Annotated in this window: 95 protein-coding genes, 1 tRNA gene, 1 pseudogene and 1 riboswitch (2 of these 98 cut by a window edge); of the genes and pseudogenes, 41 read left to right on the top strand and 56 right to left on the bottom strand. The window is 64.0% G+C overall.

The window, feature by feature from the left end:
* Positions 1-1,079: the 5' portion of a lactate utilization protein B gene (locus tag LDZ23_RS04745; protein ID WP_244807887.1), read on the bottom strand. 334 nt of this gene lie to the left of the window's left edge; only the first 1,079 of its 1,413 coding nucleotides appear in the window; its start codon is at positions 1,077-1,079; its stop codon lies off the left edge, out of view.
* Between the two features lie 13 nt (positions 1,080-1,092).
* Entirely contained in the window at positions 1,093-1,827 is a 735-nt protein-coding gene (locus tag LDZ23_RS04740; protein WP_244807886.1) for a (Fe-S)-binding protein, read from the bottom strand.
* Positions 1,828-2,017: 190 nt separating this feature from the next.
* On the opposite strand from LDZ23_RS04740, the gene LDZ23_RS04735 reads away from it, so the two are divergent.
* Positions 2,018-2,827, top strand: a complete 810-nt coding sequence (locus tag LDZ23_RS04735; RefSeq protein ID WP_008350464.1) for an IclR family transcriptional regulator — start codon at positions 2,018-2,020, stop codon at positions 2,825-2,827.
* A 77-nt stretch (positions 2,828-2,904) separates the two neighbouring features.
* Here LDZ23_RS04735 and pbpG read toward each other — a convergent pair whose 3' ends face one another.
* Positions 2,905-4,089 (bottom strand): D-alanyl-D-alanine endopeptidase, encoded by a 1,185-nt coding sequence (gene pbpG, locus LDZ23_RS04730; protein WP_033537204.1) that lies wholly within the window; start codon positions 4,087-4,089, stop codon positions 2,905-2,907.
* Positions 4,090-4,862: 773 nt separating this feature from the next.
* On the opposite strand from pbpG, the gene LDZ23_RS04725 reads away from it, so the two are divergent.
* Entirely contained in the window at positions 4,863-5,438 is a 576-nt protein-coding gene (locus tag LDZ23_RS04725) for a phasin family protein (RefSeq protein WP_008350468.1), read from the top strand.
* Between the two features lie 155 nt (positions 5,439-5,593).
* Here the strand turns inward: LDZ23_RS04725 and lpdA are convergent, their stop codons facing one another.
* From lpdA to aceE, 4 genes and pseudogenes are all read right to left on the bottom strand, one after another.
* The gene (gene lpdA, locus LDZ23_RS04720) at positions 5,594-7,330 is read right to left on the bottom strand and encodes a dihydrolipoyl dehydrogenase (RefSeq protein ID WP_033537214.1); all 1,737 of its coding nucleotides are present in this window, start codon (positions 7,328-7,330) and stop codon (positions 5,594-5,596) included.
* Between the two features lie 144 nt (positions 7,331-7,474).
* Positions 7,475-7,642: pseudogene (locus LDZ23_RS34920) on the bottom strand (biotin/lipoyl-containing protein); the annotation flags it as partial.
* A 74-nt stretch (positions 7,643-7,716) separates the two neighbouring features.
* Positions 7,717-9,348, bottom strand: coding sequence for a dihydrolipoyllysine-residue acetyltransferase (gene aceF, locus LDZ23_RS04715; RefSeq protein ID WP_244807885.1), 1,632 nt, complete (start codon positions 9,346-9,348; stop codon positions 7,717-7,719).
* An 80-nt stretch (positions 9,349-9,428) separates the two neighbouring features.
* Positions 9,429-12,122 carry a pyruvate dehydrogenase (acetyl-transferring), homodimeric type gene (gene aceE / locus LDZ23_RS04710; protein WP_034472145.1) on the bottom strand — a complete coding sequence of 898 codons (2,694 nt, stop codon included), beginning with the start codon at positions 12,120-12,122 and terminating at the stop codon, positions 9,429-9,431.
* A gap of 292 nt (positions 12,123-12,414) precedes the next feature.
* On the opposite strand from aceE, the gene fixL reads away from it, so the two are divergent.
* The 4 genes from fixL (at position 12,415) to LDZ23_RS04690 (ending at position 18,180) form a co-directional block, all read left to right on the top strand.
* Positions 12,415-14,949, top strand: coding sequence for an oxygen sensor histidine kinase FixL (fixL, locus tag LDZ23_RS04705; RefSeq protein ID WP_034472179.1), 2,535 nt, complete (start codon positions 12,415-12,417; stop codon positions 14,947-14,949).
* Entirely contained in the window at positions 14,946-15,581 is a 636-nt protein-coding gene (fixJ, locus tag LDZ23_RS04700; protein WP_008350478.1) for an oxygen response regulator transcription factor FixJ, read from the top strand. Before fixL ends, fixJ begins: the two co-directional genes overlap by 4 nt.
* A 233-nt stretch (positions 15,582-15,814) precedes the next feature.
* Positions 15,815-17,218 (top strand): DUF3300 domain-containing protein, encoded by a 1,404-nt coding sequence (locus LDZ23_RS04695; protein WP_250456458.1) that lies wholly within the window; start codon positions 15,815-15,817, stop codon positions 17,216-17,218.
* Positions 17,219-17,277: 59 nt separating this feature from the next.
* A complete protein-coding gene (locus LDZ23_RS04690) occupies positions 17,278-18,180 on the top strand; it encodes a DUF2950 domain-containing protein (protein ID WP_244807883.1) in 903 nt (300 codons plus the stop codon).
* A 37-nt stretch (positions 18,181-18,217) separates the two neighbouring features.
* Here LDZ23_RS04690 and LDZ23_RS04685 read toward each other — a convergent pair whose 3' ends face one another.
* Positions 18,218-18,763 (bottom strand): hypothetical protein, encoded by a 546-nt coding sequence (locus LDZ23_RS04685; RefSeq protein WP_239294958.1) that lies wholly within the window; start codon positions 18,761-18,763, stop codon positions 18,218-18,220.
* A gap of 55 nt (positions 18,764-18,818) precedes the next feature.
* On the opposite strand from LDZ23_RS04685, the gene LDZ23_RS04680 reads away from it, so the two are divergent.
* The 3 genes from LDZ23_RS04680 to LDZ23_RS04670 all read left to right on the top strand — a co-directional run bounded on the left by LDZ23_RS04680 (position 18,819) and on the right by LDZ23_RS04670 (position 22,636).
* Complete coding sequence (locus tag LDZ23_RS04680; protein WP_235366345.1) at positions 18,819-19,046, top strand: hypothetical protein; 228 nt, start codon at positions 18,819-18,821, stop codon at positions 19,044-19,046.
* 444 nt (positions 19,047-19,490) lie between these two features.
* Complete coding sequence (gene folD / locus LDZ23_RS04675) at positions 19,491-20,345, top strand: bifunctional methylenetetrahydrofolate dehydrogenase/methenyltetrahydrofolate cyclohydrolase FolD (protein ID WP_034474083.1); 855 nt, start codon at positions 19,491-19,493, stop codon at positions 20,343-20,345.
* Between the two features lie 167 nt (positions 20,346-20,512).
* On the top strand, positions 20,513-22,636 hold the full coding sequence (locus LDZ23_RS04670; RefSeq protein WP_008350487.1) for a M3 family metallopeptidase: 2,124 nt from the start codon (positions 20,513-20,515) through the stop codon (positions 22,634-22,636).
* Positions 22,637-22,687: 51 nt separating this feature from the next.
* Here the strand turns inward: LDZ23_RS04670 and LDZ23_RS04665 are convergent, their stop codons facing one another.
* Both LDZ23_RS04665 and LDZ23_RS04660 read right to left on the bottom strand, forming a co-directional pair.
* Entirely contained in the window at positions 22,688-23,965 is a 1,278-nt protein-coding gene (locus LDZ23_RS04665; RefSeq protein WP_244807882.1) for an amidohydrolase family protein, read from the bottom strand.
* A 69-nt stretch (positions 23,966-24,034) separates the two neighbouring features.
* Positions 24,035-24,517, bottom strand: coding sequence for a carbon-nitrogen hydrolase family protein (locus LDZ23_RS04660; protein ID WP_244807881.1), 483 nt, complete (start codon positions 24,515-24,517; stop codon positions 24,035-24,037).
* A 91-nt stretch (positions 24,518-24,608) separates the two neighbouring features.
* Between LDZ23_RS04660 and LDZ23_RS04655 the strand changes: the two genes are divergently transcribed.
* Positions 24,609-25,508, top strand: coding sequence for a LysR family transcriptional regulator (locus LDZ23_RS04655; protein ID WP_175979921.1), 900 nt, complete (start codon positions 24,609-24,611; stop codon positions 25,506-25,508).
* Here LDZ23_RS04655 and LDZ23_RS04650 read toward each other — a convergent pair.
* From LDZ23_RS04650 to LDZ23_RS04605, 10 genes are all read right to left on the bottom strand, one after another.
* Positions 25,492-26,076 (bottom strand): GNAT family N-acetyltransferase, encoded by a 585-nt coding sequence (locus tag LDZ23_RS04650; protein WP_008350495.1) that lies wholly within the window; start codon positions 26,074-26,076, stop codon positions 25,492-25,494. The genes LDZ23_RS04655 and LDZ23_RS04650 overlap by 17 nt on opposite strands.
* Positions 26,077-26,122: 46 nt before the next feature.
* Complete coding sequence (locus tag LDZ23_RS04645) at positions 26,123-28,912, bottom strand: DUF4118 domain-containing protein (protein ID WP_244807880.1); 2,790 nt, start codon at positions 28,910-28,912, stop codon at positions 26,123-26,125.
* A 709-nt stretch (positions 28,913-29,621) separates the two neighbouring features.
* Positions 29,622-30,191: a potassium-transporting ATPase subunit KdpC gene (gene kdpC / locus LDZ23_RS04640; RefSeq protein WP_244807879.1), complete on the bottom strand. Its 570-nt coding sequence runs from the start codon at positions 30,189-30,191 to the stop codon at positions 29,622-29,624.
* 5 nt (positions 30,192-30,196) lie between these two features.
* Entirely contained in the window at positions 30,197-32,326 is a 2,130-nt protein-coding gene (gene kdpB / locus LDZ23_RS04635; RefSeq protein ID WP_051996808.1) for a potassium-transporting ATPase subunit KdpB, read from the bottom strand.
* Between the two features lie 14 nt (positions 32,327-32,340).
* Positions 32,341-34,125 (bottom strand): potassium-transporting ATPase subunit KdpA, encoded by a 1,785-nt coding sequence (kdpA, locus tag LDZ23_RS04630; protein ID WP_244807877.1) that lies wholly within the window; start codon positions 34,123-34,125, stop codon positions 32,341-32,343.
* Positions 34,122-34,217 carry a K(+)-transporting ATPase subunit F gene (gene kdpF / locus LDZ23_RS04625; protein ID WP_008350504.1) on the bottom strand — a complete coding sequence of 32 codons (96 nt, stop codon included), beginning with the start codon at positions 34,215-34,217 and terminating at the stop codon, positions 34,122-34,124. Before kdpF ends, kdpA begins: the two co-directional genes overlap by 4 nt.
* A 287-nt stretch (positions 34,218-34,504) precedes the next feature.
* Entirely contained in the window at positions 34,505-35,140 is a 636-nt protein-coding gene (locus LDZ23_RS04620; protein ID WP_244807876.1) for a YidX family protein, read from the bottom strand.
* 54 nt (positions 35,141-35,194) lie between these two features.
* On the bottom strand, positions 35,195-36,340 hold the full coding sequence (locus tag LDZ23_RS04615) for a polysaccharide deacetylase family protein (protein WP_244807875.1): 1,146 nt from the start codon (positions 36,338-36,340) through the stop codon (positions 35,195-35,197).
* 52 nt (positions 36,341-36,392) lie between these two features.
* Positions 36,393-37,046, bottom strand: coding sequence for a tetratricopeptide repeat protein (locus LDZ23_RS04610; protein WP_244807874.1), 654 nt, complete (start codon positions 37,044-37,046; stop codon positions 36,393-36,395).
* 102 nt (positions 37,047-37,148) lie between these two features.
* Complete coding sequence (locus LDZ23_RS04605; RefSeq protein ID WP_244807872.1) at positions 37,149-37,607, bottom strand: hypothetical protein; 459 nt, start codon at positions 37,605-37,607, stop codon at positions 37,149-37,151.
* On the opposite strand from LDZ23_RS04605, the gene LDZ23_RS04600 reads away from it, so the two are divergent.
* Positions 37,594-38,304, top strand: coding sequence for a DUF2628 domain-containing protein (locus tag LDZ23_RS04600; protein ID WP_244807871.1), 711 nt, complete (start codon positions 37,594-37,596; stop codon positions 38,302-38,304). The genes LDZ23_RS04605 and LDZ23_RS04600 overlap by 14 nt on opposite strands.
* 52 nt (positions 38,305-38,356) lie before the next feature.
* On the opposite strand, the gene LDZ23_RS04595 is transcribed toward LDZ23_RS04600, so the two are convergent.
* The 4 genes from LDZ23_RS04595 to LDZ23_RS04580 are packed head-to-tail and all read right to left on the bottom strand — an operon-like array spanning position 38,357 to position 42,582.
* Positions 38,357-38,776: a hypothetical protein gene (locus LDZ23_RS04595; protein ID WP_244807870.1), complete on the bottom strand. Its 420-nt coding sequence runs from the start codon at positions 38,774-38,776 to the stop codon at positions 38,357-38,359.
* A complete protein-coding gene (locus tag LDZ23_RS04590) occupies positions 38,773-40,095 on the bottom strand; it encodes a phosphatase PAP2/dual specificity phosphatase family protein (RefSeq protein WP_425306894.1) in 1,323 nt (440 codons plus the stop codon). Before LDZ23_RS04590 ends, LDZ23_RS04595 begins: the two co-directional genes overlap by 4 nt.
* Positions 40,096-40,151: 56 nt before the next feature.
* Entirely contained in the window at positions 40,152-41,927 is a 1,776-nt protein-coding gene (locus LDZ23_RS04585; RefSeq protein WP_244807868.1) for a bifunctional alpha/beta hydrolase/class I SAM-dependent methyltransferase, read from the bottom strand.
* Between the two features lie 40 nt (positions 41,928-41,967).
* The gene (locus tag LDZ23_RS04580; protein WP_008350520.1) at positions 41,968-42,582 is read right to left on the bottom strand and encodes a CDP-alcohol phosphatidyltransferase family protein; all 615 of its coding nucleotides are present in this window, start codon (positions 42,580-42,582) and stop codon (positions 41,968-41,970) included.
* 230 nt (positions 42,583-42,812) lie between these two features.
* Here LDZ23_RS04580 and LDZ23_RS04575 point away from each other — a divergent pair, with 230 nt between their 5' ends.
* From LDZ23_RS04575 to xth, 3 genes are all read left to right on the top strand, one after another.
* Positions 42,813-43,442, top strand: coding sequence for a lysophospholipid acyltransferase family protein (locus tag LDZ23_RS04575; protein WP_034474110.1), 630 nt, complete (start codon positions 42,813-42,815; stop codon positions 43,440-43,442).
* A gap of 32 nt (positions 43,443-43,474) precedes the next feature.
* Positions 43,475-44,404, top strand: a complete 930-nt coding sequence (locus tag LDZ23_RS04570; protein ID WP_244807867.1) for a phosphatidate cytidylyltransferase — start codon at positions 43,475-43,477, stop codon at positions 44,402-44,404.
* Positions 44,405-44,490: 86 nt separating this feature from the next.
* Positions 44,491-45,273 (top strand): exodeoxyribonuclease III, encoded by a 783-nt coding sequence (gene xth, locus LDZ23_RS04565; protein WP_008350523.1) that lies wholly within the window; start codon positions 44,491-44,493, stop codon positions 45,271-45,273.
* A 17-nt stretch (positions 45,274-45,290) separates the two neighbouring features.
* On the opposite strand, the gene ntrC is transcribed toward xth, so the two are convergent.
* The 3 genes from ntrC to glnA all read right to left on the bottom strand — a co-directional run bounded on the left by ntrC (position 45,291) and on the right by glnA (position 49,605).
* Complete coding sequence (gene ntrC, locus LDZ23_RS04560) at positions 45,291-46,781, bottom strand: nitrogen regulation protein NR(I) (RefSeq protein ID WP_008350524.1); 1,491 nt, start codon at positions 46,779-46,781, stop codon at positions 45,291-45,293.
* Between the two features lie 100 nt (positions 46,782-46,881).
* A complete protein-coding gene (glnL, locus tag LDZ23_RS04555) occupies positions 46,882-48,024 on the bottom strand; it encodes a nitrogen regulation protein NR(II) (RefSeq protein ID WP_008350525.1) in 1,143 nt (380 codons plus the stop codon).
* A gap of 165 nt (positions 48,025-48,189) precedes the next feature.
* Positions 48,190-49,605: a type I glutamate--ammonia ligase gene (gene glnA, locus LDZ23_RS04550; protein WP_008350526.1), complete on the bottom strand. Its 1,416-nt coding sequence runs from the start codon at positions 49,603-49,605 to the stop codon at positions 48,190-48,192.
* Between the two features lie 346 nt (positions 49,606-49,951).
* On the opposite strand from glnA, the gene LDZ23_RS04545 reads away from it, so the two are divergent.
* A complete protein-coding gene (locus tag LDZ23_RS04545; protein WP_008350527.1) occupies positions 49,952-50,416 on the top strand; it encodes a rhodanese-like domain-containing protein in 465 nt (154 codons plus the stop codon).
* A gap of 9 nt (positions 50,417-50,425) precedes the next feature.
* On the opposite strand, the gene LDZ23_RS04540 is transcribed toward LDZ23_RS04545, so the two are convergent.
* The 6 genes from LDZ23_RS04540 to hrpA form a co-directional block, all read right to left on the bottom strand.
* Positions 50,426-51,121 carry a copper homeostasis protein CutC gene (locus LDZ23_RS04540; protein ID WP_175979905.1) on the bottom strand — a complete coding sequence of 232 codons (696 nt, stop codon included), beginning with the start codon at positions 51,119-51,121 and terminating at the stop codon, positions 50,426-50,428.
* Complete coding sequence (locus LDZ23_RS04535) at positions 51,118-51,936, bottom strand: competence/damage-inducible protein A (RefSeq protein ID WP_244807866.1); 819 nt, start codon at positions 51,934-51,936, stop codon at positions 51,118-51,120. The genes LDZ23_RS04540 and LDZ23_RS04535 overlap by 4 nt, the downstream gene beginning before the upstream one ends.
* Before the next feature lie 25 nt (positions 51,937-51,961).
* On the bottom strand, positions 51,962-52,813 hold the full coding sequence (locus LDZ23_RS04530) for an EI24 domain-containing protein (protein WP_008350531.1): 852 nt from the start codon (positions 52,811-52,813) through the stop codon (positions 51,962-51,964).
* Positions 52,814-52,889: 76 nt separating this feature from the next.
* Positions 52,890-53,909 carry a sterol desaturase family protein gene (locus LDZ23_RS04525; RefSeq protein ID WP_008350532.1) on the bottom strand — a complete coding sequence of 340 codons (1,020 nt, stop codon included), beginning with the start codon at positions 53,907-53,909 and terminating at the stop codon, positions 52,890-52,892.
* An 81-nt stretch (positions 53,910-53,990) separates the two neighbouring features.
* Positions 53,991-55,004: a YVTN family beta-propeller repeat protein gene (locus tag LDZ23_RS04520; RefSeq protein ID WP_034474119.1), complete on the bottom strand. Its 1,014-nt coding sequence runs from the start codon at positions 55,002-55,004 to the stop codon at positions 53,991-53,993.
* Positions 55,005-55,120: 116 nt separating this feature from the next.
* Positions 55,121-59,572, bottom strand: a complete 4,452-nt coding sequence (hrpA, locus tag LDZ23_RS04515; protein ID WP_244807865.1) for an ATP-dependent RNA helicase HrpA — start codon at positions 59,570-59,572, stop codon at positions 55,121-55,123.
* A gap of 22 nt (positions 59,573-59,594) precedes the next feature.
* Here hrpA and argA point away from each other — a divergent pair, with 22 nt between their 5' ends.
* The 3 genes from argA to proP all read left to right on the top strand — a co-directional run bounded on the left by argA (position 59,595) and on the right by proP (position 63,439).
* On the top strand, positions 59,595-60,965 hold the full coding sequence (gene argA / locus LDZ23_RS04510) for an amino-acid N-acetyltransferase (protein WP_033536863.1): 1,371 nt from the start codon (positions 59,595-59,597) through the stop codon (positions 60,963-60,965).
* A 58-nt stretch (positions 60,966-61,023) separates the two neighbouring features.
* Positions 61,024-61,296, top strand: coding sequence for an oxidative damage protection protein (locus LDZ23_RS04505; protein WP_008350541.1), 273 nt, complete (start codon positions 61,024-61,026; stop codon positions 61,294-61,296).
* 667 nt (positions 61,297-61,963) lie between these two features.
* Positions 61,964-63,439, top strand: a complete 1,476-nt coding sequence (gene proP / locus LDZ23_RS04500) for a glycine betaine/L-proline transporter ProP (protein ID WP_033536864.1) — start codon at positions 61,964-61,966, stop codon at positions 63,437-63,439.
* A gap of 54 nt (positions 63,440-63,493) precedes the next feature.
* Here proP and LDZ23_RS04495 read toward each other — a convergent pair whose 3' ends face one another.
* Positions 63,494-63,946, bottom strand: a complete 453-nt coding sequence (locus tag LDZ23_RS04495; RefSeq protein WP_175979903.1) for a metallophosphoesterase family protein — start codon at positions 63,944-63,946, stop codon at positions 63,494-63,496.
* Positions 63,947-64,149: 203 nt separating this feature from the next.
* On the opposite strand from LDZ23_RS04495, the gene LDZ23_RS04490 reads away from it, so the two are divergent.
* Positions 64,150-64,234 (top strand) — tRNA-Leu (locus LDZ23_RS04490).
* Between the two features lie 29 nt (positions 64,235-64,263).
* Here the strand turns inward: LDZ23_RS04490 and LDZ23_RS04485 are convergent.
* Both LDZ23_RS04485 and LDZ23_RS04480 read right to left on the bottom strand, forming a co-directional pair.
* Positions 64,264-64,476 (bottom strand): hypothetical protein, encoded by a 213-nt coding sequence (locus tag LDZ23_RS04485; RefSeq protein WP_008350546.1) that lies wholly within the window; start codon positions 64,474-64,476, stop codon positions 64,264-64,266.
* A gap of 111 nt (positions 64,477-64,587) precedes the next feature.
* Complete coding sequence (locus LDZ23_RS04480; protein ID WP_008350548.1) at positions 64,588-64,872, bottom strand: hypothetical protein; 285 nt, start codon at positions 64,870-64,872, stop codon at positions 64,588-64,590.
* Positions 64,873-65,071: 199 nt separating this feature from the next.
* Here LDZ23_RS04480 and LDZ23_RS04475 point away from each other — a divergent pair, with 199 nt between their 5' ends.
* Both LDZ23_RS04475 and LDZ23_RS04470 read left to right on the top strand, forming a co-directional pair.
* Positions 65,072-65,428 carry a hypothetical protein gene (locus LDZ23_RS04475; protein ID WP_008350549.1) on the top strand — a complete coding sequence of 119 codons (357 nt, stop codon included), beginning with the start codon at positions 65,072-65,074 and terminating at the stop codon, positions 65,426-65,428.
* Between the two features lie 59 nt (positions 65,429-65,487).
* Positions 65,488-66,288, top strand: a complete 801-nt coding sequence (locus LDZ23_RS04470) for a phosphodiesterase (protein WP_244807864.1) — start codon at positions 65,488-65,490, stop codon at positions 66,286-66,288.
* Between the two features lie 9 nt (positions 66,289-66,297).
* Here LDZ23_RS04470 and LDZ23_RS04465 read toward each other — a convergent pair whose 3' ends face one another.
* From LDZ23_RS04465 to LDZ23_RS04445, 5 genes are all read right to left on the bottom strand, one after another.
* Positions 66,298-66,738 (bottom strand): response regulator, encoded by a 441-nt coding sequence (locus LDZ23_RS04465; RefSeq protein WP_239295414.1) that lies wholly within the window; start codon positions 66,736-66,738, stop codon positions 66,298-66,300.
* Positions 66,739-66,787: 49 nt separating this feature from the next.
* The gene (locus tag LDZ23_RS04460; protein ID WP_008350556.1) at positions 66,788-67,420 is read right to left on the bottom strand and encodes a response regulator; all 633 of its coding nucleotides are present in this window, start codon (positions 67,418-67,420) and stop codon (positions 66,788-66,790) included.
* 94 nt (positions 67,421-67,514) lie between these two features.
* Positions 67,515-68,090, bottom strand: a complete 576-nt coding sequence (locus tag LDZ23_RS04455) for a ferritin-like domain-containing protein (protein WP_244807863.1) — start codon at positions 68,088-68,090, stop codon at positions 67,515-67,517.
* A 195-nt stretch (positions 68,091-68,285) separates the two neighbouring features.
* Positions 68,286-68,447, bottom strand: a complete 162-nt coding sequence (locus LDZ23_RS04450; RefSeq protein ID WP_008350559.1) for a DUF1328 family protein — start codon at positions 68,445-68,447, stop codon at positions 68,286-68,288.
* A 54-nt stretch (positions 68,448-68,501) separates the two neighbouring features.
* The gene (locus tag LDZ23_RS04445; protein WP_008350561.1) at positions 68,502-68,678 is read right to left on the bottom strand and encodes a DUF1328 domain-containing protein; all 177 of its coding nucleotides are present in this window, start codon (positions 68,676-68,678) and stop codon (positions 68,502-68,504) included.
* A 149-nt stretch (positions 68,679-68,827) separates the two neighbouring features.
* On the opposite strand from LDZ23_RS04445, the gene LDZ23_RS04440 reads away from it, so the two are divergent.
* The 3 genes from LDZ23_RS04440 to LDZ23_RS04430 all read left to right on the top strand — a co-directional run bounded on the left by LDZ23_RS04440 (position 68,828) and on the right by LDZ23_RS04430 (position 71,549).
* Positions 68,828-70,291 (top strand): sensor histidine kinase, encoded by a 1,464-nt coding sequence (locus LDZ23_RS04440; RefSeq protein WP_244807862.1) that lies wholly within the window; start codon positions 68,828-68,830, stop codon positions 70,289-70,291.
* 188 nt (positions 70,292-70,479) lie between these two features.
* Positions 70,480-70,614: an entericidin A/B family lipoprotein gene (locus LDZ23_RS04435; protein ID WP_008350566.1), complete on the top strand. Its 135-nt coding sequence runs from the start codon at positions 70,480-70,482 to the stop codon at positions 70,612-70,614.
* A 293-nt stretch (positions 70,615-70,907) separates the two neighbouring features.
* Complete coding sequence (locus tag LDZ23_RS04430) at positions 70,908-71,549, top strand: dihydrofolate reductase family protein (protein ID WP_175980118.1); 642 nt, start codon at positions 70,908-70,910, stop codon at positions 71,547-71,549.
* Between the two features lie 59 nt (positions 71,550-71,608).
* On the opposite strand, the gene LDZ23_RS04425 is transcribed toward LDZ23_RS04430, so the two are convergent.
* The gene (locus LDZ23_RS04425) at positions 71,609-72,391 is read right to left on the bottom strand and encodes a DUF4397 domain-containing protein (protein WP_008350569.1); all 783 of its coding nucleotides are present in this window, start codon (positions 72,389-72,391) and stop codon (positions 71,609-71,611) included.
* 350 nt (positions 72,392-72,741) lie between these two features.
* The gene (locus tag LDZ23_RS04420; protein WP_008350571.1) at positions 72,742-73,683 is read right to left on the bottom strand and encodes an EamA family transporter; all 942 of its coding nucleotides are present in this window, start codon (positions 73,681-73,683) and stop codon (positions 72,742-72,744) included.
* Between the two features lie 220 nt (positions 73,684-73,903).
* A riboswitch (TPP riboswitch) is annotated at positions 73,904-74,044 on the top strand.
* A 129-nt stretch (positions 74,045-74,173) separates the two neighbouring features.
* Between LDZ23_RS04420 and thiC the strand changes: the two genes are divergently transcribed.
* The 7 genes from thiC (at position 74,174) to LDZ23_RS04390 (ending at position 81,199) form a co-directional block, all read left to right on the top strand.
* Entirely contained in the window at positions 74,174-76,105 is a 1,932-nt protein-coding gene (gene thiC, locus LDZ23_RS04415) for a phosphomethylpyrimidine synthase ThiC (RefSeq protein ID WP_008350573.1), read from the top strand.
* 240 nt (positions 76,106-76,345) lie between these two features.
* Positions 76,346-76,525 (top strand): YMGG-like glycine zipper-containing protein, encoded by a 180-nt coding sequence (locus tag LDZ23_RS04410; protein ID WP_372492622.1) that lies wholly within the window; start codon positions 76,346-76,348, stop codon positions 76,523-76,525.
* 203 nt (positions 76,526-76,728) lie between these two features.
* A complete protein-coding gene (locus LDZ23_RS04405; protein ID WP_244807861.1) occupies positions 76,729-77,250 on the top strand; it encodes a hypothetical protein in 522 nt (173 codons plus the stop codon).
* Between the two features lie 260 nt (positions 77,251-77,510).
* A complete protein-coding gene (locus tag LDZ23_RS34830; protein WP_268811669.1) occupies positions 77,511-77,639 on the top strand; it encodes a hypothetical protein in 129 nt (42 codons plus the stop codon).
* Between the two features lie 257 nt (positions 77,640-77,896).
* The gene (locus tag LDZ23_RS04400) at positions 77,897-79,498 is read left to right on the top strand and encodes an L-lactate permease (RefSeq protein ID WP_034474233.1); all 1,602 of its coding nucleotides are present in this window, start codon (positions 77,897-77,899) and stop codon (positions 79,496-79,498) included.
* Positions 79,499-79,617: 119 nt separating this feature from the next.
* The gene (locus LDZ23_RS04395; protein ID WP_175979897.1) at positions 79,618-80,550 is read left to right on the top strand and encodes a DMT family transporter; all 933 of its coding nucleotides are present in this window, start codon (positions 79,618-79,620) and stop codon (positions 80,548-80,550) included.
* 124 nt (positions 80,551-80,674) lie between these two features.
* Complete coding sequence (locus tag LDZ23_RS04390) at positions 80,675-81,199, top strand: hypothetical protein (RefSeq protein WP_008350584.1); 525 nt, start codon at positions 80,675-80,677, stop codon at positions 81,197-81,199.
* Between the two features lies 1 nt (position 81,200).
* Here the strand turns inward: LDZ23_RS04390 and arfB are convergent, their stop codons facing one another.
* The 4 genes from arfB to recC are packed head-to-tail and all read right to left on the bottom strand — an operon-like array spanning position 81,201 to position 90,659.
* The gene (arfB, locus tag LDZ23_RS04385) at positions 81,201-81,614 is read right to left on the bottom strand and encodes an alternative ribosome rescue aminoacyl-tRNA hydrolase ArfB (protein WP_244807860.1); all 414 of its coding nucleotides are present in this window, start codon (positions 81,612-81,614) and stop codon (positions 81,201-81,203) included.
* The gene (gene recD / locus LDZ23_RS04380; RefSeq protein WP_244807859.1) at positions 81,611-83,563 is read right to left on the bottom strand and encodes an exodeoxyribonuclease V subunit alpha; all 1,953 of its coding nucleotides are present in this window, start codon (positions 83,561-83,563) and stop codon (positions 81,611-81,613) included. The genes arfB and recD overlap by 4 nt, the downstream gene beginning before the upstream one ends.
* On the bottom strand, positions 83,560-87,264 hold the full coding sequence (recB, locus tag LDZ23_RS04375; RefSeq protein ID WP_244807858.1) for an exodeoxyribonuclease V subunit beta: 3,705 nt from the start codon (positions 87,262-87,264) through the stop codon (positions 83,560-83,562). Before recB ends, recD begins: the two co-directional genes overlap by 4 nt.
* Positions 87,261-90,659 (bottom strand): exodeoxyribonuclease V subunit gamma, encoded by a 3,399-nt coding sequence (gene recC, locus LDZ23_RS04370; protein WP_244807857.1) that lies wholly within the window; start codon positions 90,657-90,659, stop codon positions 87,261-87,263. The genes recB and recC overlap by 4 nt, the downstream gene beginning before the upstream one ends.
* A gap of 203 nt (positions 90,660-90,862) precedes the next feature.
* Here recC and LDZ23_RS04365 point away from each other — a divergent pair, with 203 nt between their 5' ends.
* Positions 90,863-93,409, top strand: a complete 2,547-nt coding sequence (locus LDZ23_RS04365) for an FUSC family protein (protein WP_244807856.1) — start codon at positions 90,863-90,865, stop codon at positions 93,407-93,409.
* Between the two features lie 7 nt (positions 93,410-93,416).
* On the opposite strand, the gene LDZ23_RS04360 is transcribed toward LDZ23_RS04365, so the two are convergent.
* Together LDZ23_RS04360 and LDZ23_RS04355 are read right to left on the bottom strand one after the other, a co-directional pair.
* Positions 93,417-93,638, bottom strand: a complete 222-nt coding sequence (locus tag LDZ23_RS04360; protein ID WP_244807855.1) for a hypothetical protein — start codon at positions 93,636-93,638, stop codon at positions 93,417-93,419.
* 281 nt (positions 93,639-93,919) lie between these two features.
* A complete protein-coding gene (locus tag LDZ23_RS04355; protein WP_033536869.1) occupies positions 93,920-94,393 on the bottom strand; it encodes an Lrp/AsnC family transcriptional regulator in 474 nt (157 codons plus the stop codon).
* 127 nt (positions 94,394-94,520) lie between these two features.
* Between LDZ23_RS04355 and LDZ23_RS04350 the strand changes: the two genes are divergently transcribed.
* Positions 94,521-95,129 (top strand): cysteine dioxygenase family protein, encoded by a 609-nt coding sequence (locus tag LDZ23_RS04350; protein ID WP_244807854.1) that lies wholly within the window; start codon positions 94,521-94,523, stop codon positions 95,127-95,129.
* Between the two features lie 7 nt (positions 95,130-95,136).
* Here the strand turns inward: LDZ23_RS04350 and LDZ23_RS04345 are convergent, their stop codons facing one another.
* Both LDZ23_RS04345 and LDZ23_RS04340 read right to left on the bottom strand, forming a co-directional pair.
* On the bottom strand, positions 95,137-97,809 hold the full coding sequence (locus LDZ23_RS04345; protein WP_034471177.1) for a mechanosensitive ion channel family protein: 2,673 nt from the start codon (positions 97,807-97,809) through the stop codon (positions 95,137-95,139).
* Between the two features lie 115 nt (positions 97,810-97,924).
* Positions 97,925-98,398 (bottom strand): BCAL1086 family glycoprotein, encoded by a 474-nt coding sequence (locus LDZ23_RS04340; RefSeq protein WP_051079045.1) that lies wholly within the window; start codon positions 98,396-98,398, stop codon positions 97,925-97,927.
* 177 nt (positions 98,399-98,575) lie between these two features.
* Between LDZ23_RS04340 and LDZ23_RS04335 the strand changes: the two genes are divergently transcribed.
* From LDZ23_RS04335 to LDZ23_RS04310, 6 genes are all read left to right on the top strand, one after another.
* The gene (locus tag LDZ23_RS04335; protein WP_244807853.1) at positions 98,576-99,157 is read left to right on the top strand and encodes a DJ-1/PfpI family protein; all 582 of its coding nucleotides are present in this window, start codon (positions 98,576-98,578) and stop codon (positions 99,155-99,157) included.
* A 194-nt stretch (positions 99,158-99,351) separates the two neighbouring features.
* Positions 99,352-99,660 carry a hypothetical protein gene (locus LDZ23_RS04330; protein WP_144403775.1) on the top strand — a complete coding sequence of 103 codons (309 nt, stop codon included), beginning with the start codon at positions 99,352-99,354 and terminating at the stop codon, positions 99,658-99,660.
* A 512-nt stretch (positions 99,661-100,172) separates the two neighbouring features.
* Entirely contained in the window at positions 100,173-101,006 is an 834-nt protein-coding gene (locus LDZ23_RS04325) for an IclR family transcriptional regulator (protein ID WP_008350606.1), read from the top strand.
* 321 nt (positions 101,007-101,327) lie between these two features.
* The gene (locus tag LDZ23_RS04320; protein WP_244807852.1) at positions 101,328-102,683 is read left to right on the top strand and encodes an MdtA/MuxA family multidrug efflux RND transporter periplasmic adaptor subunit; all 1,356 of its coding nucleotides are present in this window, start codon (positions 101,328-101,330) and stop codon (positions 102,681-102,683) included.
* Between the two features lie 15 nt (positions 102,684-102,698).
* Entirely contained in the window at positions 102,699-105,818 is a 3,120-nt protein-coding gene (locus LDZ23_RS04315) for an MdtB/MuxB family multidrug efflux RND transporter permease subunit (protein ID WP_008350610.1), read from the top strand.
* Between the two features lie 3 nt (positions 105,819-105,821).
* Positions 105,822-109,157: an efflux RND transporter permease subunit gene (locus LDZ23_RS04310; protein ID WP_034471185.1), complete on the top strand. Its 3,336-nt coding sequence runs from the start codon at positions 105,822-105,824 to the stop codon at positions 109,155-109,157.
* Positions 109,158-109,406: 249 nt separating this feature from the next.
* Here LDZ23_RS04310 and LDZ23_RS04305 read toward each other — a convergent pair whose 3' ends face one another.
* A complete protein-coding gene (locus LDZ23_RS04305; RefSeq protein ID WP_425129925.1) occupies positions 109,407-110,357 on the bottom strand; it encodes an IS110 family RNA-guided transposase in 951 nt (316 codons plus the stop codon).
* A 797-nt stretch (positions 110,358-111,154) separates the two neighbouring features.
* Here LDZ23_RS04305 and LDZ23_RS04300 point away from each other — a divergent pair.
* Positions 111,155-111,832: an SDR family oxidoreductase gene (locus LDZ23_RS04300; RefSeq protein ID WP_008350614.1), complete on the top strand. Its 678-nt coding sequence runs from the start codon at positions 111,155-111,157 to the stop codon at positions 111,830-111,832.
* On the opposite strand, the gene kdpE is transcribed toward LDZ23_RS04300, so the two are convergent.
* The 4 genes from kdpE to LDZ23_RS04280 are packed head-to-tail and all read right to left on the bottom strand — an operon-like array spanning position 111,808 to position 114,718.
* Entirely contained in the window at positions 111,808-112,506 is a 699-nt protein-coding gene (kdpE, locus tag LDZ23_RS04295) for a two-component system response regulator KdpE (protein ID WP_008350616.1), read from the bottom strand. The genes LDZ23_RS04300 and kdpE overlap by 25 nt on opposite strands.
* Positions 112,507-112,537: 31 nt before the next feature.
* Positions 112,538-113,512: a quinone oxidoreductase family protein gene (locus LDZ23_RS04290; RefSeq protein WP_008350618.1), complete on the bottom strand. Its 975-nt coding sequence runs from the start codon at positions 113,510-113,512 to the stop codon at positions 112,538-112,540.
* 23 nt (positions 113,513-113,535) lie between these two features.
* Entirely contained in the window at positions 113,536-113,925 is a 390-nt protein-coding gene (locus tag LDZ23_RS04285) for a methylglyoxal synthase (protein ID WP_008350620.1), read from the bottom strand.
* A gap of 13 nt (positions 113,926-113,938) precedes the next feature.
* The gene (locus tag LDZ23_RS04280) at positions 113,939-114,718 is read right to left on the bottom strand and encodes an SDR family oxidoreductase (RefSeq protein ID WP_008350622.1); all 780 of its coding nucleotides are present in this window, start codon (positions 114,716-114,718) and stop codon (positions 113,939-113,941) included.
* Positions 114,719-114,930: 212 nt separating this feature from the next.
* On the opposite strand from LDZ23_RS04280, the gene upp reads away from it, so the two are divergent.
* A protein-coding gene (upp, locus tag LDZ23_RS04275; RefSeq protein WP_008350624.1) for a uracil phosphoribosyltransferase crosses the window boundary here: on the top strand, positions 114,931-115,343 show its 5' portion. The gene runs 241 nt beyond the window's last position; only the first 413 of its 654 coding nucleotides appear in the window; the start codon lies at positions 114,931-114,933; the stop codon falls past the right edge of the window.

Here is a 115,343-nt window from a genome sequence, read left to right as displayed (position 1 = left end):
GCGGCTTGCGGCAGATCGAGCGCCTTGTCGATGCCGACATAAGCCGGCGTCAGCACCGAGCCCATCGGTCCCGGATACACCCATCCATACGCATGTCCGCCGATCTTCTGATAGACCGGGCAATGATTCATGCACGCGCCGCAGCGGATACAGCGCAGCATCTCCTGAAACTCGCCGCCGATAAGCCCGGTGCGGCCGCCATCGACGAGCACGAAGTACATATGATCGGGCCCGTCCGTCTCGTCGGCCGCGCGCGGTCCGGTCAAGAGCGAAAAGTAATTCGAGATCGTCTGGCCGGTCGCCGAGCGCGGCAGGAGGCGCATCGCGGTCGCGAGATCTTCGAGCGTCGGCAGCACTTTTTCGATGCCCGTCACCGCGACATGCACGCGGGGCATCACGGTGCACATGCCTTCGTTGCCCTCGTTCGTGACGACCGCCACCGACCCCGTCTCCGCGATCAGGAAATTGCCGCCCGTCACGCCCATGTCCGCCGACATGAAATGCGGCCGCAACACTTCCCGCGCCTCGCGCGTCATCTCCGGGATGTCGGTGAGGCGTGGCTTGTTGTGCGTCTTCGCGAAGAGATCCGCGATCTGCTCCTTATCCTTATGCACGACCGGCGCGATGATATGGCTCGGCGGCTCGTTGTCGTTGATCTGCAGGATGTATTCGCCGAGATCGGTCTCGATCGACTGCACGCCCATCTCGCCGAGCACGCGATTCAGTTGCATCTCTTCCGAGACCATCGACTTGGTCTTGATGACCTTCTTCACATCGTGTTTGCGCGCGATGTCCGCGACGAGCTTCGCCGCGTCCTGCGTCGTTTCGGCGTAAAGCACGGTCGCGCCGCGACGCGTCGCCTCGCGCTCGAAGGTTTCGAGCCACACGTCGAGATTCTCGAGCGCGCGATTGCGGCGCTCCTTCAACGCGGCGCGCGTTGCCTCGAAGTCGATGTCGCGCACCGCGCTCGCACGCGCGCTGACGAACTTGGTCGAGAGCTTGGTGAGATTCTGCTGCAGGCGCTCGTCGGCGAGCTTGCTTCCCGCGCGCGCCTTAAAGTGCATCGTCTGGACTTGCATCCGTTTGTCTCCTTCAGGCGCGACGCGCCGCGTCGCCCGCGAGCACTTGCGCGATATGCAGCACGCGCGTCGACGTATCGCCGGTGCGGCGCAGGCGCCCTTCGATGTTCAGCATGCAGCCGAGGTCGCCGAGCACGACGGTATCCGCGCCGCTCGCCTTGATGTTCGCGCATTTCTCATCGACGATCGCCGTCGAAATGTCGCCGTACTTCACCGCGAAGGTGCCGCCGAAGCCGCAGCAATGCTCGCATCCGGCCATCTCGGTCACGGGCACGCCTGCCTGGGCGAGCAGCTCGCGTGGCTGCGATTTCACGCCGAGTTCGCGCAGACCCGAGCAGGAATCGTGATACGTCACCATGCCGTCGAACACGCCCGGCTCCATGCGCGCCTTCGCGATGTTCACGAGAAAATCGGTCAGTTCGAACACGCGCGGCTGAAGGCGCGCGAAGCGGCTCATCAATTGCGGATCGTCGCGAAAGAGATCGCCGTAGTGCGCGCGGATCATGCCGCCGCACGAACCGGACGGCACCACGACATAGTCGAACTGCTCGAATTCGCGCAGCGTTTTTTCGGCGAGATCGCGGGCGAGCGGCCGATCGCCCGAGTTGTAGGCAGGCTGGCCGCAACAGGTCTGCGACGGCGGCACGACGACTTCGAAACCCGCCTGCTCGATCAGCTTGATGACCGAGAAGCCGATTTCCGGGCGCATCATGTCGATGAGACATGTCACGAATAATCCGACTCGCATTGGGGCGTTTCCTGTTTGTGGAGTGATGTGAACGCAGCGCCGATTATCCTTGATAAGTCCCGCGCGACGGGCTTCTCGCTGGCCATCGATGTCATCGACGAGCGCATTGTTTTGGCGAAGCGTTCGCTTTTTTCACATTATGAGATACAATCCCCATTCCGCTGTTTGACGCATCAACCGATTTGTCACGATGAGCGATACGAACCCGGAATCCAAAACCTCCATTCAGGTGATCGAGCGCATGATGCGTCTTCTCGACGCCCTCGCCGATCACACTGACCCCGTCAGCCTGAAAGAACTCGCCCAGAGCACCGATCTGCACCCATCCACGGCGCATCGCATTCTGAACGACATGGTGCTATGCCGGCTCGTGGACCGGTCGGACCCCGGCACGTATCGCCTCGGCATGCGCTTGCTGGAGCTCGGCAATCTCGTCAAGGCGCGTCTTTCGGTGCGTGAAGCCGCGATGCCGCCGATGCGCGAGTTGCATCGGCAGACCGGGCAGACCGTCAATCTTTCCGTGCGGCAAGGCGACGAGATCGTCTATATCGAGCGCGCGTACTCGGAGCGCTCGGGCATGCAGGTCGTGCGTGCGATCGGCGGCCGCGCGCCGTTGCATCTGACGTCGGTCGGAAAGCTGTTTCTCGCCGCCGACGAAGCCGCGCGCGTACGCGCGTATGCGATGCGAACCGGTCTCTCCGGCCACACGCAGAACAGCATCACCGATCTCTCGAAACTCGAGCGCGAACTGTCGCTGGTGCGCCAGCAGGCGTGCGCGCGCGACAACGAGGAACTCGAACTCGGCGTGCGCTGTATCGCGGCGGGCATTTACGACGATACGGGACGCCTCGTCGCCGGCTTGTCGCTGTCCGCGCCCGCCGATCGTCTGCAGGACGCCTGGCTGAAACAATTGAGCCACACGGCGCTCGAGATCTCGCAATCGCTGGGATATCACCCGGAAGAGGCAGCTTCCGACGCGCAACAACACGCGCATCGCTGATTTCTTCGCCGCATGTCAAAACGGGATTCGTCTTTCGACGAATCCCGTTTGCTTTTGCATCAGCGAAGATCAGGCGCTCAAGGATTTGCGCCGCTGCCCATATCCGCGCTCATGATATGCGGCTCGCCGAGCGTGTCGAGATACGAACGCAGACGGCCCGCGTCGGCGAAGCGCGAATACTTGCCGTACGAATCGAGCAGCACGATGACGACCGGACGGCCGTTGACGGTTGCCTGCATCACGAGGCACTCGCCCGCTTCGTTGATGAAACCCGTCTTCTGCAAGCCGATGTCCCACGAAGCATTGCGGATCAGCGCGTTCGTGCTGTTGTAGGCGAGATTGCGCTTGCCGGTGAAGACGTCGTAGCTGCGGTCGGTCGAGAACTTGCGGATCAGCGGATATTGATACGCCGCGTTGACCATCTTCACGAGGTCGCGCGCGCTCGACACGTTCTGGCTCGTGAGCCCCGTGGAATTCTCGAAGTGCGTGTCGACCATGCCGAGCGACTTGGCCTTCGCGTTCATCGCGGCGATGAACGCCGGACGGCCGCCCGGGTAATAGCGCGACAGTGCCGCCGCCGCGCGATTTTCCGACGCCATCAGCGCGATGTGCAGCATGTCTTCGCGATTCAGTTGAGATCCGACCGCGAGGCGCGAACCCGTGAACTTCTCGTAGTCGCGGTCTTCGTCGGTGACGGTGATTTCATCGGTCAGCGGCATGTGCGAATCGAGCACGACCATCGCGGTCATCAGCTTCGTGATCGATGCGATCGGCACGACGGCGCGCGAGTTCTTGTCGAAGAGCGTCTCGGACGTGTTCTGGTCGACGACGTAAGCCACGCTCGAACGCAGCGCGAGGCTGTCGGGGGTATCGTGCAGCCCGAACGCCTGACCAACCGACGTCGCGCGCGGCTGGAACGCAACCGCGTGCACCGCGGCGCGTCGCGAATGCGCTTCCATGCGATACGACGCGCGACGCTTGCGCGATGCGCGCGGCGCGTCATCGTCGTCATCGGCCGCGGCGACTTTCGCCGCTTTCGCGGGCTTCGGCGCTTTCAGCGTGGTCTTGGCGACGCGTGCGGGCTTTTCAGCCTTGGCGGTGGATTTCTTTGCGGTTTTGGTTTGGGTGGCGGTCTTCGCGAGGGCTTCAGCCGGAGCCGCTGCGAAGGACGTCGCTACTGCGATGGAGACGGCGATGGACAATGCCGAGCGCACTGCCACGCCATGCACCACCTTCAACGACGAAAACATTTCGGTTTTCATTAGTGTTCTGTTGGGCGGCTGGAGGGTACCGCCAAGTGTAGTGAAGCTACGAAATTTAAGCAATATTAAGCACTTATCGGCACTCGTTAAACCGAGTTGTAAGCCGTGATTGCGTATTGCTGAACAAAAAACCGCCTCGATCGGAAAAAACGATCGGCCCGGCGAAATAGTGCTGCCCAAAATGCGCTTTGCTACACCGCGACAAACGCACTATCGGCAAAACTTTCCACGACTTTAGTGAAACGTGAGGATCGGATCAGACAAAACGCAGAGATACGAACGGGAGTCAGCACCAACGGAGGGCACAGACGATCACGAGACAGCTCGGACAGCCGAAATGTTAACGTTTCTTCAACAATTTGGTGTACGGCGACATCCTAAAAATAAGACGAGCTTCAGAAATATCTCGCTTCCGCATCGCCGCAGAACCCGCGCTGTCCGCGTCGCAGGAACATCAAAGTTTCATCGAGCCGTGCTTTGATCGTGTCGAACATGCGGCCCGATGCGTGTCGGAAGCCATGCCCAGCTTGAGTGCATAGGGTTTCCACGGACGCTTATTTCGACCACGCAATCGGCATGTAAGTTGTTGTTTAACATACGGTTTCTGCCTATTGTGCGGCGCACAAAAAGTGCTTGACATCCATCGGAATATCTCTAAAATGGGTCTCATGTTGCGACGCACCAATCGCAGTTGCACCTAGCCGGCAGGTATATCGCGCCGGATCTACCCAAACCACGACCCGCGTTGATGGGTCTGCCATCAGGAGCCTGAGATGACGCTGTTGACCCCCGAGCAAATCGCCGCTGCACAGAAAGCCAACTTCGACACGCTGTTCGGCCTCACGAACAAGGCGTTCGAAGGCGTTGAGAAGCTCGTCGAACTGAACCTGCAAGTTGTGAAGTCCACGCTGGCCGAAAGCCAGGAAAACGCACAGCGCGCGCTGTCGGTGAAGGACGCGCAGGAACTGCTCGCCCTGCAAGCCAGCCTGACCCAGCCGGTCGCGGAAAAGGTGCTGTCGTACGGCCGTCACCTGTATGAAATCGCGTCGGCCACGCAAGCCGAATTCGCCCGCGTCGCGGAAGCGCAGTACGAAGAACAGAACCGCAAGGTCCAAACGCTCGTCGACAACGTCGCGAAGAACGCACCGGCCGGTTCGGAAACCGCCGTCGCCGTCATGAAGTCGGCCATCACCGCCGCCAACACGACGTACGAAACGGTTCACAAGGCAACGAAGCAAGCTGTCGAAATTGCGGAAAGCAACTTCAACGCTGCCGCTACGGCTGCGACGAAGGCCGCTACGCAAGCGACCGAGCAAGCTGCCCGCGCCACCAAGAAGTCGGTTGCGTAAGTTTGCCGCCGGGCCCCTGCCCGGCCGATGCAGCAAGAATCACGAAGAACCCGGCCATCGCGCCGGGTTTTTTGTCGTCTATTGCTCGTGAATCCCACAAACAAAAAGGCGCGCTCCGGTCAAGGAGCGCGCCTTTCTTCTGTAACCGCGGACGCTTACTTCTTGCGCTGCGGCGGCAAGTCCGTGCACACGCCTTCGTACAACTCGGCGGCCATGCCGACCGATTCGCCGAGCGTCGGGTGCGGGTGGATCGTCTTGCCGATGTCGGTCGCATCCGCGCCCATCTCGATCGCGAGACACACTTCGCTGATGAGATCGCCCGCATTCAGACCGACGATGCCGCCGCCGATCACCCGATGCGTCTCTTCATCGAAGATGAGCTTGGTGAAACCTTCGTCGCGGCCGTTGGCGATCGCGCGGCCCGACGCGGCCCACGGGAACACCGCCTTGCCGAACTTGATGCCTTCGGCCTTGCACTGCTCTTCCGTCTTGCCGGCCCACGCCACTTCCGGATCCGTATAAGCGACGGACGGAATCTGCAGCGCGTCGAAATACGCCTTCTCGCCGTGCGCCGCTTCCGCCGCGACGTGGCCTTCGTGCACGGCCTTGTGCGCGAGCATCGGCTGGCCGACGAGATCGCCGATCGCGAAGATGTGCGGCACGTTGGTACGCATCTGCTTGTCGACGTTGATGAAGCCGCGATCCGTCACCGCGACGCCCGCCTTGTCCGCGCCGATCTTGCCGCCGTTCGGGCTGCGGCCGACCGCGAGCAGCACGAGGTCGTAGCGCTGCGGCTCGGCCGGCGCCTTCTCGCCTTCGAACGTCACATAGATGCCGTCTTCCTTGGCTTCCGCCTTGGTCGTCTTGGTCTTGAGCATGACGTTCGTGAAGCGCTTGGAATTGAACTTCTCCCAGACTTTCACGAGATCGCGGTCCGCGCCGAGCATCAGGCCGTCGAGCATTTCGACGACGTCGATGTCCGCGCCGAGCGTCGAATACACCGTCGCCATTTCCAGCCCGATGATGCCGCCGCCCACCACCAGCATGCGCTTCGGAAGCTGGCGCAGTTCGAGCGCGCCGGTCGAATCGACGACACGCGGATCGTCCGGGAAGAACGGCAGCTTCACCGCCTGCGAACCCGCCGCGATGATCGCCTGCTTGAACTTGACGACCTTCTTGCCGTCCGCGCCGTTCACTTCCATGTGATTCGGATCGACGAACGCGCCGACGCCCGTCACGACCTGGACCTTGCGCGCCTTCGCCATGCCCGCGAGACCGCCGGTCAGCTTCTTGACGACGCCTTCCTTGAAGCCGCGAAGTTTGTCGAGATCGACCTTCGGCTCGCCGAAACTGATGCCGTGCGCCGCGAGCTCGGCCGCTTCGTCGATGACGAGCGCCGTGTGCAGCAACGCCTTCGACGGAATGCAGCCGACGTTCAGACACACGCCGCCAAGCGTCGAATAACGCTCGACGAGCACGGTCTTCATGCCGAGATCGGCGGAACGGAATGCCGCCGAATAACCGCCGGGACCGGCGCCGAGCACGAGCATGTCGCATTCGACATCGGCCGCGCCGGCGTAGCTGCCTGCTTGCGGCGCGGGCGTCGGCGCGGCTGCCGGCGCCGCTTTCTGGGGCGCGGGAGCAGGCGCCGCAGCGGACGCGCCGCCTTCGAGCGTCAGAACCAGCGTGCCTTCCGACACGTTGTCGCCGACCTTCACCTTCACTTCCTTGACCGTGCCGGCGGCAGGCGACGGCACGTCCATCGTCGCCTTGTCGGATTCGAGCGTGATGAGCGACTGCTCCTTTTCGACCGTATCGCCCGGCTTCACATGCACTTCGATGACGGGAATGTCCTTGAAGTCGCCGATATCCGGCACCTTCACGTCCTGCACGCCGCCGCCCGAAGCCGCAGCCGGTGCGGGCGCAGCGGCGGGAGCCGGAGCCGGCGATGGCGCGGCCGCAGCGCCGGCGGTTTCGATCATCGCGATGACCGAGCCCTGGCTCACCTTGTCGCCCTGCTTGACCTTCACTTCCTTGATGGTCCCCGCGACATCCGCGGGCACTTCCATCGTGGCCTTGTCGGTTTCGAGCGTGATGACGCCCTGTTCCTTTTCGATGACGTCGCCGGCTTTGATATTGACTTCGATGACATCGACATCGGAGAAGTCGCCGATGTCGGGTACTTTTAGTTCGACGAGACTCATGTTGTCCCCTAAGAGATATGCGGATGGAACCTCGGACGAACGTCCGAGGTTCCGCCGTCGGCCAGATCAGCAGATCAGAGAATGACGCGACGGAAATCGCCCAGAATCGCCGACAGATAAGCGTTGAAGCGCGCCGCGGCCGCGCCGTCGATGACGCGATGGTCATACGACAGCGACATCGGCAGCGTGAGGCGCGGCACGAACTGCTTGCCGTCCCACACGGGCTTCTGATAACCGCGCGACAGGCCGAGGATCGCGACTTCGGGCGCGTTGATGATCGGCGTGAAGTGCGTCCCGCCGATGCCGCCCAGCGACGAGATCGAGAAGCAGCCGCCCTGCATCTGATCGGGCTTCAGCTTGCCGTCGCGCGCGAGCTTCGACAGTTCCGCCATTTCCTTGGCGATATCGACGAGGCCCTTCTTGTCCGCGTCGCGGATCACCGGAACGACGAGGCCGTTCGGCGTATCGGCCGCGAAACCGATGTGGTAGTACTGCTTGAAGACGAGGTTGTCGCCGTCGAGGCTCGCGTTGAAGTCCGGGAACTTCTTCAGCGCCGAGACCACGGCCTTGATGACGAACGCGAGCATCGTGAACTTCACGCCCGCTTTCTCGTGCTCCTTGTTGAGCTTCACGCGCAATTCTTCGAGCTCGGTGATGTCGGCTTCGTCGTTGTTCGTGACGTGCGGGATCATCACCCAGTTGCGATGCAGGTTCGCGCCCGAGATCTTCTTGATGCGCGAGAGCGGCTTCGGCTCGACCGGACCGAACTTCGTGAAGTCGATCTTCGGCCACGGCAAGAGGCCGAGTTCGCCGCCGCCACCGCCAGCCGGCGCCGCAGCCGCAGGCGCCGCGCCCTGTCCCGACATCACGCCCTTCACGAACGCGGTGATGTCCTGCTGCGTGATGCGGTTCTTCGGCCCGGTGCCGCGCACGCGCGACACATCGACGCCCAGTTCCCGCGCGAACTTGCGCACCGACGGCGACGCGTGGCTCGACGTGCGCGAGCCGTCGCCGGCGGGAATGACAGGCGCCTGCGCGAGCGCGGACGGCGCTTCCTTCGGCGCGGGCGCGGGCTTCGCGGGCGCATCCGAGGGCACTTCCTTCGGTGCCGCCGGCGCGGGCGTGGGCGCCGGTGCGGCCGCGCCGCCTGCGCCGCCTTCCAGCACGAGGATCAGCGTGCCTTCGGAGACCGTATCGCCGATCTTGACCTTCAGTTCCTTGACCGTGCCCGACGCCGGGCTCGGCACGTCCATCGTGGCCTTGTCGGATTCGAGCGTGACGAGCGACTGCTCCTTCTCGACCTTGTCGCCGACTTTCACCGCGATCTCGATGACCGGGATGTCCTTGAAGTCGCCGATGTCCGGCACTTTCACTTCGACGGAACCGCCGCCGCTTGCAGCGGGCGCGGCAGCCGGCGCGGGCGCAGCCGCCGCAGCCGGCGCCGGAGTCGGCGCAGCGGCCGCACCGCCGCCTTCCAGCACGACGATGAGCGAGCCTTCCGACACGTTATCGCCGACCTTGACCTTCACTTCCTTCACGACGCCCGCTGCCGAGCTCGGCACGTCCATCGTGGCCTTGTCGGATTCGAGCGTGACGAGCGACTGCTCGGGTTCGACCGTATCACCCACCTTGACCAGCACCTCGATCACGGGGATGTCCTTGAAATCGCCGATGTCCGGCACTTTGACTTCGATCGCTTGACTCATTATTAGTGTCTCCTGGGTCGCACGCGGGCCTCCTTCCGCTTCGGAAAGAGGCCGCGTCACAACGCACGGGGGCGATGCCTTTAGACGGTCATCGGGTTGGGTTTGGACGGGTCGAGGTTGTACTTCTTGATCGCCTCGGCGACGACCTTGCGCTCGATCGTGCCTTCGTCGGCCAGCGCGTTGAGCGCAGCCAGCGTCACCCAGTAGCGGTCGACTTCGAAGAAGTGGCGCAGCGCTTCGCGCGTATCCGAGCGGCCATAGCCGTCGGTGCCGAGCACCACGAACTTCTGCGGGACATAGCCGCGAATCTGGTCGACGAGCGCGCGGATGTAATCCGTCGATGCGATCACCGGGCCCTTCGCGTCCTTCAGCAGCGCCGTGACGTGCGGCAGCTTCTTCTCTTCGGTCGGATGCAGCAGGTTCCAGCGCTCGCACGCCTGACCGTCGCGGGCCAGTTCGGTGAAGCTCGGCACGCTCCACAGATCGGCGCTGACGCCCCAGTCGTCCTTCAACAGTTGAGCCGCGGCGATGACTTCGTTGAAGATCGTGCCCGCGCCCATCAACTGAACGTGCGCCTTGGCCGGCGCATCGGCCTTCTTGAAGGCGTACATGCCCTTGATGATGTCCGAAGCCACGGCATCGCCTTGTGGGATCGCCGGATGCTCGTAGTTCTCGTTCATCACGGTGATGTAGTAGTACACGTCTTCCTGGTCCGCGACCATGCGGCGCAGGCCGTCCTGCATGATGACGGCGAGTTCGTAACCGAACGTCGGGTCATAGCTCACGCAGTTCGGAATCGATGCCGCCCACAGCAGCGAGTGGCCGTCTTCGTGCTGCAGCCCTTCGCCGTTCAGCGTCGTGCGGCCAGCGGTGCCGCCCAGCAGGAATCCGCGCGAACGCATGTCGCCCGCGGCCCACGCCAGATCGCCGATGCGCTGGAAGCCGAACATCGAGTAGAAGATGTAGAACGGGATCATGATCTCGCCGTGCGTCGAGTACGACGTCGCGGCCGCGATCCAGTCACACATGCCACCGGCTTCGTTGATGCCTTCCTGCAGGATCTGCCCCGTCTCCGATTCCTTGTAGAACATCAGCTGGTCGGAGTCTTCCGGGATGTACTTCTGGCCGTCCTGATTCCAGATGCCGATCTGGCGGAAGAGGCCTTCCATGCCGAACGTGCGCGACTCGTCCGGGACGATCGGCACGATGCGCTTGCCGAGCGCCTTGTCCTTCAGCAGGATGTTGAGGATCCGCACGAACGCCATCGTCGTGGAGATTTCACGGCCTTCGCCCGTGCCCTTCAAGAGCGGCTCGAACGCGGACAGCGCCGGCACCGGCAGCGATTCGGCCTTCTCGCGGCGCGTCGGCAGATAGCCGCCCAGGTCCATGCGCTTCTGGCGCATGTATTCGAGTTCCTTCGAGCCTTCCTCGAACGTGAGATACGGCACGTCGGCGATCTGCTCGTCGGTAAGCGGCAGACGGAATTGGTCGCGGAATTTCTTCAGCGTGTCGATCGGCAGCTTCTTCTGCTGGTGCGTGATGTTCATCGCCTGACCATGCTCGCCCATGCCATAGCCCTTGATGGTCTTGGCGAGGATGACGGTCGGCGCGCCCTTCGTCTTGGTCGCTGCGTCGAAGGCCGCGTAGATCTTGTGCGGATCGTGGCCGCCGCGGTTCAGGTTCCAGATGTCGTCATCGGACCAGTCGGCGACGAGCGCCTTAAGTTCCGGCGTGTTGAAGAAGTGCTCGCGCACGAACGCGCCCGACTCCGACTTGTACGTCTGATATTCGCCGTCGACGACTTCCATCATGCGGCGCATCAGCGCGCCGGTCTTGTCGCGTGCGAAGAGCGCGTCCCAGCGGCTGCCCCAGATGACCTTGATGACGTTCCAGCCCGCGCCGCGGAATTCGCTCTCGAGTTCCTGAATGATCTTGCCGTTGCCGCGCACCGGGCCGTCCAGTCGCTGCAGATTGCAGTTGATGACGAACACGAGGTTGTCCAGACGCTCGCGGCCGGCCATGCCGATCGCGCCGAGCGATTCCGGCTCGTCCGTTTCGCCGTCGCCGAGGAAGGCCCAGACCTTGCGGCCTTCGGTCTTCGCCATGCCGCGCGCGGCCATGTACTTCATGAAGCGCGCCTGATAGATCGCCATGATCGGGCCGAGGCCCATCGACACGGTCGGGAATTGCCAGAAATCCGGCATCAGCCACGGATGCGGATACGACGAGATGCCCTCGCCGCCCACTTCCTGGCGGAAGTTGTTCAGTTGCTTTTCGGTCAGGCGGCCGAGCAGGAACGCGCGCGAATAGACGCCCGGCGACGAGTGGCCCTGCACGAAGACGAGGTCGCCGCCGTGATCTTTCGAAGGCGCGTGCCAGAAGTGATTGAAGCCGACGTCGTAGAGCGTCGCGGCCGATGCGAACGAAGCGATGTGACCGCCGACGTTCGTGTCCTTGCCCGCGCGCAGCACCATCGCGATGGCGTTCCAGCGGGTGTACGAGCGGATGCGGTGTTCGATGTCCTGATCGCCCGGAATCTTCGCCTGCGAAGCGACGGGGATCGTGTTGATGTACGGCGTGTTCGCCGAAAACGGCAGGTGCTCGCCATGCACGCGAGCGAATTCGATCTGTTTCTCGATCAGGTAGTGCGCGCGATCAGGACCGACCGCGGAAATCACGCCGTCGAGCGCATCGAGCCACTCGGCGGTTTCCTGAGGATCGTCGTCCTTGGCGTTGGCGACATATTTGAGAACTTCGTCGGGTACAGCGGACATGCTCGTCTCCTGATGTGAGGAACACTCGATGAGAACCGCCGGCGCACGCCCGCGAACACACGCGGAAAAGCGGGCACTGGCCGCGTGCCGGCAATTCTAAAGAGGGTCCAGACCATGACGCAAGGAATTTTTCAAATCATGAGAGCTAATCTCACCATGCGAAAAATTGCTGCAACGCACCGTCCGATAAGACTTTTTTGTTCAGATGTTTCTCCTCCTTTTCCTGCAACTGAGCACGCTTTACCGTCTTTTTACGCCATTTAACAATCAGGTGGTGCGTTACAATCGCTCCATGTTGACCGAACGGCTGATCAAACGCTCGGCGAGGTCCGCGCGCAAGCCGACCGACGCCTCGCCCTCCCGCTGGCACCACGGACCGTGGTGGTCGAACTCCTATTTACTCACGCCGCTCATTTCGATCCTGGTGTTTCTGATCGTGATGAGTCTGATTCTCTGGAGCCTGAACCGGCGCGAGCAACAGCAGCAGGAAGACACGCTTTATCGCAACGTCGCGTGGGCTCAGCAACAAATTCGCCTGTCGATGACCGGTGCGCAGGAGCAGATCCAGGCGCTCGCGCGCGACATCGCGACAGGGCACGGCGATCCGCAAACCTTCCAGACATCGTCCACCGACATCATGCAGGGGCATCCCGAGATCCTCTACATGAACTGGTACACGAGCGAGCATAAGCCGCGCTGGCCGAATACGCCGCTGCCCGTGCTCGGATCGCGCCTCGCCAAACCGAACGACACGCAGATGGACGAGGCCGTGCAGGCCGCCTTCGACGAAGCGCGCACCACCCGCCGCCAAGTCTACTCGCCGTTGCTGTACGACGATCTCGGCAACGGCTACATCACGCTGCAGACGCCGGTTTTCCGCGACCGCGAATTCCTCGGCTCGATCGCGGCCGTGTTTTCGATCGAAGGCATACTGAAGCACGACATTCCGAGCGAATTGTCGGCGAAATACAAGATTTCCATCACCGATCTGAACAACCGCGAGCTCGCGACCACATCGAGCCGCCCGCGCCTGCCGCGCGACATGTTCTACGACCTGCCGCTCGACCCGCCCGGACAAGGCCTGTCGGTGCGCGTGTACTCGTATCCGCAGCTCACGAACTTCACCAACAACACGCTCGTCTGGCTCGTCGCCGGTTTGTCGTGCTTCGTGCTGTGGAGTCTCTGGAGTCTGTGGAAGCACACGCGCCAGCGCTTCGAGGCGCAGCAGGCGCTCTACGCCGAGGCGTTCTTCCGTCGCGCGATGGAAAACTCCGTGCTGATCGGCATGCGCGTGCTCGACATGCACGGCCGCATCACGCACGTGAATCCGGCGTTCTGCCGGATGACGGGCTGGGACGAAAGCGATCTCGTCGGCAAGAACGCGCCGTTCCCGTACTGGCCGCGCGACGCGTATCCGGAGATGCAGCGCCAGCTCGACATGACGCTGCGCGGCAAAGCGCCCTCTTCCGGTTTCGAACTGCGTGTGCGCCGAAAAGACGGGTCATTTTTCCACGCGCGACTCTATGTCTCGCCGCTCATCGACAGTTCCGGCCGTCAGACGGGCTGGATGTCGTCGATGACGGACATCACCGAACCGAAACGCGCGCGTGAGGAACTCGCCGCCGCGCACGAGCGCTTCACCACCGTCCTCGAAAGTCTCGACGCCGCCGTCTCCGTGCTCGCCGCCGACGAAGCCGAACTGCTGTTCGCGAACCGCTATTACCGGCATCTGTTCGGCATTCGTCCGGACGGCCATCTAGAACTCGCGGGCGCGGCGTTCGACGGCGGTTCGCAGAGCTCGTCCGACACCATCGACATGGTCGACACCTACGCGGGCCTGCCCGCCACCGCCCTCACGGAAAGCTCGGCGGACGCGCAGGAGGTCTACGTCGAAGGCATTCAGAAGTGGTTCGAGGTGCGCCGCCAGTACATTCAGTGGGTCGACGGCCATCTCGCGCAGATGCAGATCGCCACCGACATCACGCAGAGGAAGCAGGCGCAGGAACTCGCGCATCAGCAGGAAGAAAAGCTCCAGTTCACGAGCCGCCTGATGACGATGGGCGAAATGGCGTCGTCGCTCGCGCACGAGCTGAATCAGCCGCTCGCCGCGATCAACAACTATTGCTCGGGCTGCGTCGCGCTCGTGAAATCCGGCCGCATGACGCAGGAAACGCTGCTTCCGGTGCTCGAAAAAACCGCGCAGCAGGCCGTGCGCGCGGGCATGATCATCAAGCGCATCCGCGAGTTCGTGAAGCGCAGCGAACCGAAGCGCCAGGCGGCGCGCGTCGCGGATATCGTCGCGGACGCGGTCGGTCTCGCCGAGATCGAGGCGCGCAAACGCAAGATCCGCATCGTCACCGAAATCCGTTCGCGGATGCCCGTCATTTACGTCGACCCGGTTTTGATCGAACAAGTGTTGGTCAACCTGTTGAAAAACGCGGCCGAGGCGATGCATGATGCGAAACCACACGCCGTCGATCCGGTGATACGCGTAGTCGTGCAGCGCATGGACGGCGGCTTCGTGTGCATCAGCGTGGTCGACCAGGGTCCGGGCGTGGACGAAGCAACCGCCGAGCGTCTCTTCGAGCCGTTCTACAGCACCAAGTCCGACGGCATGGGCATGGGGTTGAACATCTGCCGTTCGATCATCGAGTCGCATCGCGGGCGCCTTTGGGTGGTCAACAACGTCGAAGCGGACGGCCACGTGACCGGCGCGACTTTCCACTGCAGCCTGCCGATCGGCGAAGTGGAAGGCGGCTCGGGCACGGGCGGCACGGATGCGCAGGACGAACATACGAGACAACAAACAGTTACGGGAGAACTATGAGCACAGTCACCACTCAGGAAACCGTCTTCGTCGTCGACGATGACGAAGCCGTACGTGATTCCTTGCGCTGGCTGCTCGAAGCAAACGGCTATCGCGTTCAGTGTTTCTCCAGCGCGGAATCGTTCCTCGACGTCTACCTGCCGATCGCCCATTCCGGCGCGATTTCCTGCCTGATCCTCGACGTGCGCATGGCCGGCATGACGGGGCTCGAACTGCAGGAGAAGCTCATCGCCGAGAACTCGCTCTTGCCGATCATCTTCGTGACGGGGCACGGCGACGTCCCGATGGCCGTCTCGACCATGAAGAAGGGCGCGATGGACTTCATCGAGAAGCCGTTCGACGAAGCCGAACTGCGCAAGCTCGTCGAGCGCATGCTCGAAAAGGCGCGCAGCGAGAGCACCAGCGTGCAGCAGCAGCGCGCGGCCGCAGAGCGCTTGGGCAAGCTGACGGCGCGCGAGCATCAGGTGCTAGAACGCATCATCGCCGGGCGGCTGAACAAGCAGATCGCCGACGATCTCGGCATCAGCATCAAGACGGTCGAAGCGCATCGCGCGAACATCATGGAGAAGCTTTCCGTGAACACGGTGGCCGATCTGCTGCGTCTCGCGCTGTCGAACAAGCCGCAGCAATAAGCGCTTCGGCTCTCCCCTTCGCGGCCGGCATCGTCATGCCGGCCGCGCGTTTATCGGCGCGCTCGTGAGCGAATGCGCCCGAATCTCCTTCCCGCCAAAGTTCGTTGAACGCCGAACTGAAAAGTGATATTGGCTGAATCACGCCGGATCACTACCCGATTTCCTCGCTTCAATCCCGGCTACGCGCAACGATCTCGCAACGTCTCGCACGGGGGGATTCGATGTCGAAACGAATGGGTGTCATTGGTTCGCAAATCGGCACGGCAAGAGCGATCGCGTTCGCCGTCACGCTCGCCGCGATGCCGCTTTTCGCCGCGCATCCGCTCGACGCGCAAGCGCAGAACGCCGCGCCGGCCGGCCAGAAACTCACGAACCAGCAACTCGACGCGCTGACCGCGCCGGTCGCGCTCTATCCGGATGCGCTGCTCGCGCAAGTGCTGATGGCGTCGACGTATCCGTCGCAGATTACCGAAGCGGCCGACTGGTCGAAGGCGAATCCGAACGTCAAGGGCGACGACGCCGTGAAAGCCGTGCAGACGCAGCCGTGGGACCCGAGCGTGCAGTCGCTCGTCGCTTTCCCGCAGGCGCTCGCGACGATGGCCTCCAAGATCGACTGGGTGACGCAGCTCGGCAACGCGTTCATCGCGCAGCCGAGCGACGTGATGGACTCCGTTCAGCGTCTGCGGCGCGCGGCGCAAAGCGCGGGCAATCTGAAGACGAACGAGCAGCAGAAAGTCACGAGCGCGCCCGCGCCGGCGGGCAGTACGACCACCAGCACTACGGTGATCCAGATCGAGCCCGCCAATCCGCAAGTCGTCTACGTTCCGACCTACAACCCGACGGTCGTGTACGGGACGTGGCCATATCCCGCGTATCCGCCGGTCTATGTGCCGCCGCCGCCCGGATATGCGATCGGGTCGGCGTTCATGACCGGCATGGCGTTCGCAACAGGCGTCGCGGTCGTGAATTCGCTGTGGGGCAACTGCAACTGGGGTCACGGCGATGTCAACGTCAACGTGAATCGCTATAACAACATCAACACGGCCAACCGCATCAATGCGAACAGCAATAACGTGCGCTGGAACCGCAACGATCCGCAGTTCAACCGGACGAACGTCGCCGCGAACCGCCAGAACCTGAACAACGCCAATCTCGGCGCGAACGGCAACCAGTTCCGGGGCCGCGAGGATGCGCGCGCGCAAGCCGCGCAGACCTTGCAGCAGCGCACCGGCCAGAACCTCAACGAATCGGCGAGCCAGCGCGCGCAGAGCATCCGCGAGGGCGGCGGACCGAACGCGCGCACGACGAGCGATCTTCGTCAGCGCTCGCAGGACGTAAATCGCGACAACGCGCTGCGCGGCGCGGGCGATGGCAACGGCGCGCGCCAGGACATGCAGCGCGGACAGGCGAGCCGGCAGTCGTTCAATCAGTCGCATGAGCGCGCCGGCGCGGGTGGCGGCGGTGTTCAGCGTCAGGCGGGCGGCGGCGGTGGCGGTGGCGGTGGTTTGGGCGCGGGCGGAGGCGGCGTGCAACGTGGCGGCGGCGGATTTCAAGGCGGCGGCGGTGGCGGATTCCACGGCGGTGGCGGAGGCGGCGGCGGGTTCCATCGAGGCGGCGGCGGAGGCTTCCGCCGTTGATGATCGATTCCATCGTCAAACGCCGCGAATGCGGCGAACGCCAGATCCAGGAGCCCGACATGAAACCATTCGCCTCATCGAAGAAGCTCGTCCTGCGCGCGTTCGCGGTCGCGTCGCTCGTGCTCGGCGCGTCGCTCGCGCACGCGCAGGCCGTTTATCCGACGCCCGAAGCGGCGGCGCAAGCGTTCACCGACGCCATCGCCACCAACGACGAAGCCGCGCTCGCCAAAGTGCTCGGCAAGGACCATCGCCGATATGTGCCCGAAGGCAGCATCGGCCGGGAGGATATCTACGCGTACCTCGGCGCGTGGGCGCAGCAGCATCGCATCGTCGAGGATGCGCAAAGGGTCGACGGACATCCTTCCGCGCGCATCGAAGCGGGCACGGACGGCTGGACGCTGCCGATTCCGCTCGTCAAGGTCGCGAACGGCTGGCGCTTCGACATGCGCGCCGCGCGCGACGAGCTGCTGACGAGGCGCATCGGGCGCAACGAGCGATCGGCGATGCAGGTCGCGCTCGCGGTCGTCGCCGCGCAGGGCGACTATCGCAAGACGGCGGGGCGCTACGCCGACCGCTTCGTGAGCACGCCCGGCAAGCACGACGGCCTTTACTGGGACACGGCGCCGGGCGAGCCGGAAAGCCCGCTCGGTCCGCTCGCCGAGACGATGCCGAACAAGCCGACCGACAAGGACGGCTACTACGGCTATCACTACCGCATTCTGACGTCGCAAGGCTCGAACGCACCGGGCGGCGCGAAGAACTATCTTCAGGACGGACGGCTGACGCAGGGTTTCGGCGTCATCGCGACACCCGCGCGCTACGGCCAGACGGGCGTGATGACGTTCATGGTCAATCAGGACGGACAGATCTACGAGAAGGATCTGGGCCCGGATTCCGCAAGCAAGGCGGCGGCGATCAAGTCGTTCAACCCGGATTCGTCGTGGAAGGTGGTGACGCCCTGAGCGGGCGCGGGGTGGCGCGCGGCTCAGGGCGAGAGGACTATTGTTTCGTCAACTGGCCGTAGGCATAACGAAGTTCGTTCAGGTTATGCACGTTGTACAGAACCGTTCGGCGATAACCATTGCTGCCGGTGATCGGCACGAACAGAATGGCCGCGTTGCCGGTATAGGTCGTGCCGGCGGGCACCGAGCAGGAAGTGGCGGGCGCCACGCTCATCGTCACGGCGTACATGTTGCGATTGCTGCCGGGCGTCGCCAGCAACATTTTTCCGCTGACGTCGCAACCGCTTAGCTTGCCTGTGAAAGAGCCGTCGTCGGCGATCGTCAGCGACGTCGACGATTGCGTCCAGGTGCCCGCGACGCTCTGCTGCGTGACACTCAATGCGTTCGCTGCATCGTAGTTCGACGAGAACTCCGTGGTCGCTCCATTCGCGACGTAGCTCCCGCTGAAAGTGTTTCGCGGCGAGTAGGTTCCGCTTCCCGAGCTCGTCGGATACGCGAACAGCATGTTGTTGAAAGACAGACCGGACGTCAGCGTCCAGGCCTGCGGCGAGTATGAGATGACGCCATAGAGTGCGCTGGTCACGATCGACCCAATCGCATTGAGCGACGAGATATTGCCGTCCGGATCGACTAGCGCGATGGTGCGGTTCGTCAGCGAATTCGTCGTCCAGATTCCTTCGGCGTTCGTTCCTGTTTGCGCCGTCGATCCTGCTTGCGGATTCGCGAGGCTCGGCAGTGCTTCCCCCACCGTTGCCGGCGAAGACGCCGCAGCAGGCGCGCTGGCGCTGGTCGGCAAATCTGTCGAAGGGACCGTCGACGACGCCGCGCTGGCCGGTGCGGCCGCGGCGGGCGCGCTGGCGGGCTGACGGTTCTCATCCGCGCCGCCGGAGCCTCCGCCACCGCACGCGGAAAGCAAAACGACACTGCTAAACGTCAATGATATGACTGCACATTTTCCGAAAGACATTCTTGATTTTCTCCTGCAAGCATCGGTAAATAACGCGGCAGGGAGTATCCCGGAAGAACGGTGGTTTACTGGTAAGCGGCAAGTAATTTGACAAGCGCTGGGCGAAGACTCATCAGCACGCAGCGGATCCGAGATTCTGGTTTCACGTCGGTGACCCGCCGAGACTCCCGAGCGCGCCCGGCGGTATAATTTCGCCCTTCCCAAGGGCGCATTTGCCGCACAGCGGCCAAGCAAGCGCCCAGCACCTTGCGCGAGCGCCGCGCACCGTCGCCGATCAGAGCGGCGGGCACGGCGTCGGCTTCACGCCCTCGCGCGCCCTCGCCCATCCTCGATCCGATTCGCCATGACCGCCCAACTCATCGACGGCAACGCCCTATCCAAGACCCTTCGCGCCGATGTCGCCCGGCGCGCCGCCGCCCTCTCCGCCCGTGGACATAAGCCGGGCCTGGCCGTCGTGCTCGTCGGCGACAACCCGGCGAGCGAAGTCTACGTGCGCAACAAGGTGAAGGCCTGCCAGGACAACGGCCTGCACTCGGTGATGGACCGTTTCCCCGCGACGCTCGCCGAACACGAACTGCTCGCGCACATCGAAAAGCTCAACGCCGATGCGTCGATCCACGGCATCCTCGTGCAACTGCCGCTGCCCGCCCACATCGACAGCCACAAGGTCATCGAGGCGATCGCGCCGGAAAAGGACGTCGACGGTTTTCACGTCGCCAATGCCGGCGCGCTTCTGACCGGCAAGCCGCTCTTTCGCCCGTGCACGCCCTACGGCGTGATGAAGATGTTCGAAGCGCACGGCATCGACCTGAAAGGCGCGAACGCCGTCGTGATCGGGCGCTCGAACATCGTCGGCAAGCCGATGGCGCTGCTCCTGCTCGAAGCGGGCGCGACCGTCACGATCTGCCACAGCAAGACGCGCGACCTCGCCAAACATACGCGCGACGCCGATGTGATCGTCGCCGCGGTCGGCCGCCGCGACATCCTCACCGCCGACATGGTGAAGCCGGGCGCGACGGTCATCGACGTCGGCATGAACCGCAACGACGAAGGCAAGCTGTGCGGCGACGTCGATTTCGCGGGCGTGAAGGAAGTGGCGGGCTATATCACGCCGGTGCCCGGCGGCGTCGGCCCGATGACCATCACGATGCTGCTCGTCAACACGATCGAAGCGGCCGAGCGCGCGGCGCAGGCTTGAGCGGCGCGGGGCGGCCGCGGGTTGTAGGGGAATGCCGGGCATTGCCTTAATCGGCCCCTTAAAAACAAACGATTGGAATTTGCCGCGCCCGCCCCAATAATCTCCGAACGAGCCGGCGCGGGGCGCGACACCCGTGCGGCGTCATCCAACATCAGCACGGGAGAGCCATGAGCGATACCACGTCAGCCATCACGTCCGAAGCGGCAGCGGCCAATCCGCTGCTCGACTTCTCCGATCTTCCGCGTTTCGGCGAGATTCAGCCGGCGCACGTCACGCCCGCGCTCGATGTGCTCCTTGCCAATGCCAAGGCCGCCGTCGACCGTGCAAGCGCGCCCGAGACGCCTGCGACGTGGAAAGACGTCGTCGAGGCCGTCGAGCAGGAATCGGAAAAATTGTCGCGCGCGTGGGGCATCGTCGGCCATCTGAACGCCGTCGCCGATACGCCCGAACTGCGCGCCGCCCACGCTGAAAACCTGCCGCGCGTGACCGAATTCTCGGCGAGCGTCGGACAGAATCTCGCGCTCTACGAAAAGTACAAGGCGATCGCCGCCGGTACCGAATTCGCGGGCTTGTCGGCCGAGCGCAAAAAAATCCTCGAAAACTCGCTGCGCGATTTCCGTCTCTCGGGCGCCGAATTACCCGAAGACCGCAAGCCGCGTTTCGCGCAGTTGCAGGAAGAACAGGCGGCGCTGTCGAAGGCGTTTTCGGATCACGTCCTCGATTCGACCAACGCCTATGCGTACATCGTCACGCAGAAGAGCGATCTCGCCGGTCTGCCCGACGACGTGATCGAAGCCGCCCACGAAGCCGCGCAACGCGACGGCAAGGACGGCTGGAAGTTCACGCTGCATTTCCCGTCGTATTTCCCGGTGCTGCAGTATTCGGAGCATCGTCCGATGCGCGAGGCGATGTATCGCGCGTACGTCACGCGCGCGTCCGAACTCGGCGCGACCTATGGCAACGGCAAGGCCGAATGGGACAACACGGCGAACGTCGTCGAGCATCTGAAGCTGCGCGAGGAAGAAGCGAAGACGCTCGGTTATCAGAACTTCGCGGAAGTGTCGCTCGCGCCGAAGATGGCGGAATCGCCCGCGCAGGTCATCGCGTTCCTCGAAGACTTGGCGAAGCGCGCCCGCCCCTACGCCGAAAACGACTGGATGGAACTGCGCGCGTTCGCCGCGACCGAGCTCGGCATGCCCGAGTTGCAGCCGTGGGACATCGCGTACGCGGCGGAGAAGCTGCGTCAGAAGCGCTATTCGTTCTCGGAAAACGAAGTGAAGCAGTACTTCCCTCAAGAAGCCGTGTTGAAGGGCCTCTTCAAGGTGACGGAGACGCTCTTCAACGTGTCGATCCGCCGCGACGAAGCCGCCGTGTGGAATCCGGACGTGCGCTTTTTCCGCGTCGAGAACAAGGACGGCACGCTCGTCGCGCAGTTCTATCTCGACCTCTACGCGCGCGAAGGCAAGCGCGGCGGCGCATGGATGGACGACGCGCGCTCGCGTCACAAGCGCGGCGAAGGCGGCGTGCAGACGCCGGTTGCTTATCTCACCTGCAACTTTTCGGCGCCGGTGGGCGGCAAACCCGCATGCTTCACGCACGATGAAGTCATCACGCTGTTCCACGAATTCGGGCATGGACTGCATCACATGCTGACGCGCATCGACGAACTGGGCGTGTCGGGCATCAACGGCGTGGAGTGGGATGCGGTCGAACTGCCGTCGCAGTTCATGGAGAATTTCTGCTGGGAATGGGACGTGTTGACCGACATGTCCGCGCACGTCGAAACCGGCGCGCCGCTGCCGCGCGAACTGTTCGACAAGATGCTCGCCGCGAAGAACTTCCAGAGCGGTTTGGGCACGCTGCGCCAGATCGTCTTTTCGATGTTCGATATGGTGCTGCACACGTCCTACGATCCGGCCAACGCGACGCAGAACGTCAACGATCTCGCACGCGCGATCAACGAGAAGTTCCATGTGATCCCGCAGGCGCCCTTCTCGCGCTGGCCGAATACGTTCAGCCATATTTTCGCGGGCGGGTATGCGGCGGGGTATTACAGCTATAAGTGGGCGGAAGTTTTATCCGCCGATGCGTACGCCGCGTTCGAGGAAGCCGCGAAGGCCGGAAGCGGTTCGGTGCTCGATGCGACCACGGGTACGCGTTATCGTCGCGAGATTCTGGAAGTCGGCGGCAGCCGTCCGGCGATGGAATCGTTCAAGGCGTTCCGTGGGCGCGAGCCGGATATCGACGCGTTGTTGAGGCATAACGGGATGTCGGGCGCGACGGTGCATTGACGCCTCCTGCCGATTGATGCGAAAACCCGGTCCGCGAGGACCGGGTTTTTTTTATCGCCTCTCAATCCTGAAATTCACCTCCCCCGGCCTTCCTTCCAGCGCCAGCGTCGCACGCACGGCCGGACTCCGGCTCACCACCTTCCCGCGCCTGACAACAACCGTTCGCGCCGCCCGCAGCCGAATAGCTTCGACAGGATCGCGCGCATCCAGCACCACGCAATCCGCGTTGCAGCCCACTTCGATGCCATACCCTTCGAGCCCGAGAATCCGCGCAGGATTTTTCGTGACCGCATCGAAGCACGCGCGCATCGCGTCGACGCCCGTCATCTGCGCGACGTGCAAGCCCATGTGCGCGACGTCGAGCATGTCGCCCGAACCCAAGCTGTACCACGGATCCATCACGCAGTCGTGCCCGAACGCGACCGTGATGCCCGCCGCCATCAGTTCCGGCACGCGCGTCATGCCGCGCCGCTTCGGGTAAGTATCGGAGCGCCCCTGCAACGTGATGTTGATGAGAGGATTCGCGATTGCATTCACGCCCGCCTCGCGCATTAGCGGAATAAGCTTGCTGACGTAGTAGTTGTCCATCGAATGCATCGACGTGAGATGCGAGCCGGTGACGCGTCCATGCAAGCCGAGCCGATGCGTCTCCGCAGCGAGCGTTTCGATGTGGCGCGACATCGGATCGTCGGACTCGTCGCAGTGCATGTCCACGCGCAAGCCCTGCTCCGCCGCGTATTCGCACAGCAGTTTCACCGATGCCGCGCCGTCCGCCATCGTGCGCTCGAAGTGCGGAATGCCGCCGACGACATCGACGCCCATCGCGATCGCGCGCTTCAGATTGTCGAACGCGCCCGGGCTGCGCAACACGCCGTCCTGCGGAAACGCGACAAGTTGCAGATCGAGATACGGCTTCACGCGCCGTTTCACTTCGACGAGCGCTTCGACGGCCAGAAGCCGCGGATCGCACACATCGACATGAGAACGGATCGCGAGCAATCCGCGCGCGACGGCCCAGTCGCAGTACTGCAGCGCGCGCTCGACGAGCGCTTCCTGCGTGAGATCCGGCTTCAATTCACCCCATAGCGCGATGCCTTCGAGCAGCGTGCCGGACGCATTCACGCGCGGCAGGCCGTAGGAAAGCGTCGCGTCCATATGGAAGTGCGCGTCGACGAAAGGCGCGGTGACGAGCGAGCCGTTCGCATCGATTTCCTCGCGCGCGGTGGCCGCAAGATGCCGCTCGATCGCGGCGATGCGCCCCGCCTCCATGCCGATGTCGACGAGTTCGCGCGAGTGAGCGAGCGCCGCGCGGCGAATGATCAAATCCATGTGCGAAACCTCCGTGCCGGGCTGTTCGTCCGATTGTATCGGGACATAAAAGCCGTGCGGAGGCGCGATTCAACCCGTCAATCGATGACGGCCGACGATCGCGAAACTGAGCGGCAGCGAACCGCGCGGCATCGTGCGTTCCGTCGTGCGCTCCGTCTCGTGCGCAAGCGGATGCGCGTCGAATACGCCGAGGCGATTGCCGCTGTGCGAACCGCGCCGCGCCGCACTCGGCATGCGATGACGCACGCGCGCGCCGCCGGGAAAACATATCGCGTAGCTGTCGAAGCGCCCGCCGTCTTCGGTGCGCTCGATCCAGCCGACGCCCGCCGCGACGCCGCTTTCATCGACGGCGGCGGCGATCGCGTGAATCGACGGATCGTCGAACGGATCGGCGCGCGAATCGTCGATACCCGAAGGGGAAAACAGCGCGAGCCACACGCCTTGGCGCGCGGCATAGGCGAGCTTTGCGGCGATGAATCGACAGTCGAGCGCGGCATCGCCCTTCCGCGATTCGAGCGCGATGACGGCGACACGAAACGATGCGGCATCCAAGTGGAACTCCCGATGTGACGAGTGAGTATCCTCATTGAAGCGCTCGGCAATCGATAAGTAAAATGAATGTTTCGACGTGTTCGATCGCCAAATGGAATTAAAACTCCTGCGCTCCTTTCTCACCATCGCCGAATTGCGTCATTTCGGCCGTGCCGCCGAAGCGCTGCACTTGAGCCAGCCTGCGCTCAGCAAGCAGATTGCGTCGCTCGAAGAAAGCCTCGGCGCGCGCCTCTTCGAACGCGGACGCCACGGCGCGGATCTGACGACGTTCGGCGCGGGCTTCATCGGCGATGCGCAAGCGCTCGTGCGCGACGCCGACGCCGTGCTGGCCCGCGCACGCGAAGCCGCGAGCGGCGCGCGCGGATTTCTGCGCGTCGGCTTGTGCCTGTCGACGCTCACGCATGTGCCGAAGCTGATCGCCGAATTCGGCGCGCTGAATCCGGACGTGAGCATCACGCTGCACGATCTCTCGTCGCACGAACAGACGCGCCGCATCCTCGCGAACAAGCTCGATGTCGGATTCATGCGGATGCCCGCGAGCGCCGGGCTTTCCGGCTTCACCGTGCTCGATGAAACGCTCGCGCTCGCCGTGCCCGAGCACACGCGCTACAAGCGTCTGCCCGCGAATCTGAACGAACTGAACGAACCGGGATTCATCGCGCTGTCGCGTGGGCGCGGGCCGGGGCTTGCTGCGCAGATCGATCGCTGGTGCGCGAAGCACGATTTCGCGCCGCGCGTGATTCAGGAAGCGGACGATATCCAGTCCGTGCTCGCATCGGTGGCGGGCGGCGTGGGCGCGGCGTTCCTGCCATCGCGCGCGCAGTACTTGCTGCGCGATGCGCGCGTGCTGACATTGCGCGATCGAGCGGCGCGCTGGCGCGTCGGACTTGCATGGCAAGACGAACGCGACGACACCGTCACGCGCCGCTTCGTCGCGTTCATGAAGGCGCGCGTGAAAGCGCTGAAGGCGCGCGCTACGCTCGACGCGTGAGCTTAGCGAGCAGCATCGCTTTGACGTCGGGCCATTCGTCGTCGATGATCGAAAAGCGCACCGAATTGCGCTTGCGGCCATCGGGCATGATGCGCTCGTGCCGCACGATGCCTTCCTGTTTCGCGCCGACGCCGAGTATCGCCGCGCGCGATTTCGCATTGAGCTCGTCGGTGGTGAACTGCACGCGCACGCAACGCATTGCTTCGAACGCGTGCGCGAGCAGCAGAAACTTCGCTTCCGTGTTGATGCCCGTGCGCTGCGTCGATGCCGCGAGCCACGTATGTCCGATTTCGAGCTTGCGGTTCACGCGGTCGATCTTCCAGTAACGCGTGCTGCCGACGACGCGCGCATCGCTGGCGCGCACGATCACGAACGGCATCACGGTGCCGGCATCGCGGCCCGCGAGTGCGGTGTCGATATAACGATCGATGGTGTCTTCGTTCGGCACGACCGTCACGCTCAGATTCCAGAGTTCGCCGTCGGCGGCTGCATCGAGCAAGGCGGCGCGATCCTCGCGTTGCAGCGGACGAAGCTGCACGCGCTCGCCGTTCAAAGTCGGTTGGCTCATCGTTGGTTTTCAGTTTGCTCGTGAGCCGACATCATAATTCGCCGCGTCAGACATCGTCCGTTCCCGGCGCGGCCGCCTTCGAGTCGACATCCTCGTCGGGCGGCAATTCTTCGGGCGGCGCATCGTTGGCCGGCAGCGTGAACCAGAATCGTGCGCCCAGAATGCGCCCGTTCGCGTCCGCGCGATTCTCGACGCCGATGTGCCCGCCATGCGCCTCGACGATCGCGCGGCAGATGGCGAGACCGAGCCCGATGCCCGGTTGCGCCGATTCCTTCTCGCCGCGCGTGAACTTGTCGAAGAGACGGTTCTGCATGCCGGCCGGCACGCCCGGCCCTTCATCGTCGATGCACACGCGCACGAAGCGCGCATCGCCGTCGTGCGCGAGCGCGGCGCCGATGCGGATCGGCGTCGCGGGCGGCGTGTACTTCGCGGCGTTTTCCAGCAGGTTGGCGAAGAGACGCTCCATCAGCACGGCGTCGAGTTGCAGCAACGGCAAGTTCGCCGGCACGCGCGTCTGTACGGGACGCCCGGCGAGCACGCGGCGCGAACTCGCGAGCGCGGCGCCCACGGTTTCTTCGAGCATCGACCATTGACGATTCAGCCGGATCGCGCCCGCCTGCAGACGCGCCATGTCGAGCAGATTGATCACGAGGCCGCTCATGCGCAGCGCTTCTTCGTGGATCGCGTGCACGAGTTCCTGCGATGCCTCGCTCTGGCCGCCTGCTTCCCGCGCCTCTTCCTCCAGCACCGAAGCGAAGCCGACGATCGACGTGAGCGGCGTGCGCAGATCGTGCGATATCGCGGATAAAAGCGAGTTGCGCAGGCGCTCCGATTCCATGTTGACGAGCGCGTCCTGCGCGATTTCGACGTAATGCACGCGTTCCAGCGCAAGCGCGATCTGCGACGCGAACGTTTCGATCATGCGGCGCTGCTCGGGCACCGCGAGTTCGGCTTCGCGCCCGGTCACGAGCGCAAGCACGCCGCGCGTGCGCATCGGCGCCTTGAGCGGGAGATAAAGCGCCTGGCTCGCGGGCAAGGTCTCGGTGCCGCGTCCGGCCGGTTTCTGCTGGTCATAGACCCATTGCGCGATGTCGAGATCGAGACGCGCGGCATCGAGCGTCACATCGGGATTCGGTTCGTCCACTTTCTGCCGCACTTTCTCGGCGGCGTCGGGCAGGAGCATCGCGACCTTCGCCTGAAACACTTCCGCGACGTGGCGCGTGCCGATCTCGATGATCTGCTCGGTCATCAACGCGGCGCCGAGTTCCTTGGTCATCGCGTACATCGCGCCCGTGCGCCGCTCGCGTTGCGATGCGATGCGCGCCTCGCGCCGCAGGCTCGACGTCAGATGACTGATCGTGAGCGAGGTCAGCAGCATGACGAGGAACGTGAGCAGATACTGCGTGTCCGTCACGGAGAAAGACAGCTCGGGCGGCACGAAGAAGAAGTCGAACGCGGCGACCGACAGAAACGACAGCATCACGCCGGGACCGCGCCCGAGCCGCACGGCCGCGAAGATCACGCCGAGCAGATACAGCATCACGAGATTCGTGATTGCGAACTGACGGGCGGCGAGCATGTCGGCGACGAGCGTGATGCCCCCGCCGATCGCGAGCGCATGAAGATAGGCGCGCGGTGGCGAGTGCGCGCCGTCGCGCCAAGTGCCGAACGCTTGCGTGATCGTGCGGCGTGGCTCGTCGCGTGTGCCGGTCGACACGAGCGTCACGTCGATATCGGATCCTTGCCGGATGATGCGCTCGCTCACCGGCCGAGCGATGAGACGCCGCCATCCCGCGCTCGCCGACGCGCCCGCCACGAGCTTCGACACGTTGCGCATGTGCGCGTAGTCGATGAGCGTCGCGGCGGCATCGGCGCCATCGAGCGTGACGGTTTCCGCGCCGAGTTCGGAGGCGAGCTTGAGCGCGTCGAGCGTGCGGCGGCGCTGATCGTCGGAGAGGCGCTGCAGCTTCGGCGTCTCGACGTACACCGCGAGCCAGTCGGCCTTGAGCGCCGTGGCGAGCCGCGCGGCCGCGCGCACGAGCGTCGCGCTTTCCGGTCCCGGGCCGATGCACGCGATGAGCCGTTCGCGCGCGCGCCAGATGCGTTCGATCGACTGATCGGCGCGGTATTCGCGCATTTGCGCGTCGACGCGATCGGCCGTGCGGCGCAAGGCGAGTTCGCGCAGCGCGATCAGATTGCCCTTGCGAAAAAAGTTGCGCACGGCGTGCTCGGCCTGCGCCGGCAGGTAGACCTTGCCTTCGCGCAGACGGTCGAGCAGTTCTTCGGGCGGCAGGTCGACGAGCGTGACTTCATCGGCGAGGTCGAAGATGCGATCGGGCACGGTCTCCCAGACGCGAATGCCGGTGATGCGCCCGACGATGTCGTTGAGGCTTTCGAGGTGCTGGACGTTGACGGTCGTATAGACGTCGATGCCCGCGTCGAGCAGTTCTTGCACGTCTTGCCAGCGCTTCATGTGGCGAGAGCCGTGCACGTTCGAGTGCGCGAGTTCGTCGACGAGGATGAGGTGCGGTTTTCGGGCGAGCGCGGCGTCGAGGTCGAATTCGGCGAGCAGACGGCCGCGGTGTTCGATGCGCGCGGGCGGGAGCGTTTCGAGGCCTTCGACCAGTGCAAGGGTTTCCTTGCGGCCATGCGTTTCGACCAGGCCGACGACTACTTCCACGCCTTCATCGCGGCGGCGGCGTGCGGCCTGCAACATCGCGAAGGTCTTGCCTACGCCCGCCGATGCGCCGAAGAAAATCTTCAGTCTGCCGCGCTCGCGTTTTTCTTCCTCGCGGTGGAGTTTGTCGAGGAGTTCTTCTGGGGTTGGGCGGGGCATGGTATTTTTTGGGGTTCTTGCTGGCGCTTGTTGTGGTGGTTCGCTTGCGATTTCGCTGGATCCCGTTTTCGTGTCGGTCTGTTAGCACTGCCCCTGTGCGGGGCGGCACTCACTTTCTTTGCTGCTGCAAAGAAAGTAAGCAAAGAAAGCAGCTCCCGATACGCCCGCGGTCACACGCAATTTGGGTAGTCCTCTCGTCCATCGTGGGCTGCCTAAAGAGTGCCCTCAAACACCTAATCGGGCTTGGCTCGCGCACGGTCTGCCACATCGCACCACACAACAAACTGGTTCAGCACCAAATAGCTCCAGCCCGCTTCGCGGCCGACCGGTCAATCGGGTCTGCGCGTGCTTCTCTACTAACGTCTCCATCTCTCCGCAAGTGCCGCACGTTGGTTTCCCTTGCATACCCGGCGGCAGCGCGTAGCGCTGTGCCGAAGCTCTTTCGTGCTGAACCAGTGTCCTTGGAAAACTAGCTCGTCAGACCGTGCGCGATCCAAGCCCCGTTATTGTGATGAGGGCACTCTTTAGGCGAGTGCCACCTTGGACGAGAGAACTACCCAAATTGCGTGTGACCGCGGGCCTGAAAAGCTGCTTTCTTTGGTTACTTTCTTTGCAGCAGCAAAGAAAGTGACTGCCGCCCCGCACAGGGGCAGTGCTAATAGACCGAGAGCAAAACGGGATCCGGCGAAACCAAGCCAAGCGCCCCCAACTACTCCCCATCCAACGCAAGATTCAATTTAAGCACATTCACCCGAGACTCTCCGAGCACTCCAAACTGCCTCCCGCTAGTAGCTTGAGCGACAAGCGCTTCGACGCGAGCCACCGACATCCCCCGCGCCTTCGCGACCCGCGAAACCTGATACGCCGCAGCCGCCGGACTGATTTCCGGATCGAGCCCGCTCCCGGACGAAGTCACCAGATCGACGGGAACAGCCGCCTCATTCCCCGGATCGGCATCGTGCAAGGCGGCAATGCGCGCTTTGATCTCATCGGCGAGCGCCGGATTGGTCGGCCCGAAATTGGAGCCACTAGAACTCCCCGCGTTATAAGGATTCGGCGCAGTAGCCGACAAACGCCCCCAGAAATACCGAGGCGCATCGAACTGCTGCCCGATGATCTGCGAGCCCACGAGACGCCCATCGCGCTCGATCAAACTCCCATTCGCCTGATGCGAAAACGCCGCCTGTCCGATCGCGGTGACGACCGCCGGATACACCACGCCCGTCACGACAGTCAACGCGACGAACAACACCAGCATGGGACGCAACAGATTCTTCATGATGTTCAACTCCAGCCAAGAGCGGTAATGACCATATCGATGAGCTTGATGAACGGAAACGGCAACACGATGCCGCCCAGCCCGTAAATCAGCAGGTTCCGTCGCAACAACGACGCGGCGCCCAAAGCGCGATACTTCACGCCCTTCAACGCGAGCGGAATCAGAAACACGATGATGAGCGCATTGAAGATCACCGCCGACAGAATCGCCGACGATGGCGACGCCAGATGCATCACGTCCAGCACGCGCAACTGCGGATACGTCGTCGCAAACGCGGCCGGGATGATCGCGAAGTACTTGGCGACGTCGTTGGCGATGGAAAACGTCGTCAGCGAGCCGCGCGTCATCAGCATCTGCTTGCCAATCTCCACGATCTCGATGAGCTTCGTCGGGTTCGAATCGAGATCGACCATGTTGCCCGCTTCCTTCGCGGCCTGCGTGCCCGTGTTCATCGCCACCGCGACGTCGGCCTGCGCGAGCGCGGGCGCATCGTTGGTGCCGTCACCCGTCATCGCGACGAGACGCCCCTCGGACTGATGCGCGCGGATCGTCGCCAGCTTCGCTTCCGGCGTCGCTTCGGCGAGAAAGTCGTCGACGCCCGCTTCCGCCGCGATGGCAGCAGCCGTCAGCCGGTTGTCGCCCGTCACCATCACCGTCTTGATGCCCATCTTGCGCAGCTCCGCGAAGCGCTCCTTGATGCCGCCCTTCACGATGTCCTTCAGCTCGATCACGCCCAGCGCGCGCGTCGTATCGTTCACGCGCTCGGCCACCACGAGCGGCGTGCTGCCGCGCCGCGCGACTTCATCGACGGCATGCTGCACTTCCTGCGGAAACCGTCCGCCGCGTTCTTCGACGTAACGCTTCAACGCATCGGCGGAACCCTTGCGGATCTCGCGATTCGGCAGATCCACGCCGCTCATGCGCGTCTGCGCGCTGAACGCGAGAAAGGTCGCGTGCAACGTCGCCATGTCGCGCTCGCGGATATTGAAGCGCTGCTTCGCCAGCACGACGATGCTGCGGCCTTCCGGCGTTTCATCGGCGAGCGATGCGAGTTGCGCCGCGTCCGCGAGATCGCGCTCGGCCACGCCGGGCGCCGCCACGAACGTCGACGCCTGGCGATTGCCGAGCGTGATCGTGCCGGTCTTGTCGAGCAGCAGCACGTCGACGTCGCCGGCCGCTTCGACCGCGCGACCCGACGTCGCGATCACGTTCGCCTGCATCATGCGGCTCATGCCCGCGACGCCGATCGCGGACAGCAGCCCGCCGATCGTCGTCGGAATCAGGCACACGAGCAGCGCGACGAGCGCGGTGATCGTGACGACGTGGCCCTGCTTCGCCGCCTCGACGGAGAACATCGAGAACGGCAGCAGCGTCGCGGTCGCGAAGAGCAGCACGAGCGTCAGCGCGACGAGCAAGATCGTCAGCGCAATTTCGTTCGGCGTCTTCTGACGCTTCGCGCCTTCGACCATCGCGATCATGCGGTCGAGAAACGCCTCGCCCGGATTCACCGATACGCGCACGACGATCCAGTCGGAGAGCACGCGCGTGCCGCCCGTCACCGACGAGAAATCGCCGCCCGACTCGCGGATCACCGGCGCGGATTCGCCCGTGATCGCGGATTCGTCGACCGACGCGACGCCTTCGATCACGTCGCCGTCGGCGGGAATCACGTCGCCCGCTTCGACGAGCACGACATCGTCGCGACGCAATTCCGTGGACGTCGTGATGCGGATCGGCGATTTCGGATGCGGCTCGTTGAGCTTCTTCGCCATGACGTTGTGCTTCGCCTGGCGCAGCGATGCCGCCTGCGCCTTCGAGCGCCCTTCCGCGAGCGCTTCGGCGAAGTTCGCGAAGAGCACCGTGAACCACAGCCACAGCGCGATCGCGAGGATGAAGCCCGCGGGCGCTTCCGCCTGGCCGGCGAGCGCGGCGAGCCAGAGCACCGTCGTCAGAATGCTGCCGACGTAGACGCAGAACATCACCGGATTGCGCAACTGCGTGCGCGGCGCGAGCTTCCTGAACGAATCGACGATCGCCGGCTTCACGAGCGCCGGATCGAACATCGAACGTGCCGCTGTGCGCGCCTGCCCGAGATTCTCCGGGCGATGCAGCGGCGTTTGATTCTCTTGATTCATGCTGTCCTCGGAAATCAATGGCTTGCGATCATCGTGACGTGCTCGACGATGGGCCCGAGCGCGAGCGCCGGCACATACGTGAGCGCGCCGACCAGAAGGAGCGTGCCGAGCAGGAGCACGACGAAGAGCGGTCCGTGGGTCGGCAAGGTGCCCGCTGTCACGGCGAGACGCTTCTTCGCGGCGAGCGAGCCCGCGATGGCGAGGATCGGAATGAGCGAACCGAAGCGGCCGAACCACATCGCGATGGCGAGCATCGAGTTATAGAACGGCGTGTTCACCGAAAGGCCCGCGAACGCGCTGCCGTTGTTGTTGGCGGCGGAGCTGAACGCGTAAAGCACTTCGGAGAAGCCGTGCGCGCCCGGATTCGCGATGCCCGCCGTGCCCGCCGCGCTCAGCACGGCGATCGACGTGCCCAGCAGCACCAATAGCGGCGTAAGCAGAATGACGATGGAGACCATCTTCATCTCGAACGATTCGATCTTCTTGCCGACATATTCGGGCGTGCGGCCGATCATCAGACCCGCGACGAACACCGCGAGCAACGCGAACGCGAGCATGCCGTAGAGACCGGAACCGACGCCGCCGAAGATCACTTCGCCGAGCTGGATCAGCAGCATCGGCACGAGGCCGCCGAGCGGCGTCAGCGAATCGTGCATGCTGGAGACCGCGCCGCACGATGCGGCGGTCGTCGCGACCGTGAAGATGCCCGATTGCGCGATGCCAAGGCGCGTTTCCTTGCCTTCCATGTTGCCGCCGGCCTGTAGCGTGGACGCTTGCGTATCGACCTTGAGCGACGCATAAAGCGGATTGCCGGCCTGCTCCGATGCAATTTCGCCCCAGCACGCGACGGCGAACGCGATGGTCATCGCCGCGAGCACGGCATAGCCCTGACGCCTGTCGCCGACCGTGCGCCCGAACACGACGCACAGCGCAGCCGGGATGATCAGCATCGCGAGCATCTGCATGAAGTTCGAGAACGGCGTCGGGTTCTCGTACGGATGCGCGGAGTTCGCGTTGAAGAAACCGCCGCCATTCGTGCCGAGCATCTTGATCGCTTCCTGCGAGGCGACGGGCCCCATCGGCAGCGTCTGTTTCTCGGCCTTGAGCGTCTGCGTGACGGGCTTGCCTTGTGCGTCGGTGGATTGCGTCTGATATGTGGTGACCTGCAGCGTCGATACGTCCTGATACGCCCTGAAGTTCTGGATCGCGCCCTGGCTCACGAAGACGAGCGCGAACACGACGGCAAGCGGCGCAAGGATGTAGAGCGTCGTGCGCGTGAGGTCGACCCAGAAGTTGCCGATGGTCTGCGCGCTATGCCGCTTGAAGCCGCGAATCAGCGCGATGACGACCGCGATGCCCGTCGCCGCCGAGAGAAAGTTCTGCACGGTCAGGCCGAGCATCTGCGCGAGATAGCCGAGCGTGCTTTCGCCGCCGTAGTCCTGCCAGTTCGTGTTGGTCACGAAGCTGATGGCGGTGTTGAATGCGGCATCGGGCGTCATGCCGGCCATGCCTTGCGGATTGGCGGGCAGCGTGCCCTGCAGACGCAGCAGCGCATACAGCACGAGCGCGCCGAGCACGTTGAAGAGCATCACGGCGAGCGCGTAATGCTTCCATGACATCTCGGATTCGGGATCGACGCCGGCGATGCGATAGAGCATCGATTCGATCGGGCGTCCGATCTTGCGCACGATAACGGACGATCCGTCGAGCACGTTCGAGATATAGCGGCCGAGCGGAATGGCCAGCGCAATCAGCACGACGATGAAGAGCGCCGTCTGCATGAAGGTGTTGGCGTTCATTCGAGATCCTCCGCACGCAGAAGCGCGTACACGAGATACACGAAGAGCAGCAGCGTGGAAGCCGCCGCGAGCCACAGCATCCAGGCGCTCATGGACGCCCTCCCGTCGCGCGGCGGCCGAGTCGCTCGCAGCCGCGCGTGAGCGCCACGCAAAGTCCCCAGAACAGGACGATGCCGGCGAGGTAAATCAGGTCCATTTTGGTGTTCTCCCCTTGTGCGGTTCAGGACAAGGTGGAGATTAAGAAAATGGACGTAAAGGGCGGGAAAAGAGTGGGAGGCGGGGTGTAAAAATGGTGTAAAAAACGCCCGCCTTGGATAGGCGGGCGCTAATGCTTCGTGCCTTGCGTGAGTGAGCCCGAGTCGATCTGATCAACCGGGCGTCACATCACACGAAAGTTCCGCATAAAGACCACATAGAGCACAGGCAACAATGGAATGGCGAGGATCATCAGCGCGCCATCTGCCGCCACGGTCAAGGGCGTCGCCAGCAGGATGACTTTCTTCGCATTGGAGTAATGCTGCTCCCTGACGGAGACTTCATAAGACTGGTTCAGCAGCATGGGATTGACCTTCGACCGGTCGAAACCTTTCGCGTCATATCGCCGCCCGCTAAGCCTGAACGAGAGAGACCGGCGTTGCGGATCGATTCCAAGATTTCCCAGTTCCTCCTTCTGCTCTTCGCTGAAGCTCGCCGCCTTGTCGAGGTTCAAGACGAAGGAACCGCTGACATTGCTGTCTCCGTCTACGTAGAACTGATTGACATCTGCGGTCATTCCGGCGTGAAAGGGTGACTGAAGGACATCCACGAAGTGATCCGGCGCATCGAAAATATAGTGATAATTCTTACCAAGAAACACTTGCGTCTTCTGTTCAGCCGAGATAAGCACACTGCTTATCGTTTCCGCGTACCTGTAGTAATCGGGCGACTTTGCTTCCTCGTTCAATCCGGATGTCAGGCACCCGCTGAGAGCGAAAGGCATCGATACCGTGAGGGCAATAAACTTTCTTCTTTTCATTTGACGTCCTTTGACCGCATCGCCGCCTGTCGTTGGTTCAAACAATCAGCGCGATCAATCGGCGTTCGTCGCGACCAACCTCTTGCAATCCATCCACTGCACACCCGATGCCGTCAACCGGTCATGCAACCAGGGCACCGCAACCTGCGCCTTCGGATGAATATCGTGGAAGAGAATGATCCCGCGTCGCCACAGCAGCATGAGCGTGAGCACGCGCTGTTTGAGTTCATCCGCGCTCACCTTCTCGTTCCAGTCTTGCGAATCGATATTCCAGAGCGCCACACGCAGGCCTTGCGATGCGAAGAAGTCGCCGCTGTCCGCTCGGCGTTGACCATAGGGCGGCCTGAAGAGCGGAACGAAACTGTCCGGCAGATTCGCCTGCGCCAGCCCGATGCTCCGCGCCACCGACTCTTCCCACGACGGCCAGGTTGCGTGCGAACGATGCTCCCAGCCATGCGCGCCGACGCACATGCCGCGATAGGCATACGCCATCGACGACGCACCCGCCTGCTGCAAGCGCGCTTGCAACCGCGTCCCGAGCGTGAAGAACACGCCATTCAAGCGAGCGTCTCGCAACGTCCGCAGCAACGAGTCGGTTGTGCCGCCGGCGGTGGTCGGGCCATCGTCGAAGGTGAGCAGGAAGGTGCGGTCGGCGAACTCGTTGCCGTCGATCTCGCGCGACGAATACGTGTCGATCTCACTGCTGACCTTCGGAAAGAGCGCGGCCAGTCTCAGCAGTTCGTCGAGATACGTGTTGTGAAACGTCCGCGCCTGCGATGACCACGCGCGATATGGACTATCCGCCGGGACTGCGAAGGCTTTGGCCGCGTTCACGAAGTCAGCCTCGCCATGCACCTTTACGCAAAACGGAGCACTCGGCGTGCAATTCGCCGAAGCGGTCAGATAGTTTCCGGTCAGACGCTTCCAATAACGGCCCCGGATACGATCGACCGATGCCCGATCGAACGATTTCACCTTCAGCCGGCTCTGCAACTCGGCGTCTGACAGTCGTTCGCTATCGGCCAGCGCTTTGCCGAATGCGAGAAGTTCGGCGCGCGAAGCGAGATCGAAGTTCTCGGTACTATCGATGGATATCGGCCACGTCCCGCGATCGCCGATGGCGACCGAAACCGGACCTGCCGCGTGCGACGACATCGCGGCGAATGCCATGAGCATCGCCGCGAGAGTTTTCTTGTACATGTGATGAGCGATGCGGGCCCCGGCGCGATGCCGGGGCCTGGATTGAACGGATTTAGCGATTGCTGACGCGCGTAATGGCGGCGTCGTAGACCGGATTCGACTTTTCGCGTCGCGCTGCGCGGTAGTGGCTCGATGCGTCGGTGAACTGGCCGGCGTCCTCATAGATGCGGCCGATGTTGTAGTACGAACTGGCGCGGACCGTCGCGGCCGTCGCTCCATTCGCGAGCGCGATCGCCTTGCGATTGGCCCAGATGGCTTCGGCAGCACGTCCGGCCTTCTGGAAGGCGAGCCCGAGATTGCTGTACGCCTGGCCGAATTCCGGATTGAAGCTGATCGCCTCGCGGTACAGCCAGATAGCGTCGTCGAAGTTGCCTGCGTGATAGGCACGCTCGCCGTCCTTGTTGATCAGGCTCGCGCGGGCCGCGTCGACATAGTCCTGATTGGCCGGCACGATTCTCAACTGCTCGTCGTTGTAGTTGTCGATGGTGCCGAGCACCTCGCTCGCTCTGACCGTCACGCCGCGCATGGTGTTGATGTCCTGAATCTCGCCCTCGCCGTTGACGCGGAACACGGTCCACAGATTGCCCGCCTGACGCGGCACGCTGAACGTTCGAACCAGCGACTGGCCGACATACACGAACACCCTTGCCTCGCTGTTCGCAAGGTCCGACGACGCGGGGTTGCTCTCGTTGCTGAAATCGTGCACGGCGAAGACGTAGGTCTGGCCGGAACGCTTGTGATCGAGCGTGATGGTTTCCGGACCGTAGCTATCCGTGTGGTCGACATCCAGATTGGCGTCGTCCCCGGCTTAGTGTTGAAAGTAGACGTGATTCTGCGGATAGGACACGTGCAGATCGAGATCGCGCGGGCGCTGTCCCCATGTAAGCACGACGCGCATGCCATCCAGATTCTTCATCACCGGACTCAGCGCATAGGACAGTCCAGCGCATGGGCACTTGGCGACCAGATCGGAATAACCAGCCTTCTTGATGATCAGAAGCACCTTGCTGTCATTCGCCATATCGGCTGGAATCTGCGCAGCGCCTTGTGCATCACTCTGGATACGAACCGACTGGGCGCCGTCCTTTTGAAGAATGACAGTCGCGCCGGATATCTTTCGGTCCTTTACCGTAGCGCTGAGCACCTGAATAGGCGCAGTCGCCGCCTGAGCGCCTGCAGCGCAGAACAGCGCGAGCATCATCGATAACTTACAGATGGAACGAAACATATTGTGAGGAGTAGACGGTTGATTGATGAAGCGATTCATCGCATCGCTATTTATTCGGATACCGAACCATGAAAGCATAGCAATCGCCGATTCGCTCGATCTAGCAGCCGATGCGCAATTTCTTCAAATTTCCGCAAAAGCCATACGGCACCGTGGACAACAGCGCAGCATGCTGCAATGCTCGCGACCGGACATACGAAAGGACCGCACACTCGAGGCAAGCATCATGGAACCAACCGAACATCAACTAGACGTGCCTCAAATCAACACCGAGATACAGTCGCCCACGCTCGAACCGGACGTCGCTCTCTTCGTCGGAAAGAACGCGAAGTACTACGCGTACAAATGGTCCTTTCTGAACAAACGCGGGCAGCCAAGATGTACATGGAACGGAGCCGCGTTCGTGATCGGTCCAATTTGGCTTGTCTATCGAAAGATGTACTGGCAAGCTGGAGCGTTGTTCGCGGCTGCTGTCCTGCTTCGGCTCGCCGTCGGTTCGCTGGGAGATGGGGCTGGCGGCTTTGTGTCGTACGCGATTTCGTTCGCGCTGGGACTCTCCGGCAATCTTCTCTACCGGGAACATGTGCTAAGGAGCATCGGCAAACTTCGCAACCAGGGTTCATCCGGCAGCGCGCTGGAATACGAGCTGTGCCGCAAAGGCGGCACGAACGCCGCGGCGGCATGGATGCTCGCGCTTCTGATGATCGTGGTTCTGGGCATTGCCCTCTTCGGCTGACGGTGTGTCGGGGATGGGAGTGGCTTTGCTGCAAGCGTTTGAAGCAACGATGTCACCCGCCCTCAACCATCACCGCCACACCCACGCACACCCACTGCACGACCGCAAGCATCACGCTCGCCCTGAGCAGCCGAGTCACGCCGCGCACCCGTGCATCGAGCGGCCGGCCGGCACGCGATGCACGGGTCCATCCGAGCTCGATCAGCACGCGGTCGAGATCATCGAGCGTCGAAGATTCCATTGCGGCAAGCGTGGCGAACAACCGTCGGTCGATGACGATTCGCACCATTAGCCACGAAGCGCCTATGCCCGAACATGTGCTGATGAGCGCGATCAGCGTTCGCACGTAATGCAAATGCTCGCAATGAATGGCGACACCCCACCCCACGCCTGCCGCTGCCAAGGCGACCGCGCACGCACAGCAGCCAGCATCGAGCGCACCACGCGCCGCGGCGATGAAATAGGCGTTCATCCTTGTCTTCCATGAACCGTGCAATGATCGATCCAGTCCTGCAGCAACGCGACGGTGTCCTTCGACCAGACCGCGCGACGCTGCGCCGACCGCACAGCCAGAAGTGCCGCGCGTGCATCGTGCAAACCTTGCGTCTTCGCGATCCATGCCGCCGCGCACAGCACGCTGCGCCCATAACCGAGCGCACAGCAAACCAGCACATCGCGCCCGTCGCGATGCAACTCACCGAGCGCCTCGACAGCCGCGTTCAGACGCAGCAGAGTCGGCGGCACGAGATCCAGATGCGGCACGCATAGGTACACATTCGATTGATCGAGCGCGATCCAGCGCGGCATCTCGGCCGTCAGATCGAGCAATGCATCGAAACCATGCTGCCGCCATTCGCGAGGCGTCGGCGTGCGACCGATGGAAACGCCGGTCGCAACGCGAACAGGCGATGGCCTCTTGCGCGTCCATAACCGTGAGTTGATGAATGCGCCAGCGATAGCCGGAGCGAGCAGCAGACGGACGGCCAACGGAATGCGGCCCCGCTCGTCCTTCTGAAACGCGGCAGGCGAGCCTTGCCAATAAATCCACGCAACGCAAGCGAATGCCAGCGAAACCCATCCCGTGACAAGCGCGGCACCAACGGCATGCCGCACAAGGATCAACGCGAACGCGGTCAGCGCGACCGCGACGGTCGCATAGACGCCAGCTATCCGCCGGCTTCGCGCGCAAGGGAGCGCGGCGCCGGTCACATCGTCTGCGAGAGGAAAGAGAAATAGCGCAAAGGCACCCACCGCCGCGCCGGTCGGCACGTCGATCACATGGTGCTGCCATGTGGTCAGAACGGAAACACCGATCGCCATGAACCAGAGATGCAAGACCGCACGAGCAGCTTTGTTCCGCAGAACGCCCGCGTAGAACGTCCAAAGCACGATCAGCAATCCGATGTGCAGCGATGGAGCCTGGTTATACGGCTTATCGATGCCCGTCAGGAGGTCGAATAGCACGCCGGTCACACCGCTCGAGACTGGCCGCTCGGCGCCGAAGCTCAACGGCCACGCGATGAAACATGCCACGGAGATCATTTGCATTGTGAAAAGCCTGCGGACGTGCGCGTGGAGCGCCGCGCGCCTGACGCACAACAGGAACGAGAGCGCGTAGAACACATCGATGGACCAATACGGCACGATGCTCCACGGCATGAACGGAATGGCCCGTTCCCATGCGAATGCGAAGGTGGGCACCGAGGCGCGCGTCGACGCCAGCCAGTTCGCGAAGGCGTATGTCGAAAAGAACAACGCGCCCATGATCGCGAGCCATCCGGATCGCAACATCAAGGAGGCGTCCCGTTCGCTTCGCGCACCGGCGACGGACAAGGCAGCGCTATTCATCAGGACGCGACGCGCTCGGCAAGCGTCACCGTGAAGATCCCCTTTTCATCGATGCGCTGCGTGATCTTGCGAAAGCCGGCGCGCGCGACGAGTTCGTCCATTTCCGCCTGCGAACGGCGACGCATGACCCACGCTGTCTCGCCACGATGATTCCCAAGCACGCGCGCAATGAATTCGAGCTGCGGATGCCACGGCTGTCCGGTATAGACGAGGTAGCCGCCAGGTTGCACGGCGCGCGCGAGGCCACGGAGCGACTGTTCTATCGAAGCGTTGTCGCCAAAAAGCTCATACAGCCCTGACACGATCGCAAGCGTCGGACGGGGATCGAGCGCGGCGAGCGAGGCCTCGTCGAAGGCATCGCCTTGCTCGAAACGCGCAACGCTTTCGAGACCACGTTGCGCAATCAGAGCGCGTCCAGCATCGACGTTCGGCGCGCTGTAATCGCGCAACAGAATGTGCTCGGGCGACACGCCATCGCGACGGGTCACCGCGGCGATGGCGTCAAGGACATAACGGCCATGTCCCGCCGCGATATCGACGATCCGGACCGTCTCGCCCGAGCGCGTGATTCGCGTCATCGCCTCGGCGATCAACGCCTCGATATTGATCTTGCGCTGACGGATGCCCACCCAGCCAGGAGAGTCGAGGTAGTTGCGATCGATGTGCCGCCCCACACATCCGCGTCCCCTCGCTTCGTTGCGGTACACGTAGTCGAGCGTCGAGCCGGAATCGAACCCGAGCCGATGCCCAAGTGCAATGCCTTCCGAGAATGCGCCGCCCACCCGCAACCCCGCGCGCGCAGCCATCCAGTACAAACGCGCGAGCGGACTGGCGGGAGCTTGTTTCAACGCTTCGTATTCCGCATGAAAAGGTCCGCGCGTGTCGGCATCCACGAGCGAGACTCGCGCGCAAGGCGCCTCGAACTCACGCAGCAGAAACGCCCGCAGCGGCGCGAGCGCCTGCGCGCGGTCGCGTTCACCGAGCGTATCGTGATAGAAACCGGGCAACACGATGCGCTCCTTGCGCGCCGACCCGAGCCGCTCGAAGAAGCGTTCCTGCGGTCCGCGATGCACGACCCAATCCGCACCCGAGATCAGCAGTTGCGTCGGCACGGTGATGGCGGCCGCATCGTCGACGATGCGCCTCGCCGTGTCGTGCAGGTCCAGCAGCATATTGACCGCGATCGGCCGCGCGATCAGCGGATCCGCGGCATAGCTCGCGATGCGCTCCGGATCGTGCGTCAAAAATTTTGGCTTCACATAGCTGTTCACATAGAACAGACCGCGAAGCTTGTGCATCAGACGCAATCCCGGACGTGCAAATGGCACGTACAGCTTGATATGAAACGCCGGCGATGCGAGCGCGAGACAGCGCACGGGCGGCGCATAATCGTGCGCCCAGGCCGCGGCCAGCACGGCGCCGACGCTCTGACCGACGACCGCCATGTCTTCGATGGCGACGCCATGAACGTCGCGGATGTGTTCGACGAAGCACTGGAGGTCGCGCACGCAAGCCGCTGCGTTCGGACTGTATCCGCGCGCGCCGGGCGAACGTCCGTGCCCACGCGCGTCCCACGCAAAGAAATCGTAGCCAGGCATGTCGAGTTCATCGACCAGATGCGCGACACGCGCCGAATGCTCGTGCCCCCGATGCAGCAGCACCACAGCGCCGCTGCGTGTCGCGCCCGCCGCGGGCCAGTGCCGATAGAAAAGCGCTTCACCGTCGTGAGTCGTGAAGCGCGCCTCTTGTGCGCGTCGAATAGTCGCTTGAGTCATGTGATTTTTGCCTTCGTTGTTTCGATGTTGCAGGTAACGCTTAACGGCCCGTTTCACGCGATAAGCGAACGCCCATCGCGACGCGTCTGATCGCAGTCAATACCGCGAGTGCGATCAGTGCACGCCACAGCCAGACGAACGTCGAACCGACCGGCAGCCCCATTCCGAACCAGAGCGCAAATGCCCCGAGCGCCAGCGCGCGGTCGCTCTTGCCGAATGGCCCGTCGTAGCGACGATCCGCGCCGGCCAGTGGTCCGATCAGTCCCGCGCACTCGACTACGCACGCCGTCCAGGCGAAGAGCCACACGTCCGATGGCGCGAAAGCCGGCACGGCCAGAAACGGCAGCACGAGCGCCGTGTCCGAGATCACATCGCCTAGTTCGTTCAGGTAAGCGCCCAATGCGCTCTTATGGCCGTGTTCGCGCGCAAGCATGCCGTCGATGGCATTCAGCGCCATGCGGATGAAAAGCCACAGCGGAATGAGCAGAAACAGACCGCGCTCGGGATAACCGAGCCACGCCGATGCACCGACTGCCATCGATCCAAGCATCGCGGCTACCGTGACCTGGTTTGCGGTCACGCCTCGCCGCGCGAGCCAATTTGTGAATGGACGAAGCAGAATTTGAAAGCGCGGCTTGAGTGCGTAGAGGCTCATTGCGATGTTTTCGCCGGTTCGTCGACCATGCCTGACGTCCCGATGGATCGAAAAAGCCGCTACTATCAGGGCACTTTTGCATCCCGTCAACCGTTAGGATTGCAGAGCCTCTTTGTTATGCAGTTCTGTTATCACTTGCTAAACATCTGACACATCTTGTCAAGACCACTTGCTCCGTCGATGCGCATGTGAACGGAATATAAATAAGCAATCCACACCACTACCGACTCATGAAACGGATATATGCCTGGCAACGCGATTTACTGTTATCTCTCGTTCGGTTGGTCGCTGGAGCCTACCCAGTCTGTCATGTCCCTCGTGCAGGCGAAACTCAACAGATCTACTTCTCGAATCACACGAGCCATATCGACACACTCGCTATCCTCGCTGCGTTGCCGCGCAGTTTGCGCGATTCCGTGCGGCCCGTTGCTGCGCGCGACTACTGGAACGCCAACGCGCTCAAGCGACATATCGCGCAGAAACTGCTGAACGTCGTGCTGATCGATCGTCGACGCGAAGGAGATGGCGATCCGCTCGATCCGGTTCGCGATGCGCTCACGAAGGGGCATTCGGTGATTATCTTTCCCGAAGGCACACGTGGCACGGATGCTTTGCCGCAAGGCTTCAAGAGCGGACTCTTTCATCTGGCAAGCGAGTTTCCCGGCATCGCCCTCACGCCGGTCTATCTCGAGAATCTTCAGCGGATCATGCCCAAGGGCGCGATCTGGCCGATTCCGTTGATCTGCAAAGTCCATTTCGGCGCGGGCGAAGCGCTTCGGGCGACCGATGACAAATCTGCTTTTCTCACACGCATGCGCGATGCGATCGTCGCGCTGGCGCCATCGGCTTGCTCAGACTGAGCTTGCTGCAACAACATCTCCGATTCTCGAACATGCCAGAACTGTTTTGGAAATTGATCGCGGGCGTGGCGGGCTTTCTCGCCGTCGCGACCGTGACAGGCGCCATCCTCGCCGCCCGGCCGAATGGCAAGAGCGCGACCATCGTCAACCTCAATGAACGCATCCGCGCGTGGTGGGGCATGGTCGCCGTCATGGCGATCGCCATTGGACTCGGCGAGACTGCAACTTATGTGGTCTTCGCGCTACTGTCATTCCTCACGTTGCGCGAGTTCATAACACTCACCCCGACCACGCCGAGCGATCACTCGACGCTGTTCCTCGCGTTCTTTGTCGCGGTTCCCGTTCAGTACATTCTGCTTGGCATCAACTGGTACGGCATGTATTCCATCTTCGTACCGGTGCATCTCTTCTTCGCGATGTCACTGGTATCGGCGCTGACGCAGGATACGCGCGACTTTCTAAGTCGCAATGCACGCATTAACTGGGCGCTGATGGTCTGCGTCTACGGCCTGAGCCACGCCGCCGCGCTCCTGACGCTCGACATTCCCGGCTATCGCGGGCAGAACGCGTTATTGCTCTTCTACTTCCTGCTCGTCGTGCAGATCAGCGATGTCTTGCAGTACGTCGTGGGGAAACTGTTCGGCAAGCGCAAGATCGCACCCGTGCTTTCGCCTTCTAAAACGGTCGAAGGCTTCGTCGGCGGTGGCGCGCTGGCGACCCTTTGCGGCGCGGCGCTTTGCCGGATCACGCCATTCGGCTTCGGCGCGGCGCTCGGCATGTCGTTCGCCATCGTTCTGGCGGGGTTCATCGGCGGGCTGGTTCTTTCAGCGGTGAAGCGTTCGCTCGGCGCGAAGGACTGGGGCTCGATGCTCGCCGGACACGGCGGCATGCTCGATCGTGTCGATTCGATCTGCTTCGCCGCGCCTGTGTTTTTTCATCTGGTCAGATTCGTTTATGTGTGACGTCTGCGAGCCCGCCCCGCCCCACCGCTCCGCTAGAATCGAGCCTTCAGCGCAACGGCCGCGCTCTACGAAGAAAACGGGCACTCATGAAAATCGCCACCTGGAACGTCAATTCCCTCAAAGTCCGCCAGCAGCATGTCATCGACTGGCTCGCGCTCTCAGGCGTCGACGTGCTGTGCCTTCAGGAACTGAAGCTCCCCGACGAGAAATTTCCCCGCGCCGAACTCGAAGCCGCCGGCTACAAAAGCTGGTTCGCCGGGCAGAAGACGTACAACGGCGTCGGCATTCTGGTGCGCGCCGATGCGGGCTTCGAAGTCGATGAAATCAGCGTCGTGCGCAACATTCCCGGATTCGAAGATCTGCAGCAACGCGTGATCGCCGCGACGATCGACGGCGTGCGCATCATCTCCGCGTATTTCCCGAACGGACAGGCGCCCGGCTCCGAGAAATTCGCCTACAAGATGCGCTGGCTGGACGCACTGCGCGAATGGTTGCGCGAAGACATGGCGCGTCATCCGCAGCTCGCGTTGCTGGGCGATTACAACATCGCGCCGGAAGACCGCGACGTGCACGATCCGAAAGCATGGGAAGGCCAGAACCTCGTGTCGCCCGAAGAGCGCGCGCACTTCGCGCAACTCGTCGGGCTCGGCCTGACCGATGCCTTCCGCAAGTTCGAGCAGGCCGAGAAGCTCTTTACGTGGTGGGATTATCGGATGATGGCGTTTCGCCGCAACGCGGGGCTGCGCATCGACCACATCCTGCTGTCGGCGGAACTGGCCGCGCGCTGCACGTCATGCGAAGTCGACAAGGTGCCGCGCAAGTGGGACCAGCCGTCGGACCACGCGCCCGTGATCGCGACGATCGGCTGATCCCGTCGTAACGACGTTCACGCGTCGAGATGCAACTCCTGAATCTTGCGCGTGATCGTATTGCGGCCGATGCCCAGACGCTCCGCCGCCTCCACCTTGCGCCCGCGCGTGAAGTCGAGCGCCTCGCGGATCACCGCCGCTTCGAAACGGCGCGCGAGTTCGTCCATGACATCGGCGGAATTCTCGCGCAACAGTCGCGCGACTTCCGTGCGCAAGCCGTTCTCCCACACGCTCGCCGCGACGCCCGCCGGCGCCGCCGCGATCGGCGCGGATCCGGCGCCGTTCACGGCATTGGGAACCGGCGCGACCGCGCCATCCGTCGATACGGCGAGACTCTCGGCGCTCACCTCCTGACGCGACGTGAGATCGGGCGGCAGATCCTTCTGCTCGATCACCTGCGCGGGCGCCATCACCGTGAGCCAGTTGCACAGGTTCTCCAGTTGACGCACGTTGCCGGGAAACGGCAGCGACGCGAGATACGCGAGTGCATCGTCCGACACGCGCTTGGGCTCGACACCAAGATCGCGCGCGCTCTTCTGCAGGAAGTGTCGCGTGAGCAGCGGGATATCCTCGCTGCGTTCGCGCAACGCCGGCAGACGCAGCCGAATCACATTCAATCGGTGATACAAGTCCTCGCGAAACAAGCCCTGCCGCACGCGCGATTCGAGATTCTGATGCGTCGCCGCGATCACGCGCACGTTCGCCTTCAGCGGATTGTGCCCGCCCACGCGATAGAACTGCCCGTCCGACAGCACGCGCAGCAGGCGCGTCTGGAGGTCGAACGGCATGTCGCCGATTTCATCGAGAAAGAGCGTGCCGTTCTCGGCTTGTTCGAAGCGGCCCTGACGCATCGCCTGCGCGCCGGTGAACGCGCCGCGCTCGTGCCCGAACAGTTCGGACTCCAGCAGATCCTTCGGAATCGCCGCCGTGTTCAGCGCGATGAACGGTCCGTTTGCGCGTGGGCTATGTCGGTGCAAGGCGCGCGCGACAAGCTCCTTTCCGGTGCCTGATTCGCCCGTGATGAGCACGGTCGCCGCCGAATGCGACAGACGGCCGATCGCGCGGAACATGTCCTGCATCGCGGGCGCCTGACCGAGCATCTCGGGCGTCTCGGTCACGCGCTCGTCGACCGACGCTTCGCCGCGCATGCTTTCATCCACGGCGCGGCGGATCAGCTCGACGGCCTTGTCGACATCGAATGGCTTGGCGAGATATTCGAAGGCGCCGCCCTGAAACGCGGCCACTGCGCTGTCGAGATCCGAGAACGCCGTCATGATGATGACAGGCAAGCCCGGCAAGCGGTCGCGCACGGTCTGCAGCAGTTCCAGCCCGGACCCGCCCGGCATGCGGATGTCCGAGACGAGCACTTGCGGGCTTTCTCCTTCGAGCGCGGCAAGCGCGTCGCGCACGCCGGAGAAGCTGCGCGTCGTGAAGTTTTCTCGTGCGAGCGCCTTTTCCAGCACCCAGCGGATGGATTGGTCGTCGTCTACTATCCAGATCGGCTTCATATCGTTCGGCGAGAAGTCTTCGTGTGGTTCGGTGTGAGCCCGTCGAAACGGTCAGGCGTCAAAGCATGCGGCACTACGTTCCTTGGCGTGAAGTCGCTGGTCAATTCTCGAACGGCAACAGGATGGCGAACTCGGTACAGCCCGGCCGGCTTTCCACTTCGATCAGCCCATCGTGCTGATGCACGAACGACTGCGCGAGCGTGAGGCCGAGACCGCTGCCGTCTTCCCTGCCCGATACGAGCGGAAAGAAGATCCGGTCGCGGATTTCGCTGGGGATGCCGGGACCGTTGTCAGTGATATGCAAGTCCAGTGCCAGTTTGTGCAGCTTCTTGCCGATGGTCACCTTGCGCGCGATGCGCGTGCGCAGCTCGATCTTCGCATCGCCTTGTGAGATGCGTTCCTTCAGCGCTTCGGCCGCGTTGCGCACGATGTTCAGCAGCGCCTGAATCAACTGTTCCTTGTCGCCGCGCAGATCGGGCACGCTCACGTCGTAGTCGCGCTCGATCGTGAGGCCGCGCGGAAACTCCGCGAGGATCACGGCGCGCACCCGCTCGCAGACTTCGTGGATGTTCACGTCGCCCACGATATGCGGATGCCGGTGCGGCTCCAGCAAGCGATCGACGAGCGTCTGCAGCCGATCCGATTCCTTGATGATGACCTGCGTGTATTCGCGCAGTTCGTCGCGTTCGCGCGCGCCGAGTTCGAATTCGAGCAACTGCGCCGCACCGCGAATGCCGCCGAGCGGATTCTTGATCTCATGCGCGAGATTGCGGATGAGCTGCTTGTTGACCGCGGTGAGATCGTGGATACGCTCTTCGCGGTCCGTGCGCAGATGTCGCTCGTTCTCGAAGAGTTCGAGCAGCACGTATTCCGGCGCGGCTTCGAGATAGCCGACGATCGCATGCACATGCACCGGCTCGCGATTCTGCCTCTCGAGCACCGCGTCGAGCCGCGTCGCATTGAAGCGGTTCTCGGCGATCGACGCGATCGTGGTCGCGAGCTCGTCCGCGTTCGCGAAGAGGTCGGGCCAGTTCGTCTGCGTCAACTGCTTGCGCGACATTTCCAGCATCGCTTCGGCCGATGGATTCGCATACGCGATCCGCAGATTGCGCACGTCCAGAACGAGCACGTTCGTGGGCAGCGCCTCGAAGCCGGGCAACAGTCCGCTTGCCGCGAGCTGCGTATTGTCGGAGAGCGCATCGGCGTGGCCTTTGCGCGCCTTGATCAGATTCTTGAGCACCATCGTGCAGTCGATGAGGTCGTTCGTGACACCGATCTTCTTATCGTTTCATGACACTGAGCAGCGATTAAAAAAGGGACGGCGCGCCGTCCCTTTGGATCACTGTTCAGCACACGTCGCGCGCCTCATCGGACTGCTCACGACAAAACGCGCTTCGATCATGCTGCTTTACAGCGAGTAGTACATCTCGAACTCGATCGGATGCACCGCCTGACGATAACGCTGCAGCTCGTTCGTCTTCAGTTCGATGTATGCGTCGAGCATCGAATCCGTGAACACGCCGCCGCGCGTCAGGAACTCGCGGTCCGCGTCGAGTGCGTCGAGCGCCTGGTCGAGGCCCGCGCAAACGGTCGGGATCTTCTTGTCTTCTTCTGGCGGCAGGTCGTACAGATTCTTGTCCGCGGCTTCGCCCGGGTGAATCTTGTTCTGCACGCCGTCGAGACCCGCCATCATCAGCGCGGAGAAGCACAGGTACGGGTTCGCGAGCGGATCCGGGAAGCGCGTTTCGATACGGCGGCCCTTCGGGTTCGAGACGTGCGGAATACGGATCGATGCCGAACGGTTGCGAGCCGAGTAAGCCAGCTTCACCGGCGCTTCGAAGTGCGGCACGAGGCGCTTGTACGAGTTCGTGCCCGGGTTCGTGATCGCGTTCAGCGCGCGCGCATGCTTGATAATGCCGCCGATGTAGAACAGCGCGAATTCCGACAGACCCGCGTAGCCGTTGCCCGCGAACAGGTTCTGACCGTCCTTCCAGATCGACTGGTGAACGTGCATGCCCGAACCGTTGTCGCCGACGACCGGCTTCGGCATGAACGTCGCCGTCTTGCCGTACGTGTGCGCCACGTTATGGATGATGTACTTCATCTGCTGCAGCCAGTCCGCGCGCTGAACCAGCGTCGAGAACTTGGTGCCGATTTCGTTTTGGCCCTGGCCCGCCACTTCGTGGTGATGCACTTCGACCGGAATGCCGATCTGCTCGAGCAGCAGACACATTTCCGAGCGGATGTCCTGGAACGTGTCGACGGGAGCGACCGGGAAGTAGCCGCCCTTCGTGCCCGGACGGTGGCCGGTGTTGCCGCCTTCGAATTCCTTCGCCGACGACCACGGTGCTTCTTCCGAGCCGATCTTCACGAACGTGCCCGACTGGTCCGTGTTCCACTGCACCGAGTCGAAAATGAAGAATTCCGGCTCCGGACCGAAGTAGGCGGTGTCGCCGAGGCCCGAGCTCTTGAGATAGGCTTCCGCGCGCTTCGCGAGGGAACGCGGGTCGCGCTCGTAGCCCTTGCCGTCGGCCGGCTCGACCACGTCGCAGGACAGAACCAGCGTCGATTCTTCGAAGAACGGGTCGATGAAGGCGGTGTTCGCGTCCGGCACGAGCAGCATGTCCGACGCTTCGATGCCCTTCCAGCCTGCGATGGACGAACCGTCGAAAGCGTGGCCGCTTTCAAATTTGTCTTCGTCGAATGCCGAGACCGGCACGGAAACGTGTTGTTCTTTGCCGCGCGTGTCGGTGAAGCGGAAGTCGACGAACTTGACGTCCTCGTCCTTGACGAGTTGCATGACGTCGGCCACGGATTTACTCATTACCTATCTCCTGATTAACAAATGTCGGCGAATCGCTTCGCCGCCCCGACCAATCCTGTACATCGATTCAATCGAGGATGGAAAAGCAGCTTCCGTGCCAAGCGCACCATCTTCGCGCTAAGCGCTTGAAGCAGCGCGCGTTTTGGGTGAAACCACTTCGCTTTCGATGGCGGCGTTCGTGTCGCCGTCTCCGCGTCGAGCACCAAATCAGTGCAGCACGGTTTGCCTGATATTTCTTCAGCACTTTTATAGTGCATCCGAGTCTTCTTGCACCAATTTCGCGCGCGGCGCCGAAACTGCGCGCCACGCTAGAATGATTCTTTGCGCCTACGGAGACCCATACGTCATGAGCACGCTCGAACAGCTGTATGCCCAGGCCGGCAAACGCGCCGCCGAAAACAATCTGACCTACGCGGGCGCGTTCTCACCCGCCGAAGCGTTTGAATTACTGCAACTCGACCCGCGCGTACGCCTCGTCGACGTTCGCACCCGCGCCGAACTCGATTGGGTCGGCCGCCCGGCCATCGATGGCGCTCAGTACGCGCACATCGAATGGATTCGCTACCCCGGTTCCGTGCCAAACGCCGAGTTTATCGAACAATTGCGACAGGTCGCCACCCCGGATACGCCTGTCGTGTTTTTGTGTCGCAGCGCCGCGCGCTCGAAGCTCGCTGCGGTCGCGGCGCAGAAGGAAGGCTACGCCCAGGCGTACGACCTGCTCGAAGGCTTCGAAGGCGATAAGGACGGACAGGGGCATCGGAAAACGGTATCGGGATGGTGTTTCCGCAAGCTGCCCTGGATCGGGGCTTGAAGGTTTTGCTCAAGCACGCGCGTCGAGCAAGGTCCGCACGCGCCTGACCCTCGCTTCATCGACGGGCGCCAGAGACTTCCCATCGACGCGCACGCCCGAGCCAAAGTGCACCGCTTTCACGCGCGTCGATGCGACGAACGGCGCGACCGCATCGACGGTCAATCCGGCGCCCGCCAGAATCGCGCAGCGCGTTCCCACCGCGTTTTCGACGAGCTTCGAAATCGTTTCCTGAGCGTCCAGCACGGAAGGCTTGCCGCCCGACGTCAGCACATTCGTGACGGCACCGAACTGCAGCAGCGTATCGAACGCAGCGAGCAGATCGCGTGTTTCGTCGAATGCGCGGTGAAACGTGAGCTGCAGGCCATCCGCTGCTTCGATCACGCGCGCGAGGCCGTCGGTGTCGACGGAGCCATCGGCGCGCAGCATCCCCACGACGATCGCGTTCGCGCACGTCTTCGCGATCGCGCGAACATCGCGCAGCATGACCGCGTAGTCGTCGGCATCGTAGACGAACGAGCGGCTGTGCGGCCGCACGATCACGTTCACCGGAATCCCGACCGCCTCGATCACCGATTCGATCAGGCCGATGCTCGGCGTCAGTCCGCCCTCGCCCATCGCGGTGATGAGTTCGAGACGGTCCGCACCGCCGCGCTCGGCTGCCCGCGCGTCGGCGACGGTCGTGGCGATCACTTCCAGCAGCGTCACTTCGCTTCCTCCGGCGGCACTTCCACGACTTCACCGCCGAGCGCGATCACGCCCTCGCGCAGCACGTCGAACGCCGCGTTCGCCTGCTCGGGATCGCCCTTCACGCCCAGATCGATATGCGCGCGCTCGTAAAGCGCCCCGCGCGTAGCATCGCCGACGCTCGGCAGGCTGAACGCACGCACGCCCTCGAAGTCGCGCTCTATCGAAACCATCAGCGGCGTGATGCGCGACTCGGGCAGGCCGAAGACGAGGAGCGACCGCTCGACATGCGGCGTCGCGTGATGCAGATGCGCGTACTTCGTGTCGAGCACCCATTCGATCATCGGCCAGGCCATGACCGGAAAGCCCGGCACGAAATGATGTTCGCCGACCGAAAAGCCCGGAATCTTGTTGTAGCTGTTCGGGATGATCTCTGCGCCGCGCGGAAACGTGCCCATGTTCAGCCGATGCAAGTTCTCCGGCGACTCCAGCTCGACCGGCTTGCCTGCCTGCGCCGCCGTGTCGCGGATGCGCGCGCGGATCAGTTCCGCCGCTTCGGGATGCAGCTCCAGCGGCACGCCGAGCGCCTTGGCGGCGCACTGGCGCGTGTGGTCGTCGGGCGTCGCGCCGATGCCGCCCGTCGAAAACACGATATCGCCCGATGCGAACGTGCGCGCGAGCGTCGCGGTGATGCGCGCGGGATCGTCGCCGACGTATTCGGCCCAGTCGAGCGACAGGCCGCGCGCGCCCAGCAGTTCGATGATTTTCGGCAGATGCTTGTCGGTGCGGCGGCCGGACAAGATTTCGTCGCCGATGATGATGACGCCAATGCCCATGAATGCCCCTTTGCTTTTTTCGTGCTTACAGTGAAACGTCGCGGGATTCGACCGTGATCGCCGGGAATTGCGGCTCGCTCGCGCGCAAGCGCTCCAGCGCGTGCAGGCAGTAATGCGCGAACCAGAGCGCCGAAAACACGAGGATGAACGCATACGCCCAGATCGTCACGGCGGCGACGACCGGAAAGAGCGGCAAGAGCCAGACGGACCATGCCCAGAGCATCGTCGGGACAGAACTGAGCAGGCCGCTCACGATGCCGATCGCAAGCAAGGGCCAGCGTGCATCGCGCACGATCGCGCGGCGCTCGTCGGCGCTCGCGTGAAGCGCGAGCGCGTCGTAAGTCATCACGCGATACGTGAGCCAGCCCCACAACAGCGGCGGAATCAAGGCGAAGAACGGCGGAATGAGCCACAGCGGCAGCGTGACGACGAGCAGCACGAGACAGACGACCGTGGTCACGACCGAGTGTCCGAGACTGCCGTACCACGAGCCGCCGCGCCGCTCTTCGAGCGATGAGTAATGACCTTTCGGGCGACGTGTGAGGAGCTTGACGACGCCCGGCATCGACAACGTGGCGATGAGCAGCAGCACCGTCACGACGATCAGCGGCACCGTCATGATGACGACGAGAAACGGCGCGATCACCGCGTGCAGCGACGAAAAGCCGACGGCATCGAAGAGACGGTACATCCACGAGGTCAGCGCCCACGCGCTGAGCCAGTCGTTGGCGGCGCCGGTAAGCGTCTGCCAGAAGAACCAGAGCACCGCGCCCCAGACCACGGTGGCGACGCCGAAGGGCATCAGCGTCAGCCAGAGCATGCGCGGATGAAAGACGTTCGCAAGCGCGCGCACGAACGAACGCAGCAAGTCACTCATGCGTGTTTCTTAAAAGAAGAAGGAACCGACAGGATAAACCAGCGCCGCGCACGGGCGCTGGTCGAACCGGAGACGTTCAGACGGCCGCCGAGTTGTCGGAAGCGGACGCACCCGCACGGCGAGCGGAAAGGCGCGCGGCGATGCGTTTGAACGCGAGCCAGTGCTGTTCGACGAAGCCGTCGCCGTAATGGACGGGCGCAACGCCCGGCGCACCGAGCTGGTCGCGGATGCCCGTCGGCTCGACGGTGCGGTCGAACGACGCCGAGCGGAAGATGATGTCCCAGAACGAGAACAGCACGCCGAAGTTGCAACCGTAAGTCGTGCCTTCGTGACCGAAGCCGATCGCGTGATGGCGGCGATGAAACGCCGGACTTACGACAATGCGCTCCCCGAGCCAGCCGAAGTGCATGCGGATGTTCGCGTGCTGCACGCTCTGCATGAAGTTGGTGATGGCGACGAGCACGACGAACTGCGACGGCTCCACGCCGATCACGAGCGCAACGCACGCGAAAAAGCTCGCCTGAAGAACGTCGTCGAGCAGATGGTTGCGGTCGTCGGTCCAGAGCGACATCTTCTGCTGGCTGTGATGCACCGCGTGCAATTCCCACCAGATGCCGAAACGATGCTCCAGCCGGTGATACCAGTATCCCGCCAGATCGAGAATGAGCAGATAGATGACGAACGTGACGAGCGGCTGCGTCGTCACGCCGGGCCACAGGTTGTCGATCTCGAGATTCGGCACGTTATGGAGGCGCAGCCAGCTCTGCATCGAATCGAAGAGCGGCTGGAACGTGAAGAAGAAAAACAGATTGAGGATGCCGAGCTTGACGATCCACGTGTAGAGCACGTCCACGCGCACGCCTTTGCGGTCTTTCCACTCCTCCGCCGGGCGGAAAGCTTCGAGCGGCCGCAGGATCGCGTACATCGCGAGCACTTCGAGCACGCCGACGATCACCCAGTACAGCGCGTCGTAGGTGTCTTCGTCGTAGTCCATCATGCCGATCTTGAACAGGACCGGCTGCACGACATCGACGTAGAGCTGCGTCTGAAGCCAGGAAACGAGACCGTCCAGCGACGAAAGAATGGAATGAAACATGGTGCTCCGTGGTGCGTGCGGCCGTCCGGGACCGGCCATCCCTCAATCGTAGTACAGGGCGCGAATGCGCGCCCTGTTTGCTTACGCCCCGTTCGGCGCCGTCACCGGCGCGCGATTGTAGAAGTAGATGCCGTGCGGCGAGCGGCCGACCTTGATGGTTTCGATCAGCTTACGATTCGCCAGGTCGATCACGCCGACGTGCTTCGCGAAGCGGAACGTAACCCACAGATACTTCTTGTCGGCGGAAAGTTCCATGTCGTCGGGGCCGGGCAAGAGACCGGTGATGTCGCCGACGTTCGTGAGCGTGTCCTCGTCGATGATGCTGATCGTGTTCGCCACGCGATTCGAAACGAGTACGTGCTTGCCGTCGACCATCGAGCGGAAGTTGTGCGCGCCCTTGCCGGTCGTGATGGTCTTGACGACCTTCTGGTTGCGCCAGTCGACCACGGCCACGTAATCCGCGCCGGTCATGCCGACGAGCAGATATTTGTCGCCCGGCGTGAGCCAGACGCCCGCGGGCACCTTGCCGACCTTCATCTTCCATTTGACGGTCTGCGTCGGCAGGTCGATCGCCGCGATTTCGCCGGACACCTGCAGCGAGATGAACGCGGTCGAGCTGTCGTTCGTGAACGCGATGTGGCTCGGCATCGTGGCGAGCGGCAGGCGCTTCGCGACGCTCAAATTCTTGCCGTCGAAATGATAGATATCGAGGCGGTCGAGGCGCAGACCCGTCGAGACGAACCATTTCTTGTCCGGCGAAAAACCGAGCTGATACGGATCTTCGATGTCCTGCACCCAGCGCTGGAACGCGCCGGTTTTCGGATCGACGAACATCAGGTTGTTCGACACCGAATTCGCAACGATCAGCGATGAGCTGTCGGGCGTGGGCATCAGGTGATGCGGCTCTTTGCCCGTCGGCACGGTGCCGACGACCTGATGCGTGTTTTCGTCGATGAGACTCAGCGTGGCTTCCGCCGAGTTGAGCACGATGACATTGTTGGCGAGTGCTGCGGAGGCGACCAAGGCGGCGCCGGTTGCGATGGCTGCGCGTGCGGCGAAGGCACGCACACGGCCGGAACGGAAAATATTGCGCATGAAAAGTAGGCTTCGGAGGGCAGGCGTCATTGTAGAACGTTTGCCTCGCGCGGCGGGTTGACGAGCGAGGTCTTTTTGCGCAATACGTTGATTCTTTGCGTCTTTCCAGCGGAAACCTAACGCTGCATCGATTCCCACACCTTGTGGAGGCGTTTTACCGAGACCGGCATCGGCGTGCGCAGTTCCTGCGCGAACAGCGATACGCGCAATTCCTCCAGCAGCCAGCGATATTCGGCAAGCCGCGCATCCGCGACGCCGCCGCGCTGCGATAACGCGCGCTGATAGTTCTGCGCGAGCGGCTGCAGATCGGCGGCGAGACGCGCGTCGCGGGCCGGATCGGCCTTGAGCTTGTCGACGCGCTGCGCGATCGCCTTCAGATAGCGCGGAAAATGCGCAAGCTGCGCATACGGCGTATCGATGACGAAACGCTTGCCGATGAGCGCGCTCAATTGCGCCTGCATGTCCGCATAGGCCGACGCGAACGATTTCACCGACGCCAGCTTTTTGGCGAGCGCCGCATATTCGTTGAGGATCGTGCCGACGAGCCGCGCGATTTCGTTCGCGAGCAGCGTCAGACGCCCTTTCGCGGCGTCGCGGCGCGCGTGGAAGCTGGCGTCGTCGTCGGGCAGCGGGTCTTGCAGGCACGCGCGATCGAGCGCCGTTTCCACGATCTGATCGCGCAGTTCGTCCGCCGTGCCGAGCGCCATGTATTGCATCGACATCTCCCGCAGGCCCGGCAGATTTTTCTCGAGATAGCGAATCGGCTCGCGCAACTGCAGCGCGAAAAGCCGGCGCAACCCCGCGCGATGAATACGCACCGCTTCCTCGGGCGAATCGAACACTTCGACGTCGCAATGCGTGCCGCGATCGACGAGCGCCGGATAGCCGAAGAGCGTCTGCCCGCGCCGGCGGATTTCCAGCAGCTCGGGCAGCTTGCCGAAGTTCCACGTCGTGAGGTTCTCGTAGAGCGCGGTGCCTTCGCTTGCCGGTTGCTGTGCGGGCGGCGTATCGGAGTCCCCGGAAAGCGCATCGAACGCCGCCGCCGACGTCAGTTTCTGGAACTGCTGCTGCGCCTGCCCGCCGAGTTCCGCGCGCAACTGCGCGAGATTGCGGCCCATCGCGAGCTGGCGGCCGTGTTCGTCGATCACCTTGAAGTTCATGAACAGGTGCGCGGGCAGCGTTTCCAGCTTGAAATCGGCGCTTTTCACGGCGATTTGCGTCTGCTCGCGAATATCGGCGATGAGCGAATCGACGAGCGCGCCCGCGCCGAACTTCGGCCCGGCATGACGCCCGGCGAAAGCCGCGGCGTATTCCGGCAACGGCACGACGTGACGGCGCAGCTTCTGCGGCAGCGACTTCAGCAGCAGTTGCACCTTCTCCTTGATCATGCCGGGCACGAGCCATTCGACGCGGCGCGCATCGACCTGATTCAGCCCGTAAAGCGGCACTTGCAGCGTGACGCCGTCGCGCGGCGAACCCGGCTCGAAGTGATACGTCAGCGCCATTTCGATGCCCGACATCGTCATGCGCTTCGGAAACAGATCCGTCGTGACGCCGGCAGCTTCGTGACGCATGAGGTCGTCGCGCGACAGGAACAGCAGCTTGTCGTTGCCCTCTTTCTTCTGCTCGTCGCGATACCAGCGCTCGAACGCCGCGCCCGTCCAGATGTTTTCGGGGATCAGCGAATCGTAGAAGCCGTAGATGAGTTCATCGTCGACGAGCACGTCCTGACGGCGCGACTTGTGTTCCAGTTGCTCGATGTCCGCGACGAGCTTGCGGTTGTGCGCGAAGAACGGCAGACGCGTATCGAATTCGCCTTCGACGAGCGCCCCGCGAATGAACAGTTCGCGCGCGTATTTCGCGTCCTGCTTGCCGAAGCTCACGCGCCGACGCGCATACACCGTCAGCCCGTACAGCGTCGCGCGTTCGTAGGCGACGACCTGCGCGGCCTTCTTCTCCCAATGCGCGTCCGATAGCGATTTCTTCAGCAGATGCGCGCCGACCGTTTCGAGCCATTCCGGCTCGATCTTCGCGATCGTGCGCGCGTAGAGGCGGCTCGTCTCGACGAGTTCGCCCGCCATCACCCAGCGCCCCGCTTTCTTCAAGAGCGCCGAGCCCGGCCAAAGAAAGAACTTGATGCCGCGCGCGCCGAGATAATGCGGCTCGTCGTCGGCCTTGAGACCGACGTTGCCGAGCAGGCCCGTCAAGAGCGACAGATGCACCTGCTCGAAGGTCGCATCCGATTCGTTCAGACGCCAGCCGTGCTCGCGCACGACCGTCAGCAGTTGCGAATGCACGTCGCGCCACTCGCGCAAACGCAGATGCGACAGGAAATTCGCGCGACACGCATCCGCGAGCTGCTTGTTCGATTTCTTGTGCGCGACCGCTTCCTCGAACCACTTCCAGATGCGCGTCCACTGCAGAAATTCGGAGCGCTCGTCGACGAACTGCCGATGCGCCTGATCCGCCTGCTCCTGCGCCTCGATCGGACGGTCGCGCGGGTCCTGCACCGACAGCGCCGACGCGATGATCAGCACTTCCGCGAGCGCATGATGATCGCGCGCGGCGAGAATCATGCGGCCGACGCGCGGATCGAGCGGCAGGCGCGCGAGTTCGCGGCCGAGACTCGTCAGCGCGTTGTCGTCATCGACGGCGCCGAGTTCGTTCAGCAGTTGATAGCCGTCCGCGATCGCGCGGCCCGGCGGCGGTTCGATGAACGGAAACGTTTCGATCGCCGTCAGATGCAGCGACTTCATCCGCAGAATCACGGCCGCGAGCGACGAGCGCAGGATTTCGGGATCGGTGAAGCGCGGCCGCGCGGCGAAATCGGCTTCGTCGTACAGACGGATGCACACGCCGTCCGCGACGCGCCCGCATCGGCCCGCGCGCTGATTCGCCGCCGCCTGCGACACCGGCTCGATCTGCAGTTGCTCGACCTTGTTGCGATACGAATAACGCTTCACGCGCGCCATGCCGGTATCGACCACGTAGCGGATGCCCGGCACCGTCAGCGACGTCTCCGCGACGTTCGTCGCGAGCACGATGCGCCGCGCGTTCGACGGCTTGAACACGCGCTCCTGCTCCTGCGCGGAAAGACGCGCGAAGAGCGGCAGGATCTCCGTATGCGGCGGATGATGCTTGCGCAACGCTTCTGCGGCATCGCGGATTTCGCGCTCGCCGGGCAGGAACACGAGCACGTCGCCGGGACCGACGCGGCACAGTTCATCGACGGCATCGACGATGCCTTCCATCAGATCGCGATCGGCTTTGCGATCGTTGCGTTTGGGCGCCGTGCCCTGCGCGTTCCTGATCGCCTCGCTTTCCTCTTCGATCGGCCGATAGCGTACTTCCACCGGATACAGCCGTCCGCTCACCTCGATCACCGGCGCGGGCTTGTCCTCGCTGCCGAAATGGCGCGCGAAGCGTTCTGCGTCGATGGTCGCGGACGTGACGATCAGCTTCAGATCCGGGCGTTTCGGCAGGATTTCCTTCAGATAGCCGAGCAGAAAGTCGATGTTGAGGCTGCGTTCGTGCGCTTCGTCGATGATGATCGTGTCGTAGGCGGTCAGCAGCGGATCGGTCTGCGTTTCCGCGAGCAGAATGCCGTCGGTCATCAGCTTGACGGACGCGCCGGGCGCCAGATTGTCCGTGAAGCGCACTTTGTAGCCGACGACTTCGCCGAACGGCGTGCCGAGTTCCTCCGCGATGCGCCGGCCGGTCGCCGAAGCGGCGATGCGGCGCGGCTGCGTATGCCCGATCAGCCCGCTGCCGCCCGCGCCGAGACCGCGTCCGAGCGCGAGGCAGATCTTCGGCAATTGCGTCGTCTTGCCCGAGCCGGTTTCGCCGCTGACGATCACGACCTGATTCGCAGCGATCGCGCGCGCGATTTCCTCGCGTCGGCCGGAAACGGGCAGCGCTTCGGGAAACGTGATCGGCGGAATGGGATTCGGCGTGACGACGCGCGGCGCGCGCGGCGGACGTTGCTCGCGAGGCGGACGCGTTTCGGCCGGGCGTTCGACGTGCGACGGACGTGCTTCAACCGGGCGTTGTTCGCGCGGCGGACGTGCATCAACCGGGCGTTGTTTGCGCGGCGGGCGCGTTTCGGCCGAAGGTTCGACACGCGGCGCAGGTTGCGGCTGCGGCTGGCGCGCTTCGACGGGCTTCGGCTGCTGAACGCGCGCCGGACGCTGCGGCCGCGCACCTTGTTCACGCCTCGCGTCTTCGCGTTTCGGGGGCGCTTGCGTGGCAGCTTGCGCCGTGTCGCGCGGCTTCGGCGGACGTTGCGCCGTGACCTCCGCTTTCGCGGGCCGCTCTTTCGATTGCGCCGCCTTCTTCGGTTGCGAAGGAGCCTCCGCCGCCGCTTTCCCGCCCGCGAACCGCTGCGCGGCGCGTTCCTTCTTGCTCAAACCCGCCGCTTCGCCGGAATCGGACGTGCCCGCGCCCTCCCGCGTCTCGCGCAGCAGATTGTCACGCAGTTGTCGCAACTGCTCCTGAGTATCGAGGGATTTGTCGGCGGACTGAGACTTGCCCGCCTGATCGGGGCGTGAGGGACGAGAAACATTCGGCATAGCGTCGCATTATAATCCCGGGATGAATTCCCAAACCGACCTCACGATGACCGCGACGCAGCCGGCAGTCGAGCCCGAAGCGCCGAATCCCCACGCCCAGTTCGTCGACTGGATGCGATCCGTCGCGCCCTACATTCACGCGTTTCGAAACAAGACTTTCGTTGTCGCGTTCGGCGGGGAACTCGTGCAGGAAGGTCGCCTCAACGCGCTCGTGCAGGACGTCGGCCTGTTGCACGCAATGGGCATCCACGTCGTGCTCGTGCACGGCTCGCGTCCGCAGCTCGACGAGCAACTGAGCCTGCACGGCGTCGAGTCGTCGTTCTCTCACGGCTTGCGCATAACCGATGCCCGCGCGCTCGAATCCGCAAAAGAAGCCGCCGGCGAAGTGCGTCTCGACATCGAGGCCGCGATCAGCCAGGGCTTGCCGAACACGCCGATGGCGCACGCGCACATCAGCGTGGTGTCGGGCAACTTCGTGACGGCGCGGCCGGTCGGCATTCTCGATGGCGTCGATTTCCAGCACACCGGCGTCGTGCGCAAGATCGACGGCGATTCCATCCGCCAGTCGCTCGCGTCGAACAAGCTCGTGCTGCTGTCGTCGCTCGGTTTTTCGCCGACGGGCGAAGCCTTCAACCTGTCGATGGAAGATGTCGCGTCCGCCGCGGCCATTGCGCTGCGCGCCGACAAGATCATTTTCGTGACCGAAATTCCGGGTCTCGGCGACTCGGAAAACGAGCTGATCCGCGAAATGTCGCTCGACGACGCCTATCGCTTGCAGGAAAGCGGCGAATTGCAGGGCGACACGGCGTTCTATCTGAAGCATACGGTGCGCGCGTGCCGCGGCGGCGTTGCGCGCGGCCACATCATTCCGTATTCGCTCGACGGCAGCGTGCTGCTCGAACTGTTCCTGCACGACGGCGTCGGCACGATGATCTCGTACGAGAATCTCGAAAGCCTGCGCGAAGCGACGCCCGACGACGTCGGCGGCATTCTCACACTGATCGAGCCGCTCGAATCCGACGGCACGCTCGTACGGCGCGGACGGCACCAGATCGAGCGCGACATCGACCATTTCTCGGTCATCGAGCACGATGGCGTGCTGTTCGGCTGCGCGGCGCTCTATCCGTACACACAGGAGCGCATCGGCGAAATGGCCTGCCTGACGGTCGCGCCGGAAGCGCAAGGTTCGGGCGACGGCGAACGCCTGTTGAAGCGCATTGAACAGCGCGCCCGCGCACGCGGCTTGACGCGCATTTTCGTGCTGACGACGCGCACCGAACACTGGTTCCTGAAACGCGGTTTCGTGAAAGTGACCGTGGACGATCTGCCCGAAGATCGCCGGCGGCTCTATAACTGGCAGCGCAAGTCGCTTGTCCTGATGAAACAGCTTTGAACATGATCCAAGAAGCGTCGAACGGCGCTTTGCCCCCGATACAGAGGAGAAACTCACAATGGCCCGAATGGTTCAATGCGCGAAGCTCGGCAAGGAAGCCGAAGGACTCGATTTCCCGCCGCTGCCGGGCGAGCTCGGCAAGCGCATCTACGAAACGATCTCGAAGGAAGCCTGGCAAGGCTGGCTCAAGCAGCAGACCATGCTCATCAACGAGAATCGGCTGAACATGGCCGATCCGCGCGCACGCCAGTATCTGATCAAGCAGACGGAGAAGTATTTCTTCGGCGAAGGCGCCGATACGGCGTCCGGCTACGTGCCGCCGCAAAGCTGAAATCGCGCGTTCATCGCATCGCAAAAACCGGCCCGAGCGGCCGGTTTTTTGTTGTCCGCGCGGCGGAAAATTGTTCCGCTTAGTACATCGGACCACGAGATGACAATCGGCGCAATCCTAAGTCCGACAAGGCTTTGCGGCCGCCGGGCTCGAGCGCGGTGGCAGACCGGTTTGCAGATCGTCTGTCATCGTGTTATCATCTTGCTCGTTATCAACAGCAATTCACCATCATTCACGTGCAAATGTTTCCGACTTCAAGTTCGGGCGTTGCGCGGTAGTGACAGTTTCTTATACAAAGAGGCGCGTCGGTTTTCCAAGCAGTAACGCCGGCCTTTTTCGTCTCAAGTTGTTTTTTCGCCGACGTCGCGGCTCACCCGCGGCAACTCAGTCATTCAGCGCTGCGTTCGCCGTCCGCACGTCAAATTCGTGTGTTTCACCCGAGTGCAATTTCGCGACTACACCCGCGCGAGGCACCGGCACCGTGTTTCTTTTCGCTCATCGACTTCGAGCCGCTCGGCCCGAGGTCGCGGAAAGCCTTTGCTTTCGTCTTCAAGCGTTCGCGGCGCCGTCTCGAAACTGCACTATCCCGGCAATTTGCGTCCGTCCTCCGCGGCGACGCACCCGACGTTCTTTGAGCGTCGGGATCGAATACGGAGTTTTTCGAACTATGTCTTCTCTTAACGAGGGCCTTTGGCGCAAACGCGATTCATCCAGTCAGAAGTCCGACCTCACCCTCGACGACATCACCATCGTCGATCAATCCCTGTTGAAGCGCGCCGTCGGCGCCATGGCCATCGGTAACGCGATGGAGTGGTTCGATTTCGGCGTGTACAGCTACATCGCCGTGACGCTCGGCCGTGTGTTCTTCCCGTCGAGCAGCCCCACCGCGCAGTTGCTCGCGACCTTCGGCACGTTCGCCGCCGCTTTCCTCGTGCGCCCGATCGGCGGCATGGTGTTCGGCCCGCTCGGCGACCGCATCGGCCGCAAGCGCGTGCTCGCGATGACGATGATCATGATGGCCGTCGGCACCTTCTGTATCGGCATCATTCCGAGCTACGAATCGATCGGCGTGATGGCGCCGGTGCTGCTGCTCATCGCGCGTCTCGTGCAGGGCTTCTCCACGGGCGGCGAGTACGGCGGCGCGGCGACCTTCATCGCCGAATTTTCGCCGGACAAGAAGCGCGGCTTCATGTCGAGCTTTCTCGAATTCGGCACGCTCGTCGGCTACGTGCTCGGCGCGGGCGTGGTCGCGGTGCTGACGGCGGTGATGTCGGAAAAAGACCTGCTGTCGTGGGGCTGGCGCATTCCGTTCATGATCGCGGGTCCGCTCGGCCTGATCGGTCTCTACATCCGGATGAAGCTCGAAGAAACGCCTGCGTTCCAGCGTGAAGCCGAAAAGGCCGAAGCCGTGTCGCACGAGACGACCAAGGAGCAGTTCCGCGAGACGCTTATCCAGCAATGGAAGCCGCTCTTGCAATGCGTGGGCCTCGTGCTGATCTTCAACGTGACCGACTACATGGCGCTGTCGTATCTGCCGAGCTATCTGTCGGCGACGCTCAAGTTCAACGAGACGCACGGCCTCTTCATCGTGCTCGTCGTGATGGTGCTGATGATGCCGCTCACGCTCCTCGCCGGCCGTCTGTCGGACACGATCGGCCGCAAGCCGGTGATGCTCGCCGGCTGTATCGGTCTGCTGGTGCTGTCGATTCCTTCGCTTTCGCTGATCCGCATGGGCACCGTTCCGTCGATCTTCGCCGGCATGATGATTCTCGGCGCGCTGCTGTCGACGTTCACGGGCGTGATGCCGTCGTCGCTGCCGGCGCTCTTCCCGACGAAGATCCGCTACGGTGCGCTCGCGATCGGCTTCAACGTGTCGGTGTCGCTCTTCGGCGGCACGACGCCGCTCGTCACCGCATGGCTCGTCGACACGACCGGCAACCTGATGATGCCCGCGTACTATCTGATGGGCGCGTCGATCATCGGCATCGTGTCGGTGCTCGCGCTCTCCGAGACGGCGAAGAAGCCGCTGAAGGGCTCGCCGCCGGCGGTCGCGTCGAAGTCGGAAGCGCATGCGATTCTGCGCGGCCATCGCGAAGCCGCCGAAATGGACGATGCGTTCCCGGAAGGCACGGTGCGCGCTTAAGCGTTCTGGCGTGATCGAATGGAAGGGCCGGTGCGTGAAGCGCCGGCCCTTTTTTCATTCGATCAGCGAAACGATGCGCGCTTCCGCTTTGCCGTCGTCGATATCGAGCAGCGCGAGCGTGACCGGCAATCTGAAGCGACGCGGCCCCGCGCTGCCGGGATTCACGAAGAGCACGTCGCCGCGCCGCTCGATGAGCGGCTTGTGCGAATGACCGGTCACGACGACATCGATGCCGTCGAGCTGCTTCGGCACATCGGCGATATCGTGGACGACGTGAATCGTCGCGCCGCCCAGTTCGATGCGCGCGTGTTCGGGCAGTCGCGCGAGGTCATCGGCGATATCGTTGTTGCCGCGCACGACGGTGAGCGGCGCGAGCGACGCGAGCGCATCGAGCACGTCGCGTCTGCAGATATCGCCCGCGTGGATGATGTGCGCGGAGCCGCGCAAGGCGTCGAGCGCTTCGGGGCGCACGAGGTTATGGGTATCGGAGATAAGGGCAATACGCATGAGGCGTCACGCTTCTTCGTTCGCGCGCACGCCGAAGTCCTCGCCGTGCGCCACGTTCGGTTCCGGCACCATCATCGTGTCCTCGCGACTGAATCGGTGCCGGCGATTATGCGGGACGGCCGAAACCTTGTCGAACGGCTCGTATACGACGAGCGGCGCGGCTTTGGCGCGGTCGCATGCAATGGTAGAATCGCGTCCGCCCTGCCGGGGTGATGAAATTGGTAAACATAGCGGACTTAAAATCCGCCGCCTCACGGCTTGCCGGTTCGAGTCCGGTCCCCGGCACCAAGCAGTATGAAGGGCAGCGCGCCGCACCCTCACACCGCGTTCAACAACCGCTCCGCATCCCTCACTGCATCGAGCAGCGCTTCGATCGCCGTATCGCGTTCGAGCAGGCACACATGCTCGATATCGAACGGCAACGCATCCACGCCGACGAAGCGCACCGTACCGCCGAAGCAGTCGCGCGCCTTGCCGCTCTTCACGGAAGCGATGTAGTTCGGGGTGATGTAGAGCGCAACGGGCGTCATGGCGGGCTCCGCGATGGTCCGGTCGATGAACCCGAGTCTAGCCGCACGCACCATCTCGCTGAACCCGCCGCACGCGGGGAAACCGATCCCCTCTTTCGCTGCCTTCGCTGCCTACACCGCATGCCCCAGCACACGCGCGACGTAGTGCCGTCCCCACGCCTCGCCGTGCGCGATCGCCTCGGCGACGGTCTCGAACGGGCCGCGGTCGCCGGTCATTTCGCCGGAGTCGTCGGCGAGTTTCGAACCGTGCAGCGGCTTCTGGTCGAGGCGCGTCACGCGCACGCGGATCGCGTAACCTTCGGACGGCGCCGCATCCTCGTCGCCATCGGCCGCGAGCGGCTTCGGCACGGCCTGCATGGCGAGCAGGTAATCGCCTACTTCGATGTCCTTCTGCATGGCGGTCGTCTCCATCGGTGAGGAACGCGCTCGTCGAACGTCAGTGCCGATTGTGCTACCGCATCGCTGCACAAAACAAGCGGTCACGCGCCGCGATGCACTACAGTGATGCACTGCGGCACGCATGTTATAAAGCTCCGCCCGACACTCATCACGCCCCGGCGCGTCTCGCCGCATCGGGCACCGACCGAATTCATCGATGAACCATCGCATCCGTCACCTGCTGCCCGTCCTGCTCACGACTTCGCTCGCCTGTCTCGGCGGCTGCACGTCCTATTACAAGAACGTCGAGACCTGCAAGGAGAAGGTGCGGGCCGACTATCCCGACGCCGCGAGCGCGCCGCTCAAAATCACCGGTTCCGGCGCGAGTTATCATGGCTCGCGGGTCGTCGTGCACGGCACGATCCAGAATCCGCCGAAGCCGCCGGCCACGAAGTCTTCATCGGTGCCCGCAGCGGCCGAATGCACGTTCAGCGAAACGTCGATGACCGGCTTCCAGTGGCTCGTCCCCGCGAAGCTCGCGCCCAAGCCGCCGGTCGCCGAATCCGACGACTGAATCCGACGGCTGAATCCGACGACCCAGCCCGAAACCGTCCGCGACGAGGAGATTCGCGCATGCTGCTCGCCCAGATCAGCGATCTGCACATCACGCCGCCGGGCACGCTCGCCTACGGCCGCGTCGATACTGCCGCGTATCTCGCCCGCGCGATCGACGTCCTCAACGCGCTCGATCCGCGCGCCGACGCCGTGCTTGTTACCGGCGATCTCGTCGATGCGGGCGGCATCGACGAATACCGGCATCTGCGCACGCTCCTCGACCGGCTCGCCATTCCGTGGCGCGTCATCGCCGGCAATCACGACGACCGCGCGAATCTGCGCGCCGTCTTCGGCGATCTCCCCGAGCTCGCGGGTCACGACGGTTTCCTGCAGTACGCGTTCGACGTCGGCGAAGTCCGCGTGATCGCGCTCGACACCCTCGATCCCGGCTCCGGCGCGGGACGCCTGTGCGCCACGCGCCTTGCCTGGCTCGAAGCGCAGCTCGACGCCTCGCGCGACCGGCCGGTGCTGATCAGCATGCATCATCCGCCGATCGAATGCGGCATCGGCTTCATGGACGACATCCGCCTCGCGCCCGACGACAGCCGCGCGCTCGACGCACTCGTGCGGCGTCATCCGAACGTCGAGCGCATCGTATGCGGCCACGTGCACCGCGCGATCAGCGCGCGCTTCGGCGGCACGATCGTGTGGTGCGCCCCGTCGACGGCGCATCAGGTCGCGCTGCAATTGAAATCCGATGGTCCAGAAGCCTTCGTGATGGAGCCGCCCGCATTCGGGCTGCATCTGTGGCGCGCCGGCGTCGGCCTCGTCACGCATTGCATGAGCGTCGAACAAGGTGGCGGGCCGCAGCCTTTCTGAGCCGGGCCTTCAGGTGCGCTCGCGCGCGTAGTCGTCGAGCGCGTCGAGCACGCGATCGAACTCGAGCGATTTGTCGAAGAAGTGACGCACGCCGTATTGCAGGCAACGCTCGCGATACGTCGGCAGCGCGTGATTCGTGAGCACCGCGATGAACGCGGTTTCCGAGCGCGGCGCGCCGCCCTCCTTGAGCCAGGCGAGCACGTCGATGCCCGAGCCGCGCTTCAGTTGCAGATCGACGATGATCGCATCGAAAGTCCGCGACGACAGCAGCGCGATGGCCTCGTCGGGCGCATCGGCGAACGCGGTCACGCGCCACGGCCCGAGCGCGTCGATCGCCTCGGTCAGGCTGCGGCGGATAAGCGGCGAATCCTCGATCAGCAACGCCGCGAGCGGCGGCCGCCGCGCGCCCGGCTGCTCCATTCGGTCGTCAGTGTCGATGTGATTGCCCACGGCGGGCGTCCTCCGGCAGTGCTCTCGCGGATGTTCGAACGATGCGCCGCTATTCGATCAGGCCGTTCTTGATCGCGTAATACGTGAGGTCGGCGTTATTGGAAAGCCGCATTTTTTCGAGCACGCGCGCGCGATACGTGCTCACCGTCTTCACCGACAGATGCAGTTCCTGCGCGATTTCCGTCGGCAACTGGCCGCCCGCGAGCTTGCAGAAAATCTGAAACTCGCGTTCCGACAGCAGTTCGTGCGGGCGCTCGGCGGCGGGCTTGTCGAGCTTGTCGGCGAGCGCATCCGCGATGAACTCCGACAGATAACGATGCCCGCGTGCCACCGTGCGGATCGCGCGCACGATTTCGTCGGGCGCGGCATCCTTGTTCAGATAGCCGTTCGCGCCCGCCTTCAGCAGGTTGATTGCGTACTGGCTTTCGGGGAAGCCCGAAAGCATCAGCACGCCCTGCTCCGGACGGATCTGCTTGATGACGCGCAAGGTATCGACGCCGTTCTTGTCGGGCATCGCGATGTCGAGCAGCACGACATCGAACGCCTGCGCGCGCACGAGCGCGATGGCCTCGTCGCCGGTGGCGGCTTCCGCGCCGACTTCCATGTCGGGTTCGTCGGCGACGAACTGCCTGAACCCGCTGCGCACGATGGCGTGGTCGTCGGCTATCAAGACTCGAATCATTCGCGTGGTCCGTGCTGCCGGACGGTCTGCTACCAGTGGATCGGCCATGTCATGCGGGCGCCGGGCGCGCGACGCGTGCCCGGCGCCCTCGTCCTCATCCGTTGCGGCCTTCCAGCAGATCGGCCATGTCGTCGGCGTGCTCTTCCTCGACGGCGAGAATGTCCTCGAAGATGCGACGCGTCGTGACGTCCTTGTCGCCGAGATAGCGGATGATCTCGCGATACGTGTCGATCGCGATGCGCTCCGCGATCAGATTCTCGCGGATCATGTCGATCAGATCCTTACCTTCGCTGTACTGCGAATGCGAGCGCGACGAGAGGCCGTCGGGCGCGAAATTCGGCGCGCCGCCGAGTTGCACGATGCGCTCGGCGAGCGTGTCGGCGTGCTGCTGTTCCTCGTTCGCGTGCTCGAGAAACTCCTGTGCGACGGCTTCCGAGTGGATGCCCTTCGCCATGAAATAGTGGCGCTTGTAGCGCAGCGTGCAGACGATTTCCGTGGCGAGCGAATCGTTGAGCAGCTTCAGCACGGTCTCGCGATCGGCGCCGTAGCCGGTCGTCACCGCGCCTTCGTCCATGTGCTGCCGGGCATCGGCGCGGATCTTCTCGACATCGAGAACGAAGGCGTCGGTGGTTTGGCTCGGCTCGGCGTTTACAGCAGACGATTTGGACATTTGGTTCGCTCCTCTTTGACAGGTGAGTTGACGTTGTTCGCTGGAGCAGGCTTCGGCGCCAGGGTTTCCATAGCGCCCTGCTATCCAATCCGATACTCCGATGCACACACCATGCCTGATCTGTCGAAGAAACCGCGCGACGGTGATGAAACCCGCGCGCGGCTTGATGGCTCGTGGCTTTTAGCTAAGCGGGCGTCACGTTCGGAACACGCCGAGCAGCAAAGTGACCACGAACACGACGAGAAAAATGAAGAAAAGGATCTTCGCGATTTCCGCCGCGCCGGCCGCGATGCCCGTGAAACCGAACACGGCCGCGATGAGGGCGATGACGAAGAAGACTGCAGCGTAATGAAGCATGTGACCTCCTTCCTGAGTTGTTGATTACGTTTTGTCGATACGTCCGTAACGCCGCTAATCGATCGCTTTTTTCGTGACGACGAAGCCGAGCACGAGAAACACGACGCACAGGATCAGGAACAGCACGAACAGGAACTTGGCGATGGCGGCCGCTCCGGCAGCGACGCCGGTGAACCCCAGCACGCCGGCGATCACGGCTACGATCGCGAAAAACAAGGCCCACTTCAGCATGATCGTTCCCCGTAGGAGTGGATGACGGAACTATCGTAGCCACGCGATGCGCGCCGCGCATTCGGGCAGGCTCCTTTTTTGCTGTGGGAATCCACCGACACTTGCTTTCAAATCGGCTGCTCTAAGTGAAACGCCGGACGACCCACGCCATGAGCCACGTACCGCCCACCGCGATACCGACGACGATCTTGCCCGAGGACACGCCGCCGCCCGCGCCGGAAGGCATCGCGCGCCGCGCCACGCGCTTCAACGACTGGATGCGCCGCTATAGCTGGGCGGTCGCGATGACGGTGGCGATCGTCATCACGGTCGGCGGGCTGATCATTCTGGAATCGGGGCGCATGCGGATCGCGTCGGAATACGAGACCGCGCTCGAAGCGAAAGGCGCGACCGCGCAGCTTTCGATGCTCGCCGCCGATATCGCCGCGCTCACCGCCGACGAACGCGGCTTCGCGCTACAGGCCGACGACGCGTATCAGGCGCATTTCCGCGACGCGGCCGGACGCGTGCGGCGCACGCTGGCGTGGCTCGATGCGTATTACCGGCGCATCGGTGACGACACCGCGCTCGCGAGCTTCGCGCAGATCCGCTCCGCCGCCGACGATGAAATCGCGCAAGGCACCGCGCGCATCGCCGATTCGCCCGATGCCACGCGTGCGCTGCCGCCACCTGACGCGAGCGCCACGCTCGATGCGGCGCTGTCGCTGTTGCGCCTGAACGAAGAGCAGCGCGCGCAACACGCGCTCGACGCGAGCCGCGCCGACCAGCGCATCTCGACGCTGTGCGTGGGCGCGTTGTGCGCCCTCAACATCGTGCTATTCATCCTGCTGTTTCGTAATCTCGGCATTCAGCTCGACAAGCAGGCGCGCGTGCAGAAGGCGCTCATCACGCAGCAGGAAGAGCTCGATCAGCTCGTGTTCGCGCGCACGCGTCAGCTCGAGGCGCTCGCGTGGCACTTGCAGTCCGTCAGCGAAAACGAGAAGACGGAGCTCGCGCGCGAACTGCACGACGAACTCGGCTCGATCCTCACCGCGAGCAAGATGGATGTCGCGTGGGTGCGCGGCAAGCTGAAGGACAGCGAGCCCGCGATGGCCGAAAAACTCGCGCGCGCGCTCGGCAATCTGGATCAGGGCATCGCGTTGAAGCGCCGCATCATCGAGGACATGCGCCCGACGGTGCTCGCCAACTTCGGTCTCGTCACGGCGCTGCGCTCGCTCGCCGATGAAGCCGCGCAGCGCAACGGCTGGAACGTCGAATTCGATCTGCCGGGCGAGGACGTGAAGCTCGGCGAGGCGATCGAAATCGCGCTTTTCCGCGTCGCGCAGGAGACGCTCACGAACGCGGCGAAGTACGCGCACGCGAGCCGTATCCGCGTGGCGCTGACGGTCGATGAAGCGAACGTGTCGCTCTCGATCACCGACGACGGCATCGGCATTCGGCCGCAGGATTTGAAGCGCACGCAGACGCATGGGCTCGTCGGCATGCGGCAGCGCGTGTCGGCGCGCGGCGGACGCTTCGAGATCGAGCGCGCGACGCCGCGCGGCACGGCGATCAGCGTGTCGATGCCGCGCGAGCGCAGCGCCGATGCGCCGGTCGTCGCGGCATCCACGTAGGACGGCGCCGACACGAAATGCGGACGACGCCGACACCAGAATCGCATGCGTGCCTACATCCGCGAACGATGCGCTTTTTTATGATTGATCACACCGGTAAGACAGGACGTCAGCCAGGCGCCCGTCGACCACACACGATGCGCGAACCGTTTTTCCTGTCACGCATTTCAACTCCAAGGGGAATACACATGACTCGACTCATCGCTCTACTCCTCATCGCCGGCAGCGCGGCTCTCGCAGGCTGCAACACCGTTTCGGGAGCCGGTCAGGACATCTCGAAGGGCGGCCAGGCCATCTCGAACTCCGCGGAGCAGCACAAGTAATTCACGAGGCGCGCCGCTTCGCTGCGGCGTTCCCGCTCAGGCGTTCCATAGCGTTGACGTAGTTCTCTCTCTTCCCGCCACCTTCGCGTGGCGGGATTTTTTTTGTCTTTGGAGCCGTTCGTGTGTCGTCCAGGCCGCTCGCGGCGTCCCACGGGTCACGCGTCATTCTCTGCACAATGACGCCGATGACCCAGATCCCCTTCGCTGCGATAGAGTTCGCTCATCTCGATGCCTTCCTGAGCGATGATGCCTGGCTTCAGACATCGGGATTCACAGCGCAAACGGAGACACGAATGGCCAAAGTAAAAGTAGCCGGGTTCGGCGTTTCGCTCGATGGCTTCGCCGCGGGAACCGGTCAGAGTCTGGAACATCCGCTCGGGGTGCGGGGCCCGGAGCTCTTTCAGTGGTTTTTCCCGACGCAGACGTTTCGGCGGATGCAGGGAAAAGACGACGGCGAAACCGGTGTCGATGACGACTTCGCCCGGCGCGCGATGGACGGATTCGGCGCGTTCATCCTCGGGCGCAACATGTTCGGGCCGATTCGCGGCGAATGGCCGGATGAACAATGGAAAGGATGGTGGGGTGAGGATCCGCCCTATCATGCGCCGACTTTCGTGCTGACCCATTACCCGCGTCCGCCGATTCGGATGCAAGGCGGGACGACGTTTCACTTCGTCTCGGACGGCATCGAGGTCGCGCTGCAAAAGGCACGCGAAGCGGCCGGCGCGAAGGACATCAAGATCGGCGGCGGAGCGGCCACGGTCAAGCAATACATTCAGGCCGGCCATGTGGATGAAATCCACCTCGCTTTCGCGCCGGTGGCGCTCGGGCAAGGGGAATCGCTCTTCGACGGTCTGGATTTGCGCGCTTTGGGATATCGGACGGTCGAGCACGTTCCGACGGAGCGGGCCACGCACATCGTCCTTGCGAAGTAGCTGCGCGCGATACGAAAAAGCCCGGCCGATTCTTCCGGCCGGGCTGTGCGGTTCGTGCCTTATTGCGTGTCGGGCAGTTCGAGCGCCGGCTGCTGCGTGTTGCCACCCTGCGCGACGAGCACGCGAATCTTCTCGGGCACGAGTTGCGTGGCTGCATTTCCCGAAGGCAGCGTCGTCACGAGCCAGTCCGCGTTGTTGACGAGATCGAACGACGCCGATTTATAGACCGGCGTCTTCGAGCCCGGCAGCGTCGCGATCAGTTGATACGTGCCGCCGGAGACGTAGATCGAGTCTTGCGTCGTCGCCGGTACGGCGTTCTTGTAGGCCACGCCCGCCATCGTCGGGCTGACGGTCGAGATGTTCGTGCCCGGCGCGACGAGATAGATGTCGAGGTTCGGCGCGTTCGTCGATGCGTTGAACGCGCGCACGCGTGCGCTGCTCGATAGCAGGCCCTTGTCGAACGGATCGTCGATCACCGCGATCGACGGCACGAAGCCCGCGTCCGGCAGCGCGATCACCGTGTATTCGTGCCCTTTCGCCGCGTTCGAGATGGTCGTGTCGGTGGCGAGTTGCGTCGTCGTGTTGACGGCGGCGTAGGAAAAGTTGTGCTGGCCCGTGTCGATGTTCGCGAAGTTCGTCACCGCCTTATAGGCGAGATTCGGCTGCAGGATCTTGCTGTTGTCGTAGAAGTCGACGTTCGGGCCGCTCGGGATCGCGTGGATGAAATGGACTTGCGGCTGAGTGACGCCGATTTCCTTGCCGACGTCATCGGAGCTTCCGCCGCAAGCGGAGAGCAAAGCGGCGACGGCGGCAAGCGCGGCAGCGGTGCGGATGAGCTTCATGGTTTCACCTTCCTTTGTTTTGATTTGATTTGATCGGCCACATCGTCATCCGGGTCCGGACGATTAGGCATCCGCAGGACTTTGCGCGCTCGCTCGCCGGGCCCGATTCGGGTTTCCCTCTTGCCATTTCGATCGATCAGATTTGCCGTCGAAGTGGCGCATGCGTTGAGCAATGAGCATGCCCCGAGACGGTGCGACGATGGCGTGTATCGGCCGCTGAGGCCCGTCCGGAAAGGGTTTCGAATTCGTTAGAGGAATTGCTCGGGATGCGCGAAGACCCCGCGCGGTGCTGCATCGATCAATGCAGCGTCGCCGCGTGACGAGAAGCGGTTTTTACAAGGATGGTGCGTTCAGAGAAGCCCCCGCCGCCGCTGATCAAACCAGAACGAAAGCCCAACGGAAAGCAGAATTACAACCGTCGCAATCACGGTCCATTGCGTGACGATTTCCCCGAGCAGCAGCGCGCCCAAACCAACCGCCACCACCGGATTCACATAAAGACAACTCGTCGCGACGATCGTGCTCGTATTGCGTATCAGAAAGTTATACGCGACATAAGCGGCCATCGAACCGATCACGACGAGATACAAAAACGAGAACCCCGCGCCGACGCCGACGCTCGCCAACCGCTCGCCCGATGCGAACGCGATCGCCGTCGCGATCAATCCGCCCAAACCGATCTGCAGCGCCGTCGACATCAGCAGATCGGAAGGCTGCGGCAGGCGCGTCGCCAGATGCGCGCCGCCCGCCCAGAAGATCGCGGCGCACAGAATCGCCAGCGTGCCGACCGTCGAACTCGGCGAGGGATCGCCGTGATTCAGCAGCACGATCCCGAGCAGACCCAGCGCCACCGCGAACCACTCGCCTTTCGCGACGCCGCGTCCGCTGAGCGCGGTGAAGATCGTCGCGAAAAGCGGCACCGTCGCGACCATCACGGCGGCCGTGCCGGTCCCCACGGTCCGCATGCCGTAAGCCATCATCCCGCTCGACAGACCTTCCAGCAACGTGCCGACGATCGCCGCGTTGCGCACTTCGCGCGCGCTGGGCCACACCGACTTGCGATGCACCGCGATCAAGAATAGCCCGATGCCCGCGAACAGATTGCGCAGCCCGCCGAGCATCAACGGCGGAAAAGATTCGAGCGCGAGATGGATGCCGAGATACGTCGATCCCCAAACGAGATAGACGACCGTCAGCGCAAGCGCGACCTGCCCCTTGAAAGAGCGCGGCGCGCGAAACGGAAAACGGTCAGGGAAGCTGAACGGCAGGCGCGGCGGAGGCAGAGCGGACATGCATCACTCCGCGGCGACGGCTGCGCGCCGGAGAAAAACGGGCAAAACCAGACAGAACGACATGGCGTAAAGCAAAGGGGAATGGCGCGAGGAAGGACCGCGCGACCTTCGGGAAAACCCGGAAATCCGCGGCGCCCGACATTATGCAGTAAGCGCTCGCATCCATCGGCTCATTTTCGGGATGGTTGCCAAGACGCCACGCCGCGGTGTAACGTGTCGGCTGCTAACGCGGGGGTCCTGCGTTGCACATCGCGGTTTCGTGCGGTTTCATCGGCGAAGCGCTTCGTGTGGCGTGGGTGAGAAATACCCTTTGAACCTGATCTGGATAATGCCAGCGCAGGGAAGCGTTCGGGTTCCATAGGCCGCAGTCCACGCCACTTCAACCGAACCCGTACCTTTCCATCTCGTTCCTCCCTGTTTAGCTCCTGAGTCACCACGAGCTACGACATCGCTCGTGCTGAAAAAAATCGTCCCTTAGGAGATCAAGCACATGAATGCCAACCCGAAGTTCCTCTCGGAAAACGCCGTCGTCGATGCCGCCGCCATCGCGCCGCTGCCGAACTCGCGCAAGGTCTATGTCGAAGGTTCGACGCCCGACATCCGCGTGCCGATGCGCGAGATCACGCAATCCGACACGCCCGACGGCTTCGGCGGCGAGAAGAATCCGCCCGTCTACGTGTACGACACGTCGGGCCCGTACACCGACCCCGACGCGCAGATCGACATTCGCAGCGGTCTGCCCGCGCTGCGCGGCGCGTGGATCGAAAAGCGCGGCGACACCGAGGAACTGAGCGGCCTGTCGAGCGAGTTCGGCCGCGAGCGCGCTGCCGATCCCAAAACGGCCGAACTGCGCTTTCCGGGTTTGCACCGTCATCCGCGCCGCGCGCTCGCCGGCAAGAACGTCTCGCAGATGCACTACGCGCGGCAAGGCATCATCACGCCGGAGATGGAGTACATCGCGATTCGCGAGAACCAGCGTCGCGCGGAGTATCTCGAAAGCCTGCGCACGAGCGGCCCCAACGGCGAAAAGCTCGCGAAGATGATGGGCCGCCAGCACGCCGGACAAGCCTTCGGCGCGGCGGCGTTCGGCAAGGACGCGGCGAAGGAAATCACGCCTGAATTCGTGCGCGAGGAAGTGGCGCGCGGCCGCGCGATCATCCCCGCGAACATCAATCACCCGGAAAGCGAGCCGATGATTATCGGCCGCAACTTCCTCGTGAAGATCAACGCGAACATCGGCAATTCGGCGGTCACGTCGTCGATCGGCGAGGAAGTCGACAAGATGACGTGGGCGATTCGCTGGGGCGGCGACACGGTCATGGATCTGTCGACCGGCAAGCACATCCACGAAACGCGCGAGTGGATCATCCGCAATTCGCCGGTGCCGATCGGCACGGTGCCAATCTATCAGGCGCTCGAAAAGGTGAACGGCAAGGCCGAAGACCTGACGTGGGAAATCTTCCGCGACACGCTCATCGAGCAGGCGGAGCAAGGCGTCGATTACTTCACGATTCACGCCGGCGTGCGCCTGCAATACGTGCCGCTGACCGCGAACCGCATGACGGGCATCGTGTCGCGCGGCGGCTCGATCATGGCGAAGTGGTGCCTCGCGCATCACAAGGAAAGCTTCATTTACGAGCACTTCGAAGACATCTGCGAAATCATGAAGCAATACGATGTCTCGTTCTCCCTCGGCGACGGCCTGCGCCCCGGCTCGATCTACGACGCCAATGACGAAGCCCAGCTCGGCGAACTGAAGACGCTCGGCGAACTGACGCAGATCGCGTGGAAGCACGACGTGCAGGTGATGATCGAAGGCCCCGGCCACGTTCCGATGCAGCTCATCAAGGAAAACATGGACCTGCAACTGGAATGGTGCGACGAAGCGCCCTTCTACACGCTCGGGCCGCTGACGACCGACATCGCGCCGGGTTACGACCACATCACGTCGGGCATCGGCGCTGCGATGATCGGCTGGTTCGGCACCGCGATGCTCTGCTACGTCACGCCCAAGGAACACCTGGGGCTGCCGAACAAGGACGACGTGAAGGAAGGCATCATCACGTACAAGCTCGCGGCGCACGCGGCCGATCTCGCGAAGGGTCATCCGGGCGCGCAGGTGCGGGACAACGCGCTGTCGAAGGCACGCTTCGAATTCCGCTGGGAAGACCAGTTCAATCTCGGTCTCGATCCGGACAAGGCGCGCGAATTCCACGACGAAACGCTGCCGAAGGATTCCGCGAAGGTCGCGCATTTCTGCTCGATGTGCGGCCCGCACTTCTGCTCGATGAAGATCACGCAGGACGTGCGCGATTTCGCGGCGAAGCAAGGTGTCAGCGAAAGCGAGGCGCTCGCCAAGGGCATGGAGACGAAGGCGATCGAGTTCGTGAAAAAGGGCTCGGAAATCTATCAGCCGACCTGAAGCTTCTGACTCGCTGACAACGGCCTGTCGCACAGCGCGTGCGGCAGGCCGTTTTTTATGTGTGCGCCGGGCGCAAAGCCTTGTCGGGCCTGAATGAGCGGTTCATCCGACGATTCGGGCATCTTTTCTGCTGGTTGAGTGCGTGAACCGGCGCAAATGCGGCCGAGCCGCAGCCGATTCATCTCATCTTCGAATTGGAGAGTCGACATGAAAATCATCAAACAGATCGGCGCCGCTGCAATGATCGTTGGGTTTCTGGGAGGACTGACCGCTTGCGGCGACATGACCACGCGTCAACGGGATACGGCTATCGGCGCCGGCGTCGGTGCGGCGGGCGGCGCGGTGATCGGCGGCAGCGCGCTTTCGACGCTCGGCGGCGCGGCGGTCGGCGGGATTATCGGCAATCAGGTCGGGAAGTAGCGCGAACATCGTCTACGACGCAACGGACGCGTTTCGCCGCCATCAACGACCCGCTGTTTCATTTCTGTTACATAAAGGCGCGCCGCAATGCTTTTTCACATCACGCGGCGCGCCTCCCGGTTGTCGTTCGACTAAGCTGCTTCTTAAGGGGCCAATTTCATTCGATCCCACGTCCCGCAAGCCGTAACGCAAGGAGCAGTGCCATGATTTCCGCCCGCAGCATGTCCGGACCGGGGACGGCCGCCGCAGCGCTCGCCGCCGGGCTTCTTCTCGGCGGATGTTATTACCCTTACGGTTATCCGGCTTATCCAGCTTATCCGCCCGCGCCTGTCGTCGGCGCGACCTACACGCAGCGGGAATTTGCGTTGCCCGCGTCCGGCACGGCGGCCACGCCGACGTCATCCGCGACCTTGCCGCCACAGTACGAATACGCCGTCGGCTCGTCGTACTCCGACTACTACCGGACGTATCCCTATCCGTATTACCCGCCGTATGCGGCTTACCCGTACTACGGCTATCCGGCGTACTACGGCTACGGCTACGGTTATCCGGCGGTTTCGTTCAGCTTCGGCTACTGGGGCGGCAGCGGATGCTGCTGGGGACATGGCTATCGCGGCGGCTACCACGGTGGCGGATGGCACGGCGGCGGGTGGCATGGGGGCGGCGGCTGGCACGGCGGCGGCGGCAGTTGGCATGGCGGCGGAGGCGGCGGCCGCGGACACTGATCGCCGCGCCGCGATACGCCAGATGAGACAAAAAGCCGTTTGTCGCCTTGCCGCGTAACACTGCTGCAACATTTTCCTTTCGACACGGGCTCGCGCGCACGACGCGCTTCATCGTGCGCCGGCGCACTTTCCTTATCCGACAAGGCTTCGCCACTATTCGCCAGATGATTGGCACGGTTTTGGCTACATAGCTTCCCTGCATCGAGTCGCAACGGCGATAACCGTTGTTCCGCGCACGTTTCCGTATCGGGGGATCGGACATGATGGCCTTCGTGTTTTTCCTGCTGTGGATTTTCGCCTCGCTCGGCCTTCTGACCGTGTGGGTCTTCCGCCAGACGCCATCGGCCGGTCGCGACGAGAGCGCGCCGAGCGCCGTCGCCGAGGGCTGATCGCGCTCGTCCGTGCTTCTCCGTCCGCATCGATGACGCGCCCGCAAGCGGCGCGTCCCTTCACGTCCATTCACCTCTGCGCGCCACGCCGTGGCCGGAATGGACGGGCATTCACGCCTTGACGCATGCCCTTCGCGCCCTATTCTTAGTGTGCGCGTTATGCGGTTGCTTAAGCCGGCGACCGGACATCGAACTCCACGCGCATCGCGGCTTCGCGTTGGCGCCGCTTCGGTTCATGACAGAACGAAGGAGACCCGATGTTCCACCAGCTACTCACCCCGATCGCCAATTCCCTGTTCGCATCCTTCATCGTCGCCGCGCTGCCGATCATCCTCGTGCTCGTGCTGCTCGGCTGGGCGCGCCGTCCCGCGTGGCAGGCGTCGCTCGCGGGGCTGGTCCTTGCGCTCGTCATCGCCATCGCGGGCTGGCATTTTCCGGTCGGGCTCGCGCTCGATTCGGTCGCGGCCGGCGCCGTGTTCGCGCTGTGGCCGGTCATGTGGATCGTCTTCGCCGCGATCCTGCTCTACAACGTCGCGCAACGCTCGGGGCGCTTCGAAGCATTTCGCATGTGGATGGTCGATAACCTGCCGAACGACCGGCGCATCGTGCTCGTCGTGATCGGCTTCTCGTTCGGCGCGCTGCTCGAAGGGATTTCGGGCTTCGGCACGCCGATCGCGATCACGAGTTCGCTCTTGATCCTGCTCGGCTTCCCGACGCTCGAAGCGCTCACCTTCACGTTGATCTTCAACACGGCGCCGGTCGCGTTCGGCGCGCTCGGCGTGCCGATCACCGTGCTCGGCGCAGTCACGCACCTGCCCACCGATGCGCTCGCCAAAATGGTCGGTCGCCAGTTGCCGTTCTTCGCGCTCTTTCTGCCCTTCTATGTGATCGGTATCTACGCGGGCTTTCGCAACATGATGCGTATCTGGCCCGTGCTGCTCGTCTCGGGCGGCGTGTTCGCATTGACGCAGTTCGTGACGTCGAACTACATCAGCTATGCGCTCACCGACGTGCTTTCGTCGCTCGTCTCGCTGATCGTGACGATCGCGTTCCTGCGCGTGTGGAAGCCGGTCGCGGACGAGCGCTTCGCGGTGAACGTCGAGCGCGCCGGCGCGACGCGTTCGGCGATTCCGGGCGGCCAGGGCTGGGTGCCGTGGATCGTGGTCTCGGTGGTCGTGATCGTGTGGACGGTGCTCAAGATCTTCATGATCGGCGACGTGAAAATCGCGTGGCCGGGCCTCGACAAGGCGGTCTACATCACGCTCTACAAGCAGCCTTACGGCGCGATCTGGGACTTCCAGCCACTCGCGACGGGCACGGCGATCCTGGTCGCGTCGATCATCACCGCGTTGATGGTGAAGCTGCCCGCGCGCGAATACGTCGCGGCGATCGGCGATACGTGGGTGCAGACGCGCATCGCCATTCTGACGGTCGCGACGATCGTCGGCCTCGCGTATCTGATGAACTACTCGGGCATGAACTACACGCTCGGTCTGGGCGTGGCGTCGGTCGGGCCGTTCTTCCCGCTCGTGTCCGCGTTCCTCGGGTGGGTCGCGGTGTTCCTCTCCGGCAGCGACACGTCGGGCAACGCGCTCTTCGGCAATCTGCAGGTCGTCGCGGCGAACCAGCTCAACCTCAATCCGGTGCTGATGGCGGCGACCAATTCGTCGGGCGGCGTGATGGGCAAGATGATCTCGCCGCAAAACATCTCGACCGGCGTCGCGACCACCGAGCTCAAGGGCAAGGAAGGCCTCGTGTTCGCGCGCACGTTCAAGCATTCGATCTTGCTGACGATCCTGCTCGGCGTGCTCGTGTGGCTGCAGCAAAACGTGCTGACGTGGATGATCCCGCCGCATTGAGCTTTCGCGCTTCCCCTGTTTCTCCCGCTTCTTGCGCTTTCGTCCGGCGGACCATTTCTGAGACGAACGCGGTGCTAACATGCGCGGACTTTCGATGAGCCTTGCGAAGTCCGCCCGCCATGTCACCCGCCAATCTGCTGCAACTGATCGTCCTCGCCGCCCTGTGGGGCGCGTCGTTTCTCTTCATCCGCGTGGGCGTCGCCGAGTTCGGCGTCGCGCCGCTGATGGCCGTGCGCGTGGGCATCGGCGCCGTGTTCCTGATCGCGATGCTGCTTTCGCGGCGGCCGCTCGCCCAAACCGCCGCGACGCTGAAGAAACGCTGGCTTCAGTTGCTCGCCGTCGGCATTCTCAACTCGGCCGCGCCGTTTTGTCTCTTCGCGTATGCCGAATTGACGCTTTCGGCCGGGGCCACGTCCGTCATCAACGCGACGACGCCGCTGTTCGGCGCGCTCGTCGCTTTCCTGTGGCTCAAGGATCGCCTGACGACCGCGCGCACGATCGGCATGGCGATCGGCTTCGCGGGCGTGCTCGTGCTGGTGTGGAACCAGATCGCGCCGGAGCACGCCGGGCAAGCCGCCGCGCTGCCGGTGCAAGGCATGCTCGCGGCGGCGGCGGCGCTGGCGGCGTCGGCGCTTTACGGCGTCGCGGGCAACTTCGCGAAAAAGTATCTGATGGACGTCGACGCGATGACCAACGCGGCCGGCAGCATGATCGGCGCAACGCTCACGCTCGCGCCGATCGCGCTCTTTACGTGGCCCGCCGCGCCGGTTTCCGCGCACGCATGGGGCGCGGTGCTCGCGCTCGGCATCGGCTGCACGGGGATCGCGTATTTCATCTACTTCCATCTGGTCGCGGTCGCGGGCCCGGCGCGCGCGATGACCGTCACGTTCGTGATTCCGCTGTTCGGCATTCTGTGGGGCGCGCTCTTTCTCGGCGAGCACGTCTCGCTCGTCATGATGGCGGGCTGCGCGATCGTGCTCGCGGGCACCGCGCTCGCGACGGGCGTCGTGAAACGCGTGCCGTTCGTCGGACGGCGAAAATTCGCGCGCTGACTATACTGCTTTCGGGAAAAGCGGCGGTGTGCGGGCGGCATCGTCCGCAAGGGTGAAATTGTTTGGATGCCGTTGCACGCCGTGCGGCGCCGCGTCATCCTTCGCGCTTTTGCCGGGAGCCGTCATGCACGATTTGTTCGCCAAGCTCAAACATGAAATGATGAAAATGGTCCCGCCGACCGTTTTCTTTTTCATCCTCCTGCATGCCGTCGCCATCGTGCGCGCGTTGATGGTAATGGGCACCGGCATTTCGCTGACCTCGTCGATGTCAGTGCTCGTCGCTTCGCTGATTCTCGGCAAGTCCGTGCTGATCGCCAACATGCTGCCGTTCATCAACCGCTATCCGGACCGTCCGCTGGTCTGGAACGCCGCCTGGAAAACGCTGATCTACACGGCCATCGCTGGCATCCTGCACTATCTCGAGCGGCTGCTGGACTTCTGGAAGGAGACCCACGGCCTTGCTGCCGCGAATCAGGCGCTCATCGCGCATATCAACTGGCCGCAGTTCTGGGCCGTCCAGATCCTTCTCGTGCTGATGATCGGCAACTACTGTGCGTTCGCCGAACTGGGCCGCGTGATCGGACGCGACGTGCTCAAGTCGTGGTTCTTCGGGCCGCGCGTCGACATGCCGCCGAAGTGGCAAAGCTGAGTCATTCGCCACGCACCGGCCCGCGTCCCGCCTTGATCGCGCCGCGTTTCACCTTGCCTTCGACGCGCCGCAACTGCGATGCGCGCGTCGGCTTCGTCGCGATTCGCTTGCGGCGCGTGACCGACACGCTGCGGATGAGTTCGTCGAGACGCGCGAGCGCCGCCGCGCGATTCATGTCCTGCGTGCGATGCTCCTGCGCCTTGATGACGATCACGCCCTCGCGCGTGACGCGGCTGTCGGAAAGCGCGAGCAGACGCGCCTTGATGTGCTCCGGCAACGAAGACCCGCGGATGTCGAAGCGCAGATGGATCGCGCTCGACACCTTGTTGACGTTCTGACCGCCCGCGCCTTGCGCGCGCACGGCCGTCAGCTCGATTTCGTTGGGCGGCACGGCGAGGCTGTCGGTGATGGTCATCGGTCGAATTCCCTGGATAGGCGCCGCATTCTCGCGGCCAGCCCGGAGTCGCGGCGCGTCGGCTCCCGGACGGCTTGCGCGAAGATCGCCGCCGAGCCGATCACTTCGACTCTGCGCTTCGCCCGCGTGATCGCCGTGTACACCAGCTCGCGCGACAACACGCGCACGAACGCGCCGGGCAACACGAGCGCCGCGTGCTCGAACTCCGAGCCTTGCGACTTGTGCACGGTGAGCGCGAACGCGGTGTCGTGCGGCGGCAGCGCAGCGGGCGACACGTAGCGCAGCGCGCCATCGGCCAGGCGGAACGCGACGCGCAACAGGCCGTCGGCGCCCGGCAGCGCGATGCCGATATCGCCGTTGAAAAGCCCGAGCGCATAGTCGTTGCGCGTGACGATCACCGGCCGTCCGGCGAACCACTGTGCACCGAGTGCAAGCGCAATGCCCGCTTGCTCGCGCACTTTCGCCGCGATGCGCGCGTTCACTTCGTCGACGCCGCGCGGCCCCTTGCGCGTCGCGCACAGCACGCGGAAGCGATTCAGCGCATCGAAGAGTCGGGCGTGATCCGCTTGCTCGCCGTCGAGCACGGCCGAGAGCGCGTCCGCGTACGGCGCGAAGCCTTTCGCGAGACGCGCGAGGGTGCGCTCGGACAGCGTCGCGTCGCCATCGTCGAAGAGCACGGCCGCGCGCTCGCCCGATGGATCGAGCGCATCGAGCGCGGCCCGTTCGTCGCCATTGCGGATTGCGATCGACAGACGCCCGATGTCCGAATCGAGCCCGAAGCGATAGTTCTTCTGCAGCCACACGACGCAATCGGTGAGCGCGGGCTCGGCCTTCGCGTCGAAGAGATCGCCGTAGCCCTCGGAATCGTCGATGGGCGCGGCGTTCGGCAATGCGGCTTCGAGGCGCTTCGCATCGACCGAAAGCGCCGCCGCGATGCGCGCCACGCCCGCATGGCTGAACGACGGCTCCGCGCTCAGTTCCGCGAACACCGCGCCCGCTTCCACCGCCGACAGTTGATCCTTGTCGCCGAGCATCACGAGACGGCTCGCCGGCGCGACGGCTTCGAGCAGATGGGCGGCGAGCGCGACGTCGATCATCGAGGCTTCGTCGACGACGATCACGTCATACGGCAACGGATTGTCGCGATGATGCCGGAAGCGCCCGTCCGACTGCACGCCGAGCAATCGCTGCAACGTGAACGACGTGCGCGGCAGGCGTTCGGCGAGTTCGGGCGGCAGCTTGTCCGCGCGTTCGATGAGCGCCTCCTGCATGCGCTGCGCCGCCTTGCCGGTCGGCGCGGCGAGCGCGATCCGCAAGTCCGGATCGGCGTCGAGCAGACACGCGAGCACGCCGACGACGGTCGTCGTCTTGCCGGTGCCCGGCCCGCCGCTCACGATCGTCAGCCGTCCCGCCAGCGCGACGAACGCCGCGACCCGCTGCCAGTCGATGTCGTCATCCGCGCGCGGGCCGAAATAGCGCGCGATGCGTTCGGCCTGTCGCGCGATGTCCTCTCGCGAAGCGGTCATGCGCGTATCGCGCGAACGTTCGACGAGCGAGCACGCGAGCCTGCGCTCGTAGTCGAAGTAGCGCGCGAGATAAAGCCGCCCGTCCTCGTCGATGACGAGCGGCAGCAGGTCGGCCGCGTCCGCGCGCGCGCCGCCGCGCACGAGGCACGCGACACCGCTTGCAAGCAGCGCGTCGCGCGCCTCGTCGAAACGCGCGTCGTGACGGCGCGCGAGCGCGGCGAGCGGCAGGCACACGTGGCCTTGCGCGGTTGCGCGGCTCATCGCGAGCGCGGCGCGTTCGGCCCACAGCACGCTGCGTTCGTCTGCGTTCAGGCACGCCGCGAGCGCGCTCATGCGCCGCGCGAAACCTTCGGCGAGCGCCGCGCTTTCATCGGCGGGCGCGGGCACGGGGCGCGTCGCCTGCATTGCATCGAGCGTGCTCATGCCGCGCCTCCCGACATCAAACGATCGAGCGCCTCGACCAGTTCCAGCGACGGCCGTCCGCGATGCACGCCGCACGCTTCTTCACCGTCGCGCCAGTCCGGGCGCACGCCGCGCACGAACAGATACAGATAGCCGCCGACATGCGTGTCGTACGCATAGCCCGCGAGCCGCGCGCGCAAATATCGATGCAGCGCGACCACGTAAATGAGCGCCTGAAGGTGATACGCGTGCTCCGCCATTGCCGTGGCGAGCGGCGCGGCGGCGTAGTCGGAAGCGGCATCGCCCAGATGATTCGACTTCCAGTCGATGATCCAGAAACGGCCTTCGTGCTCGACGATCATGTCGATGAAACCCTTGATGAATCCGCGCAACGCGCCCGCCTCCAGCGCGACGTCGGGAAAACCGTGCGCCGCGAGCAGACGCCGCAACGCGCTGAAATCGAGCGAATCCGCCGGGAACAGGAACTCCAGTTCGTTCATGCGGCGCGTCGTCGCGATGGTCGCGAGCCGCATGCCGGGCGCGATTTCGCTCCTCACGGTATCGCCGATGAGACGCAGCATCATCGGACGCAGACGCGGCGCGAGCGCTTCCGGCGCGGGCGTCGGATGCTCGTGCAGCGCGCGCTCGACGGCGGCCGGCCAGCTCGACTCATCGGTGAAATCCGCCAGCTCGAACATGCGATGCAGGCATTCGCCCGCCGCCGCGCCGCGCGGAAACGCGAGAATGTCGTCGGGATCGAGCGGCGATTCGTCACTTGAAGCGGCGTCCGTGCGCGCGGTGTCATCGAGCGCGGCGAGTTCGTCGTGATCCGGACGCGCTTCCACCGGCTGCGCCTGATTCGCCTCGTCGCGCGCGCCCGCCGCGATCAGCGAACTGAAGCTCGCCATGCGCCAGCGATCGCGCAGGATGCGCCGGTTCGTGCGCGCGGCGATCTCGTGTTCGTGGGACGCGTCGGCTTCGAGCGGCTCGCGCGTGTCGATCACCGGCAGCGGCGCGACGCCGATCGCGCCCTGCGACCGCGCCGCAACCGCATGCCACGCCGCGACGATTTCCGCTTCCTCGGGCGGCGCATCGCAGAACGCATCGAAGTCTTTTCCGCCACCCGCGACGAGCCAGTTGAGGACGCTTCGGCGCGACTCCTTCGTCGACCGGCTCGACAGATAAGAACCCGCGACGACATAGCAGCGGAACACCGCGCGCGTCAGCGCGACATACACGAGACGCGCGCTCTCGGCCGCCTGCTCGCGCGCAATGGCCGCACTCGCGAGATCGTCTTCGTCGCCTTCCATGCCGTAATGCAGCACCGCCACGCCCGCGTCGTCGTGATACTCGCGCGCATCGGGCAAACCGGATTTCGACGCCTCGCGCGACGCGCCGTCGTTCAGGAACGGACAGAACACGACCGCATACTCAAGCCCTTTCGACTTGTGCACGGTCACGATCTGCACGAGATTGCGGTCCGATTCGAGACGCAGTTGCGCTTCCTCGCCGCCGCCCTGCTGCTCGCGTTGCGCCGCGAGCCAGCGCAGCGTCGGCGCGATGCCGGGCTGTTCGGCCGAGCGCGCCTGCAGCAGCTCCGCCAGATGATTCACGTTCGTGAGCCGGCGCTCGCCGTCGGGCCGTGCGACGAGACGCGTCGCGATCGACAGCTCGCGCGCGAGCGTGCGCCACATCACCGCGAAGCCGCGCTCGTGCCAGATCGTGCGATAGCGCGAGAAGCGCTCGACCCAGCTCGTCGAATCGATCGGCTCGCCGTGTGGATCGGCGGCGTCCGCGTGTTCGAGCCGCCAGAGCGCGGCGGCGTCGAGCCCGAACCAGTCGGTGGCGAGCGCGGCGCGCAGGCGGCGCAGATCGCCTGGCGTGTCGATGGCGGCGAGCACGCGCTCGATCTGCTCGGCATCGAGCGAGCCGAACACGGACGCCTGCGCGAGCTCCACGCTGCCGATGCCCCATGCCGCGAGCACGCGCTTCACGAGACTGCCCTGCCGATGCGTCCGCACGAGCACGGCGATATCGCCCGCCGACAGCGGCGCTTTCCCGATGGTCACTTCGCCGCGCTGCGCACCGCGCAACAGCCGCGCGATCTCGGCGGCGCAGGCCTCTGCGGCATCGCGCTGCGCATTCGCTTTCACAAGCACCGATTCGCCGTGCGGCAGCATCCACACGCAGAAATCCGCGATGTCCGAATACGCGGCGGCCGGCGTGTTGTCGACGAACGGTCCGCGCTGACGCGTGCCCGCGCGCACCGGCTGATAGTCGAGCCCATCTAGGATGAACGCCGACGGATTCGCCTCGAACAAACGGTTGCACGCCTCGATGATCGGCGGCGTGGAGCGCTGGTTGACCGCGAGCGTGTAGCGCGCGCTCGCGCCGTCGCGCGCGGCGAGATACGTGTGCAGGTCGGCGGCGCGGAAGCTGTAGATCGCCTGCTTCGGGTCGCCGACGAGAAAGAGCGGCCCGTGCGGCGCGAATACGCGATCGAAGATCGCGAACTGCAGCGGGTCCGTGTCCTGAAATTCGTCGATGAGCGCGGCTGGATAACGCGCGCGCAACGCCTCGGCGAGCCACGCGTGCTTCACGAGCGCGTGATGCAGGTTCGACAGCAGATCGTCGAACGACACGACGCGGCGCGCGCGCTTGCGCGCGGCGAGTTCGGAAGGCGCGTGATCGAGCCATTCACGCACGATGTCGAGCCACATCGCGCGCTGCGATGCCTCGGCGGCGGCGGCGGACGCGGCGAGCGCATCGGCCTGATCGAAGAAGGCGTGCGCGGGCGGCGTGTTCTTGACCTTGGTGCCCTTGGCGAGCGCGGTCGCCGTGAGCTTGAGCGCCCGCTCGGGCGGCGGCGCGTGGCAATCGCCTTCCGCGAAGTAGGCGCTCCATGCCTCGATGGCCTCGCCGACGATCTTCGTGCTGTAGCTGTTCGCTTTCAGCGCATCCTTCGCGTCGGAGAGCAGCTTCACGATGCCGTCGCGCTCGGCGTGCCACAACGCGCAGGCTTGGTCGAAGAGCGCCTGCATGTCGGCGGTTTGCGCGGCGCCGAAGTCACCGAAACGCAGCGCCGCGAGCGGCTTCTTCAGACGCCGCGCGAGTTGCGCATCGAGCGATGCCGGACCCGCGCCCTTCGCGACGAGCCACGACGCGAACGACGGCACGCGCGCCGCCACCGGCTCGACGCGCTCGCGCCAGAAGTCGGCGGCGAGCTCGAAGCGCAACGCGCTGTCGTCGGCTTCCATTTCGAACGCGAACGGCATCGCCGCGGCGAACGGCGCTTCCTGCAGCGCGCGCTGGCAGAACGCGTGAATCGTGTGGATCGCGGCCTGATCGAAGGTCGACACCGCGATGCGCAGGCGCTTCGCGGCTTCGTCTGCGTCGATGCCGGCGAGCGTCGTGTCGAACAGTTGCTCGATGAACGGATCGCCCGCCGCATCGCCGTTTTCGATCGCATGGGCAACGCCCGCGAGCCGCGAGCGGATGCGCTCGTGCAGCTCGGCGGTCGCCGCCTTCGTGAACGTGACGACGAGAATCTGCTCGACGGACAGGCGCTTTTCGAGCAGCAGCCGCACGTAGAGCGCGCAGATGTTCCAGGTCTTGCCGGTGCCGGCGGAAGCCTCGATCTGATTGACGCCGTCGAGCGCGCAAGAGAAGACGTCGAGTTCCTGCACGCCGATGTTGTCCAGAGATGAAGTCAGGTTGGTCATGCGCCGCTCCGCAGATGTTGCACGAGCGGTTCGAACACGATGCGCGCGAGCGCGGCGAAGGCGTCGTCGAGTGCGAGGTCCGCGCCGCGAAAGGCGATGCGAAACACCGGATCGTCGGATTCGGCGTGCGTGCGCTCCGATTCCCACGCGGCCTGCGCTTTCGAATCGCCCTCCTTCACCTTGAGCCACGCGCTCTTCGGAAAGAAGCGCAGCGGCATGCGGCGTCCCGCGCGATAGAGCGACGCGAGCGCGGCGAGATGCGCGAGCGGATCGGCGACGGGCATCAGTTCGAAATCCGCCGATTGTGCGCCGCGCCCGTGCCAGATCGTGCGGCGCGGTCCGTCGGGCAGCGCCGCGCAGTACGCGAGATGCGCGAGCCACGCGGACAGATAATCGCGCGCGCGCGGCGCGTCGTAGCGATAGATCACCTGGCCTTGCGGCGTCAGCGCGTTCAACGTGCCGACGAGCGCCATCGGACGGACGTCGACGAGCGAATCGTCGTGCGCGCCGAATAGCGCGATGCCCGCGGTGTCGGGCCAGCGTGGCCTCACGTCCAGCGAGAACGGCAGACGTTCGACGCCCGCCGACGTCGATGCCCGCACGCGCTCCGCCAGTTGCCCGAGCGCGTGCAGTTCGCGCGCCTGCCACACGCCGCCCGTCGCGCCACCCGGCATTTCGGGACTCGCGCGCGCGACGCGTCTTGCGAGTTCCCGCGCGGCGCGCTCGCCATCGTCGGCGGCGTCAAGCAGCGCGGGCAGCACGCGCGCGGCGAGCGCATCGCGGCCCGCGAAGCCGAGCTCGAACGGCTCGGTGTCGTCGAGTTCGGACTCGGCATCGACGAGCGCAATGCCCAGGCGGTCGCGCAACAGCGAGCGCGCCGGATGCCGCCAGAAGCGCACGAAGTCGTCGAACGCGACGGTCTGCGCGTCGTCTTCCGGCGGCAACGGCGCGCTGAAGAATCGCGCGACGGGCTGCGACTTGCCCGACTCCAAAGCGCGAGCGAGTTCGGCGCGCTCGGGTTCGTAAGTGAAGAGCCTGCCATCGTCGCGAAAATACTCGGGCGCATACGGCTGCAGCGGATGCTCGAACACGAAGCGCGCGCGCGCGTTCGCGAGTTCGTCCGGCGCCGCGTGCTTGCCCGCGACGGACTGCGCGAGGTAGTCGAGCAGTTCGTCGATGAGCGCGGCGGGCGGCAGCACGGCGTTGTCGCGGATGCTGCGGCCCGTGTACGCGATCATCAGCCGGTCGCGCGCCGCGAGCGTGAGATCGAGAAACAGATTGCGCTCGTCGTCGCGGCGCTGACGGTCGCCGAGCTTGCCGAAGCGCGCCATCAGATCGAACTCGTCGGCGCGCGCGAGGCTCGGCAGCATGCCGTCGTCCATGCCGAGCAGACACACGACGCGATACGGCAGCCCGCGCAAGCTCGTCAGCGACGAGAACGTGACGCCGCCCCAGGGCACGCCGCCGCGCGCTGGATCGTCGAGCGTATCGGTGAGCGCGGTGCGGATCACGGCGGCCGATACTTCGGTCTCGCCCGCGCCCTCGTCCATTGCGGCGATCAGCGAATCGATCGCGCGGCGCACGTCGCCGACGGCGTCGGCGAACGCGACGCCCGCATCGAAAAAACGCTCCAGCGCGTCGAGCAGCAGATCGCCCCAGGCGCGCGCGGTGCGCGCTCTCGCGATGCGTTCGGCGAACGCGTCGATATCGTCGACGAAGCGCGTGAGACGGCCAAGCAATTCGGCCTCCGACCCGTTCGCCCCTTCGATCGGCAGCCAATCCGCGACCGGCGCGCCGCCGCCCGGCAGCGCATAGCCGAGATAGAGCCGCGTGAGCGCATCGGCGAATGTGTGACGCGCGGCGGGCACGTCGTCCGCCGTCACGTCGTCGGGACGCAGGCCGCGCCGCGCGCCTGCCGCCGCGAGCCACGCCTGCGCCGTTTCGAGCGCGGCGGCGTCGATGCCGTAGCGCGCCGCGATCGCATCCACGCGCAGCCATTCGACGAGCTCGGGCGCGCCGACGCTGCGTTCGGTGAGCGCGAGCCAGTCGATGAGCGCGCGCGCGACGGGATTCGCCTGCGACGGCGGCAGGCCGGTAATCCGATACGGAATGCGCCGGCGCTCGTTGCTCGCGCCCGCGGGCGCGGTGCCGAAGATGCCGTCGATGAGCGGCCCAGCGACTGCGAGATCCGGAAACGCGACGAGCACGTCCGAAGGCTCCAGCCCTTCGATATCGTCGAACCAGTCGAGCAAGCGGTCGTGCAGCACTTCGAGCTGGCGCGACAGGCTGTGACAAACATGCACTTCGATGCCGTTCTCGACGATGTCCTCGAGCTGCGGCTCGGCGCTGTCTTCATCGAGCGCGAGGATGCCGTTTTGCAGACGCGCGAGCCACGTAGGCGCGGGATTGTTCTCGAACAGTTGCCGCTCGCTCGACGCCGCGCTCTCGGTCAATTCGTGCAGCATGTGCAGTTGCGCCTGCGTCTGCCGGCCCCACTCCGCGAGCAGCGGATGGCCGACTTCCTGATAGTCCGCCTCGCCCTTCAATTCGAGTTGTTCGACGCGCGCCTCGCTCACGATGTCGAACCAGAACTCGCGGCAAGGATTCTGCGCGTAGACGCGCACGTCGATCCAGCGCGACAGCTCGCGCAAGAGCGCGATGTGCAGCGGCGGCATCGTCGGCAAGGCGAACACGCTGATGCGGCTCGGCCATTGCGCGCGCATCACCGTATCGAGATCGAAGCCGGGGGAACCGGCGAGGAAGCGGTATGCGGGCGGCGTCGGGTCTTTCTCGTCGCCGTTCTCATCGCGGCACAGGTCTTCGAGCAGTGCGCGCCAGAGCGCTCGTTGCCAGCGCTCGTCCTCGCGCTGGATGTCGTTCGCGCCAGAAAGACGCGGGCCGCGCGCGTCGATTTCGGCATTGCTTCCCGTGAGAATCGAGCCGCCCGCCTGCCAATGCGTGAGCCACTCGGGCCGATACGTCAGATAGTGATCGAAGACTGTCGCGATGCGCCGCGCGAGTTCGTAGCGCATGGAATCGTCGGCGGCGTTCAGATACGTCGATAGCCGCGCCGAATCGCCGAACGATGGATCTTCGAAGAGCCGATAGCAACGCCACGCGAGCCGGTCCGGCGAAAACGGCGAATGCGCGGGCACCGGCAGCACGCGCCCGATCTGCGCCCACAGCCATTGCGCGAGATAACAGAAGTCGACGTTCGCGCAGATGCCGAAGCGCTCCGCCATATCGAGTTCGAGCCGGCGCCGCAACGCCGCGCTCGGCACGATGACGGACTCGCGCGCGAAGGGATCGCCCTCGCGCATCGCAAACGCGTCGAGGTCTTCGAAGAGCGCTGCGGCGAGCGTCTCGTGACGATTCGAATAGAAGAGTTCGAGCATGGAAAGCGGCTTGCTATGCGGTCTGTGAAAGCTTCACCGGCGCGCGATTTGAAAAGCTTTGTCAGCTAATGCGCCAGCATAACAAAGCGGACGTGCCGCCGAGAACCTGGCCGAATGGCCGAGGGTCGAAGCCCGGGTGAGTTGGGTTAGACTCGATTCTCGCTTCGTCCCCATGACGTCAACGAGCGTAAAACAGGAAGTCGATGCGCTATTCGTTCGAAATCAGGAAGTTCATTTACAGCCAGTATTTCTTTGGCGGGTTGCGCATCGCGCTCGGCGTATCGCTGCCCGCCGTCCTGATGCTCACCGTCTTTCACAATCGCGAGCTTGGTTTCACGATCGCGACCGGCGCGCTCGGTGCGTGCGTCGTCGACATGCCCGGCCCGCTCAGGCACAAGCACAACGAGATGCTCGCGTGCACGGTGATCGGCTTTCTTGCGGCGCTCGCAACGGGCATCGCGACCGCGAATCCGATCACGCTCTGGCTGACCATCGTGCCGCTGACGTTCGTGCTGTCGCTGATCGTCGTGTACGGCAATCGCTGGCCGCAGATCAGCTTCGCGACGCTCTTCATGATGGTCGTCACGCTGGAAGAGCATTTCACGCCGATGCAGGCGCTCATCAACGCATCGTGGATTTTGCTGGGCGGCCTCTGGTACACGTATTGGGCGACGCTGGTCTCACGGCTGCTCGTCTATCGCATCGAGCAGCAGGCGCTGGCCGAAAGCATCTTCAGTTGCGCGGAGTATCTGCTCGCGCGCGCCGAGTTCTACGACAGCGACGCCGATCTCGACGAGTGTTATCGCGTGCTCATCGAAAAGCAGATTGCGGCCGTCGAGCGGCAGGAAGCGGCGCGCGACATCGTGCTGCGCAACTTGCCGAAGGTGAAGAGCGGCAAGCTCAACGCGCGGCGCGCGCGGCTCTTCAATCTGTTCATCAACGTGGTCGATCTGCACGAGTTCTTCGTCGGCGCGCATACGGACTATCCGCTCGTGAGAAAGACGTTCGCCGGCTCCGACGTGCTGATCTTCTATCGCGACCTGATGCGCAAGGCGAGCGCGGATCTCGAGGAAATCGGGCTCGCGGTGCTGCAGAACAAGGCGGCCGGCCGGCAGATCAGCATGAAGGCCGAACTGCGCGCGATCGAATACGAACTGGAACTGATGCGCAAGCACGGGCTGCCGGAGAAGAATCCCGAAGCGTACGCGGCGGCGGCCGCCGTGTTCAGGCGTCTGTGGAGCGCGACGCGTCTCATCGACAAGATGCGCCGCCGCACGCGCGACGAACCGAGCGTCACCGAAACCGAAGTGCAGATCGACCACGCGCTGTCGCGCTTCATATCGAGCCGGCGCGTGCCGTTCATGCAGATATTCTCGAACCTCACGATGTCGTCGCCGAGTTTCCGGCATGCGCTGCGCGTGACGATCGCCGTGGGTATCGGCTTCTGGCTCGGGCGTCTCTTGCCGCTCACGAACGCGTACTGGATCGTGATGACGACCGTCATCATTTTGAAGCCCGGCTACTCGCTCACCAAGCAGCGCAACACGCAGCGGATCATCGGCACGGCGATCGGCTGCGCGGTGACCATCGCGCTGATCCTGTTCTTCAAGGAGCCGCATATCCTGCTCGTCGTGATGTTCGCGTCGATGGTGATGAGCTACAGCCTCCTGCTTTTCAACTACGCGGCGAGCGTCGTGTTCACGTCGTCGTATGTGCTGCTGATGTTCCATCTGCTCGCGCCGGGCAACATGCGGATCATCGGCGAGCGCGCGATCGACACCGTCGTCGGCTGCGCGATCGCGATCGCGGCGAGTCATCTGTTTCCGTACTGGGAATATCGGCTGATGGGCAAGCCCGTGAAGGACCTGCTCGCCGCGACGCGCAATTATCTCGAAGCGAGCTGGTGGTGGCGCGGGACGCAGACCGACAAGGCGCGCGCGGCTGCGGTTCACGCGCCGGCGGCCGAAACGCCGGTCGATCGCGCCGTGTTCGCCGATGCGAATGCGGGTGCGGTGGCGGCGACGTCGTCGGCCGTGGCGACGCCCGCGCAAACGGTGACGATCACGGCGGAAGCGGTCAGCGAACCGGTCGAGCCGATGGCCGCCACGCCGCCGCCCGCCGCCGATTCCGCGATGAAAGCCGCGACCGCGACGGCGCAGCGTTTATCGTCGGTGAGCATCGGCGAGAGCACGGCGGCCACGGCGAGCAAGGGCGCATCCGCCGCGGCGACGGTGACCGCCACGGCGCTCGACCGCGACTTCCGCTACCGGCTCGCGCGCAAGAACGTGCATATCGCGTTCGCCAATCTCGCGCAGGCGTTCCAGCGCATGATGCTGGAGCCCAAGGCGCAGCAAAGGTATGCCGCCGAATTGAACGATCTGCTCGTGCAGAGCCATGTGCTCGCCTCGCAGATCACCGCCGCCGCGCCGCTGCTTCAATCGCTCAACGAGGTGGGCGGTCAGCCGTTCGAGCCGGTGCAGCGCACCTTCGGGATCGTGCGCGACAATCTCGCCGAGGCCGAGGGCGAACTGCCCGCCGCCGCCAAGCCCGATGCGCCGCCCGCTCACGCGGACGCGCTCAAGCAACTGCGGCGCGATCTGGACAAGATGGTCGTCGATGCAGAGCGCGCGCAGTCGCTGCCCGCCGATGCGCTTCACGATCTCAAGCTGCTCGCGCATCAATGCAAGCAGATGCTGACCGCGTCATCGCTGATCGAGAAGGACGCCGCGCAGATTCGCCTGCCGGTTTGACGCGTGCCTAATGCGACGCGCCGACCGCCGGCACGGCGGGGCGCACGTCGCTCGCCGCGGATGGCTGCGCGTTTTCCTCGTCGAACTCGCGCTTCTCGCGGATCGCGTTGAACAGGATCGTGCCGATCACGATCAGCACCACGACCACGATGAACACGCTGACGGCGCGGGTCGGATTCTTTTTCGGCGTACCGTCCGGGCGGCGCGGATCGCGGGGGTCGTGGCTCATGAATGGATTCGTGGCGGCGTGTCGGGAAGGACCCGCTATGGTACTCGGGTTGGGTTTCAGTTGGATTGCGGGGCGCCCATCGTCGTTTCGCAACCCGCGCCGCCATCGCGAAATTCTCTGCTGCACGCGCGCGCTTGAACGCGGCCCGTCCGATTGACGATACTAGTCACGATTCCATGCGCGTCCGATCCCGGGAAGGGCTAAAGGGGCAATCCCGGGATACCTAGTGACCGGACGTGTTGAGCCGCCCGCCCGGGCGGCTTTTCTTATGTGTCGGCGGTTCAGGGTTCGAGCGTGGGGCGCACCGGCAACGCCGTCGAATACTTGATCTGCTCCATCGCGAAACTCGAGCTCACGTCATACAGCGGCACGGCGCGAATGAGTTGCTTGTAGACGCGATCGTAGTCGTCGATATCCGACACCACGACGCGCAACAGATAATCGGTCTCGCCGCTCATCCGGTACACCTCGACCACTTCCGGAATATCGCGCACGGCGCGCGTGAAATCGTCGGCCCAGGTCTGGGTGTGCTGGTTGGTGCGTACCGCGACGAACACCGTCGTCCCGACGCCCAGCTTCTTCGGATCGCACAACGCAACCTGCGCGCGGATCACGCCCGTCTCTTTCAGACGCTGCACGCGTTTCCAGCACGGCGTCTGCGAAAGGTTCACGCGCTGCGCGAGTTCCGCGATGGGCATCGTCACATCCTGCTGAAGCAATTCGAGCAGCTTGCGGTCGATGAGGTCCATTCCCATGCTGCACCCCTTATAGGAAATTATTCTATTTCTTGATGGTCGAGCGGAATTATATGGAAACTAATTCTGGAGGCAAGCCGGTATAAATGAGCGGATCGAACAACAACGACGCGACGGCTCATCCACTATGCGACTCGAACATGTCAGCCGCCTGGCGCGGCCCTCTTCATCGGCTTTGGCGGCTTCCCCGGCCGCCGATTGTGCCGCGTTACGAAGCCCCGCGCTCGAACGACTGTGCCGCGAAATCGACGCCGCATTCGCCGCCGCCGAAGCGGATTCGCGCGCGTCGTTCGGCGAGCGCGTGCGCCTCGCGCTGCAACGCGCGATCGCCGATACGGGTCTGCTGCGCCCCGATCAGCGCGTGAGCGATCCGCGGAACTATTGCCGTCATCTGCTCGCCGCCGACCCGCTCAACCGTTACGCGATCGCCGCGCTCGTCTGGGAGCCGGGGCAAGCGAGCCCGGTGCATGGTCATCGGACATGGTGCGGCTATGCGGTGATCGATGGCGCGCTCGAAGAAACGCTTTATCGCTGGGATGCAGTCGCCCATCGCGCGATCGAGACGCGGCGTCATCCGCGCGCGCCGGGCGCGGTGTCCTATGTGGATGCGGGACGCGGCGCGATTCATCAGCTCGGCAATCCCGCCGATGCCGCCGCGCGCGCCGTATCGCTGCATGTCTACGGCGTCGCGGGCGAGCAGATCGCCACACACGTCAACGATCTGCTCGCCGCCTGAAAAAAGCTCAGCCCTTCCCCGGCTCGGACGCGGTCGGAATCTGCGGCGGAATCTGCACGGATTGATCGGTCGGCGGCGGCGCCGGCTGGGGTTCGTGCGAAACGTCGCGGGCCGCGGCTGCGGCGATCTTCGTCTCGCGCACAAAGGCCGGCCCGGCCGCGAGTTCTTCTTCCTCTTCCACCGGCGCCGGCGCCTCGCCCGTCCAGATGCGCCGCGCGCGCTCGCGTCCTTCGGCGTCGGCGCCCGACATCGCGTCGCGCGTCATTTGCACGTGCATCTGCGGAACCGGAATCTCGATGCCGGCTTCGTCCATCTTGCGCTTGATACGCAGATTGAACGCCCGCGCGACGCTCCATTGCTGCAACGGGCGCGTCTTGATCTGCCCTTTCACGACCATCCAGTTCGGATCGAAGCGGTCGAGTCCCCACACTTCGACCGGCCCGAGCATTTCGAGCCGATAGCGGAAATCGTCCAGCAGATCCGCGCCGACTTCGCGAATCATCTGCGTGACCTGGTCGACGTCCGCCGAAAACGGCACGCGCACCTCGAACACCGCGTACGCGAAATCGCGCGACAGATTCTTCACCGTCTTGATCTGCGAGAACGGAATCGCGTGGATCGCGCCCTGGCCGTCGCGCAGGCGCACGGTGCGGATCGTCAGGCTTTCGACGATGCCCGCGTGACCGCCTTCGACCTCGATCGAATCGCCGACCGAAATCGTGTCCTCGATGATGATGAAAAGCCCGGTGATCAGATCCGCCACGAGCGATTGCGCGCCGAAACCCACCGCGAGGCCGATCACGCCCGCGCCCGCGAGCAGCGGCGTCACATTCAGGCCGAGATTCGCGGCGGTGACGATCGCGGCGACCGTCAGCAGGAACACGAACACCACGTTGCGCACGAGCGGCAGCATCGTGCGGGCGCGCATGCTCGGGCCGCGTCCGCCGCGCCGCGCCGCGTCGGGCCTGAGCGCTTCCTGAATGCCCGTGTCGATCAGAATCCAGATCAGCCAGACGACGAAGAACGTCAGCACGATCATCCCGACCGCGTGCGTGATGCCGCGCGCGGCGACGCTCTCCTCGGCCATGTGCGCGAGCGAGAATCCCCAGAAACGCGACGACAATTCGAGGAACACGAGCCAGACGCCGACCACGATCATCGTGCCGACGAACTTGACGAGCCTGCGCACATACGCCGACTGGCGGCGCGGTTTTCTCGACTTGGGCCGCGTGATACGCACGACGATCGCCGAGAGAAAGAACGCGACGACGAGCAGGCCCGCGGTGGCGATCGCCATCTGCAGCACGTTTTCCGACGTACCGATGCCCATGAGCGTCGCCACGACCGACGCCGACGCGAGCAGCAGCAGCGGCAACTGCCAAAGCGACGCGACCACTTCGAACGTCTCGGTCGCGGCCTTGCGCGTGTTGCGCTGCTCGTACGTGCGGCTGCGGATCAGATGCGCGACGGGCCGCTGGAACGCGAGCGCGAAATACGCGGTGAGCGCCGCGGCGCCCATGTTCGCGCACGTCGAGATCAGCGCGGAGAGATTGGTGCCGAGCTGCTGCGCGACGTCGTAATTCGCGGCGGCGTCGCCGAGCGCGCCGAGCGTGCCGATCAGAAAGAGAAGCCGCCGCGCGCGGCCGATGAGCAGGTTCACCGCGACGCGCCGGTGCGCCGAGCCGAACAGCGAGAACATGATGAGACAGATTGCGGAGAACACCGCGCCCGCGACGATCGCGTAAGCGGTGACCATCGCGAGCGTGCGGCCGAGCGACAGCGGCATGTAGTGCGTGAACGTGAGCGCCGCGAGGAACGCGAACAGGTACGGCGCGACGCGGCGCAGCGTGAAGAGCAGCAGTTCGCGCGTCGTCGGGTTCGAATGCAGGCCGCTGTCGATGCCGAATCGCGCCCGCACGCGCCGCTGCAGATAGACGAGCGCCATCGCGCATGCGCCCCAGCCCGCGAGCGTCGCGAAATAGTTGAAGAGCGTGCGGCCGAACGATTCGCGGCTCTGGCTCGTGACGATCGTGAAAAGCTCGTTGCCGGCGGCGTTGAAGCGTCCGACCCAATAGGCGATAGGCGTCTTGCCGCGCTTCACGTCGGCCTCGATGTTCGTGAGCGCCGACGCGATCGCGCCCAGCAAGCCCGCGTTCTGCGCGATGGTCGCCACGACCGACGATGCCGTCGTTCCCGAAGTCGGCTGTGCGCCCGCTGCCGTGCCGCTCGCGGCGGTGTCCGCCGTCGCGGAGGCCGCCGCGGCACCGGATGCCGGAGCGGTGGAATCGGCGGCGCGCTTCGCATCGCGCAGATGCTTGAGCTGCGCGACGAGCGCCGTGCGCTGCTTGTCGCTATCGAGGGTGGCGATGATGTTGTCGAGCGAGCGCAGCATCTCGGCGTCGGACATCGCGGGCGCCGACGCGGCATCCGGTGCGGATGCGGGCGCGGCCGGCGTGATCAGTTCCTGGAACGTGGGCAGCGTGAGGGCCTGTGCGGCCTGGACGGCAGGCGAGGCGAACACGATCGACGCGGCCAGCGCGGCGAGCATCGACGACATTGCAAGCGAAAACGCGCGCGCAGCGTGGCGCGCGAGTGCGGCGCGCAACAGCACGCTCGCCGCCATCCAGGAGATCGCGCCAGACTCCGCCGCGCTTCGCGGCGCGAGCTTGCGTGACTTCATAACGGTCTCGATTTCTGAAAGTCCGCCAGTTTAGCGGCTATAACAGGGAGGCCGCCCAAAGCGGACGTAACCGAATGTTAAGCGCTTCTGCGTTGATTTTTCAGACGAAACAGCTCTATTTATCCATCTCGGTGCGCGCGCCGCTGGACTCGGACGTGGGGCCGGCGACCGAGCCTTGCGCGCTCGCTTGCGGATTCGACGCGCCGCCCGACTGCGCGGACCATTCCTGCAGCTTGCGCCCCGCCGATTGCAAGCCCGCGCCCGTCGCGCTCGCGGCATTGTTGATCGCGGCGTTCGTCGCGCTCGCCGCGCTGTCGAAGTTCGATCGCGCCGTCGCGGCGACGCTGCTCGCGGAGACATCGGGCATCGATCCGGCGCTGTCGATGTTCTGCTGCGCCGATTGTTTCGCGGCATCGACCTTCTGGCCGACGTAGCTCGCCGCCTGGTCGAACTTCTGGCTCGTCTGGCTCGCCAGATTGTTGAGAGCGCTCGCGGCCTGCCCCGCGGTTGCGTCGTGCTTCTCGCACGCGGCCAGCACGCCCAGCGCGGCGAGCGTCACGGCGATGCGGGTCATGGGAGTCATCTGCATGGTGATACCTTCCTTCGTCTCGAAACTCGCGCACATCATACGCTGTCGGTGCGCGTCGCTTCGCGCTGTCACATGCGAAGCGCGGCGCGAATAGTAGACTGATCCGCGCGGCGCGAGCGCGATGGAGCGGCGCGCGGCATCGAGCATCCGACAACCCATTCCCTGACGAGGTTAGCGATGGCTGCCAAGAAGATTCTGTTTCTCACCGGCGATTTCGCCGAGGACTATGAAACGATGGTTCCGTTTCAGGCGTTGCAGGCCGTCGGCCATACGGTGGATGCGGTGTGCCCCGGTAAAAAGCGCGGCGACACCGTGAAGACGGCGATCCACGATTTCGAAGGCGATCAGACTTATACGGAGAAGCCGGGACATCGCTTCACGCTGAATGCGAGCTTCGACGACATCGATCCGGCCCGTTACGACGCGCTCGCGATCGCAGGCGGCCGCGCGCCGGAATATCTGCGCCTGAACGATCGCGTGCTCGAACTCGTGCGGCACTTCGCGCAGGCGAACAAGCCGATCGCCGCGGTCTGCCACGGCGCGCAATTGCTCGCGGTGGCGGGCGTGATCGAAGGGCGGCGCATTTCCGCGTACCCGGCGTGCGCGCCCGAAGTGCGGCTCGCGGGCGCGACTTACGCCGATATCGCCGTCGATGAGGCCATCACCGATGCGAATTTCGTCACCGCGCCCGCATGGCCCGCGCATCCGGCGTGGATCGGGCAATTCCTGGCGCTGCTCGGCACTCGAATCGAACTTTGAAACCTTGCATCGCAGGGGAACCTCGCCTCTGGTCAACGGGGTGCGCCAGCCTTACATATAGCTGGCGCAAACGATTTACCCGCGGTGAGCGGCGAATAGAATTTTCCCTCTACATTTCGGAGACTTCTGGTTTTGGCACCCTATACGGTTGGCATATATTTGCCGCCGTCCCGCCTCCCACGAAGTCTCGCACCATGCTCTTCATGAATGTCGCCGTCGCCCTTGTCGCAGGGTTGATGCTCTTCGAGCCGTTCACTCGCGCCCCTGTCTCCCGCTTCACCACTCCACGCATGCGTCGCAGTCTCGCTCACCGCGCTTTCTGTCAGGCGGGCGCTGCATTCTTCGCGGCTCTGCTCATCGCGACGAGCCCGCCCGCGCCCGAACGAATTTCGCCGCTCGTCGTGTACTCGGTCGCGCTATTGCTGGTGTGCGCAGCGGTCTACTGGATCGGGCGCGGCAAACGCTTGCTTCGGCAGCCACGCGTGTTTGCGAACATGTATTGATCTCCCAGCGCGGCGCACATTGCGCCGCGTTTTGCTTTCGGCAGCGAAGATGACTGCCGCTTCTCTCCCCATCATTTCCTTTCGACGTCCGAACGACGAGACCCGGCTCCCCCGCGCTTTCCGGTATATTCGCGCCAAGACTTTCGACGAACGCACGGACGAAAAAAAAGGCGCTACGTTTCCGTAGCGCCTTAAAAGTTCTAGCCATTCCGAGGGCCGTGCTAGAACCTGAGAGCCTGTCTCCGAAGCTCGGGCGGTAAGCGCTGAAGCGCACGTCACCCCGGGTTTCGAAATTCGGTTCCATTTTTTCCGGGATCGCTGCTCAAGTCAAGCAAAATCTCGCGGTCCGGGCAACTGCCCAAGTTTCGTTCAACATGCACCGAAACACATAAAAGTTTCGTTGCGAGTACAGCTTATTCTGAAGGTTTGCATCGTTTGCAAGTTTCTCGTGCTGGCCTTGTAGAATTGCGCCAGGTCATCAAACAAAACGATGTTTCACTTAACGAATGCCTATGCAAAACGAACCGTCGGTGGGCCGCGAACGCGCCCGGGAGAAGGACGGCGAGGAAGTGACCGCGCTCGCCCGCGGGCTCGATGTGCTGCGCCGGATCGCCGCCGCGGACGCGCCGGTGAGCAATCGCGAACTGACCGACTGGACGGGAATTCCGAAGCCCACGATATCCCGGATCACCGCGACGCTCGTCGGCGCCGGATTGCTGCACCGCTTGCCCGACAGCGAGCGCTTCGTGCTGACGGCGTCCGTTCTCGAACTGAGCAACGGATTCTTACGTAATTTCGATATTCGCGCTCGAGCGCGCCCGTTTCTTATCCGTCTCGCCGAGCGCACTGGTCTCTCGGTGCACCTCGCCGTGCGCGATCGTTTGGAGATGGTTGTAATCGATGCCATTCGGCCGCGGTCCGCCGTTCTGGTGTCGCGGCTGGAAGTCGGCGGCAGGATGGACCTGAGCCGCACCGCTGTCGGACGCGCGTATCTCGCGGTGTTGTCCGACGCGGATCGGCGTGCGCTGATCGGCAGCTTGCAGATCGCATCCGGCGACGACTGGCCGGCCATCGCGGGCGGCTTGCAACGCGGCCTCGACGATGCGTTGCGCCTCGGCTTCGCGATCTCCATCGGCGAATGGCATCACGGATTGAATGCGGTCGCTGCGGGCTTCGTCGGGCCGTCCGAAGAACGCTATTCGGTCAATTGCGGCGGCGCCGCGCATCAGTGTCCGCGCGACATATTGATCGACGAGGTCGCGCCCGCCCTGCTCGATTGCGTCGAGCAGATCACACGCGAGATCGGCGGAACGCACGCCCCGAACCTATTGCGCGCCGCCAGTTAGACTACGCGACGGCCGCCGCGCGGCCGAACGCCTTCGAGAGCGCGGCCGGTTGCGCGTGTAACACTCGTAATCAACAGAAAGAAAGGCCGGTGGACGCCCTCGGGTGCGGGACGTAGCATCATGCTTCGCGCGCACCGGGGTCGCGCCGGATTGCTCGCCTGGCTCGACAGGCAGCCTTTCCAGCCGCTTTCAACGGCCCCGCGTCATTCACGGCCTCCGCTTCGGTCTCGGTTCATGCGCGCGGCGCATCGTCTGGCGCTTGAACCGTGACCGCCGCCCGTCCGCGCTCCGAACAGATTTGAAAGACCAGCCTCCGAACCGATGGACGACCAAAAGAATCCCCCAGGGCACTCGCGCCCGACGCCTCCGACGCCTGCCGCCATCGAACCCGCGCCGCGGCGGCGCCGGGTCGTGCCGCTCATCGTCGCGATCCTGATCGTCGCCGGCGCAGTTGCGTGGTGGCATCCGTGGAATCGCGGCGAGAGCGGCGGCACGAGCGGCGCGCCGGAAGCCCGTCAAGGCGGAAGGCGCGGCATGCCGAATCCGATGAATCAGCCGCAGCCGGTGCATGTCGCGACCGTCACCCAAGGCGAAATGCCTGTGGTCATCAGTTCGCTCGGCACCGTGACGCCGCTCGCGAACGTCACGGTCAAGACGCAGTTGAACGGCACGCTCGTCGATGTCGCGTTCAAGGAAGGCCAGATGGTCAAGAAGGGCGACGTGCTCGCGCAGATCGATCCGCGTCCGTATGAAATCTCGCTGCGCAACGCCGAGGGCACGCTCGCGAAAGACCAGGCGCTGCTGCAGACCGCGCGCCTCGACCTGCAGCGCTATCAGACGCTGCTCTCGCAGGATTCCATCGCGAAACAGCAGGTCGACACGCAGGCGTCGCTCGTCAAGCAGTACGAAGGCGCGGTGAAGTCGGATCAGGCCAACGTCGATACCTACAAGCTCGATCTGACCTACGCGCGCATCACGGCGCCGGTGTCGGGGCGCGTCGGCTTGCGTCAGGTCGATCCGGGCAACTACGTGACGACGGGCGACACGAACGGCGTCGTCGTCATCACGCAGTTGCAGCCGATCAGCGTGATCTTCACCACGTCCGAAGACAATCTCGCCGCGATTCTCAAGCCGCTGCACGCGGGCACGAAGATGTCGGTCACGGCGTATGACCGTGCGAATACCACGTCGCTCGAAGCGGGCTATCTCGAGACCGTCGACAACCAGATCGACACGACGACCGGCACCGTCAAGCTGCGCGCTACCTTCGACAACAAGGAAGGCATGCTTTTCCCGAATCAGTTCGTGAACACGAAGCTGCTCGTCGATGTCATCAAGAACGCGACCATCGTGCCGACGCCGGCGGTGCTCAACGGTTCGTCGGGCGCGTTCGTGTACGTCGTGAAGCCGGACAACACCGTCACCGTGCGCAACGTGAAAACCGGCCCGGTCGACGGCGAGCGCACCAGCATCAAATCCGGACTGCAAGTCGGCGAGCGCGTGGTCATCGACGGCTCGGACCGCCTGAAGGAAGGCGCGAAAATCACGATTCCGGCTGAAAAGGCGAAAGCGGCATCGGGCGCGTCGGGTGCATCGGGCGCGTCGGCTGCGGCGCCGGCTTCGGCGGCGTCGGGTGCGCGCCACGGCGGTCATCGGCGTCAGCAATCGCAGCAGTAAGCGCCATTCGAAAGCATGAATCCATCCCGCATTTTTATTCTGCGTCCGGTCGGCACGGCGCTCCTGATGGCGGCGATCATGCTGGTCGGCCTCGTCGCGTTGCGCTTTTTGCCGCTCTCGGCGCTGCCCGCCGTCGACTATCCGACGATCCAGGTCCAGACGTTCTATCCGGGCGCGTCGCCCGACGTGATGACGTCGAGCGTCACGGCGCCGCTCGAAAAGCAGTTCGGGCAGATGGCGAGCCTGAACCAGATGTCGTCGCAAAGTTCGGCGGGCGCATCGGTCATCACGCTGCAGTTCAGCCTTGATTTGCCGCTCGATATCGCCGAACAGGAAGTGCAGGCGGCGATCAACGCAGCGGGCAACCTGCTGCCGTCCGACCTGCCCGCGCCCCCGATCTACGCAAAGGTGAACCCCGCCGACGCGCCGATCATGACGCTCGCGGTCAGCTCCAAAACCTTGCCGCTGACACAAGTGCAAGACCTCGCCGACACGCGTCTCGCGCAGAAGATCTCGCAGGTCGCGGGCGTCGGCCTCGTATCGGTGAGCGGCGGCAATCGCCCTGCCGTGCGGATTCGCGCGAACACGCGCGCGCTGGCGTCGTATGGCCTGAACATCGACGATCTGCGCACGACGATCTCGAACCTCAACGTCAACACGCCGAAGGGCAACTTCGACGGCCCGACGCGCGCCTACACCATCAACGCGAACGACCAGCTCACCGACGCGAACGCGTACAAGAGCGCGGTCGTCGCGTATCGCAACGGCCGTCCGGTGATGCTGACGGACGTCGCGAGCATCGTCGAGGGGCCGGAGAACACGAAGCTCGGCGCATGGGTCGATTCGACGCCCGCGATCATCCTGAACGTGCAGCGTCAGCCGGGCGCGAACGTGATTGCGGTGGTCGACGGCATCAAGAAAATCCTGCCGCAATTGCAGCAATCGCTGCCGGCCGCGCTCGACGTGCGCGTCGTCACGGATCGCACGACGACCATCCGCGCTTCGGTGCGCGACGTGCAGTTCGAACTCGCGCTGTCCGTCGTGCTGGTCGTGCTCGTCATCTATCTGTTCCTCGCGAACGTCTACGCGACCATCATTCCGAGCTTGTCGGTGCCGCTGTCGCTCGTCGGCACGCTCGCGATCATGTACCTGTGCGGCTTCTCGCTCGACAATCTCTCGCTGATGGCGCTGACCATCGCGACCGGCTTCGTGGTCGACGACGCCATCGTGATGATCGAGAACATCGCGCGTTACGTCGAGGAAGGCGATCCGCCGCTCGAAGCGGCGCTGAAGGGTTCGAAGCAGATCGGCTTCACCATCATCTCGCTGACGGTCTCGCTCATCGCCGTGCTGATTCCGCTGCTCTTCATGGGCGATGTCGTCGGCCGCCTCTTTCACGAGTTCGCGATCACGCTCGCGGTGACCATCGTCATTTCGGCAATCGTCTCGCTCACGCTCGTGCCGATGATGTGCGCAAAACTCCTGCGCCACACGCCGCCGAAGGAAAGCAAGCGCTTCGAGGCGCGCGCGCATCAGTTCATCGATTACGTGATCGGGCGTTACGCGGTCGCGCTGGAATGGGTGCTCGCGCGCCAACGCGCGACGCTGTTCGTCTTCGTGCTCACGCTCATTCTGACCGCCGTGCTGTACGTGTACATTCCGAAGGGCTTTTTCCCGACGCAGGACACCGGCGTGATCCAGGCGATTACGCAAGCGCCGCAGGCCGCGTCGTACCAGGCTGTCGCGGACCAGCAGCAGGCGCTCGCGAAAAAGATTCTGCAGAACCCGGACGTCGAAAGCCTCACCTCGTTCGTCGGCGTGGACGGCTCGAACATCACGCTGAACAGCGGGCGCATGCTCATCAACCTGAAGCCGCGCGACGACCGCAGCAATACGTCGAGCGATGTCATCCGCGAAATTCAGAGCGAAGTCGCCGATATTCCCGGCATCAAGCTGTACATGCAGCCGGTGCAGGATTTGACGATCGATTCGACCGTCAGCCCGACGCAGTATCAGTTCATGCTGACGGACCCGAACGCGTCGGAGTTCGCGGAATGGGTGCCAAAGCTCGTCGAGCGGCTGCAACACACGTCCGTGCTGACGGACGTCGCTACCGATCTGCAGCAGAACGGCCAGTCGGTTTATATCGAGATCGACCGCGAGACAGCCGCGCGCTTCGGCATCACGCCCGCGACCGTCGACAATGCGCTCTACGATGCATTCGGCCAGCGCATCATCTCGACGATTTTCACGCAATCGAACCAGTACCGCGTGATTCTCGAAGCCGAACCGTCCGACGCGCATTACAGCGAAACGCTGAACGGCATCTATCTGCCCTCTTCCACCGCGACCAACGGTCAGGTGCCGCTCTCGGCCATCGCCAAGTTCCACGAACGCGCGGCGCCCTTGCTCGTCACGCACCTCGGCCAGTTCCCGGCGACGACCGTTTCCTTCAATCTCGCGAAGGGCGCGTCGCTCGGCGAGGCCGTGAAAGCAATCGAGCAGGCCAAGGAGGAAATCGGCTTGCCCGCGTCGTTCCAGATCCGCTATCAGGGCGCCGCGCTCGCGTTCCAGGCGTCGCTGTCGAACGAGCTGTTCCTGATTCTCGCGGCCATCGTCACAATGTATATCGTGCTCGGCGTGCTGTACGAGAGCTTCATCCATCCGATCACGATTCTCTCGACGCTGCCGTCCGCAGGCGTCGGCGCCCTGCTCTCGCTGATGATCACCGGGCACGATCTGGACATCATCGGCATCATCGGCATCGTGCTTCTGATCGGCATCGTGAAGAAAAACGCGATCATGATGATCGACTTCGCGCTCGAAGCGGAGCGCGATCAGGGCAAGCCCCCGCGCGAAGCGATCTTCCAGGCGTGTCTGCTGCGCTTCCGCCCGATTCTGATGACCACGATGGCCGCGCTCCTCGGCGCACTGCCGCTGATGCTCGGTTGGGGCGCGGGCTCGGAGCTGCGGCGTCCGCTCGGCGTGGCGATCGTCGGCGGCCTGATCGTGTCGCAGTTGCTCACGCTGTTCACGACGCCCGTCATCTATCTCGGCTTCGATTCGCTCGCCCGCAAGCTGCGCGCGCGCTTTCATCGCGACGCGCCGCCGGCCCCGGCCAGCGAGGGCCGCTGAGTCATGAACCTGTCGCGCATCTTCATCGCCCGGCCCGTCGCCACGACGCTGCTCGCGGTCGGCATCGCGCTCGCGGGCATGTTCGCGTTCGTGCGCTTGCCGGTGGCGCCGTTGCCGCAAGTCGATTTTCCGACCATCTCCGTGCAGGCGTCCTTGCCCGGCGCGAGTCCGGAGACGGTGGCGACGAGCGTCGCGAGTCCGCTGGAGCGACATCTGGGCACCATCGCCGATGTCAGCGAAATGACCTCGATGAGCTCTGTCGGCACGACGCGCATCACGCTGCAATTCGGCCTGAATCGCGATATCGACGGCGCCGCGCGCGACGTGCAGGCCGCGATCAACGCCGCGCGCGCCGACCTGCCGACCGCGCTGCGCCAGAATCCGACGTACCACAAGGTCAACCCCGCCGACGCGCCGATTCTCGTGCTCGCGCTCTCCTCGCCCACGCGCACGGCGGGCTCGCTCTACGATTCCGCGGCGACCGTGCTGCAGCAGACGCTCTCGACCGTGCCGGGCGTCGGCGAAGTGGACGTGAGCGGCTCGGCGAATCCGGCCGTGCGCGTCGAGCTCGAGCCGGGTGCGCTCTTTCACTACGGCATCGGGCTGGAGGACGTGCGCGCCGCGCTGGCGTCGGCGAACGCGAACAGTCCGAAGGGCGCGATCGAGTTCAAGGGCACGCGCGTCCAGCTCTACACCAACGATCAGGCGAGCAAGGCCGCGCAGTACAAGGACCTCGTGGTCGCGTACCGCAACGGCGCGGCGGTGAAGCTTTCGGATGTCGGCGAAGTGGTCGATTCCGTCGAAGACTTGCGCAATCTCGGCCTCATCAACAACAAGCGCGCGGTGCTCGTGATCCTGTATCGCCAGCCGGGCGCGAACATCATCGAGACGATCGACCGCGTGAAGTCGATGCTGCCGCAGTTGCAGGCCGCGCTTCCCGCCGACGTGCAGATCACGCCGACCGCCGACCGCTCCACGACCATCCGCGCATCGCTGCACGATACCGAGCTCACGCTCGTGATCGCCGTGGCGCTCGTCGTGATGGTCGTGTTCCTGTTCCTGCGCAACTGGCGCGCGACGCTGATACCGAGCGTCGCCGTGCCGATCTCGATCATCGGCACGTTCGCGGCGATGTATCTGCTCGGCTTCTCGCTCGACAATCTCTCGCTTATGGCGCTGACCATCGCGACGGGCTTCGTCGTCGACGACGCGATCGTCGTGCTCGAGAACATCACGCGGCATGTGGAAAAAGGCGTGCCGCGGATGCAGGCCGCCATACTCGGCGCGCGTGAAGTCGGCTTCACGGTGCTGTCGATCAGCGTGTCGCTCGTCGCCGTGTTCCTGCCCATTTTGCTGATGGGCGGCATCGTCGGGCGGCTGTTCCGCGAGTTCGCGCTCACGCTGTCGCTCGCGATCGCGGTGTCGCTCGTCGTCTCGCTGACCGTCACGCCGATGATGTGCTCGCGCCTGCTCGAAGAGCCGCACGAGCGCAAGCAGGAAGGCCGCGTCGCGCGCTGGCTGGAGCGCCAGTTCGATCGCATGCAGCGCGGCTATGCGCGCACGCTCGGCTGGGCGCTCACGCATCCGCGCACGATTCTCCTGATCCTGCTGGCGACCATCGGGCTGAACGTTTATCTGTACGTCATCGTGCCGAAGGGCTTTTTCCCGCAGCAGGACACGGGCCGCATCATCGGCGGCATTCAGGCGGACCAGAGCACGTCGTTCCAGGCGATGAAACTCAAGTTCGCCGAGATGATGAAGATCGTCGAAGCGGACCCGGCCGTCGACAGCGTCGCGGGCTTCACGGGCGGGCGCTCGACCAATTCGGGCTTCATGTTCATCTCGCTCAAACCGAAGAGCGTGCGCAAGGTGTCCGCCGATCAGGTCATCAACCGCCTGCGCAAGCCGCTCGCGGATGTCGCCGGCGCGCGCACCTTCCTTCAGGCGGTGCAGGACATTCGCGTGGGCGGGCGGCAATCGAACGCGCAATATCAGTTCACGCTGCTGTCCGACTCCACGGCGGACTTGTACAAGTGGGGGCCGCTTCTCACCGAGGCGCTGCAAAAGCGCCCCGAACTCGCCGATGTCAACTCCGACCAGCAGCAAGGCGGCCTCGAAGCGATGGTCACGTTCGACCGCGCGACGGCCGCGCGCCTCGGCATCAAGCCCGCGCAGATCGACAACACGCTCTACGACGCATTCGGCCAGCGGCAGGTATCGACCATCTACAACCCGCTGTCGCAGTATCACGTCGTGATGGAGCTCGCGCCGAAATACTGGCAGGACCCGGAGATGCTCAAGCAGATTTACATCAGCACGTCGGGCGGCACGGCGAGCGGTTCGGCATCGACGCAATCGACGACCACGTCCGGCACGACGACGACCGCGTCCACTTCGGCGACGGGATCGACGGGCGCGGGCGGTTCCTCGACGAGCACGTCCGACACAACCGCTGCCCTTGCGCTGGCCGCCGTGAAGAACTCGGCGACCAACGCGATCGCCGCGACGGGCAAGAACGGGTCGTCGTCGGGCGCGGCGGTGTCGACATCGAAGGAAACGATGGTGCCGCTTTCCGCGATTGCGAAGTTCGGGCCGGGCAACACGCCGCTTTCGGTGAATCACCAGAGCCAGTTCGTCGCATCGACGATCTCGTTCAATTTGCCGCCGGGCAAGTCGCTCTCCGACGCGACCGCGGCGATCTACGAGACCATGGCCACGATCGGCGTGCCGCAGACCATTCACGGCAGCTTCCAGGGCACGGCGCAGGCGTTCCAGCAATCGCTCAACGACCAGCCGCTCCTTATTCTGGCGGCGCTCGCAGCGGTTTACATCGTGCTCGGGATTCTGTACGAGAGCTACATCCATCCGATCACGATTCTCTCTACTTTGCCGTCGGCGGGCATCGGTGCGCTGCTCGCGTTGCTGTTGTTCAAGACGGAGTTCAGCATCATCGCGCTGATCGCGGTTATTTTGCTGATCGGCATCGTGAAGAAGAACGCGATCATGATGGTCGATTTCGCGATCGAGGCGACGCGCCACGGCGCGCAGACGCCGCAGGACGCGATTCGCGAGGCGTGTCTGTTGCGCTTTCGCCCGATCATGATGACGACCGCCGCCGCCCTGCTCGGTGCGCTGCCGCTGGCGTTCGGCAGCGGCGAAGGTTCGGAGATGCGTGCGCCGCTCGGGATCGCGATCGTTGGCGGGTTGATCGTGAGTCAAATGCTCACGCTCTATACGACGCCTGTGGTCTATCTTTATATGGATCGGTTTCGGATTCGCGCGGAAGAACGGCGCGCTCGGCGGCAGCGCGGGGCGGGGCCGGCTGGCGCGGCGGAGTGAGGTTTTGCTCTTTGTTTTCTCCGGATCGCGGAGTGGGCGTTTGTTGTTGGTCCTTCGCCGGATCCCGGAGTGGGCGTTTGTTCTTGGTCCGTCGCCGGATCCCGAAGTGGGCATTTGTTCTTGGTCCTTCGCCGGATCCCGTTTTGCTCTCGGTCTATTAGCACTGCCCCTGTGCGGGGCGGCAGTCACTTTCTTTGCTGCTGCAAAGAAAGCAACTGTATTGAGCATCAAGGGTTGAGTTGGTAAGGATCATGGTTTTGGGGGATTCCAAGTTGTGCCGTCGCGCATCATGGCGTTGAGCTGGGTGAGCATCTTGCGCATTGCTGCGACGAATGCGACTTTGGTCTTTTTGCCTCTGGCGCGCAGGCGGTCGCAAAACGCCTTGATGTGCGCGTTGGATCGCTGGGCGGCGACGCAGGCCATGTAGAGGGCGCGCCGCACGATGGGGCGGCCGCCCGAGACGTGTCGCTGGCCGCAGTGAGCGCCGCTATCGGAATTGAACGGGGCGAGCCCGGCGAGCGAGGCGATTTCGCGGGCGTTGAGGGTTCCGAGTTCGGGCAGAAAGGCAATGAGCACGGCCGCGGCGCCTTTGCCGATGCCGGGCACCGAGCGCAGCACGGCCTCGGTCTTGCGCCAGAGATCGTTGGCGTGCAGGAAGGCGTCGATGTCGCGATCGGCGTCCTTGATGCGCTGTGAGATGAAGCGAATGAACTCATCGATGCTTGGCAAAGCGGATTTATGGGCGCGTTTGCGGCGATTTTGCTCGGCGGTGAGCATCTCGATGAGCTGTGCGCGGCGCAGGATGAGGGCCTGCAACTGCTGGGTTTGCTCGTCGTTCAGGGGTCTGACTTCGGGTTTGATGGTCGCGCCATAGCGGGCGATGAGGCGCGCATCGATGCGATCGGTCTTGGCCCGTACGCCGGCGGACCTGGCGAAGTCGCGCACCCGCTTGGGATTGACCGCGACGGCGGGCAAGCCGGCCTGGCAGAGGGCTTCGAGGACGGCGCGTTCGAGCTTGCCGGTGGCTTCGAGCACGATGAGTTGTGGGTTGAGCGGCAGCAGTCGGTGGATCAGCTGCGCGAAGCCATCGGGAGAATTGGCCAGGCGAAAGAGTTCGGAGGATTCGTGGAAGGCGATGTCGAGAAAGGAGCCGCTGACATCGATGCCAACGAACAAAGGCGAGACGGAAGAGGATTGGATTTGGTTCACCACAGCACCCATACTTGCAAAGATACGAGCTCGAGGCTCAGTCAACTGTCCGGGTTCAAAGCGGTAAGGAGAAGCGGCGCCACCAGCTTTCTTTCGGGCTGTGAGCCCATGTAACACAAACGGGCTACCGCTTCGAGCGAACGGGAGAGATCAGCTTCCGGACGCCAGATTCAAGATACAAGTAACCAAAGAAAGCAGCTTCCGATACGCCCGCGGTCACACGCAATTTGGGTAGTCCTCTCGTCCATCGTGGGCTGCCTAAAGAGTGCCCTCATAGGCCCCATCGGGCTTGGATCGCGCACGGTCTGACGAGCTAGTTTTCCAAGGACACTGGTTCAGCACGAAAGAGCTTCGGCACAGCGCTACGCGCTGCCGCCGGCTATGCAAGGGAAACCAACGTGCGGCGATTGCAGTGAGATGGAGACGTTAGTAGAGAAGCACGCGCGGACCCGATTGACCCATCGGCCGCGAAGCGGGCCGGAGCTATTTGGTGCTGAACCAGTTTGGTGTGTGGCGAGTGAAGGCAGACCGTGCGCGAGCCAAGCCCGGTGATTGTGATGAGGGCACTCTTTAGGCGAGTGCCATCGAGAACGAGAGAACTACCCAAATTGCGTGTGACCGCGGGCCTGAAAAGCTGCTTTCTTTGCCTACTTTCTTTGCAGCAGCAAAGAAAGTAGGTGCCGCCCCGCACAGGGGCAACGTTAATAGACCGACACGAAACCGGGATCCGGCGAAAGCCGAAGCCACCGACCAAAAAAAAGAACCGCAAGCAAAGGAGACTTCCGCACATGAACTCGCTGAAGGTTCTGCTGATCGGCGCCCACGGCCGCACGGGCCGCCTCATCGCCGAGCGATTGCATCGGCAAGCCATGCCATTCCGCGCAATGCTGCGCAAATCCGCGCACAAGAGCGAGTTCGCGGCGATGGGCGCCGAAATCCTGCTAGGCGATCTCACCAACGACTTTTCTCACGCCTTCGATGACATCACGCATGTGATCTACGCAGCCGGATCGGCGGACAACGAAGGCGTCAACGAGGAACGCGCGATCGATCGCGATGCCGTCATGCGCACCGCCGATTACGCCAGGCGCCGCCGCGTGCAGCAGCTCGTCGTCGTGAGCGCGCTATCCGCACTTCATCCGGCGCGAAGCAGTTTTGCATTGCGCCATTACTCGCGGATGAAGCGCGAAGCCGACGAATACGTCGCGCATCGCGGTGTGCCGTTCGCGGTTCTTCGGCCAGGGCCTTTATCGGACGCGCCGCCGCGCGGGACCATCGCGCTCGCCGACGAACTCACTGAACACACGCCCGAAGTCGCACGCGCCGACGTCGCGCGCATCGCCGTGCGATGTGTGACGCTCGGCATCCGCGACCGATTGATCGCGTTCGTCGGCGGCGACGTGCCGATCGATACCGCGCTCGCTTCGCTCAGCGCGGTCCGTCACGCCACGCCGACGAGCCTGTAACCCACGCCCGTCTCGGTCACGATATGTTCCGGCTGCGCGGGATCGCGCTCCAGCTTCTGCCGCAGATGCGCCATGTAAATGCGCAGATAATGCGGGCTTTCGACATGCGACGGCCCCCACACTTCCACCAGCAATTGCCGATGCGTCAGCACTCGCCCCGCGTGACGCACGAGCGTCGATAGCAGCCGGTATTCGATCGGCGTCAGATGCACGTTTTCGGCGTGCTTCGTGACGCGGCGCAGCGCGAGATCGACGGTCACATCGCCGAAAGTCACGACCGGCGTCTCGCTCGCGGACGCCTGATTGCGCCGCCGCAAATGCGCGCGAATCCGCGCCATCAGCTCGGAAACGCCGAAGGGCTTCGTGAGGTAATCGTCGGCGCCGGCATCGAGCGCGGCGACTTTCTCCTCCTCCTGCGTGCGCGCCGACAGCACGATGATCGGCAGCTCGGTCCAGCCGCGCAGTTCGCGGATCACGTCGATGCCGTCGGTGTCCGGCAGGCCGAGATCGACGATCACGAGATCGGGCTTGCGCGTCGCGGCTTCGACGAGACCTTTCTGACCGGTGTCCGCTTCGTGGACCGTCATGCCCTGCGCTTCGAGCGACACGCGCACGAAGCGCCGAATCTGCTTCTCATCCTCGATCAGGACGACGGTAAAGGACGGCTCGCTCATCGGATAGCCGTCCGCGCGGTTTCGCGTCGCTTCACGGCAGAAGAATCGTCGAGCCGGTCGTCCTGCGCGCTTCGAGGTCTTCGTGCGCGCGCGCCGCTTCCGACAGCGGATAACGCTGGCGCACGTTCGTCTTCACTTTCCCCGACGACACGACATCGAACAGTTCCGCCGCCATCGTGTCGAGATCGCTGCGTTTGGCGATGTAGCTGAAAAGCGTCGGCCGCGTGAAATACAGCGAGCCGCGACCGGCCAGCTCCGACGAATCGAGCGGCGGCAACGGGCCCGACGAATTGCCGAAGCTCACGAAAAGCCCAAGCGGCGACAGGCAATCTAGCGACGCGATATACGTGTCCTTGCCGATCGAATCGTAGACGACAGGCACGCCCGCACCGTTCGTGATCTCGCGCACGCGCTGCGTGAAATTCTCGCGCGTGTAGACGATCGGATGATCGCAGCCGTGCGCCTTCGCGAGCTCGGCTTTCTCGTCGGAGCCGACCGTGCCGATCACCGTCGCGCCGAGCGCCTTCGCCCACTGACACGCGAGCATGCCGACGCCGCCCGCCGCCGCGTGGATCAGCACCGTGTCGCCCGCCTTCACGCGATACGTCCGGCGCAGCAGATATTGCGCGGTCAAACCCTGCAGCATGATCGACGCGGCATCTTCGTAGCCGATCGAATCGGGCAGCTTGACGACGTAATCCGCCGACATCACGCGCTCTTCCGCATAGGCGCCCGGCGGGCGCGACGCATAGGCGACGCGATCGCCCGGCTTGAACTGCGTGATGCCCTCGCCCACCGCCGTCACCTCGCCGGCCGCTTCCATGCCGAGGCCGCCCGGCAGCGGCATCGGATACAGGCCGGTGCGAAAGTACACGTCGATGAAATTGAGGCCCACCGCATGATGCTTCACGCGGATTTCGCCCTTGCCCGGCGCGCCCACGTCCACGTCGACCCACTTCATGACTTCGGGGCCGCCTGCCTTGTCGAATCGGATTGCCTTGGTCATCGCTCGTTCGTCTCCTTTGATCTTCAGGACGCCCGCGCGAAGCGCAGACGCAAGTCGTCGAGAATCATGCGCGCCGTCGCGATGTTGGTCGCGCACGGCACGTTGTGCACGTCGCAGGCGCGCACGAGCGCGTTGATGTCGGGCTCGTGCGGCTGCGGCGTCATCGGGTCGCGCAGGAAGATCACGATGTTCACGCGCCCTTCCGCCAGTTCCGCGCCGATCTGCAGGTCGCCGCCGTGCGGGCCGGACAGCTTGCGCTCGATCTCCAGCCCGTGCGCCGCCGCGATGCGTCCGCCGGTCGTGCCGGTCGCGACGAGATTGCATTGCGCGAGCGTGTCGACGAACTCGCCCGCCAGCGTGACGATGTCGTCCTTCTTCATGTCGTGCGCGATGAGCGCGACGCGTGTGGTCATCGGAGGCTCCGTCTCAGTAGGTGCCGGGATAAGCGCCGCCGTCGATCAGCAGATTCTGACCGGTGATGTAGCCCGCATGCACGCTGCAGAGGAACGCGCATGCCTTGCCGAATTCCTCCGATGTGCCGAAGCGGCCCGCGGGCAGGCTTTGCGCACGGCGCGCCCGCATTTCGTCGATCGAAATGTTCTGCGCCTTCGCCTGCGCTTCCATCGTCACGGCGATACGGTCGGTGTCGAACGTGCCCGGCAGGAGATTGTTGATCGTGACGCCCGTCGATGCGACCTTGCGCGCGACGCCGGCGACGAAACCGGTCAGGCCCGAGCGCGCGCCGTTCGAGAGACCCAACACGTCGATCGGCGCCTTCACCGACGAACTCGTGATGTTCACGACGCGCCCGAAGCCGCGCTCGATCATCCCGTCGATGGTCGCCTTGATGAGCTCGATCGGCGTCAGCATGTTGCCTTCGAGCGCCTTGATCCACATCTCGTGCGTGAAGGTGCGGAAGTCGCCCGGCGGCGGCCCGCCCGCGTTGTTGACGAGAATGTCCGGCGCGGGACAGGCGGCGAGCGCGGCGGCGTGGCCTTCGGGCGTCGTGATGTCGCCCGCGACGGTCGTCACGGTGACGCCGTAAGTCGAGCGGATGTGCGCTGCCGTCGCTTCGAGCGTTTCCGCCGTGCGCGCGGTGATGACGAGATTCACGCCTTCGGCGGCGAGCGCTTCGGCGCAGCCGCGTCCCAGGCCCTTGCTCGCCGCGCATACCAACGCGGTGCGGCCCGCGATTCCCATATCCATCGTCTTTCCTCCAGTTGTCTTTCGTCACAGATCGTGACGTCTTCGCGCAATTCTAGAAGAATCGGGGCAGCAACGTCGGCGGCGGAAACGCCAAGGCCCGCGCGAATCTTCTTAGGCGTGCGCGGGCTTTTGGGTAAACTGTCGCCACTGTCCGCTCCCCGAGCGTCAGAGGCAGAACATCACACGAGCAGGACGCGCCGCGCGCGAGACCCATGAAACAAGACAGCCGCTTTCCCAATCTCTTCATCACCGATCATCCGCTGATCCAGCACAAGCTCACTCACATGCGCGACAAGGACACGTCGACGCGCACGTTCCGCGAACTGCTGCGCGAAATCACGCTGCTGATGGGCTACGAAATCACGCGCAATCTGCCGCTTACGACCAAGCGCGTGGAAACGCCGCTCGTCGGGATCGACGCGCCGGTGATCGCCGGCAAGAAGCTCGCGATCGTGCCGGTGCTGCGCGCGGGCATCGGCATGTCGGACGGCCTGCTGGATCTCGTGCCCTCGGCGCGTGTCGGGCATATCGGCGTGTATCGCGCGGACGATCATCGTCCGGTCGAGTATCTCGTGCGTCTGCCACCCGATCTCGAAGAGCGCGTCTTCATTCTGTGCGATCCGAT

Origin of the sequence: Caballeronia zhejiangensis (assembly GCF_022879815.1) — a bacterium.
Classification (GTDB): domain Bacteria; phylum Pseudomonadota; class Gammaproteobacteria; order Burkholderiales; family Burkholderiaceae; genus Caballeronia; species Caballeronia zhejiangensis.
Note: the sequence above shows the minus strand (reverse complement) of the source record. Positions and strands in the feature narration are given on the sequence as shown.

What these genes read in the sequence shown, in the direction of transcription:
- LDZ23_RS04735 (WP_008350464.1), top strand. Translation starts at nt 2,018, where the DNA reads ATGAGCGATACGAACCCGGAATCCAAAACCTCCATTCAGGTGATCGAG.
- LDZ23_RS04680 (WP_235366345.1), top strand. Translation starts at nt 18,819, where the DNA reads ATGGTGCGGTTCGTCAGCGAATTCGTCGTCCAGATTCCTTCGGCGTTC.
- LDZ23_RS04350 (WP_244807854.1), top strand. Translation starts at nt 94,521, where the DNA reads ATGCGACTCGAACATGTCAGCCGCCTGGCGCGGCCCTCTTCATCGGCT.
- LDZ23_RS04455 (WP_244807863.1), bottom strand. Translation starts at nt 68,090, where the DNA reads ATGTCCAAATCGTCTGCTGTAAACGCCGAGCCGAGCCAAACCACCGAC.
- LDZ23_RS04320 (WP_244807852.1), top strand. Translation starts at nt 101,328, where the DNA reads ATGGACGACCAAAAGAATCCCCCAGGGCACTCGCGCCCGACGCCTCCG.
- LDZ23_RS04670 (WP_008350487.1), top strand. Translation starts at nt 20,513, where the DNA reads ATGAGCGATACCACGTCAGCCATCACGTCCGAAGCGGCAGCGGCCAAT.
- LDZ23_RS04410 (WP_372492622.1), top strand. Translation starts at nt 76,346, where the DNA reads ATGATCGTTGGGTTTCTGGGAGGACTGACCGCTTGCGGCGACATGACC.
- kdpC (WP_244807879.1), bottom strand. Translation starts at nt 30,191, where the DNA reads ATGAAGAATCTGTTGCGTCCCATGCTGGTGTTGTTCGTCGCGTTGACT.
- fixL (WP_034472179.1), top strand. Translation starts at nt 12,415, where the DNA reads ATGTTGACCGAACGGCTGATCAAACGCTCGGCGAGGTCCGCGCGCAAG.
- LDZ23_RS04470 (WP_244807864.1), top strand. Translation starts at nt 65,488, where the DNA reads ATGCTGCTCGCCCAGATCAGCGATCTGCACATCACGCCGCCGGGCACG.
- ntrC (WP_008350524.1), bottom strand. Translation starts at nt 46,781, where the DNA reads ATGAAGCCGATCTGGATAGTAGACGACGACCAATCCATCCGCTGGGTG.
- LDZ23_RS04335 (WP_244807853.1), top strand. Translation starts at nt 98,576, where the DNA reads ATGGCTGCCAAGAAGATTCTGTTTCTCACCGGCGATTTCGCCGAGGAC.
- LDZ23_RS04585 (WP_244807868.1), bottom strand. Translation starts at nt 41,927, where the DNA reads ATGACTCAAGCGACTATTCGACGCGCACAAGAGGCGCGCTTCACGACT.
- fixJ (WP_008350478.1), top strand. Translation starts at nt 14,946, where the DNA reads ATGAGCACAGTCACCACTCAGGAAACCGTCTTCGTCGTCGACGATGAC.
- LDZ23_RS04620 (WP_244807876.1), bottom strand. Translation starts at nt 35,140, where the DNA reads ATGAAAAGAAGAAAGTTTATTGCCCTCACGGTATCGATGCCTTTCGCT.
- LDZ23_RS04475 (WP_008350549.1), top strand. Translation starts at nt 65,072, where the DNA reads ATGAACCATCGCATCCGTCACCTGCTGCCCGTCCTGCTCACGACTTCG.
- LDZ23_RS04725 (WP_008350468.1), top strand. Translation starts at nt 4,863, where the DNA reads ATGACGCTGTTGACCCCCGAGCAAATCGCCGCTGCACAGAAAGCCAAC.
- LDZ23_RS04420 (WP_008350571.1), bottom strand. Translation starts at nt 73,683, where the DNA reads ATGTCCGCTCTGCCTCCGCCGCGCCTGCCGTTCAGCTTCCCTGACCGT.
- recD (WP_244807859.1), bottom strand. Translation starts at nt 83,563, where the DNA reads ATGAGCACGCTCGATGCAATGCAGGCGACGCGCCCCGTGCCCGCGCCC.
- LDZ23_RS04615 (WP_244807875.1), bottom strand. Translation starts at nt 36,340, where the DNA reads ATGTACAAGAAAACTCTCGCGGCGATGCTCATGGCATTCGCCGCGATG.
- LDZ23_RS04480 (WP_008350548.1), bottom strand. Translation starts at nt 64,872, where the DNA reads ATGCAGAAGGACATCGAAGTAGGCGATTACCTGCTCGCCATGCAGGCC.
- pbpG (WP_033537204.1), bottom strand. Translation starts at nt 4,089, where the DNA reads ATGAAAACCGAAATGTTTTCGTCGTTGAAGGTGGTGCATGGCGTGGCA.
- kdpB (WP_051996808.1), bottom strand. Translation starts at nt 32,326, where the DNA reads ATGAATCAAGAGAATCAAACGCCGCTGCATCGCCCGGAGAATCTCGGG.
- LDZ23_RS04285 (WP_008350620.1), bottom strand. Translation starts at nt 113,925, where the DNA reads ATGACCACACGCGTCGCGCTCATCGCGCACGACATGAAGAAGGACGAC.
- LDZ23_RS04355 (WP_033536869.1), bottom strand. Translation starts at nt 94,393, where the DNA reads ATGGGAATGGACCTCATCGACCGCAAGCTGCTCGAATTGCTTCAGCAG.
- glnA (WP_008350526.1), bottom strand. Translation starts at nt 49,605, where the DNA reads ATGAGTAAATCCGTGGCCGACGTCATGCAACTCGTCAAGGACGAGGAC.
- LDZ23_RS04505 (WP_008350541.1), top strand. Translation starts at nt 61,024, where the DNA reads ATGGCCCGAATGGTTCAATGCGCGAAGCTCGGCAAGGAAGCCGAAGGA.
- LDZ23_RS04600 (WP_244807871.1), top strand. Translation starts at nt 37,594, where the DNA reads ATGAAGCGATTCATCGCATCGCTATTTATTCGGATACCGAACCATGAA.
- LDZ23_RS04450 (WP_008350559.1), bottom strand. Translation starts at nt 68,447, where the DNA reads ATGCTTCATTACGCTGCAGTCTTCTTCGTCATCGCCCTCATCGCGGCC.
- LDZ23_RS34830 (WP_268811669.1), top strand. Translation starts at nt 77,511, where the DNA reads ATGATGGCCTTCGTGTTTTTCCTGCTGTGGATTTTCGCCTCGCTCGGC.
- glnL (WP_008350525.1), bottom strand. Translation starts at nt 48,024, where the DNA reads ATGGTGCTCAAGAATCTGATCAAGGCGCGCAAAGGCCACGCCGATGCG.
- folD (WP_034474083.1), top strand. Translation starts at nt 19,491, where the DNA reads ATGACCGCCCAACTCATCGACGGCAACGCCCTATCCAAGACCCTTCGC.
- LDZ23_RS04570 (WP_244807867.1), top strand. Translation starts at nt 43,475, where the DNA reads ATGCCAGAACTGTTTTGGAAATTGATCGCGGGCGTGGCGGGCTTTCTC.
- aceF (WP_244807885.1), bottom strand. Translation starts at nt 9,348, where the DNA reads ATGAGTCAAGCGATCGAAGTCAAAGTGCCGGACATCGGCGATTTCAAG.
- LDZ23_RS04440 (WP_244807862.1), top strand. Translation starts at nt 68,828, where the DNA reads ATGAGCCACGTACCGCCCACCGCGATACCGACGACGATCTTGCCCGAG.
- LDZ23_RS04405 (WP_244807861.1), top strand. Translation starts at nt 76,729, where the DNA reads ATGATTTCCGCCCGCAGCATGTCCGGACCGGGGACGGCCGCCGCAGCG.
- LDZ23_RS04530 (WP_008350531.1), bottom strand. Translation starts at nt 52,813, where the DNA reads ATGAGTGACTTGCTGCGTTCGTTCGTGCGCGCGCTTGCGAACGTCTTT.
- LDZ23_RS04340 (WP_051079045.1), bottom strand. Translation starts at nt 98,398, where the DNA reads ATGCAGATGACTCCCATGACCCGCATCGCCGTGACGCTCGCCGCGCTG.
- LDZ23_RS04690 (WP_244807883.1), top strand. Translation starts at nt 17,278, where the DNA reads ATGAAACCATTCGCCTCATCGAAGAAGCTCGTCCTGCGCGCGTTCGCG.
- LDZ23_RS04330 (WP_144403775.1), top strand. Translation starts at nt 99,352, where the DNA reads ATGCTCTTCATGAATGTCGCCGTCGCCCTTGTCGCAGGGTTGATGCTC.
- LDZ23_RS04605 (WP_244807872.1), bottom strand. Translation starts at nt 37,607, where the DNA reads ATGAATCGCTTCATCAATCAACCGTCTACTCCTCACAATATGTTTCGT.
- kdpA (WP_244807877.1), bottom strand. Translation starts at nt 34,125, where the DNA reads ATGAACGCCAACACCTTCATGCAGACGGCGCTCTTCATCGTCGTGCTG.
- LDZ23_RS04655 (WP_175979921.1), top strand. Translation starts at nt 24,609, where the DNA reads ATGGAATTAAAACTCCTGCGCTCCTTTCTCACCATCGCCGAATTGCGT.
- kdpE (WP_008350616.1), bottom strand. Translation starts at nt 112,506, where the DNA reads ATGAGCGAGCCGTCCTTTACCGTCGTCCTGATCGAGGATGAGAAGCAG.
- LDZ23_RS04740 (WP_244807886.1), bottom strand. Translation starts at nt 1,827, where the DNA reads ATGCGAGTCGGATTATTCGTGACATGTCTCATCGACATGATGCGCCCG.
- LDZ23_RS04430 (WP_175980118.1), top strand. Translation starts at nt 70,908, where the DNA reads ATGGCCAAAGTAAAAGTAGCCGGGTTCGGCGTTTCGCTCGATGGCTTC.
- LDZ23_RS04345 (WP_034471177.1), bottom strand. Translation starts at nt 97,809, where the DNA reads ATGAAGTCACGCAAGCTCGCGCCGCGAAGCGCGGCGGAGTCTGGCGCG.
- LDZ23_RS04400 (WP_034474233.1), top strand. Translation starts at nt 77,897, where the DNA reads ATGTTCCACCAGCTACTCACCCCGATCGCCAATTCCCTGTTCGCATCC.
- LDZ23_RS04365 (WP_244807856.1), top strand. Translation starts at nt 90,863, where the DNA reads ATGCGCTATTCGTTCGAAATCAGGAAGTTCATTTACAGCCAGTATTTC.
- LDZ23_RS04425 (WP_008350569.1), bottom strand. Translation starts at nt 72,391, where the DNA reads ATGAAGCTCATCCGCACCGCTGCCGCGCTTGCCGCCGTCGCCGCTTTG.
- LDZ23_RS04485 (WP_008350546.1), bottom strand. Translation starts at nt 64,476, where the DNA reads ATGACGCCCGTTGCGCTCTACATCACCCCGAACTACATCGCTTCCGTG.
- LDZ23_RS04395 (WP_175979897.1), top strand. Translation starts at nt 79,618, where the DNA reads ATGTCACCCGCCAATCTGCTGCAACTGATCGTCCTCGCCGCCCTGTGG.
- LDZ23_RS04575 (WP_034474110.1), top strand. Translation starts at nt 42,813, where the DNA reads ATGAAACGGATATATGCCTGGCAACGCGATTTACTGTTATCTCTCGTT.
- LDZ23_RS04495 (WP_175979903.1), bottom strand. Translation starts at nt 63,946, where the DNA reads ATGCGTATTGCCCTTATCTCCGATACCCATAACCTCGTGCGCCCCGAA.
- LDZ23_RS04520 (WP_034474119.1), bottom strand. Translation starts at nt 55,004, where the DNA reads ATGCGCAATATTTTCCGTTCCGGCCGTGTGCGTGCCTTCGCCGCACGC.
- LDZ23_RS04390 (WP_008350584.1), top strand. Translation starts at nt 80,675, where the DNA reads ATGCACGATTTGTTCGCCAAGCTCAAACATGAAATGATGAAAATGGTC.
- recB (WP_244807858.1), bottom strand. Translation starts at nt 87,264, where the DNA reads ATGACCAACCTGACTTCATCTCTGGACAACATCGGCGTGCAGGAACTC.
- LDZ23_RS04325 (WP_008350606.1), top strand. Translation starts at nt 100,173, where the DNA reads ATGCAAAACGAACCGTCGGTGGGCCGCGAACGCGCCCGGGAGAAGGAC.
- LDZ23_RS04650 (WP_008350495.1), bottom strand. Translation starts at nt 26,076, where the DNA reads ATGAGCCAACCGACTTTGAACGGCGAGCGCGTGCAGCTTCGTCCGCTG.
- LDZ23_RS04645 (WP_244807880.1), bottom strand. Translation starts at nt 28,912, where the DNA reads ATGCCCCGCCCAACCCCAGAAGAACTCCTCGACAAACTCCACCGCGAG.
- LDZ23_RS04360 (WP_244807855.1), bottom strand. Translation starts at nt 93,638, where the DNA reads ATGAGCCACGACCCCCGCGATCCGCGCCGCCCGGACGGTACGCCGAAA.
- LDZ23_RS04525 (WP_008350532.1), bottom strand. Translation starts at nt 53,909, where the DNA reads ATGTTTCATTCCATTCTTTCGTCGCTGGACGGTCTCGTTTCCTGGCTT.
- LDZ23_RS04460 (WP_008350556.1), bottom strand. Translation starts at nt 67,420, where the DNA reads ATGATTCGAGTCTTGATAGCCGACGACCACGCCATCGTGCGCAGCGGG.
- xth (WP_008350523.1), top strand. Translation starts at nt 44,491, where the DNA reads ATGAAAATCGCCACCTGGAACGTCAATTCCCTCAAAGTCCGCCAGCAG.
- LDZ23_RS04535 (WP_244807866.1), bottom strand. Translation starts at nt 51,936, where the DNA reads ATGGGCATTGGCGTCATCATCATCGGCGACGAAATCTTGTCCGGCCGC.
- LDZ23_RS04445 (WP_008350561.1), bottom strand. Translation starts at nt 68,678, where the DNA reads ATGCTGAAGTGGGCCTTGTTTTTCGCGATCGTAGCCGTGATCGCCGGC.
- hrpA (WP_244807865.1), bottom strand. Translation starts at nt 59,572, where the DNA reads ATGCCGAATGTTTCTCGTCCCTCACGCCCCGATCAGGCGGGCAAGTCT.
- LDZ23_RS04695 (WP_250456458.1), top strand. Translation starts at nt 15,815, where the DNA reads ATGGGTGTCATTGGTTCGCAAATCGGCACGGCAAGAGCGATCGCGTTC.
- LDZ23_RS04280 (WP_008350622.1), bottom strand. Translation starts at nt 114,718, where the DNA reads ATGGATATGGGAATCGCGGGCCGCACCGCGTTGGTATGCGCGGCGAGC.
- LDZ23_RS04595 (WP_244807870.1), bottom strand. Translation starts at nt 38,776, where the DNA reads ATGAACGCCTATTTCATCGCCGCGGCGCGTGGTGCGCTCGATGCTGGC.
- LDZ23_RS04435 (WP_008350566.1), top strand. Translation starts at nt 70,480, where the DNA reads ATGACTCGACTCATCGCTCTACTCCTCATCGCCGGCAGCGCGGCTCTC.
- LDZ23_RS04290 (WP_008350618.1), bottom strand. Translation starts at nt 113,512, where the DNA reads ATGACCAAGGCAATCCGATTCGACAAGGCAGGCGGCCCCGAAGTCATG.
- LDZ23_RS04310 (WP_034471185.1), top strand. Translation starts at nt 105,822, where the DNA reads ATGAACCTGTCGCGCATCTTCATCGCCCGGCCCGTCGCCACGACGCTG.
- thiC (WP_008350573.1), top strand. Translation starts at nt 74,174, where the DNA reads ATGAATGCCAACCCGAAGTTCCTCTCGGAAAACGCCGTCGTCGATGCC.
- kdpF (WP_008350504.1), bottom strand. Translation starts at nt 34,217, where the DNA reads ATGAGCGCCTGGATGCTGTGGCTCGCGGCGGCTTCCACGCTGCTGCTC.
- LDZ23_RS04300 (WP_008350614.1), top strand. Translation starts at nt 111,155, where the DNA reads ATGAACTCGCTGAAGGTTCTGCTGATCGGCGCCCACGGCCGCACGGGC.
- aceE (WP_034472145.1), bottom strand. Translation starts at nt 12,122, where the DNA reads ATGTCCGCTGTACCCGACGAAGTTCTCAAATATGTCGCCAACGCCAAG.
- LDZ23_RS04580 (WP_008350520.1), bottom strand. Translation starts at nt 42,582, where the DNA reads ATGAGCCTCTACGCACTCAAGCCGCGCTTTCAAATTCTGCTTCGTCCA.
- arfB (WP_244807860.1), bottom strand. Translation starts at nt 81,614, where the DNA reads ATGACCATCACCGACAGCCTCGCCGTGCCGCCCAACGAAATCGAGCTG.
- LDZ23_RS04665 (WP_244807882.1), bottom strand. Translation starts at nt 23,965, where the DNA reads ATGGATTTGATCATTCGCCGCGCGGCGCTCGCTCACTCGCGCGAACTC.
- LDZ23_RS04590 (WP_425306894.1), bottom strand. Translation starts at nt 40,095, where the DNA reads ATGTTGCGATCCGGATGGCTCGCGATCATGGGCGCGTTGTTCTTTTCG.
- recC (WP_244807857.1), bottom strand. Translation starts at nt 90,659, where the DNA reads ATGCTCGAACTCTTCTATTCGAATCGTCACGAGACGCTCGCCGCAGCG.
- proP (WP_033536864.1), top strand. Translation starts at nt 61,964, where the DNA reads ATGTCTTCTCTTAACGAGGGCCTTTGGCGCAAACGCGATTCATCCAGT.
- argA (WP_033536863.1), top strand. Translation starts at nt 59,595, where the DNA reads ATGAATTCCCAAACCGACCTCACGATGACCGCGACGCAGCCGGCAGTC.
- LDZ23_RS04315 (WP_008350610.1), top strand. Translation starts at nt 102,699, where the DNA reads ATGAATCCATCCCGCATTTTTATTCTGCGTCCGGTCGGCACGGCGCTC.
- LDZ23_RS04545 (WP_008350527.1), top strand. Translation starts at nt 49,952, where the DNA reads ATGAGCACGCTCGAACAGCTGTATGCCCAGGCCGGCAAACGCGCCGCC.